We start from the raw sequence: 115,343 nt of genomic DNA, 5'->3' as shown, positions 1-115,343 counted from the left end.
CCGCCGCCCTTACGTTCGCGCCCCGCTCCCGGCACGCCCCCTCGACGTGCGCTACGACCGTGACGAGGAGGCCCTCCACCTCGACGAGGGCCGTATCTCGCCCGTGCCGCCGGAGTCCTGGGACTTCGAGGTGGGCGGAGTGCGCGTCCTGGAGCAGTGGTTCGCGGCCAGGACCGAGCCGGCCGAACCGGTCGAGCCGGGCTCCCTGGAGGCGATCCGGCCCGCCGGCTGGCCGCAGGCCTGGACGTCCGAGCTCCTGGAACTGATCACGGTGCTGGCGCTGCTCGCGGAACTGCGCCCTCAGTTGGCCGAGGTGACGATCGACTCGCCGATCACGCGGACCGAGCTGCGCGAGGCGGGCGTGCTGCCGGTTCCGGAGGCGGCGCAGCGGCCCGCGTCCGTCCTCGACCACCACGAAGAGGGCCCGGAGGGGCAGTTCGCGCTGATCTGGCCCCGTTGACCTAACCCTTTGGTTCGAACGCGTCCAGCACCCGCCCGAGCGCCCGCCCGAACATCGCCTCCAGGTCGATCGGCCCCGCGTCCTCCGTGAAGGCGGCCGCCATGCGCGGATACGCGCCCGTCGCGATCCGGCTCGTGCCGTACGACGCGTCCAGCGGGTCGAGGGCAGATGGCAGACGGAGACAGTGCTCCAGTTGACTTGCTCCTCGGGCTGAAGCCCGAGGATTCTGGCCTTCTCGTCCGTTGCTGTGCCGCTACGCGGCACGGGGTTCGGGCGGGAATCCGTGGCTTCCTGTTTCTTCGCGCTGTGCCGGGACGAGTCCTGGTCTTACCGGCGCTCCGCAGGCTGTCACCGCCAGTCCGGCGGCCGATCTGACGTTCTTCGCGGCATTGTGGTCCCGGTCATGGACGGTGCCGCAGGCCGTGCAGGTCCATTCCCGGATGTTCAGGGGCTTGGGTCCGTCTTTGACACCGCAGGCCGAGCAGGTCTGGGAGGTCGGCTCGAACCGGCCGATCCTGACCAGCCTCCGCCCGTACCGGGCGGCCTTGTACTCCAGCATGTGCACGAACGCCGACCATCCGGCGTCATGGACGCTCCTGGCCAGCCTGGTACGCGCGAGTGCTTTGACCGCCAGGTCCTCCACGCCGATCGCTTGGTTCTCGCGGATCAGCTGAGTGGAGAGCTGGTGGTGGAACTCGCGGCGGGCATCGGCCACCTTCGCGTGTGCGCGGGCGACCTTCAGACGGGCCTTCTCCCGGTTCTTCGATCCCTTCTGCTTGCGGGACAGCTCCCGCTGGGCCTTCTTCAGTTTCTTCTCCGCCCGGCGCAGAAACCGAGGGGAGTCGATCTTCGTCCCGTCGGAGAGGACGGCGAAGTGGGTCAGGCCCAGGTCGATGCCGACGCTCTGGTCGGTGCCGGGCATCCGGGCGGAGTCCGCGGCCGGGTCGGTGTCGACGACGAACGAGGCGAAGTACCGTCCGGCCGCGTCCTTGACCACGGTGACCGAGGAGGGCTGCGTGGGCAGGGTGCGGGACCACTTCACCTTCACCGCACCGATCTTCGGAAGGTTCAACCTCCCGGAACCGGTGACCGACCAGCGCGCATTGGCCGTGAACCGGATCGACTGACGGCTGTCCTTGCGGGACTTGAACCGGGGCACACCACTCTTCGCCCCCTTGCGCTCGCCCTTGAGGGATGCGAAGAAGTTCCGGTACGCGGCCTCCGCATCGCGCAGGGACTGCTGGAGGACGACGGCGGAGACCTCGCCCAGCCAGGACCGCTCGGGTGTCTGCTTGGCCTGGGTGATCAGCTTCCGGGACAGCACACCCGCCGCGGGGAAGGCTGCGCCCGCCCTGCGGGCTTCCTCGCGGGCACGCACGGCATCGTTGTACACGACGCGGGCACACCCGAACGCCCTGGCCAGCGCGCTACGCTGGCCGGGATCCGGGTACAGCCTGAAGGCATACCGAAGCTGCATGCGGTGATCGTACGAACGAGCGCCGCCCGCTACCAGAGGGAACGTATGAACGGTCGATACCCCCCTTGAACCAGGGGGAGCAGAACGGGCCGAACGGGAGAGGCCTTGCCCGGCTTCGCCGGATCGGGCCCCGTGACGCTCCGCGTCGGCCGTGGTGACGCCTGCGCTCTCCTGCTCCGCCAGACAGCATCCGTGACGCTCCGCGCCACCTTCACAGATTCACTTCACCACCGGCCTGAAGGACTCTGCTGAGGAATGCGCGATTCGGGCCGATGCACTGCGAATGAATCCCCCGGTAGCGCAGGGCGTTGGGGCTGAAGCCGTAGACCGGGGACATGAGCCGGGCCGCCGTGCCGCTCGGGCAGGCGCTCGCTGACCTCGTGGTCACCGCCGTGGGCACGGTGCCGCTGATACTGGTCGGGCTGGCCGTGGGCTGGCGGATCGAGGGATCGGCCCTCCGGGCGGTGGCCGGCGTCGGGCTCCTGCTGCTGTTCCGGTTCGCGACGACATGGATCGGCATCGTGCTGGGGCTCGCCTCACGGAGCGAGGAGGCGGCCGGGCAACTGGGCGGCGCGACGTTCATCCTGCCGCTGCTGTCCAACGCGTACATCCCCACCGACAACCTGCCGGGCTGGCTGCGCACGGTGGCCGAGTGGAATCCGATCAGCGCGGTGACCACGGCGCTGCGGGACCTCTTCGGGAACGCGCCGGTCCCAGGCGAGGGGGCCTGGCCGGTGACGCATCCGGTGGCCGGGGCGCTGACCTGGTGCGCCGTCATCCTCGCGGTGTTCGTGCCACTCGCCGTGCGCCGGTACGCGACCGGCGAGCGATGACACCAACAGGCGTTCGGGAAAGCGGGGTTGACAACGGCGGGGGCTGGGAGGAGGGGATGCCGAGAGCCGTCGCGCGCCGCCGGGTGGGGACGAGGCGCACGAAAGAGTGAACGGGGGTGTACCCGCGCTCGGGAAGCACACCGGGGCGCCGCTGCGCGCCGTGGGGATGACGGGCGGCGAGAGCGCAGCGCTTACGCCAGGGCGGTGTGGTCGCCTGAGCGCGGGTTCGAGTACCGCGCGACCGTACTAGTGGCCGCCGAACAGCGAACGACGCAGTCGTTTCAGAGGGGCGAAGAGCGAGACCCGCCGTACGCGCGCGCCCCTCCCGCTGCTGTCGTGCGCGGTGTCACGCGCGGTGAGCTCACGCATCAGCGAGGTCGCCTCGGCCGTCTCGCGCTGCGGGACGGCAGGGCCACCCAGCACCGCCAGATGACGGTCGAGGCGCGAACTGGTCGCGCTGCTCCCGCAGGTGATCGCAGGGACACGTGCCCTGCTGCGCACTGTTATCTGTTCCATGTCTCTCCCCACCCGTACGAGTCCACCCGGCCCGGGCAGGCTAACCCTATCGCTCCCTCGTGGCACTCGTGTATCGCGGTGGCAGGATTCACCTTCCCCGTAAGGGTGTTGACGGTTACTCTCCGAATCCAACCGATTTCAGGGCGAGTTGCGCAACTGGCGAGGTAGTGGGCTGTGTCGAGCCGCCCTGCGGCTCGACGGTGACAGCGAGTGACGTGGCGTTCATATTCAGTCCGTCGGCCATCAAGGGCGTGTCTCCCTCGAAGAGCCCCAGGGAGCGCGGTTGCACGTTGGGGCGCATGAGCCACAACTGATGCACGCGCCCCCCCGATGGAGTGCCGAGTCCGCTCAGGGTCACGACGGCTCGCCGCTCCGATGCGGAGGCGACCACTCCGATTCCGCGGCCCTGTGCGTCCCGGTCGCTCGTCGCCCGGGCGTCGGGGGCGGCCAGAACGTGGGCGATCTCACGCGCCTGGGCCCGTTCCTGATCCAGCTTGTCCTGGGTCTGTGTCGCCTGGACGGCGAAGAGGGACGCCACGACGAGCGCCGCGGCGGCGGTGGCGGTGGAGAGCGGGGCGAGCAGCGACCGGAAGCGCGGGGTCCGGCCGCGCGCGGGCCCGTGCGCGGCGCGCCCACGGGGCACCCCGTTCGGCAACGCCTGCGACGGGTGGGCGGGGTGCGACGGGTCCGGCGCCTCTTGAGGAGTCGTGCGTACGGCGGTCAGGACCCGCTCGCGCAGGGCGGCCGGGGCGGGGGCCGTCGTGGACCAGGCGAGCCGCACCGCGTCCTCGCCCAGCTCCCGCACCTCGGCCTCGCACCGGAGGCAGCCCTGCAGATGGCGCTCGAAGCGGCGGCGTTCGTCGGGTTCCAGCGCGTCGAGGGCGTAGGGGGCGGCGAGCGAGTGCAGATCGCGACGCAGCAGACGGTCGAGGACGCTCATACGGCGCCTCCCAGTGGGTGCGGGGCGCTGCTGGGCAGTTCCAGGGCGCGGATACGGGGGTGTCGGGAGCCGGGGAGAAGGCGCCTCGGACGTGGAACACGGACCTGGCGGCCGAACTCGGGAACCGGGGCGGGGGCCTGACGACCCGGCACGCCGTCCCCGTGGCGCGGTGTCCGGCGCGCGCTCATGCCGCACCTCCCAGGCAGTGGCGCAGGCGTGTCAGGCCGTCGCGCATACGTGTCTTGACCGTGCCGAGCGGCAGGGACAGACGTTCGGCGACTTCGCGGTAGGTGTAGCCGTCGTAGTAGGCGAGGGTGACGGACTGCCGTTGCAGGGTGGTGAGCCGCTCCAGGCAGCGGCGTACCCACTCGCGTTCGAGCCCGGCCTCCACCTCCTCGGCGACCTGGTCGAAGGCGGGGTGATGGGCGCGCTGCCCCTCGCGCTGCTCGCGCTCGGTGGCCGCGCGGGCGCTGCGGACGCGGTCGACGGCCCGGCGGTGGGCAAGGGTGAGGATCCAGGACAGGGCGGTGCCCCGGCCGGGGTCGAACCGCGCGGCGGAGCGCCAGAGTTCGAGCAGCACCTCCTGGGCCACCTCCTCCGACTGGGCCGCGTCCCGCACCACACGGCGCACGAGCCCGAACACGGGCCCGGACACCTGTCCGTACAGCTCCTCGAATGCCTTCTGGTCGCCTCCGGCCACGAGCACCAGAAGTTCGTCCGCCTCCACTCGTCCCCCCTCTCCGGCCGCTCGCGGCCTGTCCCTACGCCTACATGTTCGCAGCGCGAGCTCACTCGGATGGGTTACGGATCAGGACGGGCAAAAAACGGGTCGGTTGCCAAAGAGTGATGAGAGGTCAGTGAGAGCGCCGTGAAAGAAACCTCGCCTGTCGGTGAAACGAGCCGCGAAACCCGCCGTAAGAACGTTTGGGATTCGACCAATCCACCCCGGCGACCGCTCCGAATGGCGTGCGTCAGGCAATTGGGATCTGAGGACGGACGGCATGACACCTATATCCAGGAGTGGCTTGGGACGCAGGAGTCTCGCGACCCTCGTCTGTGGCGCGCTGGCCGCCGGGGGGCTCGTAGCCGCCGGCGTAGCCGCGCTGGACCCCGGGGCGGCCTCCGCCTCCAGTCACCGGGAGGCCCCGCTCATCTCGGGCACTCCCCAGTACGACAACACCGACCTGTACGCCTTCGTCAGCCCGGACAAGCCGGACACGACGACCGTCATCGCGAACTTCATCCCCTTCGAGGAGCCGGCCGGCGGGCCGAACTTCTACACGTTCGCCGACGACGCGCAGTACGACATCCACATCGACAACAACGGTGACGCGCAGAGCGAGCTGGTGTACCGGTACACCTTCAAGACGCACCGCAAGAACGGCGACACCTTCCTCTACAACACGGGCCCGGTCAACAGCCTGGACGACCCGGACCTGAACATCACGCAGACCTACGACATCGATCTGCTGCGGCTGCACAACCAGAAGCTGGTCTCCAAGACGAAGGTCGCGGACGACATCCCGGTCGCGCCGTCGAACGTCGGCAAGGCGTCGATGCCGGACTACACGAAGCTGCGCAACCAGGCCGTGTACAAGCTCGCGGGCGACTCCACGACCTTCGCCGGTCAGGCGGACGACCCCTTCTTCGCCGATCTGCGGGTCTTCGACCTGCTGTACGGCGGCAACCTGTCCGAGGTCGGACGGGACACGCTCAAGGGCTACAACGTCAACACGCTGGCCCTGCAGGTGCCCAACTACATGATCCAGGAGTCGTCGCACCAGCCGATCGTCGGGATCTGGTCCACCGTGCAGCGCAAGGACGCCCGCGGCTACTACACGCAGGTCTCGCGCCTGGGCAGCCCGCTGGTCAACGAGGTCGTCAACCCGCAGAAGGACAAGGACAAGTTCAACGCGTCCTCGCCGTGGGACGACGCTCAGTTCCTGAAGAACGTGACCAACCCTGAGCTGCCCAAGCTCATCGAGGCGATCTACAAGATCAAGGCGCCTGCCGAGCCGCGCAACGACCTGGTCGACGTGTTCCTGAAGGGCGTGAAGGGGCTCAACCAGCCGCCCAAGGTGACGCCGGCGGAGGAGCTGCGGCTCAACACCTCGATCAAGCCCAGCATGCATCCCAAGCGCCTCGGTGTGCTCGACGGCGACAACGCGGGCTTCCCGAACGGACGTCGGCTCGCCGACGACGTGATCGATGCCTCGCTGCGGGTCGTCGAGGGCGAGCTTCTCGGCCAGAAGACCGGCCTGTCGGACTCGGTCGACAAGAACGACAAGAGCTTCGAGAAGTCGTTCCCGTACGTGGCCGAGCCCACCTCGGGTTCGCGTGGAGCGCTGGCGAAGGGCACCGGCAACGACGTCAAGAACCAGCTGGGTGACGCCCTGCAGTCGGGCTCCGGCGGCACCGACACCATGCTGATCGCGGGCTCCGCGGCGGCGGGCGTGGCCGGGGTCCTGCTGATCGGCGCCGGCGTGATGTGGTGGCGCCGCCGCATGTACAACCGGGCCTACTGACCGGCCCTGCCCACCGGGCCCGTTGACCGGGCCTGGTGCACCGACTGGCGCGGCCCGCACCCACCCCCCCCACGGCGCGGGCCGCGCCGCCCCACCCCCCACGACGAACGTTCACCCAAGGACTTTGAGGAGAGGGCATGTCCCCGCGTACGAACGAGAGCGCGCCGGAGGGCGAGCCCGACGAGGTGACGACGGCCGCCCCGCAGCCTCCACACGACGCTTCCGCGCCCGAGCCCGTGGCCGAGCCCGTGGCCGAGCCCGTGGCCGAGGCCGTGGCCGAGGCCGTGGCCGAGGCCGAGCTGCCCGTGGCCGAGGCCGTGCCCGAGGCCGAGCTGCCCGTGGCCGAAGACCCCTCGTCCGAAGCCGATGACCACCCGCCCGTGGCCGACGAACGCGTCGCCGCCGTCCGGCGGGTGTCCGCCTCGACGCGTCGCTGGCGCGCGGCCCAACTCGGCCTGTGCGCCGCCTCGTTGGCCGTGGCGCTCACGGCCGGGGCCATGATCTTCGGAGCCCTGCGGGACGGCTCGGGCACCGCGGTCGCCGCCGTCCCCGGCGCCGTGTCGCCCCAGTTGCTGGCCAGTGGGGATCTCGACGCCAGCATCACCGCCCTGCAGGCCCATCTCCGCACGCAGCCCAAGGACTTCGACAGCTGGGCCACCCTCGGACTCGCATACGTCGAGCAGGCCCGCACGAAGGGCGACCCCTCCCGCTACCCCCAGGCGCAGCAGGCACTGGACCGCTCCCTGAAGCTGCGCCCCGGCAACGAGTCGGCGCTCACGGGCCGCGCCGCCCTCGCCGCGGCACGGCACGACTTCACCGGCGCCCTGACCTACGCGGACAAGGTGCTGAAGGAGAACCCGTACAGCGAGCGCGCCCTCTCCTCCCGTATCGACGCGCTCGTCGAACTCGGCCGCTACGCCGACGCCTCGAAGGCCGCCGACCTGGCCGACTCGCGCCGACCGGGCGTCCCCGTCTTCACGCGGTACGCCTACGTCCACGAGCTGCGCGGCGATGTGAAGACCGCCCGCCGGGTCCTCGAGCAGGCGCTCGGCACCGCGACGAGCCGAGGCGACGTCTCCTACGTGGCGACGGCGCTCGGCCAACTCGCCTGGAACCAGGGCGACTACGCCTCCGCCCTGAAGTACTACGCACGGGCGCTCGCCGCCGACGACAGCTACCTCCCCGCACTCGAGGGCCGCGCCCGCGCCCAGGCCGCGCAGGGTGACCAAGCGGCGGCGATCAAGGGCATGGAGCAGGTCGTGGAGCGCTATCCGCTCCCCCAGCCCCTCGTCGAACTCGGTGAGCTGTACGAGGCACGCGGCCACGCCGGCGACGCCCAGAAGGCCCACGACCAGTACTCCCTTGTGACCGCCTGGGTCTCGCTGGCGCACTCCTACGGTGTCAACGCCGACCTGGACACGGCCCTCGCCGCCGCCGACCACGGCAACCGGGGCGACGCGCTCAAGGCGGCCCGCGCCGAGTGGGCCCGCCGCCACACCGTGCACACGGCGGACGCGCTCGCCTGGGCGCTGCACGTCAACGGCCGCGACAAGGAGGCCCTGCCGTACGCCCGCCAGGCCACCGCCACCGGCTACCACAACGCGTCCTTCCTCTACCACCGCGGCATGATCGAGCGCGCCACCGGCCACGAGAAGGAGGCCCGCGCCTCGCTGAAGTCGGCCCTCGACCTGAACGCGGGCTTCTCACCCCTGGGGGCCCGTGAGGCTCGCAAGGCTCTGGGGGAGGCCAAGTGAAGTCCCCTCGCACGCACGGCCCGCGGGCGCGGTCCCCGCGAGGGAGGTCGCGCCGGCTGTTCGCCTCCTGCGCGGCCGTCCTCACCGCCGCCTGCGCCCTCGTCCTCGTCCCCACCGCGGCCGCGAGCGCGCATCCGCTCGGCAACTTCACCGTCAACCGCTACGACGGACTCGTCGCCGCCCCGAGGCAGTTGCGCGTCGACCACGTCGAGGACCTCGCCGAGATCCCGGCCACCCAGGCGAAGCCCGACCTCGAGAAGCTCGGCATGACGGACTGGGCCCGGCAGCGCTGCGAGACGGCCGCGACCGGCAGCAAGGTCACCGTCGACGGACAGCCGGCCGCGCTCTCCGTCGTCACGAGCCACGCGAAGCTGCGCCCCGGGCAGGCCGGGCTCAACACCCTGCGCGTGGAGTGCCGGCTGACGGCCGCGCTGCCCAAGGAGGGCACGGTCTCCCTGGGCTTCCACAGCGCCGGGGCCGACCGGGGACCCGGCTGGCGCGAGATCACCGCGCGCGGCGACCGGATGACACTGGCCACCTCGGACGTACCGACCAAGTCGGTGTCGCACGAACTGACCAGCTACCCCAAGGCGCTGCTCTCCTCCCCCGCCGACACCGCCACCGCGTCCCTGCGGATACGCCCCGGCGGCCCGGCCCTCGTCGAGGAGCGGGCGGAGGCGCCCGGCGCCTCGGTACTGCCCCGGGGCGCCGACCGCTGGACCGAGGCGCTGAACAACCTGGTGGCCCACCATCACCTCACCCTCGGCTTCGCCGCGCTGGCCCTGGTCATCTCCGTGTTCCTGGGCGCCATGCACGCGCTCGCGCCCGGCCACGGCAAGACCCTGATGGCCGCGACGGCCGCGGCGCGCGGCGGCAAGGCGGGGCTGCGTGACGTCCTGCCGCTGGCCGCCTCTGTCACGATCACCCACACCCTGGGCGTGGTCGCCCTCGGCCTCCTGGTGACGGCCGGTTCGGCCGCGGCGCCCTCCGTGATCGCCTGGCTCGGCATCGGCAGCGGCGTCCTGGTGGCCTTCGCGGGCACCACGCTCGTACGCCGGGCCTGGCGCAACCGGCCGCGGCCACATGGTCATGGGCACGACCATGCCAATGCCCATGACCATGCCCACCCGCACCCGCACAGCCACGAGCACGCCCACGACCACGAACACGAGCACGAGCACGAGCACACCGAAGAGCACGAACGGCCCCTGGTGCTCGCCCACGCCCACGCCTCCGCCGCGACGGCAGTGGCGGAGAGCAAGCCGCATACACATGGGCACGAGCGCGGGCACTCCCACGATCACGATCACGACCACCACCACGACCACGCGCACCCCCACCCCCACTCGCACGACTCCGCCGTCTCCCCCACCCTCGAACACACCCACGGCGGCTTCACCCACACCCACGAGGTCGCCCCCACCCTCCGCGGCACGATCCTGCTCGGCTTCGCCGGCGGACTCGTGCCCAGCCCCTCCGCCGTGGTCGTCCTGGTGGGCGCGGCGGCGCTGGGACAGGCGTGGTTCGGCCTTCTTCTCGTCCTGGCGTACGGCGTCGGTCTCGCCCTGACGCTCACGGCGGCCGGGTTCGCCGTCGTCAAGCTGGGCGACGGGATGAACCGTGCGCTGGCGAAGCGTCCCCGGTGGGCCGGTGGACCGACCGCGGCCCTGATCCGCAGGACCGCCCCCCTGGGCTCGGCGTTGATCGTCGTCGCTCTTGGGGCTGGATTGGTGTTCAAGGGGGCGGCATCCGCACTCGGCTGAGCTACTTTTGGGGAGAAATCGCGCGAAGAGACATCACGCGGATGCGCAGCGGATACGAATGGGGGGACACCCGTGTCCGAAGAGCCGGGCAGTGAACGTGTGATCGCGGGCCGCTATCGCCTCCTCTCCCCTTTGGGTGAGGGTGGGATGGGGACCGTGTGGCGCGCGCTTGACGAGGTGCTGCACCGCGAGGTCGCCGTCAAGGAGGTCCGTGCGCCCGCCGGGATCCCGGCGCACGACGTGGAGCGGATGTACGCCCGTCTGGAGCGCGAGGCCTGGGCCGCGGCCCGGGTCGCGAACCGCAATGTGGTGACGGTGTACGACGTGGCGACGCAGGACGGCCGCCCCTGGATCGTGATGGAGCTCGTCCGTGGCGTCTCCCTCTCCGATCTGCTGGACTCCGAGGGCCCGCAGTCGCCGCAGCGCGCCGCCGACATCGGCGCCGAGGTGCTCTCCGCACTGCGCGCCGCGCACGAGGCCGGGGTGCTGCACCGCGATGTGAAGCCGGCGAACGTGCTGCTGTCGAACGAGGGCCGGGTCGTCCTCACGGACTTCGGTATCGCGACGGTCGAGGGCAGTTCGGCGCTGACAATGACGGGCGAGGTGATCGGCTCGCCCGAGTTCCTCGCTCCCGAGCGGGCGCTCGGTCGTACGCCCGGGCCCGAGTCCGACCTGTGGTCGCTCGGGGTGCTGTTGTACGCGACGGTCGAGGGCAACTCGCCCTTCCGCCACAACACCCCGCTGAGCACCCTGCGGGCCATCGTCGACGAGCCGCTGCCGCCGCCGCGCCGCGCGGGGCCGCTCGCGCCCGTGATCGAGGGTCTGCTGAGGAAGGACCCGGCCGAGCGGCTGAGCGCCGCGCAGGCGGAGAGCGATCTGCGGCTCGTCGCCGCGGGCGGCTCCCCGGCCGCGGGCCCGCCGTCGCCGACCGCCCAGTCGCCGACGATCTCCTCGTTCTCCCACCCCGCGCACGAGCCACCGGGATTCGGACCTCCCGTCCCGCCGTCCCGGACCTACCCTCAGGGACCGCAGCCGGGTCACACGCCGTACCCGCCGCCCAACGACACCCCCACCTCCACGGAGCCCGTACGCAACCGGCGCGCGGCCGCCGCCGTGATCGCGGGCGTGATCGTACTCGCGCTCGCGCTGGGCGGACTGACGTACGCCTTGATAAACCGTGACAACGGCGGCGGGAGCAACAACGACAGCAGCGGGAGTGGCACCAAGAGCGGTGCCGGAGACGGGAGTTCGCCGTCCGCGAGCAGAAGCGGGAGCAACACGGCCGCGCCCGGCGGCGTCACTCCCTCGGCCAGTCCGTCGAGCAGCGCCCGTACGAGCTCGCCGCCGGCCCAGTCCGTGCAGGTGACGGTCGCGGGTGCGCACACCGACTATTCCGGTTCCTGCCCGCCGCCCCAGGCCCAGGCTCCGACCTTCACGGCGACCTTCACGGTGGGCCGGGTGCCGGTGGACGTCGAGTACCGCTGGGTGCTGAAGACGGGTGAGGTGTCCGACCCGGGCTGGAAGACCCTGTCGTTCCCGTCGGACGGTGGCAGGACCAAGCAGAAGTCGATCTTCTTGACGACGTACAACTCGAGCGGGACCTTCCAGAACGAGATCAGCGTGGAGGTCCGGAGCCCCGTCAGGACGACCTCCAACTCGGTGCCGTTCTCGGTGACGTGTGTGACGGAGACCCCGTCGGACGAGGCCTCCGCTTCCACGTCTCCGTGAGGGATGGTCAGGCGCCCGAGGTGAAGACCGGCAGATAGCCGCCGGAGTGGCCGGCCGCGGTCGGGTGGTACGACTCGGTGATGTTCAGCAGGTTCAGACTGTGCAACCAGGCGCTGCCTGAACAGAGTTCGTGCCCGGTGAAGGTGGTCCTGACGTCGCCGAAGGTGAAGCCGTGGTCGGCGGCGCGCTTGGCGAGGGCGCTGTCCAGGTAGTCGGCGGCGCCGTTGATCGCGGCGCGCTTGGTGTCGGAGAGGCCGAGGCAGGTCGCGCCCAGCTTGTAGAACCTGGGGTAGCCGAGGACGACCACATGGGCGGCGGGTGCCTTCGCGCTGATCGCGGAGTAGACGGAGTCGAGTTGGGCGGGGAGCGTGGAGTCGACGTAAGCCTTGGCGGTGGCGATGCGGGACAGGCAGCCGCTGTCGGACTGGAGCACACACGTCGTCATGACGTCCGCGAAGCCCGCGTCGTTGCCGCCGATGCTGATGGAGACGAGGCCGGTGGAGGAGCTGAGCGGGCCCAGCTGGTTCGCCAGGACATCACCCGTACGGGCGCCCGAACAGGCCGTGAAGTCGAACGACGAGGGTGAATGGGCGGCGGCCCAGAGATAGGGGTACGCCTTCGTGCTGCGCAAGCAGTCACCGCTGGCGCTGATGTAGCTGCCCGCGCCGACACCGGACGAATAGGAGTCGCCGAGGGCCACATACCCGGTGGCCGCGGCGGTTCCGGACGCCTGCGCCGTCGCGGCCCCGGTGAGGGCGACGCCGACGGCGAGGAGGAGTGAGGTCACGTATGCCGTCATTCGGGAACGTCTCATGGAACCTCCCTTTAGCAGGATCTCTGCCACAACTGTCGTAGCAGCTACGCGTGTTGACAGGAAGTGTCCATGCCAAGACTTTTCAACCTCTATTGGGACGTGTCCCACGAGCTCACCGCAAGTTCGATCAGAGACGGGCGTCAGGGACACACCCAGCCGCCGAACCCATCGCAATATCGAACCTCCGCCCGGGGCGCCATCCCTCAGCGTGGAGATCAGGGGTAACGACCGGGATGGACGTAGTACCGCTGCTAATCTCGGCTTGTCCGACGACGGGGTTGTCGGATCTACCGCCGGACGGGCGGAAAGTGACGCCTGTGGAGGCTCATGTAAGACCGCTCCCCTCGGGGCGCGGCAAGGGCCTGTGAAGCAGGAACCCTCGGTGGTACCGCGCAGCGGTGCGGACCGGAATCGTCCACCTCCGGGCGGACGAGGGCGTCAAATCGTCACGCTCAAGAAGAGCGTGACGCGAAGGCCGTCTCCACCGAGAGCAACGGCCTGGTCCCGAGTCGGCGGCGCCGCGCAGAAGACGTTCGGCGCCGCCCTCGACCGCCACGCCAGCGCCACCGAGGCCAAGAGACTCGCCGCAGGCCGGCGGTGGCCTCCGTCGAGCAGAACCAGACGGTGCACCTGACCGACACCACGCAGTCCAGCGCTCCCTGGGGAGTGGACCGCATCGACCAGGCGGCGCTGCCGCTGTCCGGCACGTACACCTACCCGGACATGGCGGGCAGCGGTGTGACGGCGTACGTCATCGACACCGGCGTCCGCATCACGCACTCGCAGATCAGCGGCCGGGCCTCCTACGGCTATGACGCCGTGGACGGCGACACCACCGCCTCGGACGGCAACGGTCACGGCACCCATGTGGCCACCACCATCGCGGGCACCACCTACGGTGTCGCCAAGAAGGCGAACATCGTGGCCGTGCGGGTGCTCGACAACAGCGGCTCGGGCACCACGGCGGGCGTCATCGCCGGCATCGACTGGGTGACCGCGAACCACACCACCCCGTCGGTCGCCAACATGTCGCTCGGCGGCTCCGCCTCCACCTCACTGGACACCGCCGTGGCGAGCTCCATCGCGAGCGGCGTGACCTACGCGGTCGCGGCGGGCAACAACAGCGCCTCCTCCTACTCCCCCGCCCGGGTCGGCGCGGCGATCACCGTCGGCGCCACCACCAGCACGGACGCCAAGGCCAGTTACTCCAACTACGGCTCCGTCCTGGACCTCTTCGCCCCCGGCTCCTCCATCACGGCGGGCTGGAACACCAGCGACACCGCCACGAACACCATCTCCGGTACGTCGATGGCCACCCCGCACGTCGCGGGCGCGGCCGCCGTCTACCTCGCGGGCCACACCTCCGCGACCCCGGCGCAGGTCGCCACCGCACTGGTGAACGGCGCCACGACGGGCAAGGTCACCAGCCCGGGCACCGGCTCCCCGAACCGGCTGCTGAAGATCGTCCCGTGACACCCCAGGAAGATCGTCCCGTGACACCCCAACTCGCCTGACCCGTACCGCGGTTCCCCGGAGGCAGCCGGCGCCTCCGGGGAACACTCCATCAACACTCGCGCCGGATGTTTGAAGTCGACCAAGAAGCATCCATGAGCGCCCACCGCATCTTGACGACCCCCAGCCCGCTGCGCGACATTGAAGCCCGGCATCCGGCGCTTCGGGGGGCAAAGTCGCCAATGCAGACCAGAGGCATCAAGTCACCTTCATCAGACAGTGACAAGCGGTCGGGACAGGATCCGGGGAGGGACCTGGTCCCACTGTTCGCGGGCGTGGCGGTGGCCGTCGCGGGGGTCGGCGCGGTGCTCGCGCTCGCCGACGTGGACGCGTCCCTGCGCGGCCCGTTCACACTCTTCTTCCTGCTCGCCGCACCAGGAGCCGCCATCGCGGCCGCGCTGCGCGGGCTGGATCCCCTCGCCCGCACGGTGGTGTCCGTCGCGGGAGCGATCGCCGTCGACCTCCTCGTCGCCCAGGGCATGCTGGCGGTGCACCGGTGGTCGGTCCGTGGCGGAATCATGGCCGTGACGGCGATCAGCACGCTTGTTCTCCTACTGGTGGTGGTACGGCAACTACGCAAGCGGATGGGGAAAATCCGTTCGAGTCGTTAGGTAACGGCCAAACCAACAAAAACGTGAGACGTCGTTCCAGGCCTTGCCATATGGACGCAATCGTCAATACCGTCATACATCTCACCCGCATCGGACCATCACGCACATGCGATCTAGGGGAGGGCTCAAGATCGCGAAGAGGGCCCGGCGCGGGGCGCGGTAGGGGGGTGCCGTGCTCGGTGACCACACTTGTGCCGAGTCGTGCCGCGCGACCGGTTTCCGTATCCGGAATTCCGTCTTCGGGCTTCCGTCCTCGGACTTCCGCCTTCGGAATCGGCCAGCTTTGCCAGCTCACCCGGCATGCACGGAGATCCATTTCGTCATGCCGTAAGTGAGAACCCCCCTTTCGAACCGGACTAAAAGCCGGACCGCCCAGGGGCGGGCGGTCCACCGGACGAGAGGGACCAGACTCATGAGTTCAGTCCTGCGCCCAGCCATATCGGGCGAAGATCTTTTAATGCCCGGCAAATACCGGCCGATCTCCTCTCACCTGGCCATAGCGCCACCGGTGAGTGTCGTGATTCCCGCCATGAATGAGGCGGAGAATCTCCCGTACGTCTTCAAGACCCTTCCCGACTGGATACATGAAGTGGTTCTTGTCGACGGCAATTCCACTGACAACACCGTCGAGGTGGCCCGGGAACTGTGGCCCGACGTCAAAGTCGTCGAGCAGCAGGGAAAGGGCAAGGGCGACGCCCTGATCACCGGATTCGAGGCGTGCACCGGCGACATCATCGTGATGGTCGACGCGGACGGCTCGGCCGACGGGAACGAGATCGTGTCGTATGTGTCCGCACTGGTGTCCGGGGCGGACTTCGCCAAGGGCTCGCGGTTCGCCAACGGCGGCGGCACCTCCGACATGACGCCGATACGCAAGCTGGGCAACAGAGTGCTGTGCGCGGCCGTCAACGCCAAGTTCGGCGCCCGCTACACCGACCTCTGCTACGGCTACAACGCGTTCTGGCGGCATTGCCTGGACGAGATCGAACTCGACTGCACCGGTTTCGAGGTCGAGACCCTGATGAACATCCGGGTGGTCAAGGCCGGACTGAAAGTGCAGGAGATTCCCAGTCACGAGTACCTCCGCATCCACGGCACGAGCAATCTGCGGGCCGTGCGGGACGGGTTCCGGGTGCTCAAGGTGATCATGGGTGAGCGTTCCAACCGGCGCGCGCTGCGCCGCAGGCCGCACGCCGCCCAGCTCGACTCGGGTCAGGGAGAGGTGTCTTGAGCGGTCCCGACATCTCTGTGGTGATCTGCGTCTACACCGAGGACCGCTGGGAGGACATCCTCGCGGCGGTCTCCTCGGTGCGGGCGCAGTCGCTGCCCGCCCTGGAGACGCTCCTCGTCGTGGACCACAACGCCACGCTGCTCGACCGGCTGAGCAGGGAGTACAAGGAGGCCGACGCGGTACGGGTGCTCGCCAACGCGGGCCCGCGCGGCCTGTCCGCGGGCCGCAACACCGGGATCGCCGTCGCGCGCGGCGAGATCATCGCGTTCCTCGACGACGACGCCGTGGCCGAGCGCGACTGGCTGCGCCACTTCGCCTCGGGGTACGCCGACCCACGGGTCATGGCCGTCGGCGGCCGTACGATGCCGATCTGGGCGTCGGGCCGCCGGCCCGCCTGGTTCCCCGAGGAGTTCGACTGGGTGGTGGGCTGCACGTACAAGGGGCTGCCGCCGGGCCGGGTCCAGGTCCGCAACGTCCTGGGCGGAAACGCTTCTTTCCGTCGTACGGCGTTCGACGCGGCGGGCGGCTTCGCGACCGGCATCGGCCGCGACGGCGACAAGCGTCCGCTGGGCTGCGAGGAGACGGAGCTGTGCATCCGCCTCACCCGCGCCCGCCCGGACGCGATCCTGCTGATCGACGACCGCGCGGTCATCCACCACCGGGTGCCGCAGCCGCGCGAGCACTTCGCGTACTTCCGCACCCGCGCCTATGCCGAGGGCCTTTCCAAGGCCCTGGTCGCCCGAAGCGTCGGCGCCGACAAGGGCCTCGAGTCGGAACGCCGCTACGCGACCCGCGTCCTGCCCGCCGGGGTGGCCCGCGGACTGCGTGACGCCCTGCTCGCCCGCCCGGGCGGCGCGGGGCGCGCGGGCGCCATCGTGGCCGGGGTTCTGACGGCGGCCGGGGGGTACGTACTCGGCAGCGTCCGGGCCCGCCGGGGCGGCGCCACGTTCACCGTGGCCGAGATCGAGAACGGGGCCGGGAGCGGTCCGGGACGCGAGGGGGCGGCGGCATGAGCACAGGAGGACCCCCGCGGGTCGCGGGAGGTGTGGCGGCCCCATGAACGACACTCCCGTACCCATCCTCATGTACCACTCCATCGCCGCCGCGCCCAATGACGCGACGCGTGAACTGTCCGTCGGGCCCGAGGCGTTCGCCGAGCAGATGGCGCTGCTGGGCGACCGGGGGTTCACCCCGGTCGACACGGCGGCGCTGGCGGCGCGTTGGCGCTCCGGCGGACCGCTGCCGCGGCGCCCCGTGCTGATCACCTTCGACGACGGATACGAAGGCGTGCACCGGCACGGGCTGCCCGTGCTGGCCAAACACGGCTTCGCGTCGACGCTGTTCGTCTCGACGGGATGGATCAAGGGCGCGTACGACACCGGAGGCGGCCTCGACGCCATGCTGAGCTGGGATCAGGTGCGCGAACTCGCCGCCGGGCAGGTCGAGATCGGCGGGCACAGCCACACACACCCGCAGCTGGACCAACTCACCGACGACGCGCTCCGGTTCGAGGTGCTGCGCTGCAAGGAGATCATCGCCGACGAGCTGGGCACCCGCCCGGCCTCGTTCGCGTACCCGTACGGCTACTCCAGCCGCCGGGTGCGCCACGTGGTGCGGGGGACGGGCTTCGCCCAGTCGCTCGCCGTCGGCAACGGCCTGGCGCGCCGCCGCCAGGGCCCGTACGCCCTGCAACGCGTCACCGTGCGCCGCGGCACCGGTATCGAGGAGTTCGAGCGGCTGGTCGAGGGCCGCGCGATCGCCCGCAATTTCGCCCGGGACCGCGCCCTCACCAAGGGGTACGCCATGGTCCGAAGAGCACGACAGGTCCGGCGGAAGGCCATCCGTTCCCGTGTCTGACACGACGACCACAGCCCAGGCTTCATCGCCCACCGCCGAGGCGCCCGAGCAGCGGCCCGGGCGCCGCCTCCGCCTGCCCGGCCGGGGCCGCAAGGACGGCAGCGGCGGAGGCAACCAACTCTTCCGCAACGCCTACGCCCTGATGCTCAACACCGGGATCTCCGCGGTGCTCGGACTCGGGTACTGGCTGGTCGCCGCCCGCTACTACTCCGCCTCCGCGGTCGGCCAGGGCTCCGCCGCGATCGCCGCGATGAAGCTCCTCGCGGGCCTGACCGCGGTGACCCTGACCGGCGCCCTGGCCCGCTTCATCCCCGTCGCGGGCCGCGCCACCGGACGCCTCATCTTCCGTACGTACGCGGGCAGTTCGGTGGTCGTGGCGGTGGCCGGCTGCGTCTTCCTGCTGACACTGAACATGTGGGGCCCCTCGTACCGCTTCCTGCACGGCCCGCTCAACGGCCTCGGCTTCGTCCTGGCGGTCGTCGCCTGGTCTCTGCTGACCCTGCAGGACGGCGTGCTGACCGGACTGCGCAGCGCGCTGTGGGTGCCGGTGGGCAACACCGTGTTCTCCGCGGTGAAGCTGGCACTGCTGGTCGGGCTCGCCGCCGCGATCCCGACGACGGGCGTCTTCGTCTCCTGGGTCGCCGCGATCGCCCTGTCGGTGGTACCGCTCGGCCTGCTGGTCTTCCGGCGGCTGGTCCCCCGGCACATCAAGGCGACCGAGGAGCGCGCGAACCCGCCCACGCTCAAGGAGGTCGGACGCTTCCTGGCCGGCGACTACACCGGCTCGCTCTTCTCGCTCGCCGTGGTCTATCTCGTCCCGGTGATCGTCGCCTCGCAGGTCAGCTCCTCCGACAACGCGTACTTCTACATCACCACGACGATAGGCGGCACGGTCAACCTGCTCGCCATCAACATGGGCGCCTCGCTGACCGTCGAGGGCTCGCACGACCCGGCGCGGCTCGCCGCGAACACCCGGGCCGCGCTCAAGCGCATGGCGCGGATCATGCTGCCGGTGTGCGGGCTGCTGTTCGTCGGGGCGCCGTTCATCCTGCACGTCTTCGGCGACGGCTACGCGCACGCGGCGACCCCGCTGCTGCGCTGGTTCGCGGTCGGCGCGCTGCTGCGGGTCGTCATGGAGACGTACTTCGCGGTGCTGCGCGCCCAGAGCCGCACCTCCGGACTCGCCTATCTGCAGGGCCTGCTGTGCGTCCTGGTCCTCGGCCTGACGGTGACCCTGCTGCCCCGGATGGGGCTGACCGGGGCGGGCGTCGCGGAGATCTCCAGCCTCGCGGTGATCGTGTCGATCGCCGCGCCCAAGCTGTTCAAGATCGTACGGACCGCGCCGCCCGCCGAACTCCCGGCGGGCGCGGCGCCGGACGGGGACCTCGCCGACCTGGGCGCGCGCGACGTGCCCGTGGCCAAGCCGCGCGAGGCGAAGCGGGGGCCCGCCTGGGCGCTCGACTCCGACACCCTCGCCCTCGGCGTGCACGTCGACTTCGACCACCAGGAACGCCGCCCGGACGTCCGCCCGGGACCCGGCACCCCGCCCACGGGCACGCCCAAGGTACGCACGGACCACCGCCCGACCTGGGCGCTGAAGCCGCAACTGCCCTCAGTGGGTCTGCCGGTGGAGGCGCGGGAACCGGGCTCGGAGGCTTCCCTGGGCCCGGCGGAAGCCCCGGAAGTCGACGCTCCCTTCGAGACAGACGGTTCGGACAGTGCCCCGACAGGGGTGCGGGGCGGGACATCAAGCGGCTCCGCCGCGTGGGCGCGACCAGCCACCACCGACCCGCAGCCGGCAGACGACACACCCCCACCCCCACCACCTCTGCGCGACCGCCTGCGGCACCCTTCCAAACCCGGCGTGCTCCTCGGCTTCCTGCTGATCTCCGCACTGCTCCTCTACTGGGTGCCGGCACTGAGCCTCAACGACGCCTCCCTCGACAAGATGGGCGGCCTCGGCCTCATCTCGGTCCTCCCGCTGCCCACCCTCGTGGGCGCGGCCCTTCTCATCACGGTCTTCGCCTCGCTGCTCTGGATGAACCGCGAGCACAAGGGCCTGCTGTTCATCACCCTGCTCGCCACCGTGGTCTCCCTGCACGCGCTCCCCGCGGTCATCGAGACGGAGCCACGGTTCGCCACCGCCTGGCAGCACCTAGGCTTCATCGACTACATCGACCGCACCGGATCCGCCGTACCCGACCTGGACGCCCGCTGGAGTTGGCCGGGCTTCTTCGCTGGGGCCGCGTTCGTCGCCAAGGCCTGCGGTGTCAGCGACCTCACCGAGGTGATCCGCTGGTGGCCGCTGACCATACAGCTGCTCTACCTGGCCCCGATGTTCCTGCTCGTGCGTTCCATGCGGGCGAGCTGGCGCGCCAAGTGGACCGGCATCTGGATCTTCGTGCTGAGCGGCTGGGTCGGTCAGGACTACTTCTCCCCGCAGGGCTTCACCTATCTCCTCTACCTCGCCTTCGTGGCGATCCTGCTGGTGTGGTTCCGGGCGCCGCGCGTCCTGTGGACGAAGGCGCGCCCCGGCGAGGCGGAGGTCGAGCCGACCGACCGGCGCCAGCAGGCCGTGCTCCTCATGGTGCTGATCGGCCTGTTCGCGGCGAGCGTCCCGGCGCACCAGCTCACCCCGTTCGTGATGCTCGGAGTGCTCGCGGTCCTCGTCCTCGTGGGCCGGTCCGAGCTGCGCGGGCTGCCGATCCTGTTCGCCGTCCTGGTCTCCGTCTGGATCGGCTTCATGGCCGAGCCCTACTGGTCGGGCCACTTCAACGACCTGTTCGGCGGGGTCGGCGGCGTCGGCAGCAATGTGTCGACCTCCGTCTCCGGCCGTATCCAGGGCGGCAGTTCGACCCACAAACTCGTCCTCTACGCGCGCGTGCTGCTCGCCGGCGGTGTGATGGCCTTCGCCTGCTGGGGCTGGTGGCGACGGCGCGACCACATGTACCGCGAGCGGTCACTGATCGTCCTGACCTTCGTCCCGTTCCTGGGCTTCGGCATGCAGTCGTACGGCGGCGAGATGGCCCTGCGGGTCTTCATGTTCGCCCTGCCGGGCGCGGCGCTGCTGGCCGGGCTCGCCCTCTTCCCGCGCACCGGCGTCACCGCGAAGGAGCGTGAGAAGGACCGGGTGAGCCTCGCCCCGCTCGCCGCACTCATGGCGGGGCTGCTCCTCATGGGCGGCTTCCTGGTGGCCCGCTGGGGCAACGAGTCCTTCGAGCGGATCCGGCCGGGCGAGGTCACGGCCATGAACTACGTGTACGCGCACGACAAGCCGACCGTACGGCTGCTGTGGCTGAGCAACGACACGGTCAACAACGTGACGCCCGCGATGCCGTGGGGCACCCGGGACATGGAGAAGGTGCAGTACGTGCCGACGCTGGCGCCGAGTGACCCGGTGCTGGTGTCCGGGCTGGTCAAGTCGCTCGAGGACGCCGGCCCGAACTCGTACCTCATGATCAACCGCAGTCAGGTGGTCTACCTCCAGATGGACGTGGGCTATTCGGCGACCTGGGAGTCGCGGCTCATCCGCAACCTCGACGACCGGCAGGACCTGAAGAAGGTCCTCGTCAACGACGACGTGACGATGTACGCGCTGCGCAAGCAGCCCGCGGGCAAGGTGCCCGAGCCCGATCCGGGGCCGATCGGACCCCAGATCACCTGGACTCCGTGGTCGGTGGTCGGCGCGCTGGCGGCCGTGGCGCTCATCATCATGCTGACAGCGCGGGAGGTCGTACGGGTCGCGGTGCGGCCGAGTGTGCGGCAGTTGCGGTGGCTGCAGAGCAGCTTCTGGTTCTCGCTGCCGCTGCTGGCGGTGCTGCTGGCCTCGCTCGTGCAGCGGTTCCTGACCATGAAGTAGGACGAGGTCCAGCCAGGCAGTGGCTCACCCGGACCCGGGATCACGGGTTCAGCGGGTGAGCCACTTCACTTCGAAGGCCTTCATGTCGAACCGCTTGCCGTCCACCTGCGCGTTGATGGACCGGTTGAGGGTGTTGACGACGAGGACGGCCTTGTCGGTGGCGAGGACGCGGACGCCTGGCACGTCGTCGGGGGCCACGGACACCGTGGCGTACGTGGTGCCGGGTGCGAACGCCCGGCTGAAGCGGGAGACGAGGTCGAGCATGGGCAGGGCCGCGCCGCCGCCGGCGCTGTCGGTCGGCGTCCACAAGCAGCCCGCGCAGTCGGTGCCCTTCTCCTTCTCCGGGTTCCAGTAGAAGCCGGAGGTGGCGCCGCCGCGGGCCAGGCCGATCAGGCCGGCGGCCTGGACGGCGACGCGGTGGGCCTCGGACCAGCCCGTGCGCTCGTCGTTGCCGTCGGCGGGCTCGACGTAGTACTCGGCCCACCACAGCGGCAGGCCGTGGGTCTGCTCGCGCACCCACCGGCTGACGGCGGTGAACTTGTCGGTGGCCGCGAACTCGTTCGGGAGCAGGTCGTCGTCGTTGGTGTAGCTGGAGCCGTCGACGACGACGAAGTCGGCGCCCACCTTGTTCTTGTTCCAGTAGTCGAAGGCGTCGAGGACCCGCTGGTCCATGGTGCCCCAGGTGCCCTTCAGGGTCGTCGACGCGTTCTCCGTCTGGCGCGGGTCGACGCTGTCCATGACGAGGTAGGGCCCGCCGACCAGGATGTCCTTGTCGACCTTCTTGAGCGCCTTGTAGACGAGGTTGTAGAGCTCGGTGTAGCCCTCGTAGTCCCAGCGTGCCTTGCTGTCGTTCCAGAAGCCCTTGAACTCGTTCCAGACGATGAAGTGACGGACGTCCGGATAGCGCTTGGCGACGGTCGCGGCAAGCGCGGCGAAGTCCGCGTAGTGGGCGCGGTCCGGGGCGGTCTCCAGGGCGGCCTGGCTCCAGTCCGTGTTGTCCGCGCCGGCCTTGCCACCCTTCATCCAGTCCGGGGAGCAGCACAGGGTGACGACCGGGGTCCCGCCGGACTTCCGCATGAAGTCGATACGGCGGTCCATCTCCGAGAAGTCGTAGCGCCCCTTGGAGGGTTCGGGGTTGCCCGCCCCCCACCCCATGATGTGCTGGATCTGTGGCAGCGACTGTTTCTCCAGCAGACCCTCGACGCGCTGGGTGGCCGTGTCACTGCCCTGGTCGGCGCTGTACTGGGTGTGGGTGAAGCCCCAGCCCACCTCCGGTTGCGGCGTTTCGGGCGGGGTGACGGGGGTGCCGTGCACCTTGTCCCCGTCGCGGGTGGTGCCCGCGGTGCTCGCACCGCCCCCGGACAGGGTGTTGAGCAAGGTCACCACCAGGGCCAGAGCGGCCACTCCCACGCCGAGCAGCGCGGTGAGCCGCCACCGCCGTGCCCCCGAATTCCACCCATGACGTCCCATCAAGGGCAACAGTAACGGCGGGGATCGACCGCGGGACAGGTCTTGTAAGACCACAGCCGTGTAACAGGACGGAGGGGATACGGGCAGACACAGGCGACACACAGGACGCACCGCGGAAACCGGGTGCACGGGGCGCCCGCGTGACGGATCATGGCGGCATGTCTGCCAACCCACACGACGCACTGCCGATCCGGCTCAACGTCGACGACAGCGACTCGCCGTCGGACGTCGTCGACGCGCTGTTCCTCGGCCGCTTCGCGACGGGCGAGCAGCCGCACTCGCACGCGGCGAACATCGACCGCGTACGGTCCGGGGCGACGCTCCTCCCGCCGGGCGCCCGCGTGCTGCGCTCGGCCCGCGACGACGACCGCAGCGCCACGCTCGCCGAGGGCGACGGCTGGACCCTGCTCGTGTCCCGCTGGAACCGCGGCGCCGATGTCACGGTCACCGCGACCAGCGTCGAACTGGCCGAGAAGATCCTCGACCAGGCCACGGACGGCGCGGCGGACGAGCCCGAACCCCAGCCGGAGAACGTGACGATGGGGTTCTGGTACGTCTCTCCGCGCCGGGGCCCGCACCGCACCACGCGGCAGATCTCCGCGGGTACGTGGGAGGAGGTACGGCCGAACTACACGGCGCCGGTGGCGGACGCCATGGACCGGCTGATGAAGACGACACCCGAGGACATCGCGGGCCGGCTGTTGCTCCTGCACGGCCCGCCCGGCACGGGCAAGACCTCGGCCCTGCGCACCCTGGCCCGCTCCTGGCGCGACTGGTGCCAGGTGGACTGCGTCCTGGACCCGGAGCGACTCTTCTCCGACGTCGGGTATCTGATGGACATCGCGATCGGCGAGGAGGACGGCCCGGGCAAGGGCCGCTGGCGGCTGCTCCTGCTGGAGGACTGCGACGAGCTGATCCGCGGCGAGGCCAAGCACACCGCGGGCCAGGCGCTCTCGCGGCTGCTCAACCTCACCGACGGGCTCCTCGGCCAGGGCCGCAACGTGCTCGTGGGCGTCACGACCAACGAGGATCTGGAGCGCCTCCACCCCGCCGTGGTCCGTCCCGGCCGCTGCCTCGCCCGGATCGAGGTCGGCGCTCTGACCCGCCCGGAGGCGGTGAGCTGGCTGGGCACGGAGGAGGGCGTCGGCCGCGAGGGCGCGACCCTGGCCGAGCTGTACGCGCTGCGCCGGGGCACGACGCCGACGTCGGTGCCGGACCAGCGGGAGGGCGCGGACGCGGGGCTCTATCTGTAGCTGCCCGGCACTCCGTGCGGTGCTTTGATGGTCGTATGACCCTGTTCGTGGGCACGTCGGGGTGGCAGTACAAGGACTGGCGCGGCGTCCTGTACCCGGACGGGGTGCCCATGCGGCTCTGGCTGGAGGAGTACGCGGCACGGTTCGCCACGGTCGAGATCAACAACGCCTTCTACCGGCTGCCGACGCGCGAGACCTTCGAGAGCTGGCGGGAGCGCACTCCGCCGGACTTCGTCGTCGCCCTCAAGGCGAGCCGCTATCTGACGCACATCAAACGGCTGCGCGACCCGGCGGAGCCGGTCGACCGGCTGCTGAGCCACGCCGCCGGGCTCGGCGACCGCCTGGGCCCGGTCCTGCTCCAGCTCCCGCCCACGCTGCACGCCGACCCCGCCCTTCTCGACGAGTGCCTCGGCCGCTTCCCCGCCGACGTCCGGGTCGCGGTCGAACCGCGCCACGACTCCTGGTGGACACCGGAGGTGCGCAAGGTACTGGAGTCGCGGGGCGCCGCCCTCTGCTGGGCCGATGTACAGGCCCGCCCCGTGACGCCCCTGTGGCGGACCGCCGACTGGGGCTACCTCCGCTTCCACGAGGGCCGCGCCCTGCCGTGGCCGCGCTACGGCCGCCAGTCCCTGACGACCTGGGTACGGCGCGTCACGGACGCCTGGTCCGACGACCACGAGGTGTACGCGTACTTCAACAACGATCCGTACGCGGCGGCCGTCCGGGACGCGGTGGTCTTCGCCCGGGCGGCGACGGCGGCGGGCCTGACGGTGACCCGGACACCGGACCACCTCTGAAGCACCCGGAAACAGAGAAGGGCTGGGCCCTGTCGTCACATTCCCGTCGTCCGCCCGAAGGGCGGGCCCTGCGGCGTCAGGTGCGTGCTCTCGGCGTGCCGGGCACGGACCCTCGTACTGGATGTACTGGGGTCTGTGCCCGGTGCGGCGAGTGGGGGCACCTCCCACGCCCTTCAGGTGCATGGCGTCGCGGGGCAGACGGGAATGTGACGACAGGGCCTAGCTCCCGTAAGCCGCCCGCAGGGCATCGCGTACGGCGTCCAGCGCGGCGGACTCGGAGAGGCCGAGGCGGTGCACGCGCTCGGCGTACGCCTGTGCGGCCGACGCCGCTTCACGCTCCGCCGCCGAGCCCGCGGCGGCGACGAACGTCCCGTTGCGTCCGCGCGTCTCGATCACCCCGTCCGACTCCAGCGCCCGGTAGGCCTTGGCGACCGTGTTGGCGGCGAGGCCGAGCTCCTCGGCCAGCCCCCGCACGGTGGGCAGCTTGTAGCCGACCGGCAGCGCGCCGGACCGCGCCTGCTCGGAGATCTGGGCACGCACCTGTTCGTAGGGCGCGGCCCCCTCATCGATGTGGATCTTCAGCGTCACGGAGCGATTGTCCCGTACCGGACGGAAAATGAGAGGCACTCGCACACACCTCGCGCGTAGCGTCCGTCCCCATGACTGTGATCGTTCGCGAACTGCTCGGCGAGGTCCCGGCAGACACCGAGGGCTTCGCCCATATCCGTCACCTGGCCCTGCCGTTCATGATCCAGACCGGCGAGTCCGTCGCGTACGACGTGGCGCACGCCCACCCCGACGCCCACTACCGGCCGTTGCTGGCCGAGGAGGACGGCGAGCTCATCGGCACGGCGCAGGTCGGCCTGGTGTACGACAGCCCCGACCCGGGCAACGGCTACCTTCACGTCTATGTGCACCCCCAGCGGCTGGGTCGGGGCGCGGGATCACTGCTCGTGAGCACCGCCGAGGAGCGACTGGCCGCACTGGGCGCGACGAAGATCCACGCCTGGGTGCTGGACCGGCCCGCGAACCGGGCCTTCGCGGAGAAGCACGGCTACCGCGCGAGCCGCTCCGCGCACTTCCTCCGCCTCGACCTGGCGAACGGCACCCTGCCGCCGCTCGAAGCACCGCCCAAGGGCGTCGAGCTGCGCACGGCCGCGGACTTCGCGGACGACCCGCGCCCGTTGTTCGAACTGGACGCGGAGACCTTGCTGGACGAACCGAGCGACGTCGACCGCGAGTTCACGGACTACGAGGCCTGGCTGGAGGAGACCTGGAACCATCCCCTCCTCAGCCATGACCTGACCTCGGTCGCGGTGGTCGACGGCCGCCCCGCCGCGTTCAGCGCGGCCCGCACCGACGGCGCCACCCGCTACGGCACCGTCATGACCGGCACCGCCCGCGCCCACCGCGGCCGCGGTCTCGCCAAGCTCGCCAAGAACGACTCCCTGCACCGCGCCCGGGCCGCCGGTCTCACAGAGGCCTTCACCGGCAACGACGCCGGCAACGGGCCGATGCTGGCGATCAACAAGTGGTTCGGCTACGAGGTCTGCGCGACGGAGGTGACCTATGTCCGCGAACTCGGCTGACACCCCGGACACGGTGGAGGTCGTCCTCGTCAAGTCCGGTCGTACGAAGATCCGTTACCCGGCCGAGCTGCTCTCCGACGACGGCACCCGCGTCACCGTGCGCGCGCCGTGGGCGGGCGAGGGTGTCCGCGACTTCGGCTTCGTACGGTTCGAGCCGGGCGATGTCTTCACCGAGTACTACTGGCGGGACCGCTGGTACGCGGTCAAGGAGGTCCGGGACGCCGAGGACGTACGGAAGGGCTGGTACTGCGACATCACCCGCCCGGCCACCCTCTCCGGCGGCGAACTGGTCGTCGAGGACCTCGACCTGGACCTGTGGCGCTCCGCCGACGGCACGGACGTACTGCGCCTGGACGAGGACGAGTTCGCCGCGAGCGGCCTCGCGACCACCGACCCGCGGGCCGCGACCGCCGCGCGCGACGCCCTCGACACACTCGAACTCCTGGCCCGCGGGGGCGACTTCGAGGCACTGCTCGACTAGAACCTGGCAGCCGCCCGTCGGGCGACTGCCAGGTCCCCGACGGTCAGACGTGGGCCACCACCGCGTACCTCTCGTCCGCCACCTCGCGCCCCCACAGCCGCGCGTCGTCGGACAGCCGCTCCACCCGGAGGTCCGAGGTCAGGGGTTCCAGCAGGGCGGCCAGCCGGTCCGCGGGTATGCCCACCGGGCTCAGCGTTCCCCACACGCTCTCGACCAGGACGAGCCGCCCTCCGGGACGCAGCAGCCCGTGCCAGTGCCGCAGGACGCGCTCGGGGTCGGGCAGGGCCCACAGGACGTGCCGGACGAGCACGACGTCGAACCGCTGCTCACCGACGGGTGGTGCCGTCGCGTCACCGAGGAGGAACACCGCGTCACGCCGGGCCCCGATCTCACCTCGTCCTGACATGGTTCGACACCGCTCTGACCTGGATTCATGTCGCTGTAACTCGCCATGTGCCCCAGAGTGACACCCACCACTGACAGTCGAATCGTGACAGCCGCCACAGACAGATCCCGACCGATGAGCAACTCTCCCGGAAAGGGTCTACCTCCGTACAACCGCGGAGCCCGGTAGGCACAAGGAGGCAGCCATGCGCCGTGTGACCGTGCAGAAGCCCCTGAGGAAGTCGCAGTCCCGTCGAGTGCGGGACGAGGCCGACGAGCGTCCGGCCGAGCGTCCGGAGGTCCGAAAGGACATCCACCGCACGTGGTGGCCGGACGGATGAGAGGCCCGGGCCGCGCGCCCCGGCACAGAGAAACGCCCCGGCACGGAAACCGTCAGTCGAGCCGCTTGCGGTAGTGGATCCGGTCGTACCGGCCGTCCACGCGGCGCTCGACGACCTCGTACCCGTACTTCGGGTAGATCTTCTGGTTCTCCCACATCATCGCGTTCGTGTAGAGCCTGACCTCGGACAGTCCGAGCGCACGCGCGTGTGCGTCCACGAACGCCAGCAGCCGTCGCCCGACGCCCTTGCCATGGGCGTCGGGGTGGACGGCGACACTGTCGAGGAAGAGATGGTCCTCGCGCGCCTCGATCACCACGAGGCCCGTCACCGGTTCCCCCGTGACGAATACCCGCCCCTCGGCCACGTTCGCTGCGTGGTCCGCCTCCATGGGCGCCGGCACCACTCCGATGCGCTCGATGTAGTGGTGGTAGGCGGCGTCGGTCACCGCCTTCACGGCGGTCAGGTCGGCGGCGGTGGCCGGGCGGATCTCCGGTTCGTTCCGGGCGTCTGTCATGCCCCGAACGGTACCTACCTGAGCGCAGGCTCAGCGCTCCCTTAAGCCGACCATAAGGATCTCCCGCACCCGCCTCCGACAGGCGATTTCGCGGCTTCTTCGGGCTAGCTTGCTGATCACCACCACGGGTCCGCCGCCCGCCCGAAGGACCGTTTCGAGGAGTTCCCCCCATGCCCGCTCGCCGCAAGGCCACCGCCGTCGCTGTCGCCGTCGGTGTCGCCCCGGTCGCCCTGACCGCCCTCGCCGCGGCGCCCGCCGCCGCGCACGGGACGATGGGCGACCCGGTCAGCAGGGTCTTCCAGTGCTACGCGGAGAATCCCGAGAGCCCGAAAACCGGCGCCTGCAAGGCGGCCGTCGCGGCCGGCGGCACCCAGGCGCTGTACGACTGGAACGGCATCCGGATCGGCAGACACCAGCGGCTCATACCCGACGGGAAGCTGTGCAGCGCGGGCAACGACGAGTTCAAGGGCCTGGACCTGGCCCGCGCCGAGTGGCCGACGACGAGCGTGAGCGGCGGCGCGTACACCTTCAAGTACCGGGTGACGGCCCCGCACAAGGGCACGTTCAACGTCTACATCACCAAGGCGGGTTACGACCCGTCCAAGCCGCTGGCCTGGGCCGACCTGGACCTGGCGCACCCGGTCGCCACGAAGACCGACCCGGTCGCGACGAACGGCTACTACACCTTCTCCGGCACCCTGCCGCAGCGCTCGGGCAGGCAGCTGCTCTACGCGATCTGGCAGCGCTCGGACAGTCCGGAGGCGTTCTACTCCTGCTCGGACGTCACCTTCGGCGGGAGTTCGGGCAACGCCGGTTCCGGCGGCGGCAGCAAGGGCAGCGGCGGTACGGGCAGTGCCGGAACCGGCACCACTCCCCCGCCGACCGCCCCGGCACCCACCGCTTCCGCACCCTCCGAGCAGCAGATAGCCGACGGTACCGACAAGTCGACGGTTCGACATGACCACTACGACGGCACAGCCACTCCGGCGGCCGACACGAACCCCTCCGACGCCGCTCCCGGCGGCTCCGCGGGCGAGCCGGAGGTCGCGGGCGTCTCGGAGCAGCACCTCGCCGAGACCGGCGGCGACCCCTCCGCTCCGTACCTCGTGATCGGCGGAGCGAGCGCGCTGGCGCTGGGATCGGCGGCACTGTTCGCCTCGGTCCGCCGTCGCGACACGACCGGCGGCCGGCACGGCCGCTAGGTCCTGTCGTGCTCCGGGGCCTGTCCGGCGGCTCAGGTCGGACAGGCCCCGGCCGGGGCCGGTCAGCTGAACACGGAGGCGCAGTTCGTGGGGGTGGCGTGTGCCGGGTCGAGGGCGTTGGCCGCCTCGTGGAAGGCGATCCGGTCGATGAGGCCGATCGCCGCGTGCTCGGAGAGGTCGACCGGGCACAGGTCCTGCAGCAGCACGTTGTGGACGTCGGATCCAGTGAGGAACTGTGAGCGGTACGGCGTGACCACCTCGTCGTACTTGGTGGCGATCACCGTGTAGTGCACGCCCGCGACGGTGTCGCCGCCCGCGTTGAGCTTGGTCAGGAAGGCGGAGCCGACGATCTGGTCGGCGAGCGCGGGTGTGGCCATGGACAGCAGGTCCTCGGCGCCCGGGAAGTAGGGCAGCAGGTTGGTGAGGCCGTCGAGGGTGGTGCCGTGGTTGTCGGGCGCGATGCCGACGAAGGTGTTCACCTTGGCGGCGCCGCCGAGGAACTTGAGGTAGTAGCGGGGCATCAGGCCGCCCTGCGAGTGGCCGACGAGGTCGGCCTTGGCCGCGCCGGTCGCGGCGAGCACCTTGTCGACGAATACCTGAAGCTGTTCGGCCGACTTGTCGATGGGGCCGAGGGCGTTGAAGAGGGGGACGCCGGGCAGTTGCCCGTAGTCGAGGGAGAAGACGCAGTACCCGCGGTCCACCAGGTAGGGCGCGAAGGCCAGCCAGTTGTCGGTGGAGTTGGCGAAGGTGCCGTGGACGAGGACGACGGGGCGGGGATGGGCGGCGGAGGGCTTGCAGGAGTAGTCGTTCCAGCCACTGCTCGGTGCGGCGGCGTGGGCGGTGGCGGCGGGGACCACGGCGACCACGGCGGTCAGCAGGAGTGCGGTGAGGGGTCTGAGCAGGCGCTTCCAGGGCAGCATCGGGTGATCTCCTTGCGGCTCAAGGGAGTTGCGACGACGTACGCCCTGTGATCCGGATCACCAGGATGCTGTTCACTCGTCAAGTTACGGGCGAGTAGCCCACGTGTGAAGTTACGCGTCAGTAAAAACTTCCAGTGGTGGTCAGAGCGGTGGTCACGGCCGATGCGCCGTCACCAGGAGGGCCTGATGGGACCGTAGGGCGCGATGCGCAGCAAACGGTCGCGCAACGCGCGCATTTCACTCTCCCCGAGTACCTCACCCCAGGCCCGCACCGCCTCGGCGGCCGCCTCCTCCGCCGCGCGCGTACAGGCCCAGCCGAGTTCGGTCAGCACGATCAGCCGAGCGCGCGCGTCGTCGGGATGCGGCCGCCGCTCCACGTACCCCTTACGCACCAACTCGTCGACAAGCTGACTCGCGGCCTGCTTGGTGACCCCGAGGTGCGCTGCGAGGTCGGTGACCGTCGCACCGTCCGGGGCGAGCCGCGCGAACGCGAAGCCGTGCGCGGGCCGTATCCCCTCGAACCCCCGGGCGACGACGCCCTCGTGAATGCGTTGCGTCAGCTCACCGGCGACGGCGAGCAGAGCGGCGGACAGGGCCATGGCCTCGGAGTTGTGCACGCGTGCATTGAAACACCCTTGACTAACTGGTCAGGCAATTTGACCATAGAGTCACATAGTCAAGTGGCTTGACCATTAGCCCTGGAGGCACCCATGCCCGTCGTCCGCTCGTCCGAAGCCGTCGTCCACGAGATCCACGGCGCCCGTTTCGTCGCATACGCCACTCCCCTGAGCGGCAGCAAGGAACTCTGCGCCTGGCGCGGCGAGATCCCCGCGGGAGCCAAGGGGCCCCTGCACACCGTCAACCGTGAGGAGATCTTCCACCTCCTCACCGGCGAACTGCTGATCACCCTCGACGGCCGCACCGAGCGGATCACCGCGGGCGACACGGTGATCATCAACCCCGGCGCAACCCTGGGCATCGAGAACCCGACCCAGGAGACCGCCACCGCCTGGGTCACCACGTCCATCGGCCTCCAGGCGGAACTGGCCGACGGCTCGGTCCTCACTCCCCCGTGGGCGAACTGATCCCCCGTACCGGATCTACGCGGCCAGCGTCCCCGGCATCACCGCACGCGGCCCGAACTTCGCTCGCGCGCGGTCCGCGACCTCCTCGATGCGGCGGACCTTCTCGTCCACGGGGTCGAAGGTGAGCTGGTGGGAGGCCTGTCCGGCGGGGGTCAGGCCCTCGGCGCGCAGGACGATCGTGCGGACCCGGGCGCGCTGGAGGCCAAGAGCCTCGTACAGGCCGTACGCAACGCCGGTGAGCGCGGAGGAGTGGGCGGTCGGTTCCTTGAGGGTGCGGCTGCGGGTGGTCGAGGAGCGGTCGGCGTAGCGGACGGTGAGGGTCAGGGTGCGGCAGACCTTCTCCAGGGCGCGCAGCCGGGTGCCCAGTTCCTCGGTGGCGGAGAGCAGCGCGCGACGATGCAGGGACGGGTCCAACTCGTCTCGGGGGAAGGGACGTTCGGTGGCGAGAGAGCGCGAGGTGGCGTTCGGTACGACCCGGCCGCGGTCGATGCCGGACGCCCTCTCGTGCAGTTCGCGGCCGGTCCGGGCACTGGTCAGGCGCTGGAGCGTGGACAGGGGCGCGGCGGCGACCTTGCCGACGGTGTCGAGGCCGTACTCGCACAGGGTGCGGGCGGTGGCGCAGCCGACCCCGGGCAGCGCGGCGACGGGCCGCTCGGCGAGGAACTCCGCGACGGCGTCCGGTTCCCCGGGCACCACCCGGGTCACTCCGGGCATGGCCTCCCGCAGCGCCATCCGCGCGAGCATCGGCCCGGGTCCGGCACCGATCACGCAGTCCACCCCGTACCGGGCAAGTGCCCTTACCCGGATCAGCGAGGCGAACTCCACGGTGGTCCGCCCGAAGTACCGTTCGGCGCCCCGCAGATCGACCAGCGCGCCGTCGGGCGGCAGCGCCTCGATGACGGGGGTGAACTCCTCCAACAGCCCGAGGAGCCCCGGCAGGGCGGCCTCGTACATCGGAGGCAGCTGGAAACGTACGCAGAGGATGGTCATCCCGCACTCCCCGGACTCTGGTGCCACAACTTCTTTCCTCCCGTGGGCCCTTCGCCCGCGGGACGCAGATCGGCCCAGGGGTGCATCTCGTACCCCGTGGACATCCGGATCTTCCGACTCTCCCGCGCGCCCGCCCCCTCAGGCGGGGGCTCCGGTGCGGGCTCCGCCAGCCGTGCCGCCACCACGTCGAGGCCTCCCTCGGCGCGCAGCTCGACCAGTTCGGCGAGGTTCCAGGCCGCCGCGCCCACCACGCTGAGGCTGCGCGGGCCACGGCGCTGCACCACTCCGCGCACCAGCAGCAGCCAGGAGTGGAAGACGGTGTGGGCGCAGGCGTCGTGCGAGTCGTCGAAGAAGGCGAGGTCGACCAGGCCGGTGCCGTCGTCCAGGGTGGTGAAGATGACGCGTTTGCCGGAGCGGATCGGCGGGGTCTGGGTGGCCGCCTTGGCGCCCGCGACCAGGACCGTCTCACCGTGCCGCGCCTCCCGCAGCCGCCGTGCCGTCACCACGCCCAGCTCCTCCAGGAACTCCCGGTGGTCGTCCATCAGATTGCGCGAGGCGTCCATCGACAACACACCCAGTTCGGCGCTGAGCCGCTCCGCCGAGGAGAGGTCGGGCAGCCCGGCGGAGGCGGTCTTCCGCCCGCCGGACAGGGGGAGTTGACCGCCGCGCGCGCCTCGGGAACCCCGGTGCAGCTCGGTCAGGTGCAGTTGCAGATCACGTCGGTTGGCGCCGAACGCGTCCAGTGCGCCGACCTGCGCGAGCCGCTGTGCGAGCGGCCTGCTCGGCCGGGCCCGCTCCCAGAAGTCGAGCAGGGAGGCGTACGGCTGTCCGTCCGCGATCCGCGCCGCCTCGGCCTCGCTGATGCCGTGCACGTCACAGAGGGCGAGCCGGACGCCCCAAAGGCCGCCGGAACCAACAGATTCAGACACCAGTTCGATACGGTGGGCGACCGCCGACCGGTTCACGTCCAACGGCAGGATCGGCACCCCCCGCCGCCGCGCGTCCGCCAGCAGCAGCCGCTTCGGATACATCCCGGGGTCGTGTGTGAGCAACCCGGCGTAGAAAGCGGCCGGGTGATGGGCCTTCAGCCACGCCGACTGGTACGTCGGGACGGCGAAGGCGACCGCGTGCGCCTTGCAGAAGCCGTACGACCCGAAGGCCTCGACGATCTCCCAGGTCCGCGCGATGGTCTCGGCGTCGTACCCCTTGGCCGCCGCGTTCTGTGCGAACCAGAACCGGATCCGCCCCTGCTCCTCAGGGTCGGACAGCCCGCGCCGCACCCGGTCCGCCTCGTCGCGTCCGCAGCCGGTCATGATGTCGACGATGTCGATGATCTGCTCGTGGAAGACCACGACGCCGTACGTCTCCTTCAGCGGCCCCTCCAGGTCCGGGTGCGGATAGCGGATCGGCGCCCGCCCGTGCCGCGCCTCGATGAACGGCCGCACCATGTCGGCGGCGACCGGCCCGGGCCGGAAGAGCGAGATGTCGACGACGAGGTCGTGGAAGGTCGCGGGCTCCAGCCGTCCGACCAGGTCGCGCTGTCCGGGCGACTCGATCTGGAAACAGCCCAGCGTCTCGGCGGACCGGATGAGCCGATACGTCGCCGGGTCGCCCGGCGCCACCGCGTCGATGTCCGGCCGGTCCCCCGTGGCCCGCTCCACCTCGGCCACCGCGTGCGCCATCGCGGACTGCATCCGCACGCCCAGCACATCGAGCTTGAGCAGCCCGAGGTCCTCGACGTCCTCCTTGTCGAACTGCGACATGGGGAAGCCCTCGCCGCTGGTCGGCACGACCGGCGTACGCGCGAGCAGCGAGGCGTCGGAGAGGAGTACCCCGCACGGGTGCATGGCGATGCCGCGCGGGAGGGCGTCGAGGGACTCGACCAGCTCCCACAGCCGTCCGTACTTCTCCCCCTTCCGCTGAACCTCCCGCGCCAGCTCCCGCAGTTCGGGCAGCTCGTCCATCGCCGCGCGGGCGTCGCGGGCGCGGATGTGCGGGAAGGACTTGGCGATCCGGTCGATGTCGGCCGGGTCCATGGAGAGGGCGGCACCCACATCGCGGACGGCGTGCCGGACCCGGTAGGTCTCGGGCATCGAGACGGTCGCGACCCGCTCGGTGCCGAACCGGTCGATGATCGCGCGGTAGACCTCCAGTCGGCGCGCGGACTCCACGTCGATGTCGATGTCGGGCAGCACCGAGCGGCGCTTGGACAGGAAGCGTTCCATCAGCAGCCCGTGCTCGACCGGGTCGGCGTGCGCGATACCGAGGAGGTGGTTGACGAGGGACCCCGCGCCGGAGCCGCGCGCGGCGACCCGGATGCCCATCTCCCGTACGTCGTCCACGACCTGGGCGACCGTCAGGAAGTAGGAGGCGAAGTCGTGGTGGGCGATGATGTCCAGCTCGCGGTGCATCCGTTCCCAGTAGGCCCGCTTGCTGTCGTATCCGCGCAGCACCATGCCCGCCGCCGCCCGGGAGGCCAGGACGCGCTGGGCGGTGCGCCGGCCCGCGCCGACGAGGTGCGGCTCGGGGAAGTGGACGGTGCCGATGCCGAGGTCGTCCTCGGGGTCGACGAGGCACTCGGCGGCGGTGGCCTGGGTCTGTTCGAGCAGGCGGTACGCGGTGTCACGGCGGTAGCCCGCGGCCTCGACGATCCGCTCGGCGGCGCCCAGCATGGCGGCCTCACCCTTGAGCCAGGCCTCGCCGGAGTCCAGCTCGCGCCGGGGGTCGACGGGGACAAGGCGGCGGGCGGCGTCCAGGACGTCGGCGACCGGGCCGAGGCCCGGGTCGGCGTACCGGACGGCGTTGCTGAGCACCGGGCGCACCCGCTGTTCGGCGGCGAACCCGACGGTGCGGGCGGCGAGCCGCAGGGACCCCGGGCCGGTGCCCTCGCGGCCGTGCCAGATGACTTCGAGACGCAGGGCGTCGCCATAGATCTCCCGCCAGGGCGCGAGCAGCTTCGCGGCGCGGTCGGGGCGCCCCGCGGCGAGTGCGCGGCCGACATCGGAGGCGGGGCCGAGCAGTACGGTCAGCCCTTCGGCGTGGTTGTCCGTCCGGGGCAGCAGGGGCTGCTGCCCCGGACCGCTGTCGGGACCGCCGCCCGCATGCGCCGCCGTGACGATTCCGCAGAGGTCGGCCCAGCCGGCCGCGCCGTCCCGGGCGAGGAAGGTCACCCGGGGAGTCGACTCGTCGATGAAGGCACCGCCACGGACCGGGGCGCGGCGCCGCTCCGCCCGTACGGGCTCCCCGGTCCCTCGTACCGGCTCACCGGCCGCCCGTACCGGACCCCCGGCCGCTCGGGCGGAAGTCCCCGCCACCCGCACGGGACCCTCGACCGCGAGCTCCACCCCGAACAGCGGACGGACACCCGCCTTCGCGCAGGCCTTGGCGAACCGGACCGCGCCCGCGAGGCTGTCCCGGTCGGTGAGCGCGAGGGCGTCCATGCCCCGCTCCGAGGCACGCTCGGCCAGCCGCTCCGGGTGCGAGGCCCCGTACCGCAGGGAGAACCCGGAGGCGGTGTGCAGATGCGTGAACCCCGGCACACGCACCTCCCGTACCCGTCCGTATCCGTTCGTGTCCGAGGGCCCTCTCACCAGACTCTCGAACATTCGTTCCCAATGACCTCACCCCCACCATAGACCAATTTCCGAACAAGTGTGCGACATCCATTCGAGCCCGTCCCACCTGCGCAAACACCGGGCGGCCCGGCCCTGAGCAGGCAGGACGGATCGCGTCAGCCGATCTGGGCGCCGAAGGTCGACAGCGCCTCGGTGACCGGCTGGAAGAAGGTCTCGCCGCCCGAGGCGCAGTCGCCGCTGCCGCCCGAGGTGAGGCCGATGGCCGTGGAGCCCGAGAAGAGCGAGCCGCCGCTGTCACCGGGCTCGGCGCAGACGTCGGTCTGGATGAGTCCGTCGACGATGTCGCCGTTGCCGTAGTTCACGGTGGCGTCCAGGCCGGTGACCTTGCCGCTGTGCACCTGGGTCGTCGAACCGCTGCGCGTCACCGACTGCCCGACGGTCGCCGCACCCGCCTGGGTGATGGGCTGCGCGGAGCCGTTGTAGAGATCGACCTCGCTCGGGTGGTCGACCGTCGAGGTGTACTTGACCAGACCGAAGTCGTTGCCGGGGAAGCTGGACCGCTCGTTCGTGCCGATCTCCTTGCCGCTGGAGTCCGACCAGGTGGAGATCGCCCGGGTGCAGTGTCCGGCGGTGATGAAGTACGGCTGCCCGCCCTTGACCACGTTGAAGCCGAGCGAGCAGCGCCCGCCGGAGCCGGTGATCGCGTCGCCGCCCGCGATGAAGGGCTTGAACTCCCCCTTCGTGTCCTGGAGTTCGGCCTTGGCCCCGAGGCCGTCGACGATCTTGGTCAGCCGGACAAGGGCCGCGCCCCCGACCGTGCGGTCCGCGGTGACGACGACCTTGTTGGTACCCGGGTCGGTCGCCCAGGACGTGCCGGGGATGGTCGCGTCCTTCTTGAGGGTGGTACGGGCGCTCGTCAGCTCGGCGAGGGAGTTCTCGACGATTCTGGCCTGGGCGCCGGCCGCCTCGACGACGCGCGCCGCGGCTCGGTCGAGCACGTTGACGACGAGGTGTCCGGCCTTCGCGTCGTAATACGTTCCCGCCGCGTCGGACCCCAGGTCCTCGCCGAGCGTCGAGGCGAGCTTTCCGGCCGCCGCGATCGACAGCTCCCGGGGCGCCGCGCTCTTCCGCGTCTCGCTCGCGTTCGCAGTCTGGAAGGTGACTCCCGCGGCGACCAGGGCGACGACACTCCCGCCTGCCACGGCTGCGCGCCGCCCGGATATACGTCGGTGCTTCACTTCGCGTCCTCCTGTGGGGGGCGGCCCGGGAGGTTGTGGGGACCTCCGGGGCCGGAAGGTGTACGGAATCGAAAGGCGTACCGGCGCCCACTATTCCGAGACCCACAGGGAGCTCACAAGGTCGACTTCAGGACGCGCGTACAGCAACGGGCGTACGCCCCCGGCACCTTGACCCTGTGTGATCGCACCCTGTGCGTTCGCAGTGCAAACACCGAGCGCGAGTGACGTATGCGCAGCCCGTGAGGTCTAGTCCTGTCTGGTTTTCGACCCTTCGGGGTCCGATCCCAACGAGGGCGCGAGGGAGGACAGTTGCTCCTGCACCGATTGCTCAACGCCTTCCGATGCCCGCACCTGCTGCTCGGGCGCCGGCGCGGCAGGCTGCTGTGCCCGTTCCAGGAACCGCAGCAGTTCCACCGGGAAGGGCAGTACGAGGGTGGAGTTCTTCTCGGCGGCGACCGCCACCACGGTCTGCAGCAGGCGCAGTTGGAGCGCGGCGGGCTGTTCGGACATCACCCCGGCGGCCTCCGCCAGCTTCTTCGACGCCTGGAGCTCGGCGTCCGCGTTGATGACCCGCGCGCGCCGCTCACGGTCGGCCTCGGCCTGCCGGGCCATCGACCGCTTCATCGTCTCCGGCAGTGACACGTCCTTGATCTCGACCCGGTCGATCTGCACACCCCAGCCCATGGCCGGACTGTCGATCATCAACTCCAGGCCCTGGTTGAGCTTCTCCCGGTTGGAGAGCAGATCGTCCAGGTCGCTCTTGCCGATGATCGAGCGCAGTGAGGTCTGCGCCATCTGCGAGACCGCGAACTGGTAGTCCTCGACCTGGATGACCGCGTCCGCCGCGTCGACCACCTTGAAGTAGACGACCGCGTCGACCCGCACCGTGACGTTGTCGCGCGTGATGCCCTCCTGCGCGGGCACCGGCATCGTCACGATCTGCATGTTGACCTTACGCAGCTTGTCGACGAAGGGCACGACCATGGTGAACCCCGGCCCGCGCACATCCGAGCGCAGTCGGCCGAGGCGCAACACCACACCCCGTTCGTACTGTTTGACGACACGGGCCCCGGCCATCACATAGACGATCCCCACGGATGCGACGGAGACTCCCGCCGCCACCAGCTCCTCGACCATCACGGCCCCCCAGGGTCCGAAGTGGGCGCATCGGGCAAGTACCGCAACAGGCGCGTACCCGGCGTGTACTTCGACGGTAACTCCGTCACCCGAGCAAGGGCGAGCCCCCGCACGACAGTTGCGTACGGGGGCTCGCCTGCTGCTGGCTGCAGGTCCGGTTGTGCGTGCTACGGGGGACCGTCGGTCAGCCGACGCTCACGCCGTAGTAGCTCAGCGCCTCGGTGACCGGCTGGAAGAAGGTCGTACCGCCGGAGGTGCAGTCACCACTGCCGCCGGAGGTCAGACCGTAGGCGACGGTACCCGCGTAGAGCGGACCGCCGCTGTCGCCGCCCTCGGCGCAGACCGTGGTCTGGATCATCTGGTAGACCACGTCACCGCTGCCGTAGTTGACCGTGGCGTTCAGCGCGGTGACCCGGCCGCTGTGCGTGCCGGTGGTCGAACCACGACGGTAGACGGTCGTGCCCACGCTGGGCGTGGCCGCGCTGCTGATGGTCTGGCTGCCGACCGCGCTCGGGTGGGCGATCGAGGTGTTGGTGTAGCGCACCAGTGCGAAGTCGTTGGTCGGGAAGCTGTACCCGACGTTCGTGCCCAGCGTGGTGGTGTGACCGGAGTTGGAGTACCAGGTGGAGGCGACCTCACCGCAGTGGCCCGCGGTCAGGAAGTAGTAGGTGCTCCCGCTGTGCACGTTGAAGCCGAGCGAGCAACGGTAGGAACCGCCGTAGATGGCGTCGCCGCCGGTGATCAGCTTCTTGAACTTGCCCGGGGTGTGCTTGATCGTGATGGCCGCGGAGTCGCTGCCCGCGTCCTTCTTGATCTTCGCGATCTCGGCCTTGGAGACCGTGCTGTCGACGGTGACGACGACGCGGTTCGTCTTGGCGTCGACCGCCCAGGCGGTGCCCGCGACATCGGACTTGAGTACCGACTTGTTCACCGTGCTCAGCTGGGTGGCGCTGAACGTCTGGACGTCGGATGCGTTCGCGGTGGGGACGGAGAACGCTGCGGCGGCCAGGAGTCCGGTGGTCACGGCGATCAGCCGGGTCCGTCTCGCTATACCGCTGCGGGGGGTGGTGCGCTTGATCCTCACTTGTCGTTCCTCCCGAGGGAAGTAGGGGGCCCGCGTGGGGTCGGGGCCCGTGAGGCGCAGCCCGGAGCCGTCCGACCGGATTCCGGACAAGCCGTGCTCCTGACAAGCGCTGTGGGGGAGTATTCGGCTGCGCGACCGACCGGCGCAAGGGCGCCTTTCGGCCGTGCAGCGTTCAACTTGCCTTCCACCAGCGGCAGTTGATCTTCCCAGATTCAGGTGTGCGGATTGCGGATGGATCGTCGGGGCACTCGGAGTGCCAGGAGGGCTCGGAGGAGTGGGCGGAGGGCTCAAAGGAGTGAACCGTCAGAGCAACGTGCGCTCCCCCGCCGCGACGGCCACGCCCAGGCTGTTCCCGGGCGGCGGGAAGGGGCAGATGAAGTGGTCGGCGAACGCGCACGGCGGGAGCACGGCCCGATTGAAGTCCACCGTCGTGCGCCCCTCGGCGTCGGGCGCCGCGGGGCGCAGGAACCGGAAACGGTAGCTGCTGTCCCCGCTGGTGGCGTCGGCGAACACGGCCCACAGCGAGCCGTCGCTCTCCACCGACACCTGGAGCGTGAGGTCCTCGCCGTCCAGGGTGAAGGCGAGGATGCCGCCGAGCGCCAGACCACGGGCGGCTCCGTCCGCGTTCTCCACGTGTACGGTGCGGTTCTCGCCGTACGGCGTGAAGTGCCCCGGCACCGACCAGCGCGGCTCGTACGGCGTCGCCTCGACGCCCCTGAAGGCCGCGCGCGCTTCGGAAGCGGGGTCGAAGTCGCGTACGCCCCAGATCCCTTCGCGCACCAGGACGACGAAACGGCGCTCGCCGAGCCCCACCCGGGCCTTGGCGGCCGACCCGGGATCGGCGTCGAGCCGGACCTCGCCGGTGAAGGGCTCCCCGTCCAGGGTGAGACCGTCCTCGGGGGCGGCCGTCAGCAGGATCCCGTCCTCCTGGTCGGTCCACAGCCCGGGGATGTCCGGAAGTCGCCCGTCCGGATAGTCCTCCAGCCAGTGCGTGCCGGTGAGCGCCAGTGGACCGTAGGCGGCGGACACCGTCTCGACGCGGTACTCGTGCCACCGCTTCCAGTCCTCGGACGCGCCGTCGAACACGTCTGCGGATACGTCTGCGGATGCGTCGTCGGATACGTCTGCGGATACGCCGTCAGATACGTCGGCGGATGCGTCTTTCGTCATGTGATCAACCCTTCCATACGGGTTCCGGCAACCCGAGGTGTGAGCGCAGCGTCGTGCCCGTGTATTCCGTACGGAAGGCGCCCCGCTCCTGGAGCAGCGGGACCACCCGGTCCACGAACTCGTCCAGCCCGCCCGGGGTCAGATGGGGGACGAGGATGAAGCCGTCAGCGGCGTCACCCGTCACGAACTCGTCCAGTTCGGCGGCGACCACCTCCGGCGTGCCGATGAAGGACTGCCGCCCGGACGCCTCGATCACGGTCTGCCGGATGGACAGCCCCTTCGCCCGCGACAGGGCCCGCCACTTCTCCGCCACCGCGAGGGGGTCGGAGACGCGCACCCGCCCCTGCGCGAGGGCCGGCTCCGGCTCCGGGTCGATGTCGGGCAGGGGCCCGTCGGGGTCGTACGAGGAGAGGTCGACGCCCCAGATCTGCTCCAGGGCGAGGAGCGCGTTCTGCGGGGAGACCTGCCGGCGACGGATCTCGGCGGCCCGCTCCACCGCGTCGGCCGCGGTGTCACCGAGCACGACGGTGACACCCGGCATGATCTTCAGGTCCTCGGGCGACCGCCCGTATGCCGCGAGCCGACCCTTCACATCGGCGTAGAACTCCCGGCCGGCTTCCAGGGTCCCGTGCCGGGTGAAGACCACGTCCGCCGTGGAGGCGGCGAACTCCCGGCCCTCGTCCGAGTCCCCGGCCTGGATGACGACGGGCTGCCCCTGCGGTGAGCGCGGCAGCCCGAACTCCCCCGCGATGTCGAAGTGCTGCCCCCGGTGCGCGAAGGGGCGCGCCACGCCTTCCGGCGTCCAGGAGTCCCACAGCTCCCGGGCCGTGGCGACGAATTCGGCGGCGCGCGCATACCGGTCGGCGCGGTCGAGGAAGCCGCCGCGGCGGAAGTTCTCCCCGGTGAAGGCGTCGGAGGAGGTGACCACGTTCCAGGCGGCCCGGCCCCCGCTGAGGTGATCCAGCGTGGCCAGTCTGCGGGCGAGTTCGTACGGCTCGTTGAAGGTCGCGTTGACCGTGGCGGCGAGCCCGAGCCGCTCGGTGACGGCGGCGAGCGCGTTGAGGACGGTGATCGACTCCGGCCGCCCCACGACGTCCAGGTCGTGGATCCGTCCCTTGTGCTCGCGCAGCCGCAGCCCCTCGGCGAGGAAGAAGAAGTCGAACAGGCCTCGTTCGGCGGTGCGCGCGAGGTGTTCGAAGGAGGCGAAGTCGATCTGGGACCTCGAGCGCGGGTCGGTCCAGACGGTGGTGCTGTTGACGCCCGGGAAGTGCGCCGCCAGATGCATGCGCTTGCGTACGGTCATGACGCTCCCCCTGTCACGGCCCCCGGCACGGCACCCGCGTCGGCCCCTGTTACGGCGTACTGGTTGGTGGGCCGGGCCAGCCCCAGGTGCTCCCTGAGCGTGCTGCCCGGATAGAAGGCGCGGAACAGGCCGCGGTGCTGGAGCACTGCCACCGTTCCGTTGACGAGCCGCTCCAGGTCACGGCGCGGCTCGACCGGGGTGAGGTGGAAGCCGTCGACGGCCTCGGACGCGTGCCAGGCGGTGATCAGCTCGGCCAGATCGACCGGGCCACCTCGGTACAGCGGCCCCTGCGCGCTCTGCCGGGGACCGCCGCCGCCGTGACCCGGCTCGGCCGCGCGCTCCCCGTCGCCGAGGTCGACGACGAGCGAACCGAGGACCCGCAGGGAGTCGGGGTTGCGGCCGAACTCCGCCGCCGCGTCGCGCAGTTCGGTCCGTACGGCGCGGGCCTGCGCGGGGCCCGCGACCCGGACGAGCGCCACGTCGGCGTACCGGGCGGCGACCCGCCGGGCGGGCCCCTCGGTGGCGTCGACGACCCGCACGGGATGGCCCTGCGGGGGCCGCGGCACGATCGAGGGCCCCTTCACGAAGAAGGTGGCGCCCCGGAAGTCGACGTGGTGCAGCTTCTCCCGGTCGATGAACCGTCCGGTGGCCTCGTCGCGTATCTCGGCGTCGTCCTCCCAGCTGTCCCAGAGCCGGGCGGCCACCTCGGCGATCTCGCGGGCCTCCCGCCACAGCGCGTCGGCGGGTGCGGCATGCCGGCGCCCGAAGAGGCGGGCCTCGCCCTCGGTCGTCGACACGTCGAGCTGCCAGCCGGCCCGGCCTCTGCTGACCCAGTCGAGGGTCGCCACCGCCGCCTGGACGTGGAAGGGCTCGGTGTGGGTGGTGGTCACGGTGGGCACCAGGCCGATCCGGCGGGTGGCGGGCGCGAGACGGGAGAGCACGGCGAGCGCGTCGGGCCCGGGGCGCGCGAAGGTGTCGCCGAGCGTCACGAAGTCGAGCCCGCCACGCTCCGCGAGCTGCGCCGGCCCGACGTACGAGGCGGCGTCGAAGGCCGTCTGTTGATCGAGGGCGGCGGCCAGGTGCAACAGCCCCCGGCCGTGCGGTGCGGTCATATCGGGTGAAACCTTTCTCCGGTAAGTCGATCAAAAGGCCCTGGAGAGGGTCAAAGAACCTTGGACAGGAACGACCGCGTCCGTTCGTGCCGCGGCCGGTCGAGTACGTCACCGGGGGCGCCCCGCTCGACGATCCGCCCGTCGTCCATGAAGACGACGGTGTCGGCGACCTCCCGGGCGAACCCGATCTCGTGCGTGACGACGATCATCGTGGTGCCCTGGTGGGCCAGGTCCTTGATGACGTCGAGGACTTCGCCGACCAGCTCGGGGTCGAGCGCCGAGGTCGGCTCGTCGAAGAGCAGCAGCTTCGGCTCCAGGGCGAGCGCGCGGGCGATGGCGACGCGTTGCTGCTGGCCGCCGGAGAGCCGCTTCGGGTAGGAGTCGGCCTTGTCGGCGAGCCCCACCCGGTCGAGCAGCGCCCGCGCCCCCTCGACGGCGTCCTTGCGCGGGCGCTTCAGCGCGGAGACCGGGGCCTCGACGATGTTGTCCAGCACGGTGAGGTGCGGGAAGAGGTTGAAGTTCTGGAAGACGAACCCGATCCGGGTGCGCTGCTTCAGCACCTCGCGCTCGCGCAGCTCGTACAGCTTGTCTCCGGAGCGCCGGTAGCCGACCAGCGAGCCGTCGACGCTGATCCGGCCCCGGTCCACCTTCTCCAGGTGGTTGATGGTGCGCAGCAGCGTGGACTTGCCGGAGCCGGACGGGCCGAGGATCACGGTGACCTCGCCGATGCGCACCTCTAGGTCGATGCCCTTGAGCACTTCCAGCGGTCCGAAGCTCTTGTGCACGGACCTGATGTCGACCATGACGGTCATGGTGTGAATCCCTTGTTCCGGCAGTGGAGTTGGCGGTCGGTAGTTACGCGGCGGCCCGACACGCGAGGTCGCGCAGGAACACCAGCGCGGCCCGCGCGGTGGCGTCGTTCTGCCGGAAGGCGGGCCCGCCGGTGCGCGGCCGGGTGAAGGCGCCGGGGGTGCGAACGTCGGTGTAGGGCCCCAGCGCGAACCGCCGGGGATGCGGCCGCCCGGCTCCGTCGAGGATCCGCCCGTCGGAGCGGTCCACCCGCAGCAGCCCCTCCGGGGTCTCGACGGCCCCGTCGGCGTGCAGTGCACGCAGCAGCGGGTCGAGGGCACGCCGAACCGTGGGCTCGGGCAGCCGCGCCTCGACGAGCGCCCGCGCCTCGACACTCGCGCCCGGCACGGTCGCACTCGACGCCCGGAACACCCCGTCCTCGGCGGTCACGGCCATGTCCGCGCCCACGAACCGCACGACGCCGGCCCGGGACAGCGCGAGCATCTGCCGCAGCCGGGGGCCGGGCGGCCCCGAGGCGAGGTAACTGAAGAAGCCGTGCCACCAGGGCCCGATGTCACCGAGCTGGATCAACTGCCCGTAGACGGAGAGCAGTCCGAGAAAGACGGCCAGGTCAGGGCTGTGTACGGGATCATGACGGCGACTCAGATCCCCCTCGACGTACGCCCGGAGCCCCTCCTGGAACTCCTCGTGCGTCGCGTACCGCACCCCGTCGAGCGGACGGTCGAGCGCCGCGAGGTCGAGCCGGTCGGCCGGGTCGGGCACGGCGGACGCCACGAGAGCCTCACGCTCCACCGCCTCCCCGGCCGCGTACTTCTCCTCGAAGTCGGTCCAGGCGATGGCCGTGCGCTTGGAGTGGACGGTGAACAGCCGGTGGTAGTGCGCGAACCCCAGCTCCTTCTCGATCAGCGGCCACACATCCCGCCGGAAGTCGAACCCTCCCGGCCGGGCGAGCAGCGCGTCGACCTCGTCGGGCCCGAAGAACCGTGGCAGCGGCGGCCGTTCACCGGTCCAGTCGTAACCGATCTTCGAGTGGTACGGCACTCCGCGCCGCGACCCGACATACAGCACCGGCTCCTGCCCCGACGGAACGTACGTGTCGCCGTCGTACCGCCCGCCCCGCCCCTCCGTGAGCAGCACCATCAGGTCGACGAAGGCGAGACCGAAGCCGCGCACGAGGACGGGTTCGCCGGGTGCGAGCGAGGACAGGTCGCTGTCGGCGGTGAAGTCCGGCGGCAGATGGACCAGGCCGTGGGTGCGGGCGTACGCCGACAACTCGCGCCGTTCCTGGTCGAGTTCGGCGTCGAGGTGGCCGAGGGCAAGGACGACGAGGTCGGCGAGAAGGGGACGCGCGCGGCCCTCCAGCCACACCTGCTGGCGCCCCTCGCGTGGACCGCTCACCCTGAGGGCCCTGTGCGGGTGATGGTGGACGGTGACGTCCGGCGGCAGGGCCGCCACGGCTTGCTCGTGCACCCAGCGCAGATAGGCGCCCTGGAGCCGACGGTCGGCGAAGGTGCTGCCGTCGATGGCGGCCCATTCGTGCAGCGTGGGACCGGGGCGTACCGGACCGTCCATGACCACCGTCTCGTCGGTGAACATGGTGACGTCCTCGGCGTGCGAGTTCATCCACAGCAGCGGCGACTGCGCCGCGCGCCAGATGCGTCCGGCGCCCGGCGGATGGGGGTCGACGAGATGGATGTCGAGGCCTTCGGTGCCCGAACCGGCGTACAGCTCGGGCGCGTTGGCGGCGATGCGCTCGATGAGACCGGTCCCCCGCGGCCCGGCCCCGACGATCACGAGAGTCGGCTTCGTCGTGCTCATCGGGTGCGCTCCGAACCGCGCGCGTAGTGCTTCTCGACGTAGTACTGGCCGACGCTGAGCACCGAGGTGACGACGGTGTACCAGATGGTGGCGACCATCAGCAGCGGGATGACCTGGTAAGTGCGGTGGTAGACCAGCTGCACCGAGAAGAGCAGGTCCTGCACGGCGATGACGCTGACGATCGAGGTGCCCTTGAGGGTGCCGATCAGCATGTTCCCGGCGGGCGGCACGATGGAGCGCATCGCCTGCGGCAGCACGATCCGCCACCAGCGGCGCCACCGGCTCAGCCCGAGCGCCTGCGCGGCCTCGATCTGTCCACGGTCGACGGAGAGGATGCCGCCCCGGACGACCTCGGCGGCGTAGGCGGCCTCGTGCAGGGTGAGCCCGATGATCGCGACCGCGATCGGGGTGAACAGATCGACCGTCTTCACGCCGAGGAGCTGCGGATACAGCGCCCCGATGTTGAACCACAGCAGCAGCTGCACCAGGATCGGAATCGACCGGAACAGCCACACATAGCCCCAACCGACGCTGCGCAGCACGGGGTTGGCGGACAGCCGGGCCGCCGCGAGCAGTGCCCCCAGGACGAACCCGAGCACCATCACCACAGCCGTCAGCCACAGGGTGAGCCACAGGCCGCGCAGCACGGAGCCCGAGGTGAAGTAGTCGCCGACCACGCCCCACTGGAACGCCTGGTTGCGGACGACGGAGGTGACCGCGAGTCCGAGCAGAACGAGCACGGCGACGGCGGCCGCCCACTGACCGAGACGGCGCTGCGGAACGATCCGCAGGGAGTCGGCCTGCTCCGGTATGTCCGGTGCGGCGGATGTTTTGGCGAGGGTGTCGGAAGACATGCGGAAGACTCCGTGACGTCGGTCGAACACGGCTGCCTTCACACGGAGCGCCTCGCGGCGCCGTACGGCCGAGCCCCTCAGCACGGCCGTCCACCGAGAGTACGGGCCCGTTTCCCCCCGCTGTCAAGGCTGTCCATACTGTGAGCCGTACGTCTCAGGTCAGTTGACGCACAACCGGATGCCTGTTCCACTTGGCCCATGCATCCACAGCAGTGGCTGGTCAAGCGCTCCCACATCGACTTCGGTCGAGTGTGGTCCTCTTCCTGTTGAGCTGACCCACTGCGCGCCCTGACCACTTGATCCCTTGATCAAATCGGGCGCCTTTCGCGTTCTCCCCCCCTTTTTTCTCCCCCTTCGCCTTCACACGCGCATCCCTCCCCTCGGGTTCTGCTCACTCTTGCTCTCAGGAGACCGCACACCATGCGCACGTCCACGCGTACCCGTTATATGCGTTTTGCGCCCTTTGCCCTGATCACCTCGACGGCCCTGCTTCTCACGGCATGCGGCTCCGGCTCGGACGGCACGTCCGGCACCACGGCGAACGCGGCCGCGGCCAAGGCCGGCAAGATCCCCGCCACGGACGTCGTCTCGGACATCACGAAGGACGAGGCCGCGGCCAAGCTGCTCCCGTCCGGCGTCACCAGCCTCACCGTGGCGGTCGCCGTCGGCGGTACGCCACCCGGCACGACGTACCTGGACGACGGCAAGACGCTGACGGGCCAGGACGTCGACTTCGCGGACGCCGTGGCCAAGGTGCTCGGCATCGAGCTCAAGACGGAACAGGCCGGCTTCGAGGCGATCCTGCCGGCCCTGGACAGCGGCAAGTACGACTTCGGCGCCAGCAACTTCGGCGTGACCGACGAACGGCGCAAGACGATCGACTTCGTCACCTACATCAACGACGGCCAGGGCTTCGCCGCCCGCAAGGACAGCAAGCTCGCCAAGATCACCGATCTCGAGCAGCTGTGCGGCCTGAACGTCGCGACCGGCGCGGGCACCACCTTCGAGGCGACACTGGAGGAGAACAAGAAGGTCTGCGCCGACGCCGGCAAGAAGGCGTACAAGGTGCAGACCTACAGCGAGCAGGGCGCGATCTGGTCCTCACTCCAACAGGGCCGCAGCGACATCGTGATGAGCACCATCAACGGCCTGCGCTACGCCGTCACCCAACAGCAGGGCGTCAAGTTCCTCAACGAGTTCCACCGCCTCGACGTCGGCTTCGCCTTCAAGAAGAACACGAAGCTGGCACCGGCCTTCCAGGCGGCGGTGAACAAGCTGATCGCGGACGGCACGTACGACAGGATCCTCAAGAAGTGGGGGACAACAGGTTCGGCGATAGAGAAGTCGCAGATCTCACCGCCGGAACTGAAGAACTAGGGCGCCCGGCGACGACGAGATCGGAGTGTGACGTCCACTCAAGTGCCTTACGTGGAATTCCCATCCGGCCGGTCGGACCCGTACGGCGGCGTGATCGCGCACGCCGCCGTATACGGGGCCGGTCACAGTCCGCAATCGCAGCACGAGCAGCATTCGCAGATCTCGCAGGCCTCGCAGCAACTGCAGTCACAGTCGCAGTTGCTGAGACAGCCCTCGCGCTTCTTGCGCGACCAGGGCCCCTCGAACTCGTCGGCACAGCACACCTTGCAGGTGCAGCACACCCCGATCGCGGCCGCGCACCCGGCCCAGAAGCCGCGCCCGCCGGGCCCCGGCGGCTGAAGGGAGGGACCGCCACCGAAGGGGTTGCCGCCACCGGCGTAAGGATTCTGCCCGTCGTGGGGATGCGGGCTGCTCGGGTTGTACGGCCCACCGTGCTGCGGCGGTCCGAACGCCCCTCGCACACCATCCGCATGAGCCTGATGCCCGCACCCCGACGTCCCGAACGCACGGTCCACCGACCGTCCCAGCTCGTGCGCGAGCAGCAGATGCGCCAGCTTGCCGTCCGTGAAGCTCACCTCGCGCAGCGCGAGCCGTATCCCGTGCAGGGCGTCATCGGCGAGCCGTCGCGCCTCCACGAGCGAGGTGCCGGTGGCCGTGAGCGGATTCCACGCCCTCGACGCGGCGTCGGTCTCCCTGTCCTCCACGGCGTCCAGCAGATGCGCGAGTCGCCCGAAGAGCCGGCCGGCCTCGGCGAGCGGCTCGGCGTTGTCCGGGCGCCCGGCCAGGACGGCCGTGTGCGCGAAGGCGGCGGCGGTCGCGGTCTCGGTGGGCTCGGTGACGGTCAGGAGCGGCGTTCCGGGACCGGCGAGCGCCTCGATGCCGATCTGCCGGTCGACGGCATCGACGAGTACGGCGGTGTCGAAGCCCACGTCAGATCCGGTACGGGCCCCCGCGCGCCCCCAGCTCGCGGCGACCCGGCGGGCGGCGCGCGCCACCGGCCGGCGCGCCAACAGTCCGTCGCCGTCCGCCACGTGGTCGCGCACCTTGGCCGAGGCCAGCACCAGCGAGACGGCGGCGGCGAGGCGGGCTCCCTCACCCTGGGCGACGGAAGCGGTCCGCATCCCGCGCAACGGGCACGGTCCCGCCGTACGCCGCCCTCCGGTGGCGCGCTCGGCCTGAGCCTCCGTCAAAACCGATATCAGCAGCCCATCGTAATTAGTGACAATCCGAGCGAACTGCCCGTGGTCTCCGCGCAACGCGAGACAGAGCCCGCACAGATGCGCCATCCACTGCGTTCTGAGCCCCTCACCGAGGCGATGGCTGCAGGGCCTCACGATTCCGAACACGACACTCCCCCGTGCCTCGTACGACGTTGAGCTGCGGCATCGTACCGACCCTCGCGTTCACCCGTACGCCCTACTCATCACCCGAACGCCGTCGAGAATCATATTTCACTCACAGTCAGCAGCCGTACACGGTAGGACCCTTGGGGCACGCGGGCTCTCGACGAATTCGCTGTGCACCAGTACCGTCACGAAACCCCCGCGCGGCGTCTATCCACTTGGCGCGACATCCGCATCATGGACGACCATGGGGATGCGGAAAGCAAGAAAGACCGCTGTGAGAGGAGGCGTCCATGGGATCGGTGCGCAAGGCGAGTGCCTGGCTTGGCCTCGTCGACGACAACGATGACGAGCGTTACTACGACGACGACAACTACGCCGAAGGACAGGACTCCGGCGATGCCTGGGTCACGGACCCGCGTGTGAAGGTCGCGTCCGAGACGGCGGAAGAGACAGGCCGCCGGATCGGCACGGTCACCCCGGACAGCTTCCGGGACGCACGCGGCATCGGCGAGCTCTTCCGGGACGGCGTCCCGGTCATCATCAACCTCACGGCCATGGAGCCCGCCGACGCCAAGCGCGTGGTGGACTTCGCGGCCGGCCTGACCTTCGGCCTGCGCGGCACCATCGAGCGGGTCGCCACCCGGGTCTTCCTGCTGACCCCTGCCAACACCGAGATCGTCAGCGGCGAGCCCGCGGGGCGTCAGGCTGACGGCTTCTTCAACCAGAGCTGAGGCAGGGCCGCTCACCGGCCCTGCTTCGCCGGTGCTCGACTCACCGAAAGGCGTCGAGTCCGGTGAGCGCCTTGCCCAGCACGAGTTGATGCATCTCGACGGTGCCCTCGTAGGTGAGCACCGATTCGAGGTTGGTCGCGTGCCGCATCACGGGGTATTCGAGCGAGATCCCGTTGGCGCCGAGAATGGTACGGGCGGTCCGGCAGATCTCGATGGCCTCCCGTACGTTGTTGAGCTTGCCGAAACTGATCTGCTCGGGACGGAGTCGTCCCGCGTCCATGCGCCGCCCCAGATGGTGGGCGAGCAGAATTCCCTTGTGCAGTTCCACCGCCATGTCGGCGAGCTTCGCCTGGGTGAGCTGGAAGCCGCCGATGGGCCGCCCGAACTGCTCGCGCGTCTTCGCGTACTCGACGGCGGCCTCGAAACTGGCCCGCGCGGCGCCCATCGAGCCCCACACGATCCCGTACCGCGCGTGCGACAGACAGCTGAGCGGCCCCTTGAGCCCGGTCACGTCCGGCAGTACGGCGTCGGCGGGCAGCCGTACGTCATCGAGGACGAGCTCACTGGTGACGCTCGCGCGCAGCGACCACTTGTGCTTGATCTCGGGAGCGGAGAACCCGGGGGCGTCGGTGGGCACGACGAACCCGCGAATCCCGTCCTCACTCTGCGCCCAGACGACCGCGACCCCGGCCACGGATCCGTTCGTGATCCACATCTTCCGCCCGCCCAGCACCCAGTCGCCGCCGTCGCGCTTGGCGTACGTCCGCATGGCGCCCGGGTCGGACCCGTGGTCGGGCTCGGTCAGCCCGAAGCACCCGATGACCTCACCGGCGGCCATGCGCGGCAGCCACGCCTGCTTCTGCTCCTCGCTCCCGAACCGGTGAATGGCGTACATGGCGAGGGAGCCCTGCACGGAGACGAGGGACCGGATGCCCGAGTCGGCGGCCTCCAGCTCCAGACATGCGAGCCCGTACTGGACGGCGGTGGCCCCCGCGCACCCGTACCCCTCCAGCGACATCCCGAGCGCCCCGATCCCGCCCAGCTCGCGCGCCAGCTCCCGGATCCCGGGCAGCTCGCCCTTCTCGTACCACTCGGCCACGTACGGCAGCACCCGGTCCGCGGCCCATGTCCGTACGGTGTCCCGGATCGCCAGGTCCTCCGGGTCCAGGAGGTCGTCGAGGCCGAGGGGGTCGGCGGGGTCGAAGGGCGGGAGCTTCGGGGACGCGGACATGGGGGCAGCCTCCGGCACACTTAAACTAGCACCGCTAGTTACGGTCTCGCCCCGACGGTACGACCCAGCGTCCCGCACGTCCAGTACCTCTTTGGCCGTCGGCGGCTGCGGGTCAGAGCTCTCCCACCCACGCACCACCCGTTTCCAGTACGCCGACAAGTGTGGGTCCCCCGCGGGGGTGAAGCGCCATCGGCGGCTCCCGGTTCGATCGAGGGGGCTCGGGTGGCTGTTCCCCGCCGCAACGGTGCTCAGCCACCGGTGAGGCGCTCTCCGAACGGACCGGCAGGCGCCGACGACGGGCAACCCTCACGGGAGACCCGCACGTATCGACATGATGGAAACGGGTGGTGCGTGGGCGGGAGAACCCCTCCGCTACGCCGAGACGCGGGACTCCGCGACCCCCCGGGGCGCCGGAATCTCCGCCGGGCCCGCCGCAGGCACCCCGCACTCCATGACCCGAGGCAACCGCAACGCCATCACCGCCCCCAGCAACAACAACCCCGCGCTGACGAGCAACGTCACATGCAGCCCGTGCACAAAGGAGTCCCGAGCCGCATGACGCAGGGCCGCACCACGCACTCCACCCAGCCGCGCGGCGACGTCGTACGCCTCTCCCAGCGAGTGCCCCGCCGCAGCGGAGTCCCCCCTCGAGACCCCCGGTACGGACGCCAGTCCGGGCGCGTACGCCGCGTTCATCACACTCCCCAGGAGCGCGATCCCGATCCCCGCGCCCAGCTGGTACGAGGTTTCACCGATCGCCGCGGCCCCACCCGCCTGCGCCGGCGGCGCCTCGTTCAGCATCGACTCGTACGCCCCGAAGAGCGTCGTCTCCAGCCCGAACCCGAGCAGCACGAACCCGAACAGCAGCAGCCCGGTGTTGTCGTCCCCGCCCATCGCGGTGAGCGTGACGACGGCGACCGCGGTGAGGCAGAACCCGAAACAGACCATCGCGCGCGGCCCGAACCGCCGCAGCATCCGCGCCCCCGCGAGCCCCGCGGCCATCGCCGCGAAGGTGAGCGGCAGCAGCCGCAGCCCGGTCTGCAGGGGTGAGAGCCCGAGGACCAGTTGCAGGTACTGCGCGGCGATCAGCTCAAGGCCGACCAGCGCGAGCATGGCCAGGACGATGCAGCCCACGGACGTACTGAACGCGGGCCGCGAGAACATCCGCAGGTCCACCAGCGGATGCGTACGGCGTCGCTGGCGTCGCACGAAGGCGACCATCAGCGCGCCGCCCACGAGCAGCGGCACCAGCGTCAACGGACCGAACGGCGCCTCACCGCCGCCGAGCCGCTTCACCCCGAACACCAGCCCGAAGAGCCCGGCGGCGGCCATCAGCGCCCCCACCACGTCCCAGGGACCATCGCGGTCACCGTAGGACTCGGGCAGCAGCAGCCGTCCGATCGGCAGGCTGATCAGCATCAGCGGAATGTTGACGAGGAAGACCGATCCCCACCAGAAGTGTTCGAGGAGGAACCCGCCGAGCAGCGGGCCGACCGCCGCGCCCACCGCGGCGACCGCGCTCCAGATGCCGATCGCGAGCGCCCGCTCCCGCCGGTCGGGAAATACCTGGCGCAGGATGGACAGGGTCGCGGGCATGATCATCGCGCCGCCGACGCCGAGCAGGGCGCGCGCGCCGATGAGGACCTGGGCGTTGTCGGCGAGCGCGGCGATCCCGGAGGCGATACCGAAGAGGCCGTATCCGAGGAGGAGCACACGCCTGCGGCCCACCCGGTCACCCAGCGTGCCGAAGAGGATCAGCAGCGCCGCGCAGACGAGCGGGTAGATGTCGACGATCCAGAGCAGTTCTATCGCGCCGGGCTTGAGGTCCTCGGTGACCGCGGGCACCGCGACGTGCAGCACGGTGGCGTCGAGGGCCACGAGGAGCAGGCTGACGCACAGCACCACGAGGACGACCCAGCGGTTGGCACCGGCCCCGGCCTCCCGACGGCGACACGCGGTGGCCGTGGTCGTCCTGGACATGTACGTACCTCCCAGATGTTCCCTCGCGTTCGGCGATCCGCTGGGTGGGGACTCCCTGCGGCTGCGGTCCGGGAGGAGCGGAGTCCCGGACGCACGCATCAAAGGCGAGTGAGCGGCCAGCGTACGCGAGTTCCTGCCGCATACACGTGGCGGACCTCTCACGTTCTCCCTGCCGAGCATGTGGTGTACGCCACGCTCCTGTGGTGCACCACGCCCCGGACGGCCGCCCGGTTCCGCCCGCCGTCGATAATCGAGCCCGTGACCGATCTTGAAACGCCTGTCGCGACGCCGCCCGGCGCGAGCGCGCCGCGCCGGGCCGCGCCCGCCCTCCTCGGGTACGCCGCGGTACGGGCGCTGGGCGTGCTGACGCTCGCCCTGTGGAGTGCGGCGAACGGCAAGAGCGCCCACAAACTGCTGACGGCCCGCTGGGACTCGCTCTGGTACACCCGCGTCGCCGATCTCGGCTACGGCTACGAGGTGCGGCTGCCAGGCGGCGACGTGCACTCGAACCTCGCGTTCTTCCCGCTGCTGCCGTGGCTGGAGCGGCTCGTCTCGGCGGTCTCCCCTCTGTCCTACGCGGATGCCGGGCTGCTGGTCAGCACGCTGGCCTCACTCGCCGCGGCCTGGGGGATCTTCGCCGTCGCGGACCATGTGTACGGCCCGCGCGTGGGCGTCTGCGCGGCGCTGGTCTGGGCGGTGCTGCCGGTCGGCATCGTGCAGTCGATGGCGTACAGCGAGTCGCTGTTCACGGCACTCGCCGCCTGGTCGCTCTACGCGGTGCTGACCGGTCGCTGGGTGACGGCGGGCCTGCTCGCCGCCTTCGCCGGCCTGACCCGCCCGGTGGGGGCCGCGGTGGTCGCGGCCCTGTGGGTGGCGGCCATCACCTCGTTCGTGCGGGATCGGAGCGCGCGCCCCACGCGCGGCGCGCCCGTGTTCCGACGCGCCCTCGGCATGCTCCTCGCGCCGCTCGGCGCCGCCGGGTATGTGCTGTGGGTCGGCCACCACACGGGCAAGGGCCCGCTCGGCTATCTCGACGTCCAGGCGGGCTGGCGCAACGGATTCGACGGCGGGTACGCGTTCGCCCGCTTCGTGGGCGACAAGTTCACGTCATTTCCGTCGGCGCTGGCCGGCGTCGGACTGATCGTCGGAGTCGCACTGATCGTCTGGCTGTACGTGACGTGCGTACGACAGGGCCAGCCGGTGGCCCTGCTGGTGTACGCGGGGATCGTCGTCGCGCTCGCCCTGTGCGCGTCGAGCTACTTCGGCTCGAAACCGCGCCTCCTGCTGCCCGCTTTCCCCCTCTTGCTCCCCCTCGCACTGCCCCTGGCCCGACTGCGTACGTCCAGGTCAGCGCTGATTCTCGGCGGCATGGCGATGGCCTCCGCGCTCTACGGAGCGTTCTGGCTGAACGGCTCCGGTCCGCCATGATCAACTCTTGACGCTCGGTGAGCGGCCGGATAATTCCATCCCAGGATTCGGTGAACGAATTCAAAAGTGGCATAAAACCGGGACCCGGGCCGATCAATGGAATTGAAGGATCAGGGCGCCGATGATTAGAGAATCATTGGAATTAAACATCACCCTGAGAGGAATCCCACATCACATCGTCATCACAAAGCGAGTGATTCGGCCTGGAACGCAGCTCACTCGCTGTAACGTCGATTGAGTGCGTACCGAACGAAACCTCACCCGTCTGGACCGGGTCTTCGCCCGGTTGGACCGTGAGCCGGAACGGCCGGCGAACATCGATGTGCCGAAGATGAGCAGGCACAGGGTTGTGCTCTTCGGAGCCACCCTGGCCTTCTACGTGGCCATCGTGTGGGCCGTGGCGATCACGTCGTGGCTGGTCCGGTTCGACTGGCAGGTCATGTTCTTCCGGCCCTATCAGCAGTGGCCGGAGATCCACGCGTTCCTCGACTACTACGTGGTGCTCGGCCAGCGCGGCCCCACCGCCGTGATGGTCGCCGCGTGGCTCGGCTGGCGCTCCTGGCGGCAGCACACCCTGCGCCCGCTGCTCACTCTGGGCGCCTCCCTGCTACTGCTCAACATCACGGTCGGCGCCGCCAAGCTCGGCATGGGCCGCCTCGGCCCGCACTACGCCATCACGATCGGCTCGAACGAAATGGGTCTGGGCGGCGATATATTCCCTTCGGGCCACACCGCGAACGCCGTCGTGACCTGGGGAATCCTGGCCTATCTGGCCTCCACCCCACGGGCGAGGCGCTGGCTGTCCGCGCTGTCCGCCGTGACCTCGCTCGGCGTCGGCCTCACCACCGTCTACCTCGGTACGCACTGGCTGAGCGATGTGCTGCTGGGCTGGGCCGCCGGTCTGCTGATCCTGCTGGCGCTGCCGTGGTGCGAGCCGCTGATCGCCCACGCCGAGACCGGCCTGTTCACCCTGCGCGACGCCTGGCGCGCCCGCCGCGGCCGTGCGCTGCCCGTCCCGGCCAAGGCTCCGGTCAGTTCCCCGGTCGGTACGCCCGTGCTGGTCAAGCAGTCCGCCCCGGTGGACGAGGAAGTTCCGGCGCGCGGGGCGGTGGCCACCGCCCGCCCGCCCCGGGCGCCGGTCTACCTGGCGCCTGGACCGCACACGGCCCGCTCCGAGCGCACTCCGGTCACCCCGGTCGGCAGCCGCCGTCCACCGCACTCGGACCGCGTGGCGCGCACCACCACGACGTCGTCCGCCCGGCCGCTGGCAGGCGGCTGAGGCCGGACGGCCCGATCATGGAGAACAGCGGGGCCGGTACGCACAACCTCCCCGCACGGCGAAGGCCCCCGGCTCGTGAGCCGGGGGCCTTCGCGCATCCCGTGGATTCGGTCTCCCGGCCTCCGTGGATTCGGTCTCCGTGGCCTCAGCCCTTCCAGCAGCGGGTCACCCGGCCGTCGGTGACCTCGAAGTTCAGCCGTCCCGCGCGGTACTCCATGGTGATGATCGCGCCGGGCGGCAGCGAGCGCACCGTGGACCAGCCGTGCTCCCGGGCGCGGTGCTCGGCGTTCCTCGCCTCCAGGCCTACATAGGCCTGCGGACTGTCCTCGGGCTCTGCGGGCGGGGTGGGAATGGGTGCCATGACCGCCACGTTAGGCGGCCGACCGCGGCGGGGGAAGTCCGGACGGCGACCATGCGTCACTCATCCCCCTCCGGTCACGCTTCTGTCACAGGATCACGACACCCGTTTCGGCCTAACTCCGTCACACGTACGAGGGGTTCCGTACGTGTCCCGCACGCCTTCGAACGTAATTCGGTACTAACGTGACGCCGTCCCGAATAACCCAATGAAAAGCGCGGAGTCCCCCGTCGAGATCCCGTGGGGCGAAGCCTTTCCATTCCGATTCCGGGGCATGTCGCGGAAGCTGACACCGCATAGGAAATGCACGGTTCCAGCACAGAACCCCCGCACGCCCTCTGTAGGAGCGCGGAGCGACGCAAGCACCATGGCGTGAGCTTCGGGCAGGCCCACGGCGCGACGGCGAAGGGGCGAGCAATGGGCACGGAGACCGCGCAGGCGATGACGCGACCCGTCCACACGGGGCGGCGGCCGGGACGGCTGGCCGTGGACTGGCTCACCACGACGGACCACAAGAAGATCGGCCATCTCTACCTGATCACGTCCTTCGCCTTCTTTCTCGCCGGCGGTCTGATGGCCTTGGTGATGCGCGCCGAACTCGCCCGGCCCGGTCTGCAGATCGTGGACAACAACCAGTTCAACCAGTTGTTCACCCTGCACGGCACGATCATGCTGCTGCTGTTCGCCACCCCGACCTTCGCCGGGTTCGCCAACGAGATCATGCCGCTGCAGATCGGCTCCCCGGACGTCGCCTTCCCCCGCCTGAACATGCTGTCGTACTGGTTCTTCCTCTTCGGCGGTCTGATCGTCCTCGGCTCGCTCATGGTGCCCGACGGCCCCGCCGCCTTCGGCTGGTTCGCCTACGCCCCGCTCAACAGTCTGGAGCGCTCGCCGGGCATCGGCGCCGACATGTGGATCATGGGCCTGGCGCTGGCCGGCTTCGGCACCATCCTCGGCGCGGTGAACTTCATCACGACCATCGTCGGGATGCGGGCTCCCGGCATGACGATGTTCCGGCTGCCGATCTTCACGTGGAACATCCTCTTCACCTCGATCCTCGTCCTCTTCGCGTTCCCGGTGCTCGCGGCGGCGCTGCTGGTCCTGGAGGCGGACCGGCGTTTCGGGTCGGTGGTGTTCGAGGCGGCCAACGGCGGCGCGCTGCTGTGGCAGCACCTGTTCTGGTTCTTCGGGCATCCCGAGGTCTACATCATCGCGTTGCCGTTCTTCGGGATCATCACGGAGATCCTGCCGGTCTTCAGCAGGAAGCCGGTCTTCGGCTATCTGACGCTGGTCGCCGCGACGATGGCCATCACCGGTCTGTCGATCGTGGTGTGGGCGCACCACATGTTCGCGACGGGCGCGGTGCTGCTGCCGTACTTCTCCTTCATGTCGTTCATGATCGCGGTGCCCACGGGGGTGAAGTTCTTCAACTGGAGCGGGACGATGATCAAGGGCTCGCTCTCTTTCGAGACGCCCATGCTGTGGGCCATCGGCTTTCTGGTGTCGTTCCTGTTCGGCGGTCTGACCGGGGTGATCCTGGCCTCGCCGCCGATGGACTTCGAGGTCACCGACTCGTACTTCGTGGTCGCGCACTTCCACTACGTCGTCTTCGGCACCGTCGTCTTCGCGACCTTCGGCGGCTTCTACTTCTGGTGGCCCAAGTTCACTGGCAAGATGCTCGACGAACGCCTCGGCAAGATCCATTTCTGGACGCTCTTCGTCGGCTTCCACACGACGTTCCTGGTGCAGCACTGGCTGGGCGCCGAGGGCATGCCGCGGCGGTACGCGGACTATCTGGCCGCCGACGGGTTCACGGCGCTCAACACCGTGTCGACGATCGGCGCGTTCCTGCTGGGCATGTCGACGCTGCCGTTCCTCTACAACGTCTGGAAGACGTCCCGGTACGGCACGAAGGTCGAGGTGGACGACCCCTGGGGCTTCGGCCGCTCCCTGGAGTGGGCGACCTCGTGTCCGCCGCCCCGGCACAACTTCGTCACGCTGCCCCGGGTCCGCTCCGAGAGCCCGGCGTTCGACCTGCACCATCCCCAGTACGGGCTGCTCGCTCCGGGGACCGCTCCAGCGCCCGGGACAGCCGGTCCCGGGACGTCCTGATCGCCTCGGTGAGTCCGGCCGGCTCCAGGACCTCGAACTCGAAGCCCGTCAGCATCACGTGAATCACCATCACGTCGAGGCTCGCGGCGCCGGTGCGCAGCACGCAGCTGTTCTCCCCGGAGGCTTCCAGCGTCCCCGCCCAGGGGGATATCCGCTCGGCCGCCTCTTCGAGGGGCACGAAGAGCCGGACGGCCGCGTGCGCGGCGTACGCGCGCGTGGAGACCCCTTTGGAGACATAAGCCGCCAGATCCTCGGCCGGTGGCGTACGGGGGGTGAAGCGGGGCCCGTGCGGAGGCCTGGGCGTGATGCGGTCGGCGCGGAACGTGCGCCAGTCGTCGCGGTCGACGTCCCAGGCGACCAGGTACCAGCGGCGCTCGGTGCACACCAGGCGGTGCGGTTCGACGGTCCGGCGGGTCGGGGAGCCGCCGTGGTCTCGGTAGTCGAAGCGCAGCCGCTCGCGGTCGCGGCAGGCGTTGGCGAGTTCCGTGAGCACGCCCGGGTCCACGGCGGACGGCTGGGGGTCGCGCAGCATCGGCACGGTGAAGGCGTTCAGGGCGCCCACGCGGCGGCGCAGTCGGTTCGGCAGCACCTGTTCGAGCTTGGCGAGGGCGCTTACGGAGGTCTCGCCGATGCCCTCGATGCCCTGCCCGGCGGCCGTGCGCAGCCCGACCGCGACGGCCACCGCCTCGTCGTCGTCGAGCAGCAGCGGCGGCAGCTCGGCCCCCGCGCCGAGCTGGTAGCCGCCTCCCGTGCCCGGGCTGGCGTTGACGGGATAGCCCAGCTCGCGCAGCCGGTCCACGTCGCGGCGGATCGTGCGGGGTGTCACGCCCAGGCGGTCCGCCAGATCGGGCCCGGACCATTCGCGGTGGGCCTGCAGCAGTGAGAGCAACCGCAGCAGTCGTGCCGATGTCTCCAACATGGCGGCGAGTCTGCCAGCACTTGCGGACCGTGGCTGTCCGCGAGGTGCATCACGTCAGGGTTCGTACGGCAGTTGCGGCACGTCGAAGCAGTCGCTGTTCATGTCGCCCTGGGAGACCCAGCCCTTGCCGTCCTCCCAGCGGGCGACCGAGACGCAGGTACGACGGGTCTTCGGGGGCGTGGGCAGGGCGCTCGGAGGAGACGGGGATCAGCAGGCCGTCGGCCGTGTACGGGGCGCCGCGGTTCATGAAGCGGTCGACACACGCGCGTGTGACTCCCGTTTCCACGCAGGACTTCGCGGCGTCCGTGAACCACATCGCGGCCGCCCAGCCCTCCAACTGCCACTGGGAGTGCGTCGGCAGGCCCTTGGTGGCGTCCCGGAACGCACGGACGGCGGCGTCGGAGGTGTCCTCGTAGTTCCGGCTGGATCCGGTCGCCCACAGGGCGTTGCGGCAGCGCGGGGCGTCCTTGTAGTCCTCGGGGACAGTGGAGGTCCAGTTCTGCACGTTGGTGACCTTGGCGATGACCTTGGCGCCGACGTCGTCCATCGCCTTGCACAGCTGGGCGTTGCCGTGCGTGTCGAGGGCGTCGAAGACCAGGTCGGCGCCCTGGTCCTTCAGATCGGCCGCGGCGGCACGGAAGTTGGGCAGCGCGAAGTCGACCTGTTCGGTGACCACCTGGTAGCCCTCGGCCTTCAGCCCTCGGGTGACGAGCCGGGCGTAGGCGGCCGACGCGGACTGGTTGTAGGAGATGACGGCGGCGGTACGGGCGCCCTGGACGCGCTTGAAGTAGCGGTAGACCTCGGTGCCGCCGTACAGCTTCCCGCCCCAGCCCGGTGTCCCCTCGCGGGGCGCCAGGCTGCCGTAGATCCCGTAGAGGTGCGGATAGGTGTCGTAGGCCGCGCCGATGGGCTGTCCGCCGATGTCGGGCACCCCGGCGGCGGACACACGGGAGGCGCCCGCGTAGTCGAAGGCGGTGGTGGCGACGAGGGCGACGACCTTGTCCTCGTCGATGAGCCGGTGCACGCACTCGTTGTCGCCCACGCCGCTGCCGCCGTCGTCGCAGGTGCGCACCTCGACCGGGCGGCCGCCGATGCCCCCACGCGCGTTGAGGCGGTCGAAGTAGGCCTTGGCCCCGTCGCGCGGGCCGGTGAAGGCGGAGCCGCCGACGGGGCTGGTGGCGCTGGTGACGATGCCGACGCGCAGTGGGGCGGTGCTCTGCGGGGCGGGCGCGGTCCGGTGCTCGAAGTCGCTCTCGGGCAGGCGGCTGCCGCAGGCCGCCGTGCCCAGGACGAGCGCCGTGCCCAGCAGAAGCGGCAGGCCCGCGGCGAGGACTCGTTCGCGAACTCCCTTGGGGCGCACGGTGGGTCAGCAGCCGGCCGGGGTCGCGGATCCGTCGCCACTCAGCGCGACCAGCGCGCAGAGGGTGTTGTCGGAGACCTTCCAGGTGCCGTTCTCGTGGACGGCCGTCCCGGCGGCGTTCGGCAGGGCGGTCGCGCCCTTCAGGGTCAGCGCGTACGTCACCTCGGCCTCGGCCGGCGAGGTGAACACGACCTTCTGGACGTGGGCCGCGACCTGCCGGCCACGTTTGTCGCCGCTGAAGCCCTGGACGACCGCGGTCATCCTGTCGCCGTTCTCCAGGTAGTTCAGCTTGTCCTTGACGGGGACGGACGGGGAGAAGAACTTCTCCCAGTTCTGCCTCACCTGGCCCTCGGCCGCCGCCGGGTCGTCCGGGCCGGTCGGGCTGGGCGACGCGCTGCTGGGCCGCTCCACGGTGGGGGTGGGCGGAGGGGTCGAACTCCCGCCGCCGCTGCTGTCGCCGCACGCCGTGAGGGCACCGGCGAGGACGAGCACGACCAGCGCCGCCACCCCCCGGCCGTTGTCCCGCCTGAGGTCGCTCCCGAGAACCATGCTGGCTCACCACCGGGTGTCGGTCCGGGCCGACCGCGCCCGGAGGTTTCAGGGTCAGCTTCCAGAAGGCATAGTGCAAGTCCATTGGCGGACTTGGAAGACAGACAGCCACACGACGTCTGGGAGCCAGGATGCGGACACCTCGACTGCGCACCGTGCACCCCGTCCTGTGGGCCGGGTGCGCCGCGCTCGCCGCCGGAGCGGTGCTGTGCGTCATCGGCTGGTACGGCGTATCCGGCGAGCGGTACGCGGAACGGCAGTTGCCCTACCTGGCGTCCTGCACGGTGCCCGGGGCCGCGCTGATCGTCGCGGGCGCGGTGCTGCTCACGCACGGCAGAAACGCCCTGGCGGCCTCGCGCGTCGAGGAGTTGTACGGGCTACTGGTGGCGGCCGAGCCCGCCGACGCGGAGGCGTCCGGACAGACCGTCGTGGTGCCCCTCGCCGTCAGCGGGGAACTGCTGATGGTCCCCGGCGGCACGCTGTGGCACCGTGCGGACTGCCCGCTGGTCGCCGGGAAGCCGGCCGCCGTGCCGGTGGACTCGCGAGTGCTGGCGGGCGGGGAGTTGGGCCCGTGCCCGATCTGCGAGCCGCCCGCGCCGGAGCGGTGATGGGCGGCTCCCTGACGTACGACCTCACGCTGGCCGGGCTCTCGGTCGGCGGCGCGGCGGCGCTCACCGGGATCGGGCTGGTCGTCACCCATCGGGCGACCGGGGTGCTGAACTTCGCGCACGGCGCGATCGCGATGGTGTGCGCGTATCTGCTGCGGCAGTTCACGGTCGAGTGGGGCTGGCCGCTCTCGCTCGGCGCCGCGGTGACGCTGCTGCTGGTGGCCCCCGCGATCGGCGTGGTCCTGGAACGGTTCGTCTTCCGCCCCCTGTCCGTCCTCGGTGGCGACCCGGTGCGCACGCTGGTCGCGTCTCTCGGCGTCTTCGTGCTGCTGGTCGGCGGGGCCGCGCTGGTATGGGGCACCGGGGCGCGCGCCGACGCGCCGACGCTGGTGTCGGCGGACCCGTGGGGGCAGTTGGGGGTCGCCGTCGCGCTGGCGGTCGGGGTGGGGGGTGTGACGCGCTGGACGCGCTTCGGCACACAGCTGCGGGCCGTCGTCGACGATCGCTCGCTCTCCGTGCTCGGTGGCATCGACGCGGACCGGGTGGCCGCCGTGGGCTGGGCGTTCGGCTCCTTCACGGCCGGTCTGACGGGCGTGCTCCTGGCGCCCTATGTACGACTCGACCCGTACGGCATGCCGTTGCTCGTCATGGAGGTGATGGCGGTGGCCGTCGCCGCCCGGATGCGCAGCCTCCCGGTGGCCGTCGTGGTAGCGCTGGGACTCGGGGTCGCGCAGAGCCAGCTGACGCGACTGCATCCGGCGGGCCGGGCGGAGCCGCTGCTCCAGGCGGTGGGCGCGAACCTGTTCGTGGTGGCCCTGTTGGTCGCGGCGCTCGTCCTGCCGGGGATCGGCGACCGGGACGCCCTGCCGCGCACGGTGACCGCCCGGGTGGCGACGCCCCCGGGCGCGTGGATCGTCGCGGTCGTCCTGTTCCTGCTGCCGCTCGGCCTCGCGGGCTCGGACCTGCACACGTCGGTGCAGGTACCCGCGCTGGGTGTGGTGCTCCTGTCCTTGGTCGTGGTGACCGGCCGCGGCGGTCAGATCTCCCTCGGGCAGGCGGCGTACGCGGGTCTGGGCGCCCTCTTCACGGCGTTGCTGGCCGCCGGCCGCTTCCCCGGCCTGCCCCGTCTGCCCGAACTGGCGGCGCTGGCGGTGGCGGTGGTGCTGGTCGCCCCGCTCGGCGTCCTGACCGGCTGGCCGGCGATCGGCCGCCACGGCCTGGCACTGGCGCTGGCGACGTTCGCCGTGGGGGTGGGTGTCAGCCGTTTCGTCTTCACCCAGCCCTACGCGACCTCGGGGCTGTCTCTGGACCGCCCGACGGGCTTCGACGACGACCGCGCGTACTACGTGCTCGAACTGGGGCTGCTGACGGCCGCGTTGCTGGCTACGGGGGCGCTGCGCCGTGGCCGTACGGGCCGCGCCCTGGCCGCGATGCGCGACCACGAGTCGGGCGCCTCGGCGGCGGGCGTACGGGTCCCTTCGCTGAAGCTGACGGCCTTCGTGGCGGGCGCCGCCCTGGCCGCGCTCGGCGGGGCCATGCTCGGCATGGGGCTGCGCGCCTTCGACGCGACGGCGTACGACCCGGTGCGCGGGCTGCTCTGGTTCGCTGCGGTCGTGGTCCTCGGCGCCGACAGCGCCCTCGGCGCGATGGCCGCCGCGGCGTTGCTGGTGGGGCTCGACGCGGGGGCACGCGGCGGGATGGCGGCGGCGCTGATCGGGGTCCTCGCGGTGTTCGTCGGCCGTTTCCCCGGGGGCCCGTACGAGGCCCTGCGCACGGCGACGTCCCGGCTCCGGCCACGCCGCCGGGTGACGCCGACCCCGCTGGGGGCGCGGGTGCGGCGACGACTGCGGTCGGTGGAGTCGGCATCCGCCGACGGGCCGTCCGCCGCCGCGCCACCGGGCGTCGGTGACCGCCCGGGTCCCGACGGAAGCACGAGGGCGGGCCGCGGCCCGGAAGGCGGAACAACCGGGCGGGATGCGACGTCCCGCCGGCCGAGCACCCCGCACACTCCTGCCGTGCCGACGCCCGGATCTCTGATCGCCCGTCGCATACGTGTCGCCTACGACGGTTTCCACGTGCTCGACGGGATCGATCTCGAGGTCCGGCCAGGGTGGGTCACCGCTGTCGTGGGGCCCAACGGGGCCGGCAAGAGCACCCTGTTCCACTGTCTCGCCGGAACGCTCCGCCCGTCGCACGGCCGGGTGCTGTTCGGTGAACGGGACATCACCCGGCTGACCGCGCACGCCCGGACCCGGCTCGGCATCGCGCGGACTTTCCAGCAGTTGGCCGTTTTCCCCTCGCTGACGGTGGCCGAAAACGTTCAGGTGGGGGCGGAGCAGGGCCGGATCGCCGATCCCGCCGCGGCGGAACGGGCGTTGCGGCTGTTCGGGCTCGACGGACCGGTCCGCGCACGGCGCGCGGCGGGGCTGCCGACCGGGACGCTCAGGCGCGTCGAGCTGGCGCGGGCCCTCGCGGGAAGTCCTCACGTGCTGCTGCTCGACGAGCCCGCCGCGGGCCTGGACACCGCCGAGGTGACCGCGCTGGCCCGGGTCCTACGGGCACTCGCCGCGGACGGCACGGCCCTGCTGGTCGTGGAGCACGACCTCGATCTGGTCGCCGACCTCGCCGACGTCGTCCATGTCATGACCGCCGGACGCGTCGTCACCTCCGGCCCCGCCGACCACGTACTGGATAGGGGGCACGGTTGAACATCTCCCTGCGTCACGCGCGCGTGCGCTACGGCCCTCTGGAGGCCCTGCACGGCGTGACCCTGGTCGCGCCCGGCCCCGGCCTCACCGTACTGCTCGGCCGCAACGGCTCCGGCCGTACGACCGCCCTGCGCGCCCTCGCGGGAACCGTGCCGCTGTCCGACGGCGCCGTCGTGTGGGACGGGGTGAACGTGACCCGGCTGCCCGCCTTCGAACGGGCCCGGCGCGGGTTGTGCCTGGTCCCGGAGCGTCGGGCCGTATTCGGCTCGCTCACGGTCCGCGAGCACCTGGAGCTGGCCGCACCCGACTTCGCCCCCGCCCTCGACGCGTACCCGCGGCTGGAGCCCCTCCTCCCCCGCCGTGCGGGCACCCTCTCCGGCGGCGAGCAGCGCATGCTCGCCCTGTCCCGCCCCCTGCTGGCACGCGCGCGTGTGGTACTCGTCGACGAGCCCGCGCAGGGCATGTCACCGGCAGTCGCGGCCCGCACGTACGAACTCCTCGGCGGCCTCGACGCGTGCGTGGTGGTCGCCGAGCAGCGGCTGCCACCCGGTCTGCGCGAACGGGCGGGCAGCCCGACGTACGTTCACGAACTGCGCCGGGGCGCGGTCGCGTTCAGCGGAGAGACGGCTGAAGTGCGCCGTCGGTCGCCCTAGTGCCGCAACCGGTACCAGAACGTCTGACCCGGGCTCATCACACCTGTACGTCCCGGAGTCTGCACCTTTTGGCGCAGACCGGCCAGGCGCCCCATCCCTGGACGTCCACCACCAGCTTGGCAACCTTGATCTGCGCCGCTCGCGACGCCAGATCCGCGCGCGGGGCGTACGCCAGGCCGCCGAACGCCACCCAGGTGCGCTGCGCGAACTGCAGCCCTCCGTAGTGGTGGTTTCCGGTGTTCGCGTCCCAGCGCCCGCCGCTCTCGCACTCGGCGAGGCAGTCCCAGGGCCAACGGTCCCGCGCACAGTCGTACGACACCCGCCCCGCCCGCGGGCCGGCGAACGGCGACGGAGACGCGACGGCCGCCCTCGCGGGGACGAGGACGGCCAGGATGGCGGCGACCAAGGTCACGGCCATGTACCGCATGCGCTTGCTCAACAGGGGCGACTGCGTCGGCTCGAGGTGCATCGGGTCACGCTAATCAGCACACCGGGCGCGTCGGCCCCGCCGCGCCCGGTGTCCCACCCGGTCGGAGGACCAAGTGGGCCCCGGGGTGGAGCCGGGGTGCGGCCGGGCTCAGAGGTCGAGCCGCTGCCCGGGCATGATCAGGTCGGGGTCACCGCCGATGACCGCCCGGTTGGCGGCGTAGATCTTCCGCCAGGTCGTCCCCTGCCGCTCCGCGATGCCGCTCAGGGTGTCGCCGCCGCGGACGGTGTAGTCACCGCGGGACGCGGCGCGGTTCGTGTGGCCGGATGCGCGCGCCGGTGCCTCCGACGCCTGCGCGGGGGCCGACTTGGCCCTCGACTCGGTGGGAGCCGACTTGGAGGCCGACTTCGACGTCGACCCGGGTGCCGCCTTGGGCGCCGACTTCGTCGTCGCCGACCCTCCGGACGACACGGCGCCCGAGGACGCGGGTGCGCCGCCGTACGCTCCGGCCCGCGCCGAACAGGTGGGCCAGGCGCCCCATCCCTGTGCGTTCTGGACCTTGGTGGCAACGGCTATCTGGGCGGCCTTGGAGGCCTTGTCGGCGGTCGACGCGTAGGCCGTACCGCCGTACGCCCGCCAGGTGCCGGCGGAGAACTGCAGTCCTCCGTAGTAGCCGTTGCCGGTGTTGATGTGCCAGTTCCCGCCGCTCTCGCACTTGGCGATGCGGTCCCACACTCCGCTGTCGGCCGCGGCGGCGTTGCCGGTCGCGGCGAGCAGTCCGAGCGGGGCGAGCAGAGCCGCCCCGGCGAGGACCGCCGTCGTACGCGTCGTACGAACCTTACGAGTGTTATCGGCACATGCGGACATGTAGTTCCCTCTCGAAACACCCGGGATCCCCCAAGGCGGGGCGCGACTTCCTGCGCGTAGGACGCGGTCGTCGTGCTCCGCCCCGTCCGCCGGAGGTGGTGCTGCGAACCAGTCGTACGGTTCGGCCGGCGGACGTACCCGAGCGGTGCTCTGTGCACACGGCCGAGAAATCTATGGAGGTGGTCGCCCCGATATCAACCAACTCCATGTCATTCGAGGCCAGTTCACAGTTACCGCGGGTATCGGCGATTTTCAGCCACCCACTTCATAGGCTGATTTCAGGATTTGTCGACCAGCCGCTCAAGTGACCTGTGACTCACTTCACGGAACCAACTTCCTTGAGCACCCGCGAAGTTGGCTCGGAGTAACAGATTCCGCACAAGGGATCACCCTGTGCGTCGGATGGTTCGATTCCGTTCCCTCCCGGGCGTGACTCCGGCCACAGATCGCCCGTTGTCATCTTCATGAGCCGGGACCCCCGGATTCATGGGCCGGGAGCCACCCGGCATCGCCACGCACCGCATCCCGAGGAGCCACCCGTGCCGCGCATGCTCGACGTCAGCGACGACGTACGCGCCGAGATCGGCGACGAAGAAGCCGACCGGCTGCTCGCCGGAGAGAACGCCCCCGGCAGTTACGACTGCACGTCCTGCCGCACCCCTGGCGACTCGGAACAGGAGCGCACCAGCACCGTCCTGTTCATCGGCGACGAGACCGCCGTCCTCGCCTTCGCCCACGCCACCTGCCTGCCCTCACAGGTCGTCCAGGTCACCGAGGAGCAACTGCAGGGCGCCGTCCGCTCGATCCACCCCGACAGCGTGCCCGCCCAGGCCGCGCCCGAGCAGGCCGTGCTCGGCGTCACCAGCGGACTCGTCCTGATCAACGGCGAGTTGCACCCCGCGCTCGTCGTCGAGCCGACCGGGCCCATCGTGCGGCCCGGCTCGACGGACATCGGCGACGACTTCCTACCGCTCCTCATCGAGCAGGGGTTCATGCCGGTGACCGAGCTGAGTTCGGTGCCGCCGGTGCTGCACGGATGGTCCGTGCTGCTCGCCATGGGGCAGCTGCACGCCGTGCTGCAGCCGGGCACCGGGGGCGGGTCGTCGGTCGCGTGGTGGCAGGCGCACCAGGCGCTCCAGGTCACGGAGAGCTGGCGGGCGGCCGCCAACAAGCACCAGCAGGTACTGCTGTTCGCGGCGCCGGTCGGGTCGATCGGGCGGCAGCCGCGGGAGGATCTGCTGCGGGACGCGTTGGACAAGGCCGCGGCGAACGGAAAGTTGGTGGCCGCCGCGATGCCGCTCGCCGGAACGTGAGCGTTCCACTGGGTTGAGCCGGGGAGCTGCGGTGCGTCATCCTGTGCGGTCCGTCGTGGCTGGTCGCGCAATTCCTCGCGCCCCTAAGAGACAGGGGGCTGCGTGTGCGTCGCCCGCTGCGGGTCCTATGGGGCCGAGCGCGCAGTTCCCCGCGCCCCTGACGGGGCGGGCTCAAGCAAAGGTGTGACCGCATCTGTTGGGCTGCGGGGTCGTTGGCACATACGTGCACACCTACGACGCCCCCCGCCGCCAGCCCTTCCATCCGATCCCGGCCGCGCGAGCGGCTCAGGATCCTCCGCTCGGCCCATCGGCCACGCCGATCTATGACGCGCTCTACGCCGAGTGGGTCAGATCCTTCAAGGCCCTGCCCGGCGACCGCCACGGCGAGGACCAGCTCGGCTTCACGGCTTTCGGGACCCTGACGCAGGGTTCGAGCGCGTACGGCGGGTCCTCGTATCCCTCGTCGTACAGCTCGTACAGCGCGGGGGCGTACTCCGCGCGCAACGGCGGCTCGCAGCTCGGTCACGGCGCGTCGACGACCGGCGTCTGGCAGGCGGTGGCACGTCAGGACAGCACAGGCCTGCACCACATCCCGGCCGCGCTGCCGCCGGCGCCCCGCAGAGGGCTCTGAGCGGAAACGGTGGAACAGGTAAGGGGCGGCTCCCATGGGAACCGCCCCTTACCTGTCTCTACGTCACTTCTTCTTGGTGCCGCGCTTCTCGCGCACCCGTACGGAGATGTGGATCGGCGTCCCCTCGAAGCCGAACTCCTCACGCAGCCGGCGCTCGATGAAACGCCGGTAGCCGTGCTCGATGAACCCGGAGGCGAAGAGCACGAACCGCGGGGGCTTGGTGCCGGCCTGCGTTCCGAAGAGGATGCGGGGCTGCTTGCCGCCGCGGACCGGGTGCGGGTGGGCCGCGACGAGCGCGCCGAGGAAGGCGTTCAGACGGCCGGTCGGGACACGGGTCTCCCAGCCGTCCAGGGCCGTCTCGATCGCGGGGACGAGCTTCTCCATGTGCCGGCCGGTGCGCGCCGAGACGTTCACCCGGGGCGCCCACGCCACCTGGAGGAGCTCGGTCTCGATCTCCCGCTCCAGGTAGTAGCGGCGCTCCTCGTCGAGGGTGTCCCACTTGTTGAAGGCGAGGACGATCGCGCGGCCCGCGTCGACGGCCATCGTCACGATGCGCTGGTCCTGTACGGAGATGGTCTCGGACGCGTCGATCAGGATGACCGCGACCTCGGCCTTCTCGACGGCGGCGGCCGTACGCAGCGAGGCGTAGTAGTCCGCGCCCTGCTGGAGGTGGACGCGCTTGCGGATGCCCGCCGTGTCGACGAACTTCCAGGTGATCCCGCCGAGTTCGATGAGCTCGTCGACCGGGTCACGGGTGGTGCCCGCGACCTCGTTGACGACCACACGGTCCTCGTTCGCCACCTTGTTCAGCAGGGAGGACTTGCCGACGTTCGGGCGGCCGATGAGGGCGATGCGGCGGGGGCCGCCCACCGCGGTGCCGAAGGTCTGCGCCGGAGCCTCGGGCAGCGCCTCGAGGACGGCGTCCAGCATGTCGCCGGTGCCGCGGCCGTGCAGCGCGGACACGGGGTGCGGCTCGCCGAGACCTAGGGCCCAGAGGTACGAGGCGTCGGACTCGCCGCTCATGCCGTCAACCTTGTTGGCGCACAGGACGACGGGCTTGCCGGCCTTGCGCAGCAGGCGTACGACCGCCTCGTCGGTGTCGGTCGCGCCGACCTTGGCGTCGACGACGAAGACGACCGCGTCGGCGGCCTCGATCGCGTACTCGGCCTGCGCGGCCACGGACGCGTCGATGCCGAGGACGTCCTGCTCCCAGCCGCCGGTGTCGACGAGCTTGAAGCGGCGGCCCGCCCACTCGGCCTCGTAGGTGACGCGGTCGCGGGTGACGCCGGGCTTGTCCTCGACGACGGCCTCGCGGCGGCCGATGATCCGGTTCACCAGGGTCGACTTGCCGACGTTGGGCCGGCCGACGACGGCGAGGACGGGCAGCGGGCCGTGGCCCGCCTCGTCGATCGCGCCCTCGACGTCCTCGATGTCGAAGCCCTCTTCCGCGGCGAGCTCCATGAACTCCGCGTACTCGGCATCGCCAAGCGCCCCGTGCTCGTGCTCGGCCGGGCCGGCCGAGCCGTCGGGCTGGATGTGGTCGTTCATGAAGTCCGTACCTCGTCGTTCATTCGTGGTGATCGGTGGACCGCCCGTATATCGGGTGATCCACTACTCAAGTGTCGCCTAGTGCCCGGTGGGGCGCCCGGCGTTTTCCGGGCGTCCGGTCAGACGCCTGGCATGGTCCAGATGGGCGCTCAGCTGCTTCTGGATGCGGGCGGTCGCCTCGTCCAGCGCCTTGCGGGTCCGCCGTCCGCTGCCGTCGCCCGCCTCGAAGGGGTCTCCGAAGACGACGTCGACCCGGCTGCGCAGCGGCGGCAGCCCCTTTGTCAACCGGCTGCTCTTCTCGGAACTTCCCAGCACCGCCACCGGGACGATCGGCGCCCCGCTGCGGACCGCGAAGTACGCGAGTCCGGCACGCAGCGAGGCGAAGTCGCCCTCACCGCGGGTGCCCTCCGGGAAGATCCCGAGCACGCCACCGGACGACAGGACGCCGAGGGCGTCGGTGATGGCGGTGCGGTCGGTGGTCGCACGGTCCACCTTCACCTGGCCGATGGCGAGGAGGAAGGGGTCGAGCGGGCCGATGAAGGCTTCCTTCTTGATCAGGAAGTGGGTGGGGCGGGGCGCCACGCCCATGACCATCGGGCCGTCGATGGCGTGTGAGTGGTTCACGGCGAGGATCGCCGGGCCGGTCGCGGGGACCTTCCAGGCGCCGAGCACGCGCGGCTTCCACAGCCCGTACATCAGGCCGACGCCGATACGGCGCCCTACCTCGGCGCCTCTCTCGGAGGGTGCGGTCACGTGGCGACCCGCTTCTCCTCGACGAGGGTGACGACGCACTCGATGACCTGCTGGAGGGTGAGGTCGGAGGTGTCCACCTCGACCGCGTCGTCCGCCTTGGCGAGCGGGGAGGTCTTACGGCTGGAGTCGGCGGCGTCCCGCTTGAGCAGGGCCTCGCGGGTGCTCTTGATGTCCGTGCCCTTCAGCTCACCGCTACGCCGGGCGGCACGTGCCTCCGGGGAGGCGGTGAGGAAGATCTTCAGATCGGCGTCCGGCAGCACGGTGGTGCCGATGTCGCGTCCCTCGACCACTATGCCCAGCTCGGCGTCGGCCGCGATCGAGCGCTGCAGCTCGGTGATCCGGGCGCGCACCTCGGGCACCGCGCTGACCGCGCTCACCTTGGAGGTGACCTCCTGCGTACGGATCGGTCCCGCGACGTCGGTCCCGTCGACCGTGATGGCCGGCGCGGACGGGTCGGTCCCGGAGATGATCTCCGGCTTCCCGGCCACGGCGGCGATCGCGGACGGGTCCGTGATGTCGATGCCGTTGGTCACCATCCACCAGGTGATCGCCCGGTACTGCGCACCCGTGTCCAGGTAGCTGAGACCCAGCTGCGTGGCCACGGCCTTCGAGGTGCTCGACTTGCCCGTGCCGGAGGGGCCGTCGATGGCGACAATCACTGCCGGGGCGGGCCGGGCGGCGCCGTTTTCCACGGTGGGAACACCTTCCTGGTGCGGGGTGGAGGTCTGTGCGGGGCACGATCGCGCCCCGCACAAGGTTACTGGCTCCCCGGACCCCGTATTACTGACCCTTCCCGGGGTCGGTCACCCGGCGCCACTGCCGCGGTGTCCGGCCCCGTGCCGGACGACGGTCCTAGGTCCTGTCGTCAAATTCCCGTCTGCCCTGCGGGCGGACGACGGGAATTTGACGACAGGACCTACTGCCGCAGCGCCCAGCCCCGCTCCCGCAGTGCCGTGCTCAGCACCGGCGCCGCCTTCGGCTCCACCATCAGCTGGACGAGGCCGGCCTGCTGCCCGGTCGCGTGCTCGATGCGTACATCCTCGATGTTGACTCCGGCGGCCCCCGCGTCGGCGAAGATGCGGGCCAGCTGGCCGGGCTGGTCGTCGATGAGGACGGCCACCGTCTCGTACGTCAGCGGAGCGGCACCGTGCTTGCCGGGGACGCGGACCTGGCCCGCGTTGCCACGGCGCAGGACGTCCTCGATGCCGCCGGCGCCCTCGCGCCGCTTGGCCTCGTCGCAGGACTGGAGGGCGCGCAGGGCCTGGACCGTCTCGTCGAGGTCGGCGGAGACGTCCGCGAGGAGGTCGGCGACCGGGCCCGGGTTCGCGGACAGGATGTCGATCCACATCCGCGGGTCGGAGGCCGCGATCCGGGTCACGTCACGGATGCCCTGCCCGCAGAGCCGTACCGCCGCCTCCTCCGCGTTCTCCAGGCGCGCGGCGACCATGCTGGACACCAGGTGCGGCATGTGGGAGACGAGCGCGACCGCGCGGTCGTGGGCGTCGGCGTCCATGACGACGGGGACGGCACGGCAGTGCGACACCAGCTCGAGAGCGAGGTTCAGGACCTCGGTGTCCGTGTCCCGGGTGGGGGTGAGGACCCAGGGGCGGCCTTCGAAGAGATCGCCGGTCGCGGCCAGCGGGCCCGACTTCTCACGGCCCGACATGGGGTGCGAACCGATGTACGTGGAGAGGTCGAGGCCGAGCGCCTCCAGCTCGCGGCGCGGTCCGCCCTTGACGCTCGCCACGTCGAGGTAGCCGCGCGCGACCCCGCGCCGCATGGCGTCCGCGAGCGTCGCCGCCACGTGCGCCGGCAGGGCCGCCACGATCGCGAGGTCCACCGGCCCGCCGGGCGCCTGGTCGGTGCCGGCGCCGAGCGCGGCCGCCGTACGGGCCTGCTCCGGATCGTGGTCGGTGAGGTGGACGACGACGCCCCGCTGGGAGAGCGCGAGGGCCGCCGACGTGCCGATCAGCCCGGTTCCGATGACGAGCGCGGTTCTCACTGGGCGATGTCCTTGCGCAGCGCGCCCGCGGCGCCCAGGTAGACGTGCGCGATGTCGGCGCGGGGCTTGTCGGACTCGATGTGCGCGAGGACCCGTACGACCCGGGGCATCGCGCCCTCGATGTCCAGCTCCTGCGCGCAGATCAGCGGCACGTCGACGATGCCGAGCTTGCGGGCGGCGGCCGCCGGGAAGTCGCTGTGCAGATCGGGCGTCGCGGTGAACCAGATGCTGATGAGGTCGTCGGTGGTGAGACCGTTCCGCTCCAGGATGGCGGTGAGCAGCTCGCTGACCTGCTCGTCCATGTGGCCGGCCTCGTCCCGTTCCAGTTGGACGGCGCCCCGGACCGCTCGTACCGCCACGGTGTCACTCCTCGCTGAGCCGAGCTACGTACTGGTCGTATCTCGTCGTATGTCGTCGTGTCTCGTCCTGTCACACCAGCGTAGTCAGGCCGCGAGGCGCCAGTGCGCGGCGCCCGCCTGACGAGACGGTCGCCGCGCACGAAAACACGGTCGCCGCGCACGAAAACAGGGAGCACGTCTCAGAACGACTGCTGCCTGATGAGGTCCTCCAGGGAGGCACCCGCCTGCGGCAGCTCTCCGCTCGGGGTCAGCTTGTCCACCGCCCGGGGCAGGTGCTGGGCGATCTGGTCCGCGGCCTCCTGCGGGCTGACGCCGGACTGCGCGGCGACCTCCTGGAGGGTGTCATCGGGCAGGGCCTGAGCGATCTGCTCACCGCTGACGGGCTTGTTCTCGCCCGTGCCGATCCACGACTGCGCCTGGTCCATCAGGCCGGACTTGGTGAGCATCTCCAGCAGGCCGCCCAGGGGATTGCCGCCGGCCGCCTGGCCACCGCCGCCGCCGCCCAGGGAGCCGAGCAGCGCGCCGAGGATGTCGCCCGCGCCGGAACCGCCGGTTCCGGCCTGTCCGCCTCCGCCGAGGAGACCGCCGAGCAGGCCGCCGAGATCGTTACCCGCCATGGTCACGCCTTTCGAGAGTGGGTTTCGGGAAGTGTCCGGGGAGTGTCTTTCGGGAGTGCGACCGGGGCAGGTCACCGCCCGGCGCCGGTCTCCGCCAATGTCACCTGAATCGCCCTATCCCGCTACTTGTAGTGAGAACACACCCGTGCGCCTCTGGACGCCGGGGCACCGGTCCGCTCTCATGGCAGGAGACTCGCCTCGGGGGAGGCCCACACATGGCCCGTATGAAGCGCCCAGGACCGCTGCTCACCCTTCTGGCGGGGCTGCTGCTCGCCGTTTTCATGCTGACGCTCAACGCGACGGCGGGGACGAAGAACGCGTCCTCGTCGTCCCAGGAGGCCTCACCCAGCGCCCCACCCCAGGCGAGCCCGTCGCCCACCGGTACGCCGCCTTCGTCGAGCCCCCCGTCCGCTTCGAAGAGCGCGCCGCCTCCCTCGAAGAGGACGCCGCCGAACGCCGACTACGCGGGCCGTACCGACGACGACTCCTCCGCGGTCGCCGTCTCCCTGCGGGGCGGCAAGGCGATCGCGTACTTCTGCGACGGCCGGAGCAAGGAGTCGTGGCTGAAGGGCGACGTCAAGGACGACGGCACCATGAAGCTCACCGGCAAGCACGGCGCCGAACTGAACGGCACGCTCAAGGACGGCAGGAGCATCCGCGGCACCGTCGACCTCGGCGGGCAGCGCTACGCCTTCACCGCCGACAAGGCGGTCAAGCCGTCCGGGCTCTACCGCGCCACCGCCACGGTGCGCGGCGCCAAACTCGACGGCGGCTGGATCGTGCTGCCCGGCGGCAAGCAGGTCGGCATCCTCGACCGCGACGGCAAGCCCGCGGCGGCGCCGACGATCGACCCGGAGACCGGCACCGTGACGGTCGACGGACAGACACTCACCGCCTCGCCCGTCACCCCATGACCCGTCACCCCATGACCCGTCGCCCCAAGATCCGTCGCTCCAAGATCCGTTCGCGAACCCTTTCCTGGCCCTTTCCTGATCGGGAACCGATATGACCGTGGATCCGAACGCCGCCACCCAGGGCTTCCCCTCTCCCCCGCCCGCCCACCGCCGCCCGGGCGCGGCCCGCTATCTCGTCCCGGCCCTGGTCGCCGCGGCGGTCGCGGTCGGCCTCGGCGCCTACGGCAAGACGCACCACCCTGCGGGGACCGCCTTCAACCTCGCGGGGTTCAGCAGCACGGGCGCGGTGAAGTCGTGGCTGGCGACGACGGCGTTCGCCTTCGCGCTAGTCCAGCTGGTCTCGGCGTTCATGGTCTACGGGAAGCTGCCCGGGCCGAGCTGGGCGCCGACGCTGCACCGCTGGTCGGGACGGGTGGCGTTCCTGGTGGCGGTGCCGGTCGCGGTGCACTGCCTGTACGCGTTGGGCTATCAGACGTACGAACCGAGGGTGATGTGGCACTCGCTCCTGGGTTGCTTCTTCTTCGGTGCATTTAGTGCCAAAATGCTCTTGCTCCGCTCGGAGCGACTGCCCGGCTGGCTGCTGCCCCTGGTCGGAGGACTCGTCTTCGTCGTCCTCACGGCCATCTGGCTGACGTCGGCTCTCTGGTTCTTCCGCACGTTCGGAGTGACGACATGACGAACCCCCCGACGCGGCGCACGGTGCTCGGAACGGGCGCGGCCTTCCTGCTCGCGGGATGCAGCAAGTACGGCGACAGCAACAGCTCGTCGGCTTCCTCCCCGACCGCGACCACCTCCCCGATCGCCAAGCCCTCAGCAGGCAAGGAACTCGCCGAGAAGAGTGACATCCCGGTCGGCGGCGGCAAGGTCTTCAAGGAAGAGAAGGTCGTGGTCACCCAGCCGAAGAAGGGCGAGTTCAAGGCCTTCTCGGCGATCTGCACCCACCAGGGCTGCACGGTGAACAAGGTCGCCGACGGCACCATCGACTGCCCCTGCCACGGCAGCAAGTACCGCATCACCGACGCCTCGGTGGTCCACGGCCCGGCCCCGCGTCCCCTGCCCGCGAAGAAGATCACGGTGAAGGGAAAATCGATCTTCCTGGTGTGAGCGGGCACGTACGCTCCAGGACATGCATTCCGAGACCCCGGTGTCCCTGGTGCGCGACCACACGATCTACTCCTGCGTGATGGGTTCGCGCGCCTTCGGGCTGGCCACGGACGGCAGCGACACGGACCGCCGCGGTGTGTTCCTCGCGCCGACCCCTCTCTTCTGGCGCTTCGAGAAGCCCCCGACGCACGTCGAAGGCCCGGCCGAGGAACAGTTCAGCTGGGAACTCGAACGCTTCTGCACCCTCGCGCTGCGCGCCAACCCGAACATCCTGGAGTGCCTGCACTCCCCTCTCGTCGAGTACGTCGACGACACGGGCCGCGAACTCCTCGCCCTGCGCGAGGCGTTCCTCTCCCGCCGGGCGCACGACACGTTCGCCCGCTACGCCCTGGGCCAGCGCAAGAAGCTGGACGCCGACGTCCGGCAGCACGGCGCCCCGCGCTGGAAACACGCCATGCATCTCCTGCGCCTCCTCATGAGCTCCCGTGACCTGCTGCGCACCGGCTCGCTGACGATCGACGTCGGCCCCCGGCGCGAGGAGCTGCTCGCGGTGAAGCGCGGTGAGGTCCCCTGGCCGGAGGTCGAGGCCTGGATGTCCCGACTCGCGACCGAGGTGGACGAGGCAGCCGCCCACAGCCCTCTGCCCGCCGAACCGGACCACGCCCGCGTCGAGGACTTCCTCCTGCGCACCCGCCGCGCCTCAGCCCTCCGCGCGGACTCCGAAGCCCCCCGGACTCTCCAGCCGGACCCGGACGACGAACGCGTGCAGGGCGTCGTACGCGGACGGAGCGTCCGGCAGCGCTGAGGCGCCCTGCGCCGCGTCCAGCACCTCGTGCAACCGCTCCACGTCGGCCGCCACGCGCGCGTGGTCGACGTCCGCGTCCCCGTGCTCCCGCTCCGCCTTCGCCACGATCAGGTCGGACAGATACCCGGGAGCCTCCCCGACCTCGGCGACCAACGTACGCAGATCGGCCTGCACCTCGCCGCTGCGCATCAGATGAATGCCGGTGAGCAGCACCCGGAACGTGTAGAGCAGCGGCTTGAGTTCACCGGTCTTCTCGAAGAGGCGCCACTGGGTCGCCGCGAAACCCCGGTAGTGGTGGGCGTGGTGGGAGGTGAGGACCCCGGGGGCGAGCGAGACCAGCTCGCGGTGCGCCTCCCCGGTGTGCACGACCAGGGGCGAGAGCAGCTGCTCCAGCACATAGCCGTTGCGCCGCAGCATCAGCCGTACGAACTTGCGCAGGTCGTGGGTGACGAGGTCCATCTCGACGCCGTCCCGGTCCCACATCCGCGACCGGGTCTCGTCCGGCTCGCGCAGGCCGACCAGTTCGGCCGCCGACAGCAGGTGTACGCCCCTGAGGTCGACGTCCGAGTCGCGCGAGGGGAAGCCGTACAAGTGCGCCCCGGAGACGGTGGCGAACAGCAGCGGGTCGGGCTGCTCGGCCACCACGGCCGCGAGGTCGATGTCCAGGACGTCGTCGATCATCGCTCAAGCATCCCAGAGACGTCTCTCAGGCATCCCAGAGCGCCCCCAGCGACATGAGGTCGCTCTGGTACTCGATGCGGTCGGCCCATTCCGTCGGCCAGGCGTCGGAGCCGTGGTGGGCGCCGGCGAACGCGCCCGTCAGGCAGGCGATGGAGTCGGAGTCGCCGGAGGTGCAGGCCGCACGGCGCAGCGCGGTGACGGGCTCGTCGACGAACTGCAGGAAGCAGAGCAGTCCGGTGGCGAGCGCCTCCTCGGCGATCCAGCCCGCGCCGGTGGCCAGGCACGGGTCGCTCTCGGGCGAGGCGGTGCGCACGGCGTCCTGAAGGCGGTCGAGGACCTCGAGGCACTCGTCCCAGCCGCGTCCGATGAAGTGCTCCGGCGTGGGGTCCTGGCTGCGGGTCCACAGGTCACCGAGCCAGCGGGAGAGGTAGCGGCCGCGGTTCTCCTGGGCGTACGAGCGCAGGAGGCCGATCAGTTCGGTCGGCTCGGCGCCTCCGGCGAGGAGCCACACGGCGTGCGCGGTGAGGTCAGAGGCGGCGAGCGCGGTGGGATGGCCGTGGGTGAGCGCGGCCTGCAACTGCGCGGCGCCCGAACGCTGTTCGTCGCTGAGCCCCCGTACGAGCCCGACCGGCGCCACTCGCATGTTGGCCCCGCACCCCTTGGAGCCGATCTGGCTGGCCTCCTGCCAGGGCCGGCCCTCGGTCTTCAGGAGGTTGCAGGCCACGAGGCAGGTGCGGCCGGGCGCACGGTTGTTGTCGGGCGACTGGTACCAGTCCACGAACTCCTCGCGCACCGGCCGTTCCATCCGCAGCGGTGTGAGCAGGCCGCGGTCCATCGCCGTACGCAGTCCCCGCCCCAGCGCCAGCGTCATCTGTGTGTCGTCCGTGACGATCGCGGGCCGCGGCAGACTCATCTCCCGCCAGGGGCCGAACTTGGCCAGGATCGAGGGGACGTCGTTGAACTCGGTCGGGAAGCCCAGCGCGTCGCCGAGGGCGAGGCCGAGCAGGGAACCGGTGGCGGCGTGCTTCGCGAGCGTCGAGGTGGTGGTCATGAGGGACGTCCTTCCGAAGGGGGACGCAGCAGGGGTGGCTGCAGGGCGGTGGCGCCGCCCGCGCGGTAGAGCGCGGCGGGTTTGCCGCGGCCTCCGGTGAGGCGCGCGGCCCCCGGGACCGGTTCGACGAACCCGGGCGTGGCGAGGACCTTGCGCCGGAAGTTGGGCCGGTCGAGGACGGCGCCCCACACCGTCTCGTAGACCCGTTGCAGCTCACCGAGGGTGAACTCGGGCGGGCAGAAGGACGTGGCCAGACAGGTGTACTCGAGCTTGGCGCCGACGCGTTCGTGGGCGTCGGCGAGGATGCGGTCGTGGTCGAAGGCGAGCGCGCCGACCGAGCCGTACGGCACCCACCGGGCCTGCGCCGCGTCCCCGCCGCCGTGCGGCTCGGGAGGGTCGGGGAGCAGCGCGGCGAACGCGACGGAGACGACCCGCATTCTCGGGTCACGGTCGGGTTCGCTGTAGGTCCGCAGTTGTTCCAGATGGAGGCAGGAGAGGTCCGGGACACCGGTCTCCTCGGCCAGTTCGCGCAGGGCGGCCGTCTCCGCGGACTCCTTCGGCAGCACGAAGCCGCCGGGCAGCGCCCAGCGGCCGGCGTACGGTTCCTGCCCCCGTTCGACGAGCAGCACCTCGAGCTCGCCCGCGCGGACGGTCAGGACGGCGAGGTCGACGGTGACGGCGAAGGGTTCGAAGGCGTACTTGTCATAGCCCTCGGGGGCGTCGCCACCGGGCGAGCGGCCTTCCTGTGCGTGCACGCCCACCCGCCCCCGCTCCCCACCGCGCCCCGCGATCACCGCGACTAATAGTCATGACGACTCTAAAAAGTGCGAGTGCGTGTCCACAAGACCTCTGCCGCGTTTCGTGCATCCGCGACAGAAGCCCTCAGTGGCCCCTGGAGCGCACAGGAGCCCGCCGTGCTCCCGGATGGGCGGGGAAGGCGGGCGGAGGGCGCACAGGGCCCTCCAGGGCCGTCGGGCGGGGCCTAGAGATCGACCTCCTGCATGAGCATCCCGACCTCGGTGTTCGACAGGCGGCGCAGCCAGCCCGACTTCTGGTCGCCCAGGGTGATCGGGCCGAAGGACACCCGCACGAGCTTGTCGACCGGGAAGCCGGCCTCGGCGAGCATGCGGCGCACGATGTGCTTGCGGCCCTCGTGCAGGGTCACCTCGACGAGGTAGTTCTTGCCGGTCTGCTCGACGACCCGGAAGTGGTCCGCCTTCGCGTACCCGTCCTCCAGCTGGATGCCGTCCTTGAGCTGCTTGCCCAGGTCGCGCGGGATGGGGCCCACGATGTGCGCGAGGTAGGTCTTCTTCACGCCGTACTTGGGGTGGGTCAGGCGGTGGGCCAGCTCGCCGTGGTTGGTGAGCAGGATGACGCCCTCGGTCTCGGTGTCGAGCCGCCCGACGTGGAAGAGCCGCGTCTCCCGGTTGGTGACGTAGTCGCCGAGGCACTGCCGGCCCTCGGGGTCCTCCATCGTCGAGACGACGCCGGCCGGCTTGTTCAGCGAGAAGAACTGATACGACTGCGTGGCCACGGTCAGCCCGTCGACCTTGATCTCGTCGTGCTCCGGGTCGACGCGCAGACCCTGCTCCAGGACGATCTCGCCGTTGACCTCGACCCTGGCCTGCTCGATCAGCTCCTCGCAGGAGCGCCGGGAGCCGTAGCCCGCACGCGCGAGCACCTTCTGCAGGCGCTCACCCTCCTGCTCGGCGCCCGGGAAGGTCTTGGGCAGCTTGACGTCAGGCTTGCCCGCGTACCGGTCCCGGTTGCGCTCCTCGGTCCGCGTCTCGTACTCGCGGGAGCGCGAGGGCTCCGTACGGCCGCCGCGCTGCTGGCCCTGCTTGGGGCCGCCCTTGGCGCCGCCGCGCGCCGCGTTGCCGCGCCCGGACTTCGGGCCGTCCGGCGAGGCCCCGGGGCCTACGTCGTAGCGGCGCTCCTCGGGACGGGGCTTGCTGGGACGCTTCGGCCTGTCGTCGCGCCCTCCCGCGCTCCTCGGCTGGGAGCCGCTCCCACCGCTCCCCCGCGGGTTGCCGCCCCCACCGCTCCCCCGCGGGTTGCCGCCCCCGCCGGTTCCCCGCGGGCTGCTGCCCCCGCCGGTTCCCCGCGGGTTGCCGCGCCCGCTGTTCCTGCCACTGCCACTGCCACTGCTTCGCATCAAAGTTCCGTCGTCGTCGTGTCGTCTGCATCTGCGTCCGGTGCATCCGGATCGAACGACGGGACCCCTTCCAGCGTCTCGGCCTCGATCGCGTCCGCCTCGGGAAGGAAGGGCGCGAGCTCCGGGAGCTCGTCCAGACCGCGCAGGCCCATTCGCTCCAGGAAGTAGTTCGTCGTCACGTACAGGATCGCACCTGTTTCGGGTTCCGTGCCCGCCTCCTCGACCAGACCGCGCTGCAACAGGGTGCGCATCACCCCGTCACAGTTCACTCCGCGGACCGCCGAGACCCGGGATCGGCTGACCGGCTGGCGGTAGGCGACGACCGCCAGGGTCTCAAGGGCCGCCTGCGTGAGCCGGGCCTGCTGCCCGTCGAGGACGAAGCGTTCGACGGCCGCCGCGTACTCGGGCCGGGTGTAGAAACGCCAGCCGCCCGCGATGAGCCGCAGCTCGAAACCGCGGCCCTGGACGGTGTACTCGTCGGCCAGCTCCCGCAGCGCGTCCTTGATCTGCCGTTTGGGCCGCTCCAGGATCTTCGCGAGGTGCTCCTCGGTCGCGGGCTCGTCCACGACCATGAGGACGGCCTCCAGGGCGGGCTTCAGGTCGAGGTCGGCGACGGTACGCAGGCCCGCCGGGACGTCGGTGGTCTCCTCGCTCACGCCTTCTCCTCCTTGGCGCCGTCCTTGATCTTGTCGTCCTTGGCCGCCTCCGCCGGGCGGTCGAACTCGTCCGTCACCCTCGGCTGGGCGTCGCCGTCCCCGCCCGTCCAGCGCACCATGAGCTCCCCGAGGGCCTCCTCCTGGTCGAGGGCCACGGCCTTCTCCCGGTAGAGCTCCAGCAGGGCCAGGAACCGGGCCACGACGGTGAGGGTGTCCTCGGTGTCCTCGACAAGGGCGCGGAAACTGGCCTCCCCGTGCTCCCGCAGCCGCGCCACCACGATCCCGGCCTGCTCCTGCACGCTCACCAGCGGGGCGTGGATGTGGTCGACGTACACCTGCGGCTTGGGCTTGGGCTGCATCGCCTTCACGGCGAGCCTGGCGAATCCTTCCGCCCCGATGCTGATGACCACCTCGGGCAGCAGCTCGGCATGGTGGGGTTCGAGCCCGACGGTACGGGGGTAGCGGCGGGCCTCTTCCTCGAGCCGGGCGTTGAAGATGTCCGCGATCTGTTTGTACGCGCGGTACTGCAGCAGCCGCGCGAAGAGCAGGTCCCGCGCCTCCAGGAGTGCGAGGTCCGCCTCGTCCTCGACCTCGGCGGCGGGCAGCAGCCGGGCGGCCTTCAGATCGAGCAGCGTCGCCGCGACGACCAGGAACTCGGTCGTCTGGTCGAGGTCCCAGTCCGGCCCCATCGCCCTGATGTGCGCCATGAACTCGTCGGTGACCTTGGACAGCGCCACTTCGGTGACATCGAGCTTGTGCTTCGAGATCAACTGAAGCAGCAGGTCGAACGGCCCCTCGAAGTTGGCGAGCCGCACCTTGAAGACCCCGTCACCGACTTCGCCGGCAGCCGCGGGAGCCTCGGCCTGGGCCGGAGGCTCGGGCACCGTCTCCGCGGCGGCCTCGACGGGCCCCTCGGCCGACTCGACCCGCCCCGTGACCGGCTCGACCGGCGCCTCGACCGGATCCTCGGCCGGTCCGCCCAGCCCCTCCGTCGGGACCGGCGTCGCGCCGGGGCCCCGGCCCAGGACACGGCGACGGCCGCCGGAGCCGGCGGGGACAGAGGTGTCGTTCGAGGTCATAGCCGTCGCAGGCTACCTCTACCGCCCGCGAAGCCTTCGTACGAGGATGCTCGCGTCCCCGCGGGATTCAAGATCGGCGAGTACGACGGCGACCGCCTCGCGGACGATCCGGCCGCGGTCGACCGCGAGCCCGTGTTCTCCGCGGAGCACCAGCCGGGCGTGCTCGAGGTCCATGAGCTCCTCGGCGGACACGTACACGGTGATCTTCTCGTCGTGCCGCTCCCGCCCGCTGGGCCGCCGGTTGGCGGCGCGGGAACGCTTGCCACGGGCGGGCTGCTGCCCGGCCGCGCCCTCCTGCGTCGCCTGGCGCCGCGCCGAGCGCTCCGGGGCCGTACCCCGGCTGCGGGACTCCCCCGTGTCGGCGTCGGCGGCGACGTGTTCGTCACCCTCGCCGTCACCGCCCCGCACGGGCACCGACTGCGGCGCGTCGTCCGCGACGGCGGCCGGCTCGCTCTCACCGGCCGGAGCCGGCACCCGGGCCTCGCCGTTGGTCCGGCGGGTGGGGGTGGATGACTGGAGCGCCATGCCCCCGGTGGTACGGAACAGTTCGTCGGCCCCCGGCAGACTCACTCGGCGTGACACCGGGCGAGCACCTCCCTGGCGAGCTGGCGATAGGCGGCGGCACCGACGGAGTTGGAGGCGTACGTGGTGATCGGCTCACCGGCGACGGTGGTCTCCGGGAAGCGGACGGTCCGGCCGATCACCGTGTGGTAGACGTGATCGTCGAACGCCTCGACCACGCGCGCGAGCACCTCGCGGCTGTGCACCGTGCGGGAGTCGTACATCGTGGCGAGGATGCCGTCGAGCTCCAGCTCGGGGTTGAGCCGCTCCTGGACCTTCTCGATGGTCTCGGTGAGCAGCGCGACACCGCGCAGGGCGAAGAACTCGCACTCGAGCGGCACGATCACCTTGTGGGCCGCCGTGAGGGCGTTGACGGTGAGCAGGCCGAGCGAGGGCTGACAGTCGATCACGATGTAGTCGTAGTCGGCCATCAGCGGCTTCAGCGCGCGCTGCAGCGTGGACTCGCGCGCGACCTCGGACACCAACTGCACTTCGGCGGCGGACAGGTCGATGTTGCTGGGCAGCAGGTCCATGTTCGGGACCGCCGTCTTCAGGAGCACCTCGTCGGCCGCCATGCCCCGCTCCATGAGCAGGTTGTAGACGGTGAGGTCGAGCTCCATGGGGTTGACGCCGAGACCCACGGAGAGCGCGCCCTGCGGGTCGAAGTCGACGAGCAGGACCCGGCGTCCGTACTCCGCGAGCGCGGCACCCAGGTTGATGGTCGACGTCGTCTTGCCGACGCCGCCCTTCTGGTTGCACATCGCAATGATCGTCGCGGGGCCGTGACTGGTCAGCGGACCCGGGATCGGGAAGTACGGCAGCGGGCGTCCGGTCGGACCGACGCGCTCACGGCGCTGACGGGCCGCGTCGGGCGCGAGCGTGGCCGCGTACTCCGGATCGGGCTCGTATTCGGCATCGGGGTCGTAGAAGTGCCCCTCGGGCAGTTCGTCGTAGTCGGCGAAGTGGGTGCGATTCTCGCCACTTCCGTTGCCGGCCATGGCGTTCACGTGATGGCCATCCATGCTCGGGTGTGCTGTCTGAGTCATCCGGGGACTCTTGTGGGCTGCGAAGGTTCGGACAGCGACGGAGCCGACAGCCTCGAGCCCCGTGGGGCCCTGGCCCCGCGCCGGCATTCCTGGTTGACCACCCCCGGGAGTAAATGTCGACTCATTCACAAGTCGTCTTACCTCCTTGGTGACCAGGAAACTTCTCGATAGGTCAGCGTGGCACCATGCCGACGGTTGGCGACTCTATGGCGTGTCACCGGTCCGCAGCAACACAATCCGCCGGACCCGACCCGATGCGTCGGCAACCGAACACCCCTCTGTCAAGGGCGTAAGGCCGTCGCACAGCAGGTTTCACGGGTGTGCGAATCGGTTGAAGGGTTACGTTCGTGGCGAGTTGAACGTGTGTCGCAAAGTGACCCGACACACACCCGGCCGGACCTTGTTGGGCAAGGTCCGGCCGGGTGCGGGGCGTTGACGACCTGTGTTGACGTATCGCCTTTTGCCGATTGACGGGTCAGCCGAATACGCGTCCGGTCACCCTTCGGTGTCTCAGCCGAGCAGGGACTCCAGCTGCACGTGCTCCAGGCCGTGCGCCTCCGCGACCTCCCGGTAAACGACCTTGCCGTCGTGCGTGTTGAGGCCCTTGGCCAGCGCGGGATCGCGGCGCAGCGCCTCGACCCAGCCGCGGTTGGCCAGTTCCACGATGTACGGCAGCGTGGCGTTGGTCAGCGCGTACGTCGAGGTGTTGGGCACGGCGCCGGGCATGTTGGCGACGCAGTAGAAGACCGAGTTGTGGACCGGGAAGGTCGGCTCGGCGTGCGTGGTCGGGCGGGAGTCCTCGAAGCAGCCGCCCTGGTCGATCGCGATATCGACAAGAACACTTCCCGCCTTCATCCGCGACACGAGCTCGTTGGTGACCAGCTTCGGGGCCTTGGCACCCGGGATGAGGACGGCACCGATGACGAGGTCGGCCTCGAGGCAGGCCTTCTCGAGCTCGAAGGCGTTGGAGACGACGGTCTGGATCTTCGTGCCGAAGATCTTGTCCGCCTCCTTGAGCTTGTTGATGTCGCGGTCGAGCAGGGTCACCTGGAAGCCCATGCCGATGGCGATCTGCGCGGCGTTCCAGCCGGAGACGCCGCCGCCGATGACGACCGCCTTGGCGGGCAGCACACCCGGGACACCGCCGGGCAGCACACCGCGGCCGCCGTTGGCACGCATCAGCTGGTAGGCGCCGACCTGGGGGGCGAGGCGGCCCGCGACCTCGGACATCGGGGCGAGCAGCGGCAGCGCGCGGCTCGGCAGTTCGACCGTCTCGTACGCGATCGCCGTGGTGCCGGACTCCAGGAGCGCGTCCGTGCACTCCTTGGAAGCGGCCAGGTGCAGGTAGGTGAAGAGGGTCTGGTCCTTGCGGAGGCGGTGGTACTCCTCCGCGATGGGCTCCTTGACCTTCAGCAGCAGGTCGGCGGCGGCCCAGACCTCGTCGGCGGTCTCCAGGATCCGCGCACCGGCGGAAACGTACTCGTCGTCCGTGATCGAGGAGCCGACACCGGCGTGGCGCTCGACGACGACCTGGTGGCCGTTGCGCACCAGCTCGTGCACACCGGCGGGGGTGATGGCCACCCGGAACTCGTTGTTCTTGACCTCGCGGGGGATGCCGACCTTCACGTCGATCACGGTCCTTGACTCAGAGGGTTCTGGGGCTATGCACGGCCGGGGCGATGCAAGCCGGGGCAATGCATGTCATACCCGGACGCAACGGGGTGCACCGGGAGACACCACGAAAGAACGCGGCGGAGCCAGTCTAATGAAGGGGTTCTCTCTGTCTAGCCTTTCAATGCATCAATCTTCGACGGATGCACTACGGATTTCGTAGGCACTAGCGCCTTGTTCCGTGCCTTCTGTGTCTTCCATGGCCGTCGCGCTCTCCGGGAGCTCATCACCCAGCATGCGCTCGGCCGCCTTGCGGTGCAGTCGCGCCGCGGCGGGGTCACCCAGCCGGTCCAGGGTGTCGGCCAGCCGGAGCTGCAGCGCGGCCTGCAGCCGGTGGTCCTCGGCGCGGCGCGCCCACTCGACCGCCTCGTGGCAGGTGCGCAGTGACTCCTCGGGCCGCCCCGCGTACTCCTGCACGCGCGCCAACTCGCTCAACGCCCTTGCCTGAGCGGGCACATCGCCGTTCCTGCGGTGCCCGGTGACGGCGGCCCGCCAGTTGCGCAGCGCCTCGCCGTAGCGGCCCGCGTAGGTGTGCACGGTGGCGATACGGCCGTACAGCCGGGCGGCGTCCACCCGCTCGTCGCGGGCCAGGCGCTGGACGAGCGCCCTGCCGTACCAGTCGGCGGCCCGGTCGTAGTCCCCGAGCTCCTGGTGGGAGCCGCCTACGGATTCCATCGCGCGGCCGGTCGCGTAGGGGTCGTTCGCCTCGCGTCCGGCGTCCAGGGCGGCCCGGTAGCGGGCCAGGGCGTCGGCCGTACGGCCGGTCTGCGCGTCGAGGTCGGCGAGGTTGAGCAGGGCCGCGGCCTTCTCGCGGGGCAGGCCCCGACGCTCCGCGACGTCGAGGACGAGGCGGTGGATGCCGTACAGCTCGGGCGCCGCGGCCCGGGTGCCGAAATGGGCGACCATCGCCCGCACCAGCGCGGCCATCAGCCGCCTGGCCAGGGTGTCCAGCTCGCCGTCCGCGACCGCGAGCCGGGCCGCGGCCAGCAGCGCGGGCTGTCGGATGCGCAGCCAGTCCTCGGCCGCCCTGGGGGTCGGGAAGCGCAGCTCGCGGGGCAGCGCGGCGAGCTTCTCGCGGGCGGGCGCGTTGTCGGTCTCCGTGATGGTGCGGCAGGACACCAGCAGCCGTACGGTCCGCTCCAGCATCCGGGCGCGGGCCAGCTGCAGCTCGGCGGGGCGGTCCTGGCTCTCGGCGAGGGAGCGCAGCAGCGGCAGCAGGCAGCCGGGCACCTCGTACTGCGGCAGCCGCGACTCGACGGGCCGTAGGAGGCCGAAGCCGACGAAGTCGTCCAGGGCGTCCCGGGCGGTGTCCACCGAGCAGCCGGCCAGCGCGGACGCGGTGTGCGGGTCGATGAGTCCGGCCGGGGCGAGCGAGAGCAGGCGCAGTATCCGCGCGGCGGTGGCGGGCAGCGCGGTGTACACGAGGCGGAAGACCCGGGCGAGCGGGCCGCTGTCGTCGCCCTCGGTGCGCAGCTGCTTGGCGAGGTCGGCGACGGCCGAGGTGGGGCGGGCGGCGAGCCAGCCTCCCGCGAGGCGCAGGGCGGCGGGCTGACCGGCGCACTCCTCGACCAGTCCCTCGGCGGCGAGCGGGTCGACGGTGATGCGTACCGAGCCGGTGAAGCGGTCCAGCAGTTCGAGCGCCGACTTGGTGTCCAGGCCGCCCAGGGTGCAGGGGCGGACGTCCGCGATGCCGGTCAGCGGTCCCCCGGAGACCGCGACGACCAGGCACTCGGGGGTGTCCGGGAGCAGGGCGTCGACCTGCTCGGCGTCGGCCGCGTCGTCGAGCAGCAGCAGGGTGCGGCGGGTGGCGAGGGCCTCGCGCACCGCCTCGCTCAGGTCGTCGGCGGCGGCCCCGGCCGGCGCGGGCAGCTCCAGGGCCGCCAACAGCTCCCGCGCGGTGTGCTCGGTGGGCACGGGGGTGCCGTCGGCTTCGGTGAGCCGGGCGCGCAGCACCCCGTCCGGGTAACTCCCCGCAACCTGCCGTACGAGCTCCTCGGCGAGCGCGGTGCGGCCCGAACCGGGCCTGCCGGCGATGAGCAGCACGCGCGCGCGGGGTGCCTTGCGGCCCGCCAGGGTGTCCAGGCCGGCGCGCTCGATGTCGACCCTGAGTTCCTTCAACTCCCGTGTACGGCCGAGGAACTGACCCTCCGTAGGAGCGGACCCGGCAGCCGGGTGCCGCCCTGCCGACGACACCTTCGTGCCGTCTGTGTCCACCGCCTGATCCGCCACGGGCCACGCTCCCGTCCCACTGCGCGCGCAAGCCCGCCGGGACTCCGGTTCGGGCGTTTCCAGAGCCTAGTTCACGCTCTGCGACGATCCCGGCGGAGCACGGCGGAGACGTCCCCCGATCGGATCAGCCGATCGTAGGACTGATGGTGTCGGAAGGTGGGAGAGGTCGTCCGGGGCGCGTCAGGACTCGAAGGGGCGGGCCGGCCAGGGCGCCTCCGCCGGGCGCAGCGCGTCGAGTCCGTCACCGTTGCGGGCGGCGATCAGCGAAAGGACACCCACGACGAGACAGTTGTTGTGGAGTTCTCCGGCGAGCACCCCGCGCACGAGTTCGTCGACCGGGACCCGGGCCAGCTCCATGTCGGCCTCTTCGTCCTCGACCTCGAAGCGCTCCCCCTCGGCCTCGGAGAGATCGCGCGCGAGGAAGATCCGTACGGCCTCGGAGCAGCCGCCCGGGGTGGTGTAGACGTCGCTCAGCACACGCCAGCTCTCGGCCTTGACGTGCGCCTCCTCGTACAGCTCGCGCTGGGCCGCGTGCAGCGGGTTCTCACCGGGGACGTCGAGGAGTCCGGCCGGGATCTCCCACAGCTTGTGGCGCACGGGGTGCCGGTACTGGCGCAGCACCACCGCGCGGTCCTGGTCGTCGAGGGCGAGAACGGCCACGGAGCCGGGGTGGACCTGGTAGTCGCGGCGGGCGACCGATCCGTCCGGCATGACCACGTCGTCGGTGCGGACGGACGTCTTGTTGCCGACGAAAGGAGTCGCGGTGGCCCTGACTTCCCACTCCTCGGGGGTGTCCTTGATCGTCATGTCGCGCTGTTCCTCCTACGCACCGAACGAAAACCGGGGCACACGTCCCGAAAGACGCGCACCCCGGCCACCGTACAGCCCTTGGCTACTTGCCCGTCTTGCGCTCGACGGCGGCCTTGACCAGGCCCGCGAAGAGCGGGTGCGGGCGGGTCGGGCGGGAGCGCAGCTCGGGGTGCGCCTGGGTCGCGACCAGGTAGGGGTGTACCTCGCGCGGGTACTCGACGTACTCCACGAGCTTGCCGTCCGGCGAGGTGCCGGAGAACTGCAGACCGGCCTTCTTCTCCAGCTCGCCGCGGTAGGCGTTGTTCACCTCGTAGCGGTGGCGGTGGCGCTCCTCGACGTACTCCTTGCCGTCGTACACCTCGCGCGCGATGGAGCCCTCGGCGAGCTTGGCCGGGTACATGCCCAGGCGCATCGTTCCGCCCATGTCACCCTCGCCCGCCACGATGTCGAGCTGCTCGGCCATGGTGGAGATGACCGGGTGGGCGGTGGCGGAGTCGAACTCGGTGGAGTTGGCGTCCGGGATGCCGGCCAGGTTGCGCGCGGCCTCGATCACGATGCACTGCAGGCCCAGACAGAGGCCGAGCAGCGGGATCTTGTTCTCGCGGGCGTACTGGATCGCGCCGACCTTGCCCGACACTCCTCGGTCGCCGAAGCCGCCGGGGATGCAGATCGCGTCGACGTCACCGAGCTGCTTGGCGGCGCCCGCCGGGGTCTTGCAGTCGTCCGAGGTGACCCACTTGATCTTCACCCGGGCCTTGTTGGCGAAGCCGCCGGCGCGCAGCGCCTCGGTGACCGAGAGGTAGGCGTCGGGCAGGTCGATGTACTTGCCGACGAGCGCGAGGTTGATCTCGTGGAGCGGGTTGTGGACGCGGTCGAGCAGGTCGTCCCAGGTCGTCCAGTCCACATCGCGGAAGGGCAGGTCCAGCTTGCGGACGACGTAGGCGTCCAGGCCCTCGGTGTGCAGGACCTTCGGGATGTCGTAGATCGACTTGGCGTCGATGGCCGCGACCACGGCCGCCTCGTCGACGTCACACATCAGCGAGATCTTGCGCTTGATGGCGGTGGGCACCTCGCGGTCGGCGCGCAGCACGATCGCGTCCGGCTGGATACCGATGTTCCTGAGGGCCGCGACCGAGTGCTGGGTCGGCTTGGTCTTCAGCTCACCGGAGGGGCCGATGTAGGGCAGCAGGGAGATGTGCACCACGAAGACGTTGTCCCGGCCGACCTCGTGCCGGACCTGGCGGACGGTCTCCAGGAAGGGCAGCGACTCGATGTCGCCGACCGTGCCGCCGACCTCGGTGATGACGACGTCGACGTCGTCGGTCGCCATCCGCCGGATGCGGTGCTTGATCTCGTTGGTGATGTGCGGGATGACCTGCACGGTGTCGCCCAGGTACTCGCCGCGCCGCTCCTTGGCGATGACCGTCGAGTACACCTGCCCGGTGGTGACGTTGGCGGAGCCGTCCAGGTCGACGTCGAGGAAGCGCTCGTAGTGGCCGATGTCCAGGTCGGTCTCGGCGCCGTCGTTGGTGACGAACACCTCACCGTGCTGGAACGGGTTCATGGTGCCCGGGTCGACGTTCAGGTAGGGGTCGAGCTTCTGCATGGTGACCCGCAGGCCCCGCGCCTTGAGCAGCGCACCCAGGCTGGAGGCGGTCAGACCCTTGCCGAGGGAGGAGGCGACACCCCCGGTGACGAAGATGTGCTTGGTCGTCGTGGATTTGGGCGGCATGGCCAAGAGGGGGCTCCCGTGGTCGCGGTCTGGTGTGCGTACCGGCGTGGTGTCCGAAGATTTCCGGAGGTGCCGTCGCTGCGGTTCGGGGGTTTCTTGCCCACCGGTCCACGGGCTACCAGGGTATCAGCGACCCGGGGAGGCTGCTTCCGGCCACGCTCCGCACGCACATGGGCACAGACCACACACACATGGGCACAGACCACACAGGACTCACTCGTTCGGACCAGCCGGGTTGCCTGGAGCGGCACGCGGATCACCCACGTGCGTCGTATCCTGCTCGGACACTCGCTGCCGAGCCCGGCCGGCACACGGCACCATCCCCGCCCGTATCCCGGAACCATGCGAGCTCGTCAGTTCGTTTCGCAACGACAATCGCACCGATAATTGACGTTCCGCAGCGACGCTTTACCAACGTTCTAACGTTCAATCTTCTAACGTTTTAACGTTCCTGTTCCCTGACCGCAGAGCGACCGCCCCTCGGGGGGCGACGTGGCCGTTCGACTGGAGATGCACGTGGCCGGGCGCATCGAGGACTACGCACTCATCGGAGACATGCAGACCGCAGCACTGGTCTGCCGGGACGGCACAGTCGACTGGCTGTGCCTGCCCCGCTTCGACTCCCATGCCATCTTCGCGGGACTGCTCGGCACGGAGGAACACGGATTCTGGCGGCTCGGGCCCGCCCACGCGGCCGACACCGAACCACCGACGGCGGCGCGCCGGTCGTACCGCGGCGACTCGCTCATCCTCGAATCCGAGTGGGACACCCCGCGCGGCACGGTCAGGGTGACCGATTTCATGCCGCCACGTGACGGCGCGCCCCAGCTGATCCGGATCGTGGAAGGCGTCACGGGCCGGGTCCCGATGCGCTCCGCGCTGCGGATGCGTTTCTCGTACGGCCGCGTGGTGCCCTGGGTGCACAAGCACGAGGGACGCACGGTCGCCGTCGCCGGGCCCGACTCGGTGTGGTTCGACACCGCCTGTGAAACCTACGGCAAGGCGCTGACCACGTACGCGGACTTCACGGTGGCACCCGGTGACCGGATCGCGTTCACCATCTCGTGGGAACCCTCACACAAGCAGCCCCCCGCGCTGCCCGAGCCGGAGCAGGCCCTGGAGGCCACCGAGGAGTTCTGGCACGACTGGGTCGAGCAGTGCACGTACCACGGCCCCTACCGCGAGGCCGTCGTCCGCTCCCTGATCACCCTCAAGGCCCTGACGTACGCCCCCACGGGCGGCATCGTCGCCGCGCCGACCACCTCCCTCCCGGAGGAGATCGGCGGCGTACGCAACTGGGACTACCGCTACACCTGGCTGCGCGACGCGGCGATCACCCTCTCCTCCCTCCTGCGCACCGGCTACCGCGAGGAGGCCCGCGCCTGGCGCGAATGGCTGCTGCGCGCGGTGGCCGGCGACCCGGAGAACCTGCAGATCATGTACGGCATCGCGGGCGAGCGCGAGTTGGGCGAAGCGGAGCTCGACTGGCTGCCCGGATACGAGAATTCGGGCCCCGTACGGGTCGGCAACGGCGCCGCGCACCAGCTCCAGCTGGACGTGTACGGCGAGGTCACCGAGGCTCTGCACCTGGCTCACATGACCGGCCTGTCACGCAACGACTACGCCTCGCTCCTCCAGCTGAAGCTGATCCGCTACCTGGAGGACCACTGGGACCAGCCGGACGAGGGCATCTGGGAGGTCCGCGGCCCGCGCCGCCACTTCGTGCACTCCAAGGTGATGGCCTGGGTCGCCGTCGACCGCACGATCAAGCTCATCGAGTCCGGTGACGCGGACGGCCCGCTGGAGAAGTGGCGCGAACTGCGCGACGACATCCACCGGGACGTCTGCGAGAAGGGCTACGACAAGGAGCGCAACACCTTCACGCAGTCGTACGGCTCCAAGGAACTGGACGCCTCGCTGCTCCTCATCCCGCAGATGGGCTTCCTCCCCCCGGACGACAAGCGCGTGATCGGCACCATCGAGGCGATCCAGCGCGAGCTGTCCACCCCGGACGGCTTCATCCTGCGCTACCCGACCACCGGCGAGGACGCGGGCGTGGACGGTCTCGAGGGCGACGAGGGGGCCTTCCTGGCCTGCTCCTTCTGGATGGCGGACGACCTGGCGATGATCGGCCGCGTCGACGAGGCCCGCAAGCTCTTCGAAAGGCTCCTGGCCCTCCGCAACGACCTGGGTCTCCTGGCCGAGGAATGGGACCCCCGCCTCCAGCGCCAGGTGGGCAACTTCCCCCAGGCCTTCAGCCACGTGCCCCTGATCGACACGGCTCTGAGGCTGACGGCGAGCGGCGCGTACGGCGGCTGACACGAGCGGGACGGCGGCCCGCGCCCCCCTTTTCGGGAGCTAGGTGTATTGACCCGTGAGGTTGGGGACGCGGCTGGCGGGTGGCTGGCCCTTGAGCGCGGTGTGTCCGCGGTGGTGATTGTAGGTGTGCAGCCAGTGCGGGTAGGCGTCGCGTCGTTCGCTCTCGGTTCGGTAGGGCGTCGCGTAGGCCCATTCGTCGAGCAGGGTGCGGTTGAAGCGCTCCACCTTGCCGTTCGTCTGGGGCCGGTAGGGCCGGGTTCGCTTGTGGGTGATCCCGGCTGCGGCGAGCGCGTCGCGCCAGAGGAACGACTTGTAGCAGGAGCCGTTGTCGGTCAGGACGCGCCGCACGGTGATCCCGCAGGAGGCGAAGTAGGCGTGGGCCCGCTGCCAGAACGCGGTGGCGGTCTCCTTCTTCTCGTCGGTGAGTATCTCGCTGTAGGCCAGGCGGGAATGGTCGTCGACAGCGTTGTGCAGGTAGCTCACGCCGGCGTTGGCGCGGTTCCTGCGGCCTGCCTGACGGCCGAGGACCTTGTGGCCGCCGCCGTCAGGGATGTTGCCGAGTTTCTTGATGTCGACGTGGACCAGGTCGCCGGGTGCCGGGTGTTCGTAGCGGCGGATGACCCGGCCTGTGGCGCGGTCGAGGTGGGAGAGGCGGGACAGGCGGTAGCGGGTCAGGATGCGGTGGACGGTGGCCGGGTTCAGCCCGAGGAGGTAGGCGATACGAGCCGGCCCCCAGCGGCGCAGGACGCGGACCTTGATGACCCTGCGCTCGGTGCGTGTCGGGGTCCGGCGCGGGCTGTGGTGCGGGCGGGAGGAACGGTCGGCCATGCCCGCCTCGCCGAGCAGGCGGTAACGCCCCGCCCAGCGGGCAGCGGTGGTGACCGATACCTGAAACCGTTCCGCGGCCCGGCGGAGCGGCCATCGGTCCTCGACGACGCAGCGGGCCAGACGCAGGCGGCCGGTCTCGGTCAGGGGTGCATTACGGTGGGGCATGAGGGCCTTCTTGTCGTTCGTGTGTAGACGTCGCAATCCACACCGAACCCGGAAGGCCCTCACTCGTTCAAGATCACCCAACCGTGATCACTGTCACCAACCTCCGTGGACAGAACAGCTAGGGCCGCCTTTTCGGAAGCTAGGGCCGCCGCTTTCATCCCCTTTCGGAGCGGGGCCGCTGCCTTCGTCAGGGACACGGGCCGATGCTCTCTTCAAGGGGCGCGGGCCGCTGCTTTTAGGGGCGCGGGGCTGTGGCATTGTGCGGCTCCGCCGCGTGGGCGCGACCAGCCCCCACCCGCCCGCAGCCTCACACAAGCCCGTAGGCTGAAAAGCAGTCCCGTCCCCTCCTGAAAAGGGGGCACCTGCGATGTCCCCCTTCTCAAAGGCCTACACCCGCCTCGCCGCCCTACGCACGGACCTGACCGGCGACGCTTTCAGGCCAGAAGACCCCGGCTACGACAACGCCCGCAAGGTCTTCAACAGCCTGATCGACCGCCACCCCGCGGTGATCGCCCAGTGCGAGACCAAGGCGGACGTAGTCCATTGCGTCCGCTTCGCCCGGGACCTGGACCTCCACATCGCGGTCCGAGCCGGCGGCCACAGCGTGGCCGGAATGTCGCTCAACGACAACGGCCTGGTCATCGACCTGCGCCGGATGCACACGGTGACCGTCCACCCCGGCTCCCAGACGGTACGGGTCGAGGGCGGCGCCCTCATGAGCCACCTCGATCACGCCACCCGGCCCCACGGCCTGGCCACCACCGGCGCCCGGGACCCGACCACCGGCGTCGCCGGCTTCGTCCTCGGCGGCGGTACCGGCTGGCTCGACCGCGCCTTCGGTCTCGCCGTCGACAACCTGCTCGGCGTCGAGCTGGTCACGTCCGACGGCTCGCGGGTCCAGGCCACCGACCACGAGAACCCGGAACTCTTCTGGGCCCTGCACGGCGGCGGCGGAAACTTCGGCGTCGCCACCGCACTGACCCTGAGACTGCACCCGCTGCCGGAGTTCTCGATCGCCCTGCTGACGTACCGCCCGGAGGCCGGCCCGGACGTAGTACGCACGTACCGCGAGATCATGGAGGCCGCCCCTCCCGAGGCCGGCGGCGGCGTCATCCGCGAACAGCTGGTCGACGCGCTCCTGACGTACACGGGCCCCGAGCGGGACCTCCGCGAGCTCGCCCAGCCGCTGCGGGCGCTGCCCCACGAGGCCGAGATCCTCACCGCTCTCCCGCACCCCGAACTCCACCGCGTGCTGGACAGCCCGCCGGGCCTGAGGAACCACTGGTCCGCCGAGTCCCTGACCGGCCTGCCCGACGAGGCCGTGGACGTCTTCTGCGAGCTGGGGAACGCCATGCCCGTCCCCACGGCCACCCGCCACCTGCTGTTCCCGCAGGGCGGCGCGATCGCCTCCGGCCCGGACCGGTACCCCGTGCCGTTCCGGGACGCCCGGTGGACCGTGCACCCCTTCGGGATGTGGGAGGACCCGGTCGACGACGAGCGCTGCGTCCAGTGGGTCGAGGACGTGCGCGCCGCATTCCGGCCGTGGAGCAGCGGCGCGGTCTGCCTCAACCTCATCGGCGACGAGGGCGCGGAGCGCGTGGTGGCCGGCCTCGGCGCCGCGAACATCCGACGACTGGCCGCGGTGAAGGCCGTCCACGACCCGGACAACGTCTTCCGCTTCAACCACAACATCCCGCCCCTGTAGCGAACGGCCCAGGCTTCGGACATGCCTCCGGGAGGCCTCCCCGGGTAGCGTCCGCTGCATGGACAGCCGTTTGGACAGCCGATACGACACCCAGGGCGCCGGAATCACCGTGCAGCGGGCGCTGGAGCTGCCCGGGCTGCGCGGCGGGCTGCCGGAGATCCTCGCGGGCGCCGACCGGCTGGGCCGCACCGTGCGCTGGGTGCACGCGGGCGAGGTCCCGAACATCGCCTCGCTCCTCAAGGGCGGCGAACTGCTCCTGACCACGGGCTACGGCCTCGGCACCCGCCCCGCCGACCAGCGCGCGTTCGTGCGCACCCTCGCGGAGCGCGGTATCGCGGCGCTCGTCGTGGAACTCGGCCCGCGCTTCACCCGGCTGCCCTCGGCCCTCGTGGAGACGGCCCGCTCCGCCGGTCTCCCGCTGGTCCAGCTGCACCGCGAGGTGCCCTTCGTGGCGGTCACGGAGGAGATCCACACCGAGATCGTCAACGGCCACTACGCGCTGCTGCAGCAGGCCGAGGAAGTGCACCGGCGCTGTACCGAGGCCCTCCTCGGTGGCGGGGGCATACCCCAGGTCCTCGCCATCCTCGCGGACTTCAGCGGCAACCCCGTCTTCCTGGAGACCGCGGACGGCCAGCTCCTGTACGCCGCGGGCGCCGGCTCCTCGGGCGCCGATCCGCTCCAGGTGTGGGAGGGGATGCGCGGCCAGCACAAGGAGGAACCGCCCGCCGGGACGACCCTCGTGGACGTGCCGGGCGGCGGCCCCGGCACCGGTTCGGTACGCGCCCGGCTGGTCCTGCTCCCCGTCAGCGCCCCGGTCGCCCCCGTGCACCGGATCGCGGCGGAACGGGCCGCGGGCATCCTGGCCGTCGTCCTCATGCAGGCCCGCCAGGAGGAGGAGCTGGCCGCGCGCGGACGCGGTGACTTCCTGACCGACCTCGCGGAGGGCCGTATCGCCGCCGAGGACGCCCCCGCACAGGCCCGCGTGCTCGGCTTCAAGCCCGGCAACAGCCCACTCCTGCCGGTCGTGATGCGGCTCGCCGACGGCCCCTCCCCCGGCGGCGGCTGGGCCGTCCTGGCGCGCGCGGTCGCGGAGGAGCTGGCCTCGGTGGGAGTACCGGTCCTCCTGGGCGTACGCCCGGTCGAGGGCCGCGTCCCCCTGTTGCTGGGCCTGCGATCGGAGTCCGAGCGCGCGGCGGTCGCGGACCGGGTCGCGGCGGCCCTCAGAGCGGGTGTGGAACGCGCGGGCATGCAGCGGCCCGGGGCGCAGCCGCCCGTGGTGGTGGTCGGGGTCGCGGGCGGCTGGGCGGCGGCCTCGGCGGGGCTGCGGCACGCGGCGGAGACGGCGACGGCCGCGCAGGGCCTGACGGACCGCCCCTGGTACGACGCCCGCCGCCTCGACACCGACCTGCTCCTGTGGCGTCTGCGCGACCATCCGGACCTGGCGGCCTTCGTGGACCGTGCCATCGGCCCCCTCCGCGACCACGACCTCCGCTCCAAGCCACCGCTGCTGCCCACCCTGGAGACGTACTTGGCGCACGCGGGCCGCAAGGCGGAGACGGCTCGAGAGCTGCACCTCAACCGGCAGACCCTCTACAACCGCCTCGCCCGGATCGGCGAGTTGCTGGGCACCGACCTCGACGAGCCGCAGACGGTACTGGCGTTGAGCCTGGCGCTGCGAGCACGACGTCACGTCCCCTGAGCCACCAGGCGGACCGCCCTAGATCAGGGGCCTGGCCTGAGTCAACTCGTCGTAGACGCTGAGCACTTGGGCCACGGTCTCGTCCTCGGTCGGCCAGGTCGTGGCCTGCCGTACCCCGCGCTCCTTGAGCAACTCCCGGCGCTCGTCGTCCTCGAGCAGCCGTACGACGGCCCCGGCGAGCGCGTCGGCGTCCGCGCACGGGACGAGTTCGGCCGCGTCGCCGACCAGTTCGGGGATGCCGCCGACAGCGGTCGCGACGAGCGGCACACGCGCGTGCAGGGCCTCCTGGGCGAGCACGGAACGGGACTCCCAACCACTCGGCAGCACCGCGAGATCGGAGGCCAGAAGCAGCTCGGAGACGTCGTCCCGCCGCCCGACGAGCCGCACCGGCAGCTCCTCGTCCTCGATCCGCCGCTGGAGGACCGGCCGCAACGGCCCCTCACCGGCGATCACCAGGAGCGGCACGGGGTCGAGCGAGCGCCACGCACGCGAGGCGTCCAGCAGCGTGTCGTACCCGCGGTGCCGTTCCAGAGAGCCGACGGCCATGAGCAACGGGCGGTCGGTGGCGCCGAGTTCGGCCTGCGCCTTGTGGCGGAGCCGGTCGAGGTCCCCGTACTCGACGGCCTTGCGCGGCGTCGGGGACGCGACGGCCGCGAGCCGGGCGTCCCGCGCCCCGCGCCTGCGGGCGCGGTCCACGAGATCGGACGAGGAACCCAGCACCACGGCCGCGGCCCGGGCGACCCGCCGCTCCAGCAGCCGCAGCAGATGCGCCCGCGCCCCCTCCGCGTGCGAACGCGTGTGCCAGGTGACGACGAGCGGTGTGTGCCGCCCGCTGAGCGCGAGCACGGCCCGCAGCGCGGCGTGCAACCCGTGCGCGTGCACGAGATCGGCGTCCGCGCAGGCCGCCCGCAGCGCGGCCACGGAGGCCGGATCGCTGCTGCGCGGCACGGGAACGTGCTGAGCGCCCACGCCACTGAACCCGTACGCGACATCGGTCTCGGCGGGGGCGCACACGGTGACCCGCACACCCCGGGCGACAAGACCCGAGGCCAGGGACCGCACATGCGCGCTGCTGCCCGCGCTTTTGCCGCCGAGCACCTGCACGGTGCGCAGCGGCGACTGACCGTGCGGTGAGTGGCTGCTCACGTGGCTCACGTGGCCGGGGCTCCTGGTTCGGCGTCGGACGGGCACGGAGAACGTACAGAGGGAAAGGCAGAGGGGGATGTACCGCACGTCGTGCTCCGCGTACTACGCCAAGGATGCCAGGCCGTACGGGTGTTCCGGGACCGCCATCGGAGCAAGCTTCGCGGCGCACCGCCCAACTCGACGACACCTGTCACCCACACGAGTGAGAATTCGCGTGTCTTCGCGACCGGTCGCCCGCCTCACCCCAGCGGTCGCGCCGCCGCCTCGCTGACCTTGTCCCCGTACACCGTCGCGGCCACCAGCGCCGCGGCGTGGGCGAGCAGTCCGGCCCGTCCGTTGCCCGCGACGATCGCGCTGCCCAGCGCGGCGCCGAGCGCGTGGGCCCCGGTGTCTCCGATCATCGCGCGCCCGCCGAGGTCGTCGGGGAACACGGCCGCCGCCGCACCCGCCGCCGCGGCCGACAGCCGCCCGGCGGGCCCTCCCCGCAGCACCCCGGGCGCCCCCAGCACGAGCACCGCACCGGCGGCCCTGCCCGGCCGGACGTCCACGAGGTTGACGAAGTGCGCGCTCCCGGCGATCACGACCCCCGCGAGCAGCTTGTCCAGGGGCCGCTCCTTGAGCAGCGCCCCCGCCACCAGCCCCGCGGCCGAGATCCCGAACAGCTTGACCGCCCCGCTGGTCACCTCGCCGTCCCTGAGCGCCCCCAGATGCGCCCTGAACCCACGGCGCGGGTCACCCGCCCCGACCACGTCGTCGTACGCGCCGCACACCCCGGCGGCCAGGACCGCGGCTCCGGCGCCGCGGTGGACGCGCGCGGCCGCGAGCGCCGCTCCGAGGGCGGTGGCGGGGCCGGCGTACAACTCCACGGCGCGCCCGACGTAGTTCGTGCGCTGCCAGCGCTCCGGGCCGCCGGGGGCCTTGGCGCGCAGGCCTGCCATGCCGGCGCGGGTGACGGCGATGGCGGTAGCGAAGCTGGTGATCATGCGACGACTCCAAGGGCCCTCATACGGAACTACCGGTCGCCCCGAGCCGTGGCCAACAGTTCCTCCGCATGCGCCCGGGCCGTCTCCGAGTCCTCCTGGCCCGCCAGCATCCGGGACAGCTCCCGAATCCGCTCCTCGCCCTCGAGCACCTTCACCCCGGACCGCGTCACGGAACCGTCATTGGTCTTCTCGACCAGCAACTGCCGGTCGGCGAACGCGGCGACCTGCGGCAGGTGAGTCACCACGACGACCTGCGCGCTCTTGGCCAGCTTGGCCAACCGCCGCCCGATCTCGACCGCGGCCTTGCCGCCCACACCGGCGTCGACCTCGTCGAAGAGATACGTCGGCACAGGGTCGGTCCCCGCGAACACGACCTCCACGGCGAGCATCACGCGCGAGAGCTCACCACCGGAGGCTCCCTTGGCGATGGGCCGCGGCGGCGCCCCGGGGTGCGGGGCGAGCAGCAGTTCGACCTCGTCCACGCCCGCGGGCCCGTACGCGACGGTACGCCCGCCGAGCTCCACACCCTCGGGGTCGTCGGTCTGCCGGATCTCGAACGACACGCGCGCGTGCGGCATGGCGAGCGAGGCCAGCTCCGCGGTCACGGCGGCCGCGAACCGTTCGGCGGCCTCCGTCCGGGCGTCCGTCAGCGCCTGCGCAAGCCCGCCCAGTTCGGCCCGCAGCGCGTCCCGCTCACCGGTCAGCTCATCGATCCGCTCGTCGTCGCCGTCGAGTTCGAGGAGCCGCGCGGCACCCTGCTCGGCCCACGCGAGTACGGCGTCGATGTCCTCGCCGTACTTCCGGGTCAGCTGGGTGAGCGCGGCCCGGCGCTCCTCCACCGCCGCGAGCCGCAGCGGATCGGCGTCGAGGTCGTCGGCGTATCCGGCCAGCTCCCCCGCCACGTCGCGCAGCAGGATGTTGACCTCCCCGATCCGCCCGGACAGCCCGGCGAGCGCGGAGTCGTGCGACCGTACGGCCTCCAGGGCCCGGTGCGCGCCCGCGACGAGCGTCGCCGCGTCGATGCCCTCGGGATCCTCGGGATTGCCCGCGAGGGCGGCGTGGGCGGCCGTGGCGGCGGACGCGAGCGCTTCCGCGTGCCCGAGCCGCTCCGCCTCCGCCGAAAGTTCCACGTCCTCGCCCGCGCGCGGCTCGACCGCCGCGATCTCGTCGAGTCCGAAGCGCAGCAGGTCGGCTTCCTGGGCCCGCTCACGCGCGCGTGTGGTGATCTCGTCCAGCTCGGCCGAGATGGCCCGCAGCCGCCGGTAGGCCCCCGCGTACTTGGCGAGCGGCACGGCGACCGCGTCCCCGGCGTACCGGTCGAGCGCCTGCCGCTGCCGGGACAGCTTGAGCAGCCCCTGCTGGTCGGTCTGCCCGTGCACGGCCACCAACTCGTCGGCGAGCTCGGCGAGCACTCCCACGGGCACGGAACGCCCGCCCAGGTGCGCCCGGGAACGCCCCTCGGCCGAAACGGTACGGCTGATCAGCAGCGCGCCGTCGTCGAGCTCGGCGCCCGCCTCCTCGGCCCGTACGATCGCCGTGCCGCCCGTGGGTACGGTGACCCGGCCCTCCACGACGGCGTTCTTGGCGCCGATCCGTACGAGGGCGGGGTCCGCGCGCCCGCCGAGCAGCAGCCCGAGGCTGGTGACCACCATCGTCTTGCCCGCACCGGTCTCACCCGTCACGGCGGTGAAGCCTGGCGACAGCTCGACGACCGCGTCGTCGATGACTCCGAGCGACCGTATCCGCATCTCCTCCAACACGTCCCTGACCATACGAGGTTTTCCCGGCCCCGTGCGACGCCGCCCCCCACAACGAGAACCGGGCGTTACCTTTCCTGCCGAAGCCTCGTTGCCCTGATGGCTCCCCGCCGACGCGGGGGTGATCCGGTCGTGTCCGTCTTGGACGGGTTGCGGATGCGCTGCTCCCCGCCGACGCGGGGGTGGCCAGGCGCCCCGGGCGGTACCCGGGGCGCCGGCCGTGTTCTACTGCGGCGCCCCGCGCCAGCCGGAAACCGGCAGCGCGAACTTGGCCACCAGCCGGTCGGTGAACGAGGCGTGGTGCAGCCGGGCGAGCCGCACCGGCACGGCTCCCCGCCGTACCTCCACCCGGGCCCCCGGCGGCAGCTCCACCGTCCGCCGCCCGTCGCACCACAGCACCCCCGGCGGAATGTGCGGCAGCACCTCCACCGCGAGCACCGAGTTCGGCGAGGTCACCATCGGCTTGGCGAACAGCGCGTGCGCGCTGATCGGCACCATGAGCAGCGCCTCGACCTCGGGCCAGACGACCGGTCCGCCGGCGGAGAAGGCGTACGCCGTGGACCCGGTCGGGGTCGCGCAGACGATGCCGTCGCAGCCGAAGCCGGTGACCGGCCGCCCGTCGATCTCGAGGATGACCTCGAGGAGCTTCTCGGCGGAGACCTTCTGCACGGCGGCCTCGTTGAGCGCCCAGTCGGTGTGCACGATGTCGCCGTTCTGGTGCACGACGACGTCGACGGTCATGCGTTCCTCGACCTCGTACGCCTTGGTCACCACCCGGTCGACCACCTTGTCGAGGTCGTCCCGCTCGGCCTCCGCGAGGAAGCCGACGCTGCCGAGGTTGACGCCGAGCATCGGCACGCCGGAGGCGCGGGCGAACTCGGCGCCGCGCAGCAGCGTGCCGTCACCGCCGAGCACGATCAGCAGTTCGCATCCGTCGAGGCACTGCGGAGTGGCTTCCCTCACCAGCTCCACCTCGGGCGGCAGGGGCAGATCGGCCGCCTCCGCCTCCAGCACGCGCACCCCGATCCCGGAGCGCAGCAGCCCCTGGACCACGAGTTCGGCGCTGCGGATCGCGGCCGGCCGCCCGGTGTGGGCGAGCAGGAAAACAGTACGAGCTCGGGTCTCTGTCAACGCGGCCCCTCCGCCACTGCACGGTCAACGTCGGCCGGGTCGAGTTCGGGTGCCCCGGCACGCAGCCACAGAAAGTACTCGACATTGCCCGAGGGTCCGGGCAGCGGACTCGCGGTCACGCCCTTCACCCCGAGCCCCAGTTCCGCGGCCCGTCGGGCCACTCCGCGCACCGCCTCGGCGCGCAGTTCCGGACTGCGTACGACTCCACCACTCCCCAGCCGCTCCTTCCCCACCTCGAACTGCGGCTTGACCATCATCACCAGATCGGCGTCGGGCGCCGCGCACCGCACGAGGGCGGGCAGCACCAAGCCGAGCGGGATGAAGGACAGATCCCCGACAACAAGATCCACGGGCTCCCCATCGATCGCCTCCAACGTCAACTCGCGTACGTTCGTACGGTCCTTGACGGTGACGCGTTCATCGCTCTGCAGAGACCAGGCGAGTTGACCGTAGCCGACGTCGACGGCGACGACGTGGGAGGCACCCGCGCGCAGCAGTACGTCGGTGAAGCCTCCGGTGGACGCTCCGGCGTCCAGCGCCCGCCGTCCCCCGACCTTCAGCCCCTGGGGCACGAAGGCGGCCAGGGCGCCCGCGAGCTTGTGCCCGCCGCGCGAGACGTAGTCGGGCTCGCTGTCGTCCTGCGTGACCACGATCGCGGCCGCGGTCTCCACCTGGGTGGCGGGTTTGGTCGCGAGGGTCTTGCCGACGCTCACCCGGCCGGCGGCGATCAGCTGGCTGGCGTGCTCGCGCGAGCGGGCGAGCTTCCGGCGGACCAGCTCGGCGTCGAGGCGGCGGCGTGCCACTCCTGCCACGTTGGGTTCAGCTCCTGCGGTCGTGCGGTCATTGATAGGGGTGACCCGAAGGGTCTCATTGAGGGGCGGTGGTCGGGTGACGGGTGGGAGCCGGAGGTCCCGGGCGGGCGTCGAGCGCGGTCAGCGCGTCGCGCAGCCCCCTGTGTACATCCTCGTACACCTCGACATGTCCGTCCGTGGCGAGGTGGTCGGCGTCGCCCAGCCGGTCGAGCTGGGCGTCGACCTCGGCGTTCCCGGTGGGCGTGCGGTCCACGTCCAGTGGGGCCGGGGCGGCGGGGTCGTACTCGAGTTCGGGTTCGACCTCGATCGGAACCTCCGGCTCCGGCATCACGCCCTGCGGAGTCCCGGCCTGCGGCACTGACTCGTTCATGCCCCGACGCTACCCCGAAGCGCTGCGGTACCGTCGACCGCGATGGCCACGATTGAGGAGTGCCGCAGCGCACTCGACAAGCTCTCGGACAACATGGTGGGCGCCGACGGGAAGGTACGCGAGGCGGCGGCCCTGGACCGCTCGCTCAGCTGCCGTATCACCGACCTCGACGTCACCTTCGTCGGTCGTCTCACGGACGGCCGGATCCACGTGCTCGACACCCTCCAGGGGCCGCCCCAGGAGAAGGCCCAGATCAGACTCGCCATGTCTGGCGACGACCTGGTCGCCATGGTCGACGGGGAGCTGAACTTCGCCAAGGCCTGGGGCTCGGGCCGGGTGCGGCTGGAGGCGGCCCTGCTCGACCTGTTCCGCCTCAGGAAGCTTCTGTAGCGGCTCCGGCACCGGCGGCTCCGGCGGCCACCCGCACGCGGGCCTTCCGCGCCGCCGGCACCACCAGCGGCGTCCCGGTCTCCGGGTCGTCGATGACCTGGCAGCGCAGCCCGAAGACCTCCTCGACCAGTTCGGCCGTGACGATGTCGTTCGGTGCGCCCACGGCGATGACCCGGCCCTCACGCAGGGCGATGAGGTGGGTGGCGTACCGGGCCGCGTGATTGAGGTCGTGCAGGACCGCGACCAGGGTGCGCCCCTGCTCCTCGTGGAGCTCGGCGCACAGGTCGAGCACGTCGATCTGGTGCTGGATGTCGAGGTAGGTCGTCGGCTCGTCGAGCAGCAGCAGCGGGGTCTGCTGGGCGAGGGCCATCGCGATCCACACGCGCTGGCGCTGGCCGCCGGACAGTTCGTCGACATAGCGATCGGCGAGTTCGGCGACGCCGGTGGAGGCCATCGACTCCTGTACGACCCGTTCGTCCTCCGTCGACCACTGGCGCAGCAGGCCCTGGTGCGGATAGCGGCCCCGGCCGACCAGGTCGCCGACCGTGATGCCGTCCGGCGCGATCGACGACTGCGGCAGCAGCCCGAGCGTCCTGGCCACCTTCTTCGCGGGCATCGACTGGATGACCTGCCCGTCGAGCAGCACCCGCCCCACGGACGGCTTGAGCATCCGCGACAGGGCACGCAGCAGCGTGGACTTGCCGCACGCGTTCGGGCCGACGATCACGGTGAAGGAGTTGTCGGGGATCTCCACCGACAGTTTCTCCGCGATGACACGCTGGTCGTAGCCGAGGGTGACGTTGTCGGCGGACAGGCGGTTCACAGTGCTCCTTTGAGTGTTCTTGGTCGCCTGAGCGTTCTTGTTCGCCGCGGCGCTCATATCCGGCCCGCCCTGCGCTCGGTGACCAGCAGCCACAGCAGATAGAGCCCGCCCAGGACCCCCGTCACGACGCCGACGGGCAGCTGATCGGCTCCGAAGGCCCGCTGCGAGGCCCAGTCCGCGACGATCAGCAGGGTCGCGCCCATGCACATCGACGGCACCAGGTTCGGCCCCGGTGAGCGGGTCAGCCGCCGGGCGAGCTGCGGCGCGGTCAGCGCCACGAAGCCGACCGGGCCCGCGGCGGCGGTGGCACCTGCGGTGAGCAGCACCGCGGCCAGCATCAGCAGCAGCCGTACGCGCTCGACGCCCACTCCGAGGGCGTACGACACGTCGTCGCCCATCTCCATCATGCGCAGCCCGCGCGCGTTGCCGAGGACGAGCGGGACGAGGACGGCGCACAGGACGAGCAGCGGCCAGACCTGCGCCCAGTCGCGGCCATTGAGGGAGCCGGTCATCCAGACGACCGCGCGGGCCGCGTCGACGATGTCCGCCTTGGTGAGCAGATAGCCGTTGACCGCCGTGACGATCGCGGAGACTCCGATACCGACCAGGACCAGTCGGTATCCGTGCACGCCCCGCTTCCAGGCGAGCAGATAGATGGCGAGCCCGGTCACCAGACCGCCGACGAGCGCTCCCAGCGCGACCTGGTTCGCACTGCCCGAGAACAGCACGATCATGATGAGCGCCCCGGCCGTCGATCCCTGGCCGACGCCGAGGACGTCCGGGCTGCCCAGCGGATTGCGGGAGATGGACTGGAAGAGAGCCCCGCCGAGCCCCAGCGAGGCCCCGACCAGCAGGCCGACGAGTACCCGTGGCAGCCGCAGGTCGTTGACGATGAACTCCTGTCCCGCGTTCCCGTTGCCGACGAGCGTCTTGAGGACGTCGACGGCCGGGATCGGGAAGTCGCCGGTGCCGATCAGCACCACGCTCGCGGCGAGCGCGGCCACCAGCAGCAGCCCGACGACGGTGAACGCCCGGACGTCCAGCCGGACCGAGAGACCGCCGCGCGTCCGCACGGCTCGGGTACGTGTGTTCGTCACAGCTGCGCCGTCCTCCGCCGTCGTACGAGAGAGATGAAGACCGGCCCGCCGAGGACCGCGGTGACGATGCCGACCTGCAGCTCCGCGGGCCGCACGACCATCCGCCCCACGACATCGGCGCCTAGGAGCAGCACGGGCGACAGCACCGTCGCGTACGGCAGGATCCAGCGCAGGTCGGGCCCGGTGAAGGAGCGGACCACGTGCGGGACCATGAGCCCGACGAAGACGATGGGCCCGCAGGCGGCGGTCGCGGCGCCACACAGCACAGTGGCGGCGGCCATGGACAGCGCCCGGGTGCGGTTCAGGTTGGCGCCGAGTGCGCGGGCGGTGTCGTCGCCCATGGCCATGGCGTTCAGGGGCCGGGCGAGCGCCAGCGCGACAACCGTGCCGACCACGAGAAAGGGCAGCACCTGCTTGATGGTGGAGTCGGTGGCCGAGGCCAGCGAACCGACCGTCCAGAAGCGCATCTTGCCGAGCGCCGCGTCGTCCATGATCATCACGGCCTGCAGATAGCCGTAGAGCGCGGCGCTGATCGCCGTGCCGGCGAGCGCGAGCCGCACCGGGGTAGCGCCGCGGCTGCCGCCCAGGAACCAGACCAGCGCCCCGACCGCGGCCGCGCCGAAGAAGGCGAACCACACATAGCCGCTCAGGCTCGTGACACCGAAGTAGGTGATGGCGGTGACGACCGCGGCGGACGCACCCGCGTTGATGCCGAGCAGTCCGGGGTCGGCCAGCGGATTGCGGGTGAGCGCCTGCAGGACGGCGCCCGACAGTCCGAGCGCGGCGCCGACGAGCAGTCCGAGGACGGTACGCGAGATCCGGTCGTCGACCACGACGTCGGAGTACGTCCCCGTGCCGTGGAACAGGCCGTGCCAGACCTGGTCCAGCGGCAGCGCTTTCGCACCGATCGCGATGCTCGCCAACGCGACGAGCGCCAGAAGGGCCAGGGACGCGAGGAGCCCAACGGCGCGAATCGCCTGACGGCTCGGGGGCGCGGCGGCGGTCTCCGCGCGCTGTTCGGGGGGACTGTCGACCAACACGTGGTTAGGTTAGCCTACCCTCACTCACGCTTCGATCCCCGGTGACTACTCACCACCACCAAGGAGCCCCTGAGCCTCCCTCGGCCGTCAGAGCCCCAGCCTCGCCAGCGCCTTCCCCGCGTCCAGCTCGCACGTCCCCTCGCCCGCGGCCGTCCACGCCGCCGCGCACAGCGCCCGCAGCCCGTCGAGCGCCTCGCCGTCGCCCGCCAGCTCCAGACGCTCACTCCCCGCCTGCGCCGTCCACCCGCCGCAGCGAAACGCGTCGCCCTCCTCCACGACCTCCGGCTGCCCCGTGAGCAGCCCCCGTAGATCGCCGTCCACATACGTCGGCCGGTGCTGCGGCGGCGCGGCCAGGAGCTGCGCGCCGTCCGTCACCCCGGTGAGCACGAGCAGCGAGTCCACCTCACCGTTGAACGCGCCCTCGATGTCCGTGTCCAGCCGGTCGCCGACCACCAGCGGCCGCTTCGCCCCCGTCCGCAGGATCGTCTCGCGGTGCATCGGGGGCAGCGGCTTGCCCGCCACCTGCGGCTCGGCGCCCGTGGCGATGCGCACGACCTCCACCGCGGCCCCGTTCCCGGGCGCGATCCCGCGCGCACTGGGGATCGTCAGGTCGGTGTTGGACGCGAACCACGGCACCCCGCGCGCGACGGCGTAGGACGCCTCCGCGAAGCGCCCCCAGGGCAGGTCGGCGCCGCCGAACCCCTGGACGACCGCCGCCGGGTCGTCGTCCGCCGACTCGACCGGCTCGAGCCCTCGCTCGCGCAGCGCGACCCGCAGTCCCTCGCCGCCGATGACCAGCACGCGCGCACCGGCGGGCACCTGCTCACTGATCACCCGTGCCACGGCCTGAGCCGAGGTGATGACATCGTCGGCGCCCGTCGGTATACCCAGCTCACTCAGATGCTCCGCCACCGTTTCGGGCGTACGCAGCGCATTGTTCGTGACATACGCGAGGTGCATCCCTCCCGAGCGGGCGGTGCCCAGTGACTCCACGGCATACGCGATCGCGTTCCCGCCCGCGTACACCACGCCGTCCAGGTCGAGCAGAGCCGTGTCGTAGGCCTCGCTCAGGGCCTGCCCACTGGCCTCGGGCCGCGTCCTGACGGTCTGGCTCATTACGCATCGCTCCTCGTTCGATCTCTTTCCCCCGATCATCCCCCACAGCGCTGGCACACTTACGATGCCTCAATGAACTATGCAGGTCCCGCGGAGGAAACCCCGGCGCGCAGCGGCCTCGAACTGACCCCGTTCCGAGGCCTGCGCTACGACCCCGACCGGGTCGGCAGCCTCGCCGCCGTGACATCCCCGCCGTACGACGTCATCGTCCGGCCGGACGGTCTGCTCCACCTCGAGTCCGCCGACCCGCACAACATCGTGCGGCTGATCCTCCCCCAGGACACGACCCCGACCGCCCGCAACCGCCAGGCGGCGGACACCCTGCAGGGCTGGGTCTCCGAGGGCGTCCTGGCCGCCGACCCCGTGCCGGGCCTATACGTCTACGAGCAGCACGACGACGGCCTGCTGCAACGCGGCATCATCGGCGCCCTGCGCCTGTCGGAGCCGTCCGCCGGCGTCGTCCTTCCGCACGAGGACGTCATGCCGCACATCATCGCGGACCGCGCGGCCCTGATGCGCGCCACCTCCGCCAACCTCGAACCGCTCCTGCTGACCTACCGCGGCAACGGCTCCCGGGTCGGCACGGCCGCCGTCATCGAGCGCACCGCGGAAGGCGAGCCGCTGCTCTCGACGACCACGGAGGACGGTTTCAACCACCGCCTGTGGGCGATCACCGACCCGGCCGATCTGGCCGAGATCCAGGCGGATCTCGGCCGGCACCAGGCCCTCATCGCGGACGGCCACCACCGCTGGGCGACCTACCTGCGGCTACGCACCGAACACCCCTCCCCCAGCCCCTGGGACTACGGCCTGGTACTCCTGGTGGACACCGCGCGCTACCCCCTCCGGGTCCGCGCGATCCACCGCCTGCTGCACGGCCTGCCGGTCGCTCAGGCGCTGACCGCCCTCTCGGACTCGTTCCGCGTACGTCACCTCGACGTTCCGCTCCCGGAAGCCCTGGAGGCCCTGGCCGTGGCCGCCGCCGAGGGCAACGCCTTCCTCCTCGCGGGCGACGGCTCGTTCCACCTGGTCGACCGCCCGTCCCCGGACCTCCTCGCCCGTACGGTCCCCGCCGACCGCCCCGAGGCCTGGCGCACCCTCGACGCGACCGTCCTGCACGCCACGCTCCTGGCCCACGTCTGGGGCATCCCCGAGGACTCGCCCGCCCACATCGCGTACATCCACGACACGGCCGCCACGGTGGAAAAGGCGGAGCGCGACGGCGGTACGGCCGTCCTGATGCACCCGGTCCGCGAGGAGGTCGTACGCGACCTCGCCCGCCAGGGCGTCACGATGCCCCGCAAGTCCACGTCGTTCGGCCCTAAGCCGGCGTCCGGGCTGGTGCTGCGGGCGCTGCCCCTCTGAGACTCCACAGGCAGAAACAGGGGCTGAAACACCAAAGGCGGCGGGATCCCTTCCGGAATCCCGCCGCCTTTGTCCTACGACAACCGCCCTACGTCAGCACCGAGGAGCACCCTCAGTCCCGCGGAGCATCCTCCTCGTCGTCTTCGTCCTCGTCGTCGTCCTCGACGACCGGCTTGGTCGCCTCGGCCTCGACGACGTCGTCCTCACCGTCGTCCTCGATCTCGACCTCGGTGTCGGCCTGCGCGTCCGCCGCGGTCTCGATCTCGTCCTCGTCCTCGACGAGCGCGTCGACGAACTCGACGCCGTCCAGCTCGGCGAGCCGGTCGGAGGCGTCCGTGCTGCCGTCCTTGTCGGACTCGACGGCCTTCGCGAACCACTCGCGCGCCTCGTTCTCACGACCGGCGGCCAGCAGCGCGTCGGCGTAGGCGTAGCGCAGTCGGGCCGTCCAGGGCTGTACGGAGTTCGAGGCGAGCTCCGGGCTCTGAAGCGTCACGATGGCGGCGTCGAGCTGCCCCATGTCGCGCCGGGCGCCGGCCGCCACGAGCCGCATCTCGACCTGCCCGGCCTTGTCCAGCTTGTGCACCTCGGGCGCACCCGCCATGTCCAGCGCCTTCTCGGGCCTGCCCAGGCCGCGCTCGCAGTCCGCCATGACGGGCCACAGATCCACGTTCCCGGTCATACGGCGCGCCGCCCGGAACTCGGCGAGCGCCTCGCTGTACTTCTGGTTCGCGTATGCGGCGAACCCGGCCGCCTCGCGTACGGCGGCCACACGCGACGCCAGCCGCAGGGCGATTTTCGAGTACGCGTACGCGCCCTCGGGGTCCTCGTCGATGAGCCGGGCGACCATCACCAGGTTCCTGGAGACGTCCTCCGCGAGCCCCTTCGGCAGGCTCAGGAGCTCCTGCCGTACGTCCGCGTCGATCTCCTCACCCGTGACGTCATCGGGGATCGGCAGCCGCTTGATCGGCTCACGGTCCCGGTCGCGCTCGTCACGGCCACGGAAGCCGCCACCGCGCCGGTCGTCGCCTCCACGGTCGTCACGGCCGCGGAAGCCACCGGGACGGCCACCCCGGTCGTCACGACGGGGGCCACCGCGTCCGCGGTCGTCACGCCCCCGCTCGTCACGGGCGCGGAAGCCGCCACCACCACGGCGGTCGTCCCGACGGTCGTCACGCCGGTCGTCGCGACGGAAGGCCGGACGCTCGCCCTCGCGCCGGTCGTCACGGCGGTCGTCACGCCGGTCATCACGGCGGAAGTCATTGCGGTCGTCGCGCCGGAAACCGCCGCCACCACCGCGGTTGTCGTCCCGACGGAAACCACCCCGGTCACCGCTGTCACGACGGTCGTCACGCCGGTCGTCCCGGCGGAAGCCACCGCGGTCGCCGCTGTCACGACGGTCATCACGACGATCGTCCCGACGGAAACCACCACGGTCGTCGTCTCGACGGGGACCACTGCTGGGACGGTCATCACGACGCGGACCACTGCTGGGACGGTCATCACGACGGAACGCCGGACGGTCCCCCTCCCGACGGAACCCGCCACGGTCATCGCCCCGACGATCGTCCCGACGGAAACCACCACGGTCGTCGTCTCGACGGGGACCACTGCTGGGACGGTCATCACGACGCGGACCACTGCTGGGACGGTCATCACGACGGAACGCCGGACGGTCCCCCTCCCGACGGAACCCGCCACGGTCATCGCCCCGACGATCGTCACGCCGGAAGTCACCGCGATCATCACGGCGGAAGCCACCGCGGTCGCCGCTGTCACGACGGTCATCACGCCGGTCGTCGCGCCGGAACCCGCCACGGTCACCGCTGTCACGACGGTCGTCACGGCGGTCATCACGGCGGAAGTCATTGCGGTCGTCGCGCCGGAAACCACCGCCACCACCACGGTTGTCGTCCCGACGGAAACCACCACGGTCGTCGTCCCGACGCGGACCGCCGCTGGGGCGGTCATCACGACGGGGACCACTGCTGGGACGGTCATCACGACGCGGACCACTGCTGGGACGGTCATCACGACGGAACGCCGGACGGTCCCCCTCCCGACGGTCCCCTTCCCGACGGAACCCGCCACGGTCGTCACGACGCGGACCGCCGGTGGGTCGATCGTCGCGACGGAACGGCGGGCGGCTGCCCCGGTCGCCCTCACGCCGGTCGTCACGGCCACGGAATCCGCCGCCGCTGCGGTTGTCGTCACGACGGTTGTCATCACGGCGGTTGTCGTCGCGACGGAAGCCGCCGCGGTCACCACCCCGGTCACCGTCACGACGGTCATCGCGCCGGCCGAAGCCGCCACGGTCGTTGTCCCGGCGGTCGTTGTCCCGGCGCGGACCTCCTCGGTAGCCGCCGCGGTCACCACTGTCCTGGCGGCGCTGATCGCGCTCCGGTCGCTCGTCGGGAGAGTTGGTGGACATGGGTGACTCCTGTCATCGGTACCGCAAGTCATTCTCGCGCAGCCGGGTACCCGGCGCGCTTCGGAAAAACAAAAAAGGACCTCTGGTTCCAGCGAGTCGCTGGAACCAGAGGTCCTCCAAAGATTGTTCGGCGGCGACCTACTCTCCCACAGGGTCCCCCCTGCAGTACCATCGGCGCTATGAGGCTTAGCTTCCGGGTTCGGAATGTAACCGGGCGTTTCCCTCATGCTATGGCCACCGAAACCCTTTCAGACACCCTGATAAACGGGTCTCAACGGCAGCAACAGCACCATTGCCAGTGGCACCGTTCAGCCAACGGGGTTGTTCGTGGTTTCAGAACCAACACAGTGGACGCGAGCAACTGAGGACAAGCCCTCGGCCTATTAGTACCGGTCACCTCCAGCGGTTACCCGCCTTCCAGATCCGGCCTATCAACCCAGTCGTCTACTGGGAGCCTTAACCCCTCAAGGGGGTGGGAGTCCTCATCTCGAAGCAGGCTTCCCGCTTAGATGCTTTCAGCGGTTATCCCTCCCGAACGTAGCCAACCAGCCATGCCCTTGGCAGGACAACTGGCACACCAGAGGTTCGTCCGTCCCGGTCCTCTCGTACTAGGGACAGCCCTTCTCAAGACTCCTACGCGCACAGCGGATAGGGACCGAACTGTCTCACGACGTTCTAAACCCAGCTCGCGTACCGCTTTAATGGGCGAACAGCCCAACCCTTGGGACCGACTCCAGCCCCAGGATGCGACGAGCCGACATCGAGGTGCCAAACCATCCCGTCGATATGGACTCTTGGGGAAGATCAGCCTGTTATCCCCGGGGTACCTTTTATCCGTTGAGCGACGGCGCTTCCACAAGCCACCGCCGGATCACTAGTCCCGACTTTCGTCCCTGCTCGACCCGTCGGTCTCACAGTCAAGCTCCCTTGTGCACTTACACTCAACACCTGATTACCAACCAGGCTGAGGGAACCTTTGGGCGCCTCCGTTACTCTTTAGGAGGCAACCGCCCCAGTTAAACTACCCATCAGACACTGTCCCTGATCCGGATCACGGACCCAGGTTAGACATCCAGCACGACCAGAGTGGTATTTCAACGACGACTCCACACGGGCTGGCGCCCGCACTTCACAGTCTCCCACCTATCCTACACAAGCCGAACCGAACACCAATATCAAACTGTAGTAAAGGTCCCGGGGTCTTTCCGTCCTGCTGCGCGAAACGAGCATCTTTACTCGTAGTGCAATTTCACCGGGCCTATGGTTGAGACAGTCGAGAAGTCGTTACGCCATTCGTGCAGGTCGGAACTTACCCGACAAGGAATTTCGCTACCTTAGGATGGTTATAGTTACCACCGCCGTTTACTGGCGCTTAAGTTCTCAGCTTCGCCACCCCGAAGAGTGACTAACCGGTCCCCTTAACGTTCCAGCACCGGGCAGGCGTCAGTCCGTATACATCGCCTTACGGCTTCGCACGGACCTGTGTTTTTAGTAAACAGTCGCTTCTCGCTGGTCTCTGCGGCCACCCCCAGCTCAGAGTGCAAGACTCATCACCGGTGATGGCCCCCTTCTCCCGAAGTTACGGGGGCATTTTGCCGAGTTCCTTAACCATAGTTCACCCGAACGCCTCGGTATTCTCTACCTGACCACCTGAGTCGGTTTAGGGTACGGGCCGCCATGAAACTCGCTAGAGGCTTTTCTCGACAGCATAGGATCATCCACTTCACCACAATCGGCTCGGCATCAGGTCTCAGACTATGTGCCAGGCGGATTTACCTACCTGACGTCCTACACCCTTACCCCGGGACAACCACCGCCCGGGATGGACTACCTTCCTGCGTCACCCCATCACTCACCTACTACAGGTCTGGTCCGTCGGCTCCACCACTCCCCTTTGCCCGAAGGCTCCGGGGCGGCTTCACGGACTTAGCATCGCCTGGTTCGATGTTTGACGCTTCACAGCGGGTACCGGAATATCAACCGGTTATCCATCGACTACGCCTGTCGGCCTCGCCTTAGGTCCCGACTTACCCTGGGCAGATCAGCTTGACCCAGGAACCCTTAGTCAATCGGCGCACACGTTTCTCACGTGTGTATCGCTACTCATGCCTGCATTCTCACTCGTGAACCGTCCACCACTGCCTTCCGGCGCGGCTTCACCCGGCACACGACGCTCCCCTACCCATCACAGCCGCCGTTGGGCGTATTGCTGCAATGACACGACTTCGGCGGTACGCTTGAGCCCCGCTACATTGTCGGCGCGGAATCACTAGACCAGTGAGCTATTACGCACTCTTTCAAGGGTGGCTGCTTCTAAGCCAACCTCCTGGTTGTCTCTGCGACTCCACATCCTTTCCCACTTAGCGTACGCTTAGGGGCCTTAGTCGATGCTCTGGGCTGTTTCCCTCTCGACCATGGAGCTTATCCCCCACAGTCTCACTGCCGCGCTCTCACTTACCGGCATTCGGAGTTTGGCTAAGGTCAGTAACCCGGTAGGGCCCATCGCCTATCCAGTGCTCTACCTCCGGCAAGAAACACACGACGCTGCACCTAAATGCATTTCGGGGAGAACCAGCTATCACGGAGTTTGATTGGCCTTTCACCCCTAACCACAGGTCATCCCCCAGGTTTTCAACCCTGGTGGGTTCGGTCCTCCACGACCTCTTACAGCCGCTTCAACCTGCCCATGGCTAGATCACTCCGCTTCGGGTCTTGAGCGCGCTACTAAATCGCCCTATTCGGACTCGCTTTCGCTACGGCTTCCCCACACGGGTTAACCTCGCAACACACCGCAAACTCGCAGGCTCATTCTTCAAAAGGCACGCAGTCACGACGCACTGAGTAAACTCAATGCGCGACGCTCCCACGGCTTGTAGGCACACGGTTTCAGGTACTATTTCACTCCGCTCCCGCGGTACTTTTCACCATTCCCTCACGGTACTATCCGCTATCGGTCACCAGGGAATATTTAGGCTTAGCGGGTGGTCCCGCCAGATTCACACGGGATTTCTCGGGCCCCGTGCTACTTGGGTGTTTCTCAAACGAGCCGTTGACGTTTCGACTACGGGGGTCTTACCCTCTACGCCGGACCTTTCGCATGTCCTTCGCCTACATCAACGGTTTCTGACTCGTCTCACGGCCGGCAGACCGTGAAAGAGAAATCCCACAACCCCACATACGCAACCCCTGCCGGGTCTCACACGCATATGGTTTGGCCTCATCCAGTTTCGCTCGCCACTACTCCCGGAATCACGGTTGTTTTCTCTTCCTGCGGGTACTGAGATGTTTCACTTCCCCGCGTTCCCTCCACTTGCCCTATGTGTTCAGGCAAGGGTGACAGCCCATGACGACTGCCGGGTTTCCCCATTCGGAAACCCCCGGATCAAAGCCTGGTTGACGACTCCCCGGGGACTATCGTGGCCTCCCACGTCCTTCATCGGTTCCTGGTGCCAAGGCATCCACCGTGCGCCCTTAAAAACTTGGCCACAGATGCTCGCGTCCACTGTGCAGTT

The 115,343-nt window shown here is 70.5% G+C and carries 95 protein-coding genes, 2 rRNA genes and 5 pseudogenes (1 of these 102 cut by a window edge); 38 read left to right on the top strand and 64 right to left on the bottom strand.

What is annotated here, in order from left to right; genetic code table 11:
• Positions 1 to 460 carry the end of a type ISP restriction/modification enzyme gene (locus OG819_RS26005; RefSeq protein WP_266652849.1) on the top strand. 740 nt of this gene lie to the left of the window's left edge, so 460 of the gene's 1,200 nt are visible here — the last part of the coding sequence; the start codon falls outside the window, past its left edge; the stop codon is at positions 458 to 460.
• A gap of 1 nt (position 461) precedes the next feature.
• Here the strand turns inward: OG819_RS26005 and OG819_RS26000 are convergent.
• Both OG819_RS26000 and OG819_RS25995 read right to left on the bottom strand, forming a co-directional pair.
• Positions 462 to 653, bottom strand: a pseudogene (locus OG819_RS26000) (TetR/AcrR family transcriptional regulator); the annotation flags it as partial.
• Between the two features lie 60 nt (positions 654 to 713).
• Positions 714 to 1,937, bottom strand: a complete 1,224-nt coding sequence (locus OG819_RS25995; RefSeq protein WP_266651284.1) for an RNA-guided endonuclease TnpB family protein — start codon at positions 1,935 to 1,937, stop codon at positions 714 to 716.
• 335 nt (positions 1,938 to 2,272) lie between these two features.
• Here OG819_RS25995 and OG819_RS25990 point away from each other — a divergent pair.
• Positions 2,273 to 2,770: pseudogene (locus tag OG819_RS25990) on the top strand (ABC transporter permease); the annotation flags it as partial.
• A gap of 246 nt (positions 2,771 to 3,016) precedes the next feature.
• On the opposite strand, the gene OG819_RS25985 reads toward OG819_RS25990, so the two are convergent.
• From OG819_RS25985 to OG819_RS25975, 3 genes are all read right to left on the bottom strand, one after another.
• Positions 3,017 to 3,286: a hypothetical protein gene (locus OG819_RS25985; RefSeq protein WP_054231078.1), complete on the bottom strand. Its 270-nt coding sequence runs from the start codon at positions 3,284 to 3,286 to the stop codon at positions 3,017 to 3,019.
• Positions 3,287 to 3,401: 115 nt separating this feature from the next.
• The gene (locus OG819_RS25980; protein WP_266623515.1) at positions 3,402 to 4,226 is read right to left on the bottom strand and encodes an anti-sigma factor; all 825 of its coding nucleotides are present in this window, start codon (positions 4,224 to 4,226) and stop codon (positions 3,402 to 3,404) included.
• Positions 4,227 to 4,410: 184 nt separating this feature from the next.
• Entirely contained in the window at positions 4,411 to 4,953 is a 543-nt protein-coding gene (locus tag OG819_RS25975) for a sigma-70 family RNA polymerase sigma factor (RefSeq protein WP_266623516.1), read from the bottom strand.
• A gap of 274 nt (positions 4,954 to 5,227) precedes the next feature.
• Between OG819_RS25975 and OG819_RS25970 the strand changes: the two genes are divergently transcribed.
• The 4 genes from OG819_RS25970 (at position 5,228) to OG819_RS25955 (ending at position 11,996) form a co-directional block, all read left to right on the top strand.
• On the top strand, positions 5,228 to 6,751 hold the full coding sequence (locus tag OG819_RS25970; RefSeq protein WP_266651283.1) for a DUF4331 domain-containing protein: 1,524 nt from the start codon (positions 5,228 to 5,230) through the stop codon (positions 6,749 to 6,751).
• A 137-nt stretch (positions 6,752 to 6,888) separates the two neighbouring features.
• Positions 6,889 to 8,505, top strand: coding sequence for a tetratricopeptide repeat protein (locus OG819_RS25965; RefSeq protein ID WP_266651282.1), 1,617 nt, complete (start codon positions 6,889 to 6,891; stop codon positions 8,503 to 8,505).
• Complete coding sequence (locus tag OG819_RS25960; protein WP_266651281.1) at positions 8,502 to 10,268, top strand: sulfite exporter TauE/SafE family protein; 1,767 nt, start codon at positions 8,502 to 8,504, stop codon at positions 10,266 to 10,268. Before OG819_RS25965 ends, OG819_RS25960 begins: the two co-directional genes overlap by 4 nt.
• Positions 10,269 to 10,340: 72 nt before the next feature.
• Positions 10,341 to 11,996 (top strand): serine/threonine-protein kinase, encoded by a 1,656-nt coding sequence (locus OG819_RS25955; protein WP_266651280.1) that lies wholly within the window; start codon positions 10,341 to 10,343, stop codon positions 11,994 to 11,996.
• A 7-nt stretch (positions 11,997 to 12,003) separates the two neighbouring features.
• Here OG819_RS25955 and OG819_RS25950 read toward each other — a convergent pair whose 3' ends face one another.
• On the bottom strand, positions 12,004 to 12,810 hold the full coding sequence (locus tag OG819_RS25950) for an SGNH/GDSL hydrolase family protein (protein ID WP_266651279.1): 807 nt from the start codon (positions 12,808 to 12,810) through the stop codon (positions 12,004 to 12,006).
• A 511-nt stretch (positions 12,811 to 13,321) separates the two neighbouring features.
• On the opposite strand from OG819_RS25950, the pseudogene OG819_RS25945 reads away from it, so the two are divergent.
• From OG819_RS25945 to OG819_RS25920, 6 genes and pseudogenes are all read left to right on the top strand, one after another.
• A pseudogene (locus OG819_RS25945) lies at positions 13,322 to 14,283 on the top strand (S8 family peptidase); the annotation flags it as partial.
• Between the two features lie 314 nt (positions 14,284 to 14,597).
• Positions 14,598 to 14,933, top strand: coding sequence for a hypothetical protein (locus OG819_RS25940; RefSeq protein WP_323139362.1), 336 nt, complete (start codon positions 14,598 to 14,600; stop codon positions 14,931 to 14,933).
• Positions 14,934 to 15,345: 412 nt separating this feature from the next.
• Positions 15,346 to 16,164: a glycosyltransferase family 2 protein gene (locus OG819_RS25935; protein ID WP_266623525.1), complete on the top strand. Its 819-nt coding sequence runs from the start codon at positions 15,346 to 15,348 to the stop codon at positions 16,162 to 16,164.
• Positions 16,161 to 17,177: a glycosyltransferase family 2 protein gene (locus OG819_RS25930; protein ID WP_266415744.1), complete on the top strand. Its 1,017-nt coding sequence runs from the start codon at positions 16,161 to 16,163 to the stop codon at positions 17,175 to 17,177. Before OG819_RS25935 ends, OG819_RS25930 begins: the two co-directional genes overlap by 4 nt.
• Before the next feature lie 43 nt (positions 17,178 to 17,220).
• Positions 17,221 to 18,021 carry a polysaccharide deacetylase family protein gene (locus OG819_RS25925; protein WP_266651277.1) on the top strand — a complete coding sequence of 267 codons (801 nt, stop codon included), beginning with the start codon at positions 17,221 to 17,223 and terminating at the stop codon, positions 18,019 to 18,021.
• Positions 18,014 to 21,880: a lipopolysaccharide biosynthesis protein gene (locus tag OG819_RS25920; RefSeq protein WP_266651276.1), complete on the top strand. Its 3,867-nt coding sequence runs from the start codon at positions 18,014 to 18,016 to the stop codon at positions 21,878 to 21,880. Before OG819_RS25925 ends, OG819_RS25920 begins: the two co-directional genes overlap by 8 nt.
• A 48-nt stretch (positions 21,881 to 21,928) precedes the next feature.
• Here the strand turns inward: OG819_RS25920 and OG819_RS25915 are convergent, their stop codons facing one another.
• Positions 21,929 to 23,350 carry a xylan 1,4-beta-xylosidase gene (locus OG819_RS25915; protein ID WP_266651275.1) on the bottom strand — a complete coding sequence of 474 codons (1,422 nt, stop codon included), beginning with the start codon at positions 23,348 to 23,350 and terminating at the stop codon, positions 21,929 to 21,931.
• 158 nt (positions 23,351 to 23,508) lie between these two features.
• Between OG819_RS25915 and OG819_RS25910 the strand changes: the two genes are divergently transcribed.
• Both OG819_RS25910 and OG819_RS25905 read left to right on the top strand, forming a co-directional pair.
• Positions 23,509 to 24,603 carry a DUF5925 domain-containing protein gene (locus OG819_RS25910; RefSeq protein WP_266415735.1) on the top strand — a complete coding sequence of 365 codons (1,095 nt, stop codon included), beginning with the start codon at positions 23,509 to 23,511 and terminating at the stop codon, positions 24,601 to 24,603.
• A 35-nt stretch (positions 24,604 to 24,638) separates the two neighbouring features.
• On the top strand, positions 24,639 to 25,400 hold the full coding sequence (locus OG819_RS25905; RefSeq protein WP_266651274.1) for a DUF72 domain-containing protein: 762 nt from the start codon (positions 24,639 to 24,641) through the stop codon (positions 25,398 to 25,400).
• A gap of 219 nt (positions 25,401 to 25,619) precedes the next feature.
• Here the strand turns inward: OG819_RS25905 and OG819_RS25900 are convergent, their stop codons facing one another.
• On the bottom strand, positions 25,620 to 25,988 hold the full coding sequence (locus tag OG819_RS25900; protein WP_054231064.1) for a GntR family transcriptional regulator: 369 nt from the start codon (positions 25,986 to 25,988) through the stop codon (positions 25,620 to 25,622).
• Between the two features lie 71 nt (positions 25,989 to 26,059).
• Between OG819_RS25900 and OG819_RS25895 the strand changes: the two genes are divergently transcribed.
• The gene (locus tag OG819_RS25895; RefSeq protein WP_266623538.1) at positions 26,060 to 26,989 is read left to right on the top strand and encodes a GNAT family N-acetyltransferase; all 930 of its coding nucleotides are present in this window, start codon (positions 26,060 to 26,062) and stop codon (positions 26,987 to 26,989) included.
• Positions 26,970 to 27,470, top strand: coding sequence for a DUF402 domain-containing protein (locus tag OG819_RS25890; RefSeq protein WP_266623539.1), 501 nt, complete (start codon positions 26,970 to 26,972; stop codon positions 27,468 to 27,470). Before OG819_RS25895 ends, OG819_RS25890 begins: the two co-directional genes overlap by 20 nt.
• A 43-nt stretch (positions 27,471 to 27,513) precedes the next feature.
• On the opposite strand, the pseudogene OG819_RS25885 reads toward OG819_RS25890, so the two are convergent.
• Positions 27,514 to 27,966 (bottom strand): annotated as a pseudogene (locus OG819_RS25885) (class I SAM-dependent methyltransferase); the annotation flags it as partial.
• 94 nt (positions 27,967 to 28,060) lie between these two features.
• Between OG819_RS25885 and OG819_RS25880 the strand changes: the two are divergent.
• On the top strand, positions 28,061 to 28,195 hold the full coding sequence (locus OG819_RS25880) for a hypothetical protein (RefSeq protein WP_266415725.1): 135 nt from the start codon (positions 28,061 to 28,063) through the stop codon (positions 28,193 to 28,195).
• 52 nt (positions 28,196 to 28,247) lie between these two features.
• Here the strand turns inward: OG819_RS25880 and OG819_RS25875 are convergent, their stop codons facing one another.
• Positions 28,248 to 28,709: a GNAT family N-acetyltransferase gene (locus OG819_RS25875; RefSeq protein ID WP_266581477.1), complete on the bottom strand. Its 462-nt coding sequence runs from the start codon at positions 28,707 to 28,709 to the stop codon at positions 28,248 to 28,250.
• A 170-nt stretch (positions 28,710 to 28,879) separates the two neighbouring features.
• Here OG819_RS25875 and OG819_RS25870 point away from each other — a divergent pair, with 170 nt between their 5' ends.
• Positions 28,880 to 29,911: a lytic polysaccharide monooxygenase gene (locus tag OG819_RS25870; protein ID WP_266651273.1), complete on the top strand. Its 1,032-nt coding sequence runs from the start codon at positions 28,880 to 28,882 to the stop codon at positions 29,909 to 29,911.
• 62 nt (positions 29,912 to 29,973) lie between these two features.
• Here OG819_RS25870 and OG819_RS25865 read toward each other — a convergent pair whose 3' ends face one another.
• Both OG819_RS25865 and OG819_RS25860 read right to left on the bottom strand, forming a co-directional pair.
• A complete protein-coding gene (locus tag OG819_RS25865; protein WP_266415720.1) occupies positions 29,974 to 30,831 on the bottom strand; it encodes a triacylglycerol lipase in 858 nt (285 codons plus the stop codon).
• Between the two features lie 170 nt (positions 30,832 to 31,001).
• A complete protein-coding gene (locus OG819_RS25860; protein WP_266415718.1) occupies positions 31,002 to 31,448 on the bottom strand; it encodes a MarR family winged helix-turn-helix transcriptional regulator in 447 nt (148 codons plus the stop codon).
• 93 nt (positions 31,449 to 31,541) lie between these two features.
• Between OG819_RS25860 and OG819_RS25855 the strand changes: the two genes are divergently transcribed.
• A complete protein-coding gene (locus OG819_RS25855) occupies positions 31,542 to 31,916 on the top strand; it encodes a cupin domain-containing protein (protein WP_266623544.1) in 375 nt (124 codons plus the stop codon).
• Between the two features lie 15 nt (positions 31,917 to 31,931).
• Here OG819_RS25855 and OG819_RS25850 read toward each other — a convergent pair whose 3' ends face one another.
• The 11 genes from OG819_RS25850 to OG819_RS25800 all read right to left on the bottom strand — a co-directional run bounded on the left by OG819_RS25850 (position 31,932) and on the right by OG819_RS25800 (position 47,007).
• Complete coding sequence (locus OG819_RS25850) at positions 31,932 to 32,906, bottom strand: hypothetical protein (protein WP_266651272.1); 975 nt, start codon at positions 32,904 to 32,906, stop codon at positions 31,932 to 31,934.
• Complete coding sequence (locus OG819_RS25845) at positions 32,903 to 36,445, bottom strand: DNA polymerase III subunit alpha (RefSeq protein WP_266651271.1); 3,543 nt, start codon at positions 36,443 to 36,445, stop codon at positions 32,903 to 32,905. Before OG819_RS25845 ends, OG819_RS25850 begins: the two co-directional genes overlap by 4 nt.
• Before the next feature lie 191 nt (positions 36,446 to 36,636).
• Positions 36,637 to 37,719, bottom strand: a complete 1,083-nt coding sequence (locus OG819_RS25840) for a S1 family peptidase (RefSeq protein WP_266651270.1) — start codon at positions 37,717 to 37,719, stop codon at positions 36,637 to 36,639.
• 246 nt (positions 37,720 to 37,965) lie between these two features.
• Complete coding sequence (locus OG819_RS25835; protein ID WP_266652847.1) at positions 37,966 to 38,856, bottom strand: slipin family protein; 891 nt, start codon at positions 38,854 to 38,856, stop codon at positions 37,966 to 37,968.
• Between the two features lie 184 nt (positions 38,857 to 39,040).
• Positions 39,041 to 39,940, bottom strand: coding sequence for a S1 family peptidase (locus OG819_RS25830; protein WP_266652845.1), 900 nt, complete (start codon positions 39,938 to 39,940; stop codon positions 39,041 to 39,043).
• A gap of 303 nt (positions 39,941 to 40,243) precedes the next feature.
• Positions 40,244 to 41,026, bottom strand: coding sequence for a DUF1684 domain-containing protein (locus OG819_RS25825; protein ID WP_266634194.1), 783 nt, complete (start codon positions 41,024 to 41,026; stop codon positions 40,244 to 40,246).
• Between the two features lie 88 nt (positions 41,027 to 41,114).
• Entirely contained in the window at positions 41,115 to 42,413 is a 1,299-nt protein-coding gene (locus OG819_RS25820; RefSeq protein WP_266623551.1) for an NtaA/DmoA family FMN-dependent monooxygenase, read from the bottom strand.
• Positions 42,410 to 43,525, bottom strand: a complete 1,116-nt coding sequence (locus tag OG819_RS25815; RefSeq protein ID WP_266651269.1) for an LLM class flavin-dependent oxidoreductase — start codon at positions 43,523 to 43,525, stop codon at positions 42,410 to 42,412. Before OG819_RS25815 ends, OG819_RS25820 begins: the two co-directional genes overlap by 4 nt.
• 50 nt (positions 43,526 to 43,575) lie before the next feature.
• Positions 43,576 to 44,337, bottom strand: a complete 762-nt coding sequence (locus tag OG819_RS25810; protein ID WP_323138115.1) for an amino acid ABC transporter ATP-binding protein — start codon at positions 44,335 to 44,337, stop codon at positions 43,576 to 43,578.
• Positions 44,338 to 44,380: 43 nt separating this feature from the next.
• On the bottom strand, positions 44,381 to 46,153 hold the full coding sequence (locus tag OG819_RS25805) for an FAD/NAD(P)-binding protein (RefSeq protein WP_266651268.1): 1,773 nt from the start codon (positions 46,151 to 46,153) through the stop codon (positions 44,381 to 44,383).
• Positions 46,150 to 47,007, bottom strand: a complete 858-nt coding sequence (locus tag OG819_RS25800) for an amino acid ABC transporter permease (protein WP_266623556.1) — start codon at positions 47,005 to 47,007, stop codon at positions 46,150 to 46,152. The genes OG819_RS25805 and OG819_RS25800 overlap by 4 nt, the downstream gene beginning before the upstream one ends.
• Before the next feature lie 420 nt (positions 47,008 to 47,427).
• Between OG819_RS25800 and OG819_RS25795 the strand changes: the two genes are divergently transcribed.
• Positions 47,428 to 48,384 (top strand): ABC transporter substrate-binding protein, encoded by a 957-nt coding sequence (locus OG819_RS25795; RefSeq protein WP_266623558.1) that lies wholly within the window; start codon positions 47,428 to 47,430, stop codon positions 48,382 to 48,384.
• Positions 48,385 to 48,506: 122 nt separating this feature from the next.
• On the opposite strand, the gene OG819_RS25790 is transcribed toward OG819_RS25795, so the two are convergent.
• Positions 48,507 to 49,730, bottom strand: coding sequence for a DUF5685 family protein (locus tag OG819_RS25790; RefSeq protein ID WP_266651267.1), 1,224 nt, complete (start codon positions 49,728 to 49,730; stop codon positions 48,507 to 48,509).
• 290 nt (positions 49,731 to 50,020) lie between these two features.
• Here OG819_RS25790 and OG819_RS25785 point away from each other — a divergent pair, with 290 nt between their 5' ends.
• A complete protein-coding gene (locus tag OG819_RS25785) occupies positions 50,021 to 50,461 on the top strand; it encodes a cell division protein SepF (protein WP_266623561.1) in 441 nt (146 codons plus the stop codon).
• 40 nt (positions 50,462 to 50,501) lie between these two features.
• On the opposite strand, the gene OG819_RS25780 is transcribed toward OG819_RS25785, so the two are convergent.
• Both OG819_RS25780 and OG819_RS25775 read right to left on the bottom strand, forming a co-directional pair.
• Positions 50,502 to 51,692, bottom strand: a complete 1,191-nt coding sequence (locus OG819_RS25780) for an acyl-CoA dehydrogenase family protein (RefSeq protein WP_266623563.1) — start codon at positions 51,690 to 51,692, stop codon at positions 50,502 to 50,504.
• A gap of 372 nt (positions 51,693 to 52,064) precedes the next feature.
• Positions 52,065 to 53,672, bottom strand: coding sequence for an MFS transporter (locus OG819_RS25775; protein ID WP_266651266.1), 1,608 nt, complete (start codon positions 53,670 to 53,672; stop codon positions 52,065 to 52,067).
• Between the two features lie 258 nt (positions 53,673 to 53,930).
• Between OG819_RS25775 and OG819_RS25770 the strand changes: the two genes are divergently transcribed.
• Both OG819_RS25770 and OG819_RS25765 read left to right on the top strand, forming a co-directional pair.
• Positions 53,931 to 55,100, top strand: a complete 1,170-nt coding sequence (locus OG819_RS25770) for a glycosyltransferase family 39 protein (RefSeq protein ID WP_266651265.1) — start codon at positions 53,931 to 53,933, stop codon at positions 55,098 to 55,100.
• A gap of 238 nt (positions 55,101 to 55,338) precedes the next feature.
• The gene (locus tag OG819_RS25765; RefSeq protein ID WP_266415690.1) at positions 55,339 to 56,379 is read left to right on the top strand and encodes a phosphatase PAP2 family protein; all 1,041 of its coding nucleotides are present in this window, start codon (positions 55,339 to 55,341) and stop codon (positions 56,377 to 56,379) included.
• 145 nt (positions 56,380 to 56,524) lie between these two features.
• Here OG819_RS25765 and OG819_RS25760 read toward each other — a convergent pair whose 3' ends face one another.
• The gene (locus OG819_RS25760; protein ID WP_266415689.1) at positions 56,525 to 56,740 is read right to left on the bottom strand and encodes an I78 family peptidase inhibitor; all 216 of its coding nucleotides are present in this window, start codon (positions 56,738 to 56,740) and stop codon (positions 56,525 to 56,527) included.
• Between the two features lie 414 nt (positions 56,741 to 57,154).
• On the opposite strand from OG819_RS25760, the gene ctaD reads away from it, so the two are divergent.
• Positions 57,155 to 58,849 (top strand): cytochrome c oxidase subunit I, encoded by a 1,695-nt coding sequence (gene ctaD, locus OG819_RS25755; protein ID WP_266623568.1) that lies wholly within the window; start codon positions 57,155 to 57,157, stop codon positions 58,847 to 58,849.
• On the opposite strand, the gene OG819_RS25750 is transcribed toward ctaD, so the two are convergent.
• The 3 genes and pseudogenes from OG819_RS25750 to OG819_RS25740 all read right to left on the bottom strand — a co-directional run bounded on the left by OG819_RS25750 (position 58,731) and on the right by OG819_RS25740 (position 61,677).
• On the bottom strand, positions 58,731 to 59,768 hold the full coding sequence (locus OG819_RS25750) for a YafY family protein (RefSeq protein ID WP_266651264.1): 1,038 nt from the start codon (positions 59,766 to 59,768) through the stop codon (positions 58,731 to 58,733). The genes ctaD and OG819_RS25750 overlap by 119 nt on opposite strands.
• A 54-nt stretch (positions 59,769 to 59,822) precedes the next feature.
• Positions 59,823 to 61,086 (bottom strand): annotated as a pseudogene (locus tag OG819_RS25745) (ABC transporter substrate-binding protein).
• 48 nt (positions 61,087 to 61,134) lie between these two features.
• The gene (locus tag OG819_RS25740; RefSeq protein WP_266623572.1) at positions 61,135 to 61,677 is read right to left on the bottom strand and encodes a hypothetical protein; all 543 of its coding nucleotides are present in this window, start codon (positions 61,675 to 61,677) and stop codon (positions 61,135 to 61,137) included.
• 131 nt (positions 61,678 to 61,808) lie between these two features.
• On the opposite strand from OG819_RS25740, the gene OG819_RS25735 reads away from it, so the two are divergent.
• Genes OG819_RS25735 through OG819_RS25725 form a run of 3 tightly spaced genes read left to right on the top strand, consistent with a single transcriptional unit; the run spans position 61,809 to position 65,646 of the window.
• Positions 61,809 to 62,285: a hypothetical protein gene (locus tag OG819_RS25735; RefSeq protein WP_266651263.1), complete on the top strand. Its 477-nt coding sequence runs from the start codon at positions 61,809 to 61,811 to the stop codon at positions 62,283 to 62,285.
• On the top strand, positions 62,285 to 64,993 hold the full coding sequence (locus OG819_RS25730; protein WP_266652843.1) for an ATP-binding cassette domain-containing protein: 2,709 nt from the start codon (positions 62,285 to 62,287) through the stop codon (positions 64,991 to 64,993). Before OG819_RS25735 ends, OG819_RS25730 begins: the two co-directional genes overlap by 1 nt.
• On the top strand, positions 64,990 to 65,646 hold the full coding sequence (locus OG819_RS25725; protein WP_266651262.1) for an ATP-binding cassette domain-containing protein: 657 nt from the start codon (positions 64,990 to 64,992) through the stop codon (positions 65,644 to 65,646). The genes OG819_RS25730 and OG819_RS25725 overlap by 4 nt, the downstream gene beginning before the upstream one ends.
• Before the next feature lie 37 nt (positions 65,647 to 65,683).
• On the opposite strand, the gene OG819_RS58610 is transcribed toward OG819_RS25725, so the two are convergent.
• Together OG819_RS58610 and OG819_RS25715 are read right to left on the bottom strand one after the other, a co-directional pair.
• Complete coding sequence (locus OG819_RS58610) at positions 65,684 to 66,115, bottom strand: transglycosylase family protein (protein ID WP_323138116.1); 432 nt, start codon at positions 66,113 to 66,115, stop codon at positions 65,684 to 65,686.
• A gap of 108 nt (positions 66,116 to 66,223) precedes the next feature.
• On the bottom strand, positions 66,224 to 66,940 hold the full coding sequence (locus tag OG819_RS25715; protein WP_266623576.1) for a transglycosylase family protein: 717 nt from the start codon (positions 66,938 to 66,940) through the stop codon (positions 66,224 to 66,226).
• Between the two features lie 539 nt (positions 66,941 to 67,479).
• Here OG819_RS25715 and OG819_RS25710 point away from each other — a divergent pair.
• Complete coding sequence (locus OG819_RS25710; RefSeq protein ID WP_266415675.1) at positions 67,480 to 68,253, top strand: hypothetical protein; 774 nt, start codon at positions 67,480 to 67,482, stop codon at positions 68,251 to 68,253.
• A gap of 223 nt (positions 68,254 to 68,476) precedes the next feature.
• Positions 68,477 to 68,884, top strand: coding sequence for a hypothetical protein (locus tag OG819_RS25705; RefSeq protein ID WP_266651261.1), 408 nt, complete (start codon positions 68,477 to 68,479; stop codon positions 68,882 to 68,884).
• A gap of 63 nt (positions 68,885 to 68,947) precedes the next feature.
• Here OG819_RS25705 and der read toward each other — a convergent pair whose 3' ends face one another.
• The 6 genes from der to OG819_RS25675 all read right to left on the bottom strand — a co-directional run bounded on the left by der (position 68,948) and on the right by OG819_RS25675 (position 74,163).
• Complete coding sequence (gene der, locus OG819_RS25700; RefSeq protein ID WP_266651260.1) at positions 68,948 to 70,432, bottom strand: ribosome biogenesis GTPase Der; 1,485 nt, start codon at positions 70,430 to 70,432, stop codon at positions 68,948 to 68,950.
• Between the two features lie 78 nt (positions 70,433 to 70,510).
• A complete protein-coding gene (locus tag OG819_RS25695; protein WP_266623580.1) occupies positions 70,511 to 71,224 on the bottom strand; it encodes a 1-acyl-sn-glycerol-3-phosphate acyltransferase in 714 nt (237 codons plus the stop codon).
• A complete protein-coding gene (cmk, locus tag OG819_RS25690) occupies positions 71,182 to 71,877 on the bottom strand; it encodes a (d)CMP kinase (RefSeq protein ID WP_266651259.1) in 696 nt (231 codons plus the stop codon). Before cmk ends, OG819_RS25695 begins: the two co-directional genes overlap by 43 nt.
• Before the next feature lie 224 nt (positions 71,878 to 72,101).
• Positions 72,102 to 73,187: a prephenate dehydrogenase gene (locus OG819_RS25685; RefSeq protein WP_266651258.1), complete on the bottom strand. Its 1,086-nt coding sequence runs from the start codon at positions 73,185 to 73,187 to the stop codon at positions 72,102 to 72,104.
• Positions 73,184 to 73,546, bottom strand: coding sequence for a chorismate mutase (aroH, locus tag OG819_RS25680; protein ID WP_266415663.1), 363 nt, complete (start codon positions 73,544 to 73,546; stop codon positions 73,184 to 73,186). The genes OG819_RS25685 and aroH overlap by 4 nt, the downstream gene beginning before the upstream one ends.
• 179 nt (positions 73,547 to 73,725) lie before the next feature.
• Positions 73,726 to 74,163, bottom strand: a complete 438-nt coding sequence (locus tag OG819_RS25675) for a YidB family protein (protein WP_266623586.1) — start codon at positions 74,161 to 74,163, stop codon at positions 73,726 to 73,728.
• Between the two features lie 224 nt (positions 74,164 to 74,387).
• Between OG819_RS25675 and OG819_RS25670 the strand changes: the two genes are divergently transcribed.
• The 4 genes from OG819_RS25670 to OG819_RS25655 all read left to right on the top strand — a co-directional run bounded on the left by OG819_RS25670 (position 74,388) and on the right by OG819_RS25655 (position 76,986).
• Positions 74,388 to 75,077: a hypothetical protein gene (locus OG819_RS25670; protein WP_266634202.1), complete on the top strand. Its 690-nt coding sequence runs from the start codon at positions 74,388 to 74,390 to the stop codon at positions 75,075 to 75,077.
• A 91-nt stretch (positions 75,078 to 75,168) separates the two neighbouring features.
• A complete protein-coding gene (locus OG819_RS25665) occupies positions 75,169 to 75,753 on the top strand; it encodes a DUF6529 family protein (RefSeq protein ID WP_266623587.1) in 585 nt (194 codons plus the stop codon).
• A complete protein-coding gene (locus OG819_RS25660; protein WP_266623589.1) occupies positions 75,750 to 76,181 on the top strand; it encodes a Rieske (2Fe-2S) protein in 432 nt (143 codons plus the stop codon). The genes OG819_RS25665 and OG819_RS25660 overlap by 4 nt, the downstream gene beginning before the upstream one ends.
• Before the next feature lie 22 nt (positions 76,182 to 76,203).
• A complete protein-coding gene (locus tag OG819_RS25655; RefSeq protein WP_323138117.1) occupies positions 76,204 to 76,986 on the top strand; it encodes a nucleotidyltransferase domain-containing protein in 783 nt (260 codons plus the stop codon).
• On the opposite strand, the gene OG819_RS25650 is transcribed toward OG819_RS25655, so the two are convergent.
• The 12 genes from OG819_RS25650 to OG819_RS25595 all read right to left on the bottom strand — a co-directional run bounded on the left by OG819_RS25650 (position 76,882) and on the right by OG819_RS25595 (position 90,657).
• On the bottom strand, positions 76,882 to 77,664 hold the full coding sequence (locus tag OG819_RS25650) for a nucleotidyltransferase domain-containing protein (RefSeq protein WP_266634204.1): 783 nt from the start codon (positions 77,662 to 77,664) through the stop codon (positions 76,882 to 76,884). The genes OG819_RS25655 and OG819_RS25650 overlap by 105 nt on opposite strands.
• 28 nt (positions 77,665 to 77,692) lie before the next feature.
• Positions 77,693 to 78,718, bottom strand: coding sequence for an ADP-ribosylglycohydrolase family protein (locus tag OG819_RS25645; protein ID WP_266623590.1), 1,026 nt, complete (start codon positions 78,716 to 78,718; stop codon positions 77,693 to 77,695).
• Entirely contained in the window at positions 78,715 to 79,479 is a 765-nt protein-coding gene (locus tag OG819_RS25640) for an NUDIX domain-containing protein (RefSeq protein ID WP_266623592.1), read from the bottom strand. The genes OG819_RS25645 and OG819_RS25640 overlap by 4 nt, the downstream gene beginning before the upstream one ends.
• Before the next feature lie 221 nt (positions 79,480 to 79,700).
• Positions 79,701 to 80,873: a pseudouridine synthase gene (locus OG819_RS25635; RefSeq protein ID WP_266651257.1), complete on the bottom strand. Its 1,173-nt coding sequence runs from the start codon at positions 80,871 to 80,873 to the stop codon at positions 79,701 to 79,703.
• Positions 80,873 to 81,529, bottom strand: coding sequence for an SMC-Scp complex subunit ScpB (gene scpB, locus OG819_RS25630; protein WP_266415649.1), 657 nt, complete (start codon positions 81,527 to 81,529; stop codon positions 80,873 to 80,875). Before scpB ends, OG819_RS25635 begins: the two co-directional genes overlap by 1 nt.
• Positions 81,526 to 82,608, bottom strand: a complete 1,083-nt coding sequence (locus tag OG819_RS25625; RefSeq protein WP_266651256.1) for a segregation/condensation protein A — start codon at positions 82,606 to 82,608, stop codon at positions 81,526 to 81,528. Before OG819_RS25625 ends, scpB begins: the two co-directional genes overlap by 4 nt.
• An 18-nt stretch (positions 82,609 to 82,626) precedes the next feature.
• Positions 82,627 to 83,190, bottom strand: coding sequence for a hypothetical protein (locus OG819_RS25620; protein WP_266581546.1), 564 nt, complete (start codon positions 83,188 to 83,190; stop codon positions 82,627 to 82,629).
• Positions 83,175 to 84,302: a ParA family protein gene (locus OG819_RS25615; RefSeq protein ID WP_266623598.1), complete on the bottom strand. Its 1,128-nt coding sequence runs from the start codon at positions 84,300 to 84,302 to the stop codon at positions 83,175 to 83,177. Before OG819_RS25615 ends, OG819_RS25620 begins: the two co-directional genes overlap by 16 nt.
• A gap of 423 nt (positions 84,303 to 84,725) precedes the next feature.
• Positions 84,726 to 85,850, bottom strand: coding sequence for an alanine dehydrogenase (ald, locus tag OG819_RS25610; protein ID WP_266651255.1), 1,125 nt, complete (start codon positions 85,848 to 85,850; stop codon positions 84,726 to 84,728).
• Positions 85,851 to 86,015: 165 nt separating this feature from the next.
• Positions 86,016 to 88,115: a tetratricopeptide repeat protein gene (locus tag OG819_RS25605; protein WP_266415639.1), complete on the bottom strand. Its 2,100-nt coding sequence runs from the start codon at positions 88,113 to 88,115 to the stop codon at positions 86,016 to 86,018.
• Between the two features lie 180 nt (positions 88,116 to 88,295).
• Positions 88,296 to 88,922 carry an NUDIX hydrolase gene (locus tag OG819_RS25600; RefSeq protein ID WP_266623601.1) on the bottom strand — a complete coding sequence of 209 codons (627 nt, stop codon included), beginning with the start codon at positions 88,920 to 88,922 and terminating at the stop codon, positions 88,296 to 88,298.
• Positions 88,923 to 89,007: 85 nt separating this feature from the next.
• Positions 89,008 to 90,657, bottom strand: a complete 1,650-nt coding sequence (locus OG819_RS25595) for a CTP synthase (protein WP_067364904.1) — start codon at positions 90,655 to 90,657, stop codon at positions 89,008 to 89,010.
• A gap of 510 nt (positions 90,658 to 91,167) precedes the next feature.
• Between OG819_RS25595 and OG819_RS25590 the strand changes: the two genes are divergently transcribed.
• The gene (locus tag OG819_RS25590; RefSeq protein ID WP_266634206.1) at positions 91,168 to 92,976 is read left to right on the top strand and encodes a glycoside hydrolase family 15 protein; all 1,809 of its coding nucleotides are present in this window, start codon (positions 91,168 to 91,170) and stop codon (positions 92,974 to 92,976) included.
• Between the two features lie 39 nt (positions 92,977 to 93,015).
• On the opposite strand, the gene OG819_RS25585 is transcribed toward OG819_RS25590, so the two are convergent.
• Entirely contained in the window at positions 93,016 to 93,969 is a 954-nt protein-coding gene (locus OG819_RS25585) for an IS481 family transposase (protein ID WP_266651254.1), read from the bottom strand.
• A 367-nt stretch (positions 93,970 to 94,336) separates the two neighbouring features.
• Between OG819_RS25585 and OG819_RS25580 the strand changes: the two genes are divergently transcribed.
• Both OG819_RS25580 and OG819_RS25575 read left to right on the top strand, forming a co-directional pair.
• Positions 94,337 to 95,674: an FAD-binding oxidoreductase gene (locus OG819_RS25580; RefSeq protein ID WP_266651253.1), complete on the top strand. Its 1,338-nt coding sequence runs from the start codon at positions 94,337 to 94,339 to the stop codon at positions 95,672 to 95,674.
• A gap of 58 nt (positions 95,675 to 95,732) precedes the next feature.
• Positions 95,733 to 97,373, top strand: coding sequence for a PucR family transcriptional regulator (locus OG819_RS25575; protein ID WP_266623604.1), 1,641 nt, complete (start codon positions 95,733 to 95,735; stop codon positions 97,371 to 97,373).
• An 18-nt stretch (positions 97,374 to 97,391) separates the two neighbouring features.
• Here OG819_RS25575 and OG819_RS25570 read toward each other — a convergent pair whose 3' ends face one another.
• From OG819_RS25570 to OG819_RS25545, 6 genes are all read right to left on the bottom strand, one after another.
• Complete coding sequence (locus tag OG819_RS25570) at positions 97,392 to 98,528, bottom strand: glycosyltransferase family 4 protein (RefSeq protein WP_266651252.1); 1,137 nt, start codon at positions 98,526 to 98,528, stop codon at positions 97,392 to 97,394.
• Positions 98,529 to 98,758: 230 nt separating this feature from the next.
• A complete protein-coding gene (locus OG819_RS25565; RefSeq protein ID WP_266651251.1) occupies positions 98,759 to 99,502 on the bottom strand; it encodes a hypothetical protein in 744 nt (247 codons plus the stop codon).
• Between the two features lie 29 nt (positions 99,503 to 99,531).
• Positions 99,532 to 101,274, bottom strand: coding sequence for a DNA repair protein RecN (gene recN / locus OG819_RS25560; RefSeq protein WP_266651250.1), 1,743 nt, complete (start codon positions 101,272 to 101,274; stop codon positions 99,532 to 99,534).
• Between the two features lie 210 nt (positions 101,275 to 101,484).
• Complete coding sequence (locus OG819_RS25555) at positions 101,485 to 102,390, bottom strand: NAD kinase (protein ID WP_266415618.1); 906 nt, start codon at positions 102,388 to 102,390, stop codon at positions 101,485 to 101,487.
• On the bottom strand, positions 102,387 to 103,202 hold the full coding sequence (locus OG819_RS25550) for a TlyA family RNA methyltransferase (protein ID WP_266651249.1): 816 nt from the start codon (positions 103,200 to 103,202) through the stop codon (positions 102,387 to 102,389). Before OG819_RS25550 ends, OG819_RS25555 begins: the two co-directional genes overlap by 4 nt.
• A gap of 55 nt (positions 103,203 to 103,257) precedes the next feature.
• Complete coding sequence (locus tag OG819_RS25545; protein ID WP_266651248.1) at positions 103,258 to 103,572, bottom strand: hypothetical protein; 315 nt, start codon at positions 103,570 to 103,572, stop codon at positions 103,258 to 103,260.
• Positions 103,573 to 103,614: 42 nt separating this feature from the next.
• Between OG819_RS25545 and OG819_RS25540 the strand changes: the two genes are divergently transcribed.
• A complete protein-coding gene (locus tag OG819_RS25540; RefSeq protein ID WP_266581568.1) occupies positions 103,615 to 103,962 on the top strand; it encodes an SCP2 sterol-binding domain-containing protein in 348 nt (115 codons plus the stop codon).
• Here the strand turns inward: OG819_RS25540 and OG819_RS25535 are convergent.
• The 4 genes from OG819_RS25535 to OG819_RS25520 all read right to left on the bottom strand — a co-directional run bounded on the left by OG819_RS25535 (position 103,946) and on the right by OG819_RS25520 (position 108,038).
• Positions 103,946 to 104,842, bottom strand: coding sequence for an ABC transporter ATP-binding protein (locus tag OG819_RS25535; RefSeq protein WP_266623614.1), 897 nt, complete (start codon positions 104,840 to 104,842; stop codon positions 103,946 to 103,948). The genes OG819_RS25540 and OG819_RS25535 overlap by 17 nt on opposite strands.
• Entirely contained in the window at positions 104,839 to 105,882 is a 1,044-nt protein-coding gene (locus OG819_RS25530; protein ID WP_266651247.1) for an iron chelate uptake ABC transporter family permease subunit, read from the bottom strand. The genes OG819_RS25535 and OG819_RS25530 overlap by 4 nt, the downstream gene beginning before the upstream one ends.
• On the bottom strand, positions 105,879 to 106,922 hold the full coding sequence (locus OG819_RS25525; protein WP_266651246.1) for an iron chelate uptake ABC transporter family permease subunit: 1,044 nt from the start codon (positions 106,920 to 106,922) through the stop codon (positions 105,879 to 105,881). Before OG819_RS25525 ends, OG819_RS25530 begins: the two co-directional genes overlap by 4 nt.
• 87 nt (positions 106,923 to 107,009) lie before the next feature.
• The gene (locus OG819_RS25520; RefSeq protein ID WP_266651245.1) at positions 107,010 to 108,038 is read right to left on the bottom strand and encodes an HAD hydrolase-like protein; all 1,029 of its coding nucleotides are present in this window, start codon (positions 108,036 to 108,038) and stop codon (positions 107,010 to 107,012) included.
• A 72-nt stretch (positions 108,039 to 108,110) separates the two neighbouring features.
• On the opposite strand from OG819_RS25520, the gene OG819_RS25515 reads away from it, so the two are divergent.
• A complete protein-coding gene (locus OG819_RS25515) occupies positions 108,111 to 109,403 on the top strand; it encodes a DUF1015 domain-containing protein (protein WP_266651244.1) in 1,293 nt (430 codons plus the stop codon).
• Positions 109,404 to 109,515: 112 nt separating this feature from the next.
• On the opposite strand, the gene OG819_RS25510 is transcribed toward OG819_RS25515, so the two are convergent.
• The 3 genes from OG819_RS25510 to OG819_RS25495 form a co-directional block, all read right to left on the bottom strand.
• Positions 109,516 to 110,358: a tetratricopeptide repeat protein gene (locus tag OG819_RS25510; RefSeq protein WP_266634208.1), complete on the bottom strand. Its 843-nt coding sequence runs from the start codon at positions 110,356 to 110,358 to the stop codon at positions 109,516 to 109,518.
• Positions 110,359 to 111,956: 1,598 nt separating this feature from the next.
• Positions 111,957 to 112,073 (bottom strand): 5S ribosomal RNA (gene rrf, locus OG819_RS25500).
• A gap of 121 nt (positions 112,074 to 112,194) precedes the next feature.
• A 23S ribosomal RNA gene (locus tag OG819_RS25495) occupies positions 112,195 to 115,316 on the bottom strand.
• Positions 115,317 to 115,343 lie beyond the last annotated feature (27 nt).

The organism is Streptomyces sp. NBC_01549, assembly GCF_026339955.1.
In the GTDB taxonomy this organism is placed as follows: Bacteria; Actinomycetota; Actinomycetes; order Streptomycetales; family Streptomycetaceae; genus Streptomyces.
Note: the sequence above shows the minus strand (reverse complement) of the source record. Positions and strands in the feature narration are given on the sequence as shown.

Bases quoted from the DNA above. Each gene is read 5' to 3' on its own strand.
- OG819_RS25995 (WP_266651284.1), bottom strand. From the start codon at position 1,937: ATGCAGCTTCGGTATGCCTTCAGGCTGTACCCGGATCCCGGCCAGCGT.
- OG819_RS25985 (WP_054231078.1), bottom strand. From the start codon at position 3,286: ATGGAACAGATAACAGTGCGCAGCAGGGCACGTGTCCCTGCGATCACC.
- OG819_RS25980 (WP_266623515.1), bottom strand. From the start codon at position 4,226: ATGAGCGTCCTCGACCGTCTGCTGCGTCGCGATCTGCACTCGCTCGCC.
- OG819_RS25970 (WP_266651283.1), top strand. From the start codon at position 5,228: ATGACACCTATATCCAGGAGTGGCTTGGGACGCAGGAGTCTCGCGACC.
- OG819_RS25965 (WP_266651282.1), top strand. From the start codon at position 6,889: ATGTCCCCGCGTACGAACGAGAGCGCGCCGGAGGGCGAGCCCGACGAG.
- OG819_RS25950 (WP_266651279.1), bottom strand. From the start codon at position 12,810: ATGAGACGTTCCCGAATGACGGCATACGTGACCTCACTCCTCCTCGCC.
- OG819_RS25935 (WP_266623525.1), top strand. From the start codon at position 15,346: ATGAGTTCAGTCCTGCGCCCAGCCATATCGGGCGAAGATCTTTTAATG.
- OG819_RS25925 (WP_266651277.1), top strand. From the start codon at position 17,221: ATGAACGACACTCCCGTACCCATCCTCATGTACCACTCCATCGCCGCC.
- OG819_RS25915 (WP_266651275.1), bottom strand. From the start codon at position 23,350: ATGGGACGTCATGGGTGGAATTCGGGGGCACGGCGGTGGCGGCTCACC.
- OG819_RS25910 (WP_266415735.1), top strand. From the start codon at position 23,509: ATGTCTGCCAACCCACACGACGCACTGCCGATCCGGCTCAACGTCGAC.
- OG819_RS25905 (WP_266651274.1), top strand. From the start codon at position 24,639: ATGACCCTGTTCGTGGGCACGTCGGGGTGGCAGTACAAGGACTGGCGC.
- OG819_RS25895 (WP_266623538.1), top strand. From the start codon at position 26,060: ATGACTGTGATCGTTCGCGAACTGCTCGGCGAGGTCCCGGCAGACACC.
- OG819_RS25890 (WP_266623539.1), top strand. From the start codon at position 26,970: ATGTCCGCGAACTCGGCTGACACCCCGGACACGGTGGAGGTCGTCCTC.
- OG819_RS25880 (WP_266415725.1), top strand. From the start codon at position 28,061: ATGCGCCGTGTGACCGTGCAGAAGCCCCTGAGGAAGTCGCAGTCCCGT.
- OG819_RS25875 (WP_266581477.1), bottom strand. From the start codon at position 28,709: ATGACAGACGCCCGGAACGAACCGGAGATCCGCCCGGCCACCGCCGCC.
- OG819_RS25870 (WP_266651273.1), top strand. From the start codon at position 28,880: ATGCCCGCTCGCCGCAAGGCCACCGCCGTCGCTGTCGCCGTCGGTGTC.
- OG819_RS25865 (WP_266415720.1), bottom strand. From the start codon at position 30,831: ATGCTGCCCTGGAAGCGCCTGCTCAGACCCCTCACCGCACTCCTGCTG.
- OG819_RS25855 (WP_266623544.1), top strand. From the start codon at position 31,542: ATGCCCGTCGTCCGCTCGTCCGAAGCCGTCGTCCACGAGATCCACGGC.
- OG819_RS25850 (WP_266651272.1), bottom strand. From the start codon at position 32,906: ATGACCATCCTCTGCGTACGTTTCCAGCTGCCTCCGATGTACGAGGCC.
- OG819_RS25835 (WP_266652847.1), bottom strand. From the start codon at position 38,856: ATGGTCGAGGAGCTGGTGGCGGCGGGAGTCTCCGTCGCATCCGTGGGG.
- OG819_RS25820 (WP_266623551.1), bottom strand. From the start codon at position 42,413: ATGACCGTACGCAAGCGCATGCATCTGGCGGCGCACTTCCCGGGCGTC.
- OG819_RS25815 (WP_266651269.1), bottom strand. From the start codon at position 43,525: ATGACCGCACCGCACGGCCGGGGGCTGTTGCACCTGGCCGCCGCCCTC.
- OG819_RS25810 (WP_323138115.1), bottom strand. From the start codon at position 44,337: ATGACCGTCATGGTCGACATCAGGTCCGTGCACAAGAGCTTCGGACCG.
- OG819_RS25805 (WP_266651268.1), bottom strand. From the start codon at position 46,153: ATGAGCACGACGAAGCCGACTCTCGTGATCGTCGGGGCCGGGCCGCGG.
- OG819_RS25800 (WP_266623556.1), bottom strand. From the start codon at position 47,007: ATGTCTTCCGACACCCTCGCCAAAACATCCGCCGCACCGGACATACCG.
- OG819_RS25795 (WP_266623558.1), top strand. From the start codon at position 47,428: ATGCGCACGTCCACGCGTACCCGTTATATGCGTTTTGCGCCCTTTGCC.
- OG819_RS25785 (WP_266623561.1), top strand. From the start codon at position 50,021: ATGGGATCGGTGCGCAAGGCGAGTGCCTGGCTTGGCCTCGTCGACGAC.
- OG819_RS25780 (WP_266623563.1), bottom strand. From the start codon at position 51,692: ATGTCCGCGTCCCCGAAGCTCCCGCCCTTCGACCCCGCCGACCCCCTC.
- OG819_RS25775 (WP_266651266.1), bottom strand. From the start codon at position 53,672: ATGTCCAGGACGACCACGGCCACCGCGTGTCGCCGTCGGGAGGCCGGG.
- OG819_RS25760 (WP_266415689.1), bottom strand. From the start codon at position 56,740: ATGGCACCCATTCCCACCCCGCCCGCAGAGCCCGAGGACAGTCCGCAG.
- ctaD (WP_266623568.1), top strand. From the start codon at position 57,155: ATGGGCACGGAGACCGCGCAGGCGATGACGCGACCCGTCCACACGGGG.
- OG819_RS25750 (WP_266651264.1), bottom strand. From the start codon at position 59,768: ATGTTGGAGACATCGGCACGACTGCTGCGGTTGCTCTCACTGCTGCAG.
- OG819_RS25740 (WP_266623572.1), bottom strand. From the start codon at position 61,677: ATGGTTCTCGGGAGCGACCTCAGGCGGGACAACGGCCGGGGGGTGGCG.
- OG819_RS25735 (WP_266651263.1), top strand. From the start codon at position 61,809: ATGCGGACACCTCGACTGCGCACCGTGCACCCCGTCCTGTGGGCCGGG.
- OG819_RS25730 (WP_266652843.1), top strand. From the start codon at position 62,285: ATGGGCGGCTCCCTGACGTACGACCTCACGCTGGCCGGGCTCTCGGTC.
- OG819_RS58610 (WP_323138116.1), bottom strand. From the start codon at position 66,115: ATGCACCTCGAGCCGACGCAGTCGCCCCTGTTGAGCAAGCGCATGCGG.
- OG819_RS25715 (WP_266623576.1), bottom strand. From the start codon at position 66,940: ATGTCCGCATGTGCCGATAACACTCGTAAGGTTCGTACGACGCGTACG.
- der (WP_266651260.1), bottom strand. From the start codon at position 70,432: ATGAACGACCACATCCAGCCCGACGGCTCGGCCGGCCCGGCCGAGCAC.
- OG819_RS25675 (WP_266623586.1), bottom strand. From the start codon at position 74,163: ATGGCGGGTAACGATCTCGGCGGCCTGCTCGGCGGTCTCCTCGGCGGA.
- OG819_RS25670 (WP_266634202.1), top strand. From the start codon at position 74,388: ATGAAGCGCCCAGGACCGCTGCTCACCCTTCTGGCGGGGCTGCTGCTC.
- OG819_RS25665 (WP_266623587.1), top strand. From the start codon at position 75,169: ATGACCGTGGATCCGAACGCCGCCACCCAGGGCTTCCCCTCTCCCCCG.
- OG819_RS25660 (WP_266623589.1), top strand. From the start codon at position 75,750: ATGACGAACCCCCCGACGCGGCGCACGGTGCTCGGAACGGGCGCGGCC.
- OG819_RS25655 (WP_323138117.1), top strand. From the start codon at position 76,204: ATGCATTCCGAGACCCCGGTGTCCCTGGTGCGCGACCACACGATCTAC.
- OG819_RS25645 (WP_266623590.1), bottom strand. From the start codon at position 78,718: ATGACCACCACCTCGACGCTCGCGAAGCACGCCGCCACCGGTTCCCTG.
- OG819_RS25635 (WP_266651257.1), bottom strand. From the start codon at position 80,873: ATGCGAAGCAGTGGCAGTGGCAGTGGCAGGAACAGCGGGCGCGGCAAC.
- OG819_RS25625 (WP_266651256.1), bottom strand. From the start codon at position 82,608: ATGACCTCGAACGACACCTCTGTCCCCGCCGGCTCCGGCGGCCGTCGC.
- OG819_RS25615 (WP_266623598.1), bottom strand. From the start codon at position 84,302: ATGCCGGCGCGGGGCCAGGGCCCCACGGGGCTCGAGGCTGTCGGCTCC.
- OG819_RS25600 (WP_266623601.1), bottom strand. From the start codon at position 88,922: ATGACGATCAAGGACACCCCCGAGGAGTGGGAAGTCAGGGCCACCGCG.
- OG819_RS25595 (WP_067364904.1), bottom strand. From the start codon at position 90,657: ATGCCGCCCAAATCCACGACGACCAAGCACATCTTCGTCACCGGGGGT.
- OG819_RS25590 (WP_266634206.1), top strand. From the start codon at position 91,168: ATGCACGTGGCCGGGCGCATCGAGGACTACGCACTCATCGGAGACATG.
- OG819_RS25585 (WP_266651254.1), bottom strand. From the start codon at position 93,969: ATGCCCCACCGTAATGCACCCCTGACCGAGACCGGCCGCCTGCGTCTG.
- OG819_RS25580 (WP_266651253.1), top strand. From the start codon at position 94,337: ATGTCCCCCTTCTCAAAGGCCTACACCCGCCTCGCCGCCCTACGCACG.
- OG819_RS25575 (WP_266623604.1), top strand. From the start codon at position 95,733: ATGGACAGCCGTTTGGACAGCCGATACGACACCCAGGGCGCCGGAATC.
- OG819_RS25565 (WP_266651251.1), bottom strand. From the start codon at position 99,502: ATGATCACCAGCTTCGCTACCGCCATCGCCGTCACCCGCGCCGGCATG.
- recN (WP_266651250.1), bottom strand. From the start codon at position 101,274: ATGGTCAGGGACGTGTTGGAGGAGATGCGGATACGGTCGCTCGGAGTC.
- OG819_RS25545 (WP_266651248.1), bottom strand. From the start codon at position 103,572: ATGAACGAGTCAGTGCCGCAGGCCGGGACTCCGCAGGGCGTGATGCCG.
- OG819_RS25540 (WP_266581568.1), top strand. From the start codon at position 103,615: ATGGCCACGATTGAGGAGTGCCGCAGCGCACTCGACAAGCTCTCGGAC.
- OG819_RS25535 (WP_266623614.1), bottom strand. From the start codon at position 104,842: ATGAGCGCCGCGGCGAACAAGAACGCTCAGGCGACCAAGAACACTCAA.
- OG819_RS25520 (WP_266651245.1), bottom strand. From the start codon at position 108,038: ATGAGCCAGACCGTCAGGACGCGGCCCGAGGCCAGTGGGCAGGCCCTG.
- OG819_RS25515 (WP_266651244.1), top strand. From the start codon at position 108,111: ATGAACTATGCAGGTCCCGCGGAGGAAACCCCGGCGCGCAGCGGCCTC.